Origin of the sequence: Enterobacter sp. WCHEn090032 (genome assembly GCF_003986875.1) — a bacterium.
Taxonomy (GTDB): domain Bacteria; phylum Pseudomonadota; class Gammaproteobacteria; order Enterobacterales; family Enterobacteriaceae; genus Enterobacter; species Enterobacter sichuanensis.
On record NZ_RXRN01000013.1, the window covers coordinates 1 to 114,232 of the forward strand.

Genomic DNA, 114,232 nt, shown 5'->3' on the forward strand with positions numbered 1-114,232 from the left:
AAGCAGGGTCAGCGTCAGGGCGAAAGACTCGGACATCGCCTCGCGGCCGGAGAGTTTCCAGAAGAGCAGCCCCTCGACCGGGAGCTGGACGGTAATTCGGTTGAGCATAATCGATATTCCGTAATGTTTTATGCTAAATAAATGTATCAACAAAGACGAGATTTCTGACAAGACGTTTTGGGATATGCACAAGTCACCGTCTGCTTAATTTCGATACCGCTTTTGCCTTTTCAAAGATTCATTGTCTTGTTCATATTGATATATCCACAGGGAGTAGATCTTAAGAAACTCTGAGAATATAAACAAAACACTATTCAGCCAGACGTTCTGGGCCCCCGTGAGGTTCAACAACAGCGGAAAAAGGGTCACCGAACACCGGAAAGAGATCAGGCGGAAAACTTCCTGGCAGAGCGCCAGTTTGCTCGCAAAAGGCTTCCCTGTCAGAAAGCACCATGCTGAGGCAAAAAGCGACAACAGCAACAGGAAATCGAGAATAAAGAACAGCAGCAGAACGCTATACCCACCACCAGAAGGCCCGTTTCCTGTCGCAATGAAGGAGAAGATATCGGATACAAAGGGGACTCTGTCATGGCGTACAGACTGCGCACAGTAGATCGCAACAGCCAGCGCATCCATCGTTCCCCAGAAAATGAAAACCTGTTTTTTAACAGTCATCATTGCTTAAGGAAGCTCACGGTTTAACGACATCACTGACTCACCGGCGCGGGAGGCCATTTACCACCATGCTGAATAAGCGCGTCCTTAATTTCAGTCAGTTTTTGATATTCGTCACTGCCCTCTTTCGCCCGGTTCAGATAACGCTGCAGCTGGTTGGCCATTGTCCAGCCATTATCCGCCTTGATCTCAGCGTTTGCGCCACGCTCCAGCAAAAGCAGGACATGGTCGTAAGAGTGAAAATCCAGCGCGGCGATCAGCAACGTATTACCCAGTGAGTTGGTGATATTGATATCCGCTCCGCCATCAAGCATCGCCTGGAGCGTATCGGTGTTTTTTGCTTCGAGGGTTTCGAAGATAATCGGTTCCCCAAACGTTTTGTCCTTCGCATCCGGCGGTAATCCGCCCTCCAGCATCGCCTTTATCCAGACGCCGCTGTCCGCTTTCAGGACAAATTCTGCAGGACTGCTCTCCCCCCGAGGTCGTGGCTGCAGTGGATCTGCCCCCGATTTGACCAGCGCGGTAATAATCTTTAATTGATCCGGTGTTTTCTTATCGTTAATTGAATTCATCACCGCCCAAAACAGCAGCGTCATGTCCTCTTTACCGGGCGTATTAAGGTCGGTTTGCGAAGCGAGCTTAACAACTTCATTCACCTCACCGGCCTCAATGGCACGCGCTAAGGTGAGCTGCTGTCCGCTGAAGTAATTGTCTGGTTTCAAATCCATATTTTGCTTGCACCCCTGCACCATTAACATTAGACAAAGCGCTATCCAGCCAGTAATCAATGATTTCACGCGCGACTCCCGATAATTGCGATGTCTTCATCTTTCTGTTGCTCAATACAGTTAATCGCCTGATCGATGCCATGGCGATCGAGAGCGCCTCCCGTTCCCCCCGGAAGGTCGTGTGCAATTCCGGCAGCGTCAGGCATGACGGCAGAAAGCTCTTCTTTGGCTATCAATGCCGGCACGTGTCCTTTAACCGTTTTGAAATCTTCCCAAAGGTTAACTTCCTGAATTTTTGTTAGCAGTTCACCTTCAACCCGGTAAGCCTGAATATTTTCCGTACTGCCCAACAAACTTCCGCCGTATTTCTCTACGGTCCCAGGATGCAGTCCGGCCGCGTTGAAGGTCCATCCCGGCATACCGCTGGCCATCGAGGTCGCAGAGGCTAATCCTCCCCCCAGCGAGTGACCCGCGATGTCCACTTGTTGTCCGGATTTAGAGAGTTGTTCGCCTAGCCCCACCGCTCTTTTGTAATAATCTGACGCCATGCCAAGCCCTTGCGCACCGTTATTTTTCCAGTCAGCCATGTTTTTCATGGGGAAGAATTCAGGTTGCCGTGATCCTCTGAACACTAACGTTGGATTCATATCGCGACCAAACACCTCAGGATCGGGTTGATATACGCGGGCAAGAAAATCAGGCGAGGCTGTATTGTCAAAAAGGGCTTTGCGGTTTAGCCCAAGCTTCTTCAGCGCGGCGGCATCATTACTGATATCCTTCCACCCCTCCGGTACCCCCGGCGTGGTTTCCAGCGGGTTTACGGTTTTATAAACATTTTCCGCAAGCTTCGCCTTCTCAACCGCAATGTTATTCGCCGCTAACCGCTTAGCCGCGATCTGCGCATCCGGATAGAGACTGTTGCTGCCCTTCGCAATCAGGTCCTTACGGGCCTGCCAGCGTTCGGCTTTGGTCATATTCTGCAACTGAGAGGCATAGGTTTTACCGTCTTTACCCGGCGTTGGCTGGTCAGGCACCTGCGCCGCTTTGGATTTCACCACCTGCGTCGGCAGCTCCGTTGGCGCAGGGCGGGAACCATAGGTGCGCACCATCGTTTCGTAACGATCGACGATATTGCTTACCGGGTACCAGCCCAGCCCGGTGAGCGAGGCGGCCTGAAGCCGCCCCTTTGCATTGATGTAAAAGATTTCCGTTACCGACGACCAGCTGCGAAAACTCTCGTCAATCGCAACGATCCTGCCCATATCGAGATCCTGTGCAATCAGCTTGCGCGTATCGCGCCCGGACTGATAGGGATTTGCGCCAGTGATGGATCGCAGTAAATCGTAGCGCGTGAAGAGTGAGCGCAGCGAATGGTCTGGCACCGACATAATCCACTGCCCGGCGACGGACGGGCGGATAATTTTCGCAAAAAGCGCTGGCGCAACGTTCTCGCTGAACAGATAGACAAACTTAATGTTATACATTCGCTCCGTCCTGTACCGGCCTGACTTACGGATTCACCAGCCAGGTGCCCGGCTTAACGATATCCAGCGTCTGGCTACGCGTTCTTCCGTTGCCCTGCAGTTCAATCTTCGTCTCACCGGCCGGCAGTTTGAGCGACGCATAGCCGTTATTTGCCGGACGCAGCGCTTTAGGCTCACCGTTCACCTTCAGCGTTTCGCCATCGAGAATACGGATATAGACCAACGCAACCGGGCTCGCAACAGGCGGTGGCGTTTGTTGCGCTGTCGCTGGCGCAGTGGCCTGCTCGCTCACCGTCGCCGTTTCTGGCTTCACCTCTGGCGCGTTTGCGGCGGTTTTAGCCGGACGCGTCTCTGCCGGTGCCTGTGCAGCCTGCTCGGGCGCATCGTGGCCGCCGCTGAAAAGCATGGCGCCGGCGACAACGCCCACAAGCACGCCCGCGGCAACCATGCCCGGGATCTTGTAACGACGCCAGTCGAGTGCCGACGCCGGTTTTTCCTCTTCCACCGGGACCAGCATCGTGCCGGGCTTTTTCGCCGTCAGCACGTCGTTAATCCCGGCAACCGGCATCTCAATCAGCGCGGCGAATTCGTCAATAGACTGAGGACGGTCCTCCATGTGCAGCGCCAGCGCGCGGTCAATGGCCTGCAGCAGCGGAATGGAGTAGCCCTGCGGCATGATTTCCACCAGCGGCTTACAGGTGTCCTGAATGGATCGCACCACGCTGACCGGCGGTGGCGATCCCACGATCAGGGTACGCAGCACGGCGCCGAGGGCGTAAATGTCGGTCCACGGGCCCTGCTCGCTTTCGTTGTCGTCGGTGTACTGCTCAATTGGCGCAAAGCCCGGGCGCAGCATGGTTTCGGTTTCATCGGAGAGGTTACCGATGGTGCGACGCGCGGAGCCGAAATCGAGCAGCACCGGCAGGCCGTTATCCTGGATCTGGATATTATCCAGAGAGATGTCGCGATGCAGGTAACCTTCGTCGTGGATGGTCTTGATTGCGCCAAACAGCATCGGCAGCGTACGGCGGATCCAGGCTTCGTTAATCAGCTCCGGCTTTTCTTCGCGCAGGCGCGACAGCGTGGTGCCGCTATAAAACAGCGTCCCCATGTAGGCCGTGTCGTTTTGCACCCAGAAGCGCAGGACGTGCAGCAGGTTCGGGTGGTTAAAACGCGCCAGCAGACGCGCCTCCTGAATAAAGCTGTTCAGCCCGGCGGAAAAGGCTTTGCCAAAGCGCTCACTGCGCAGCACCAGGGTCATGTCGTCGCCGCGTACGGCGAGCGAGGAAGGCATAAATTCTTTGATAGCGATAGTGCGTTCGAGCTGGTGATCCCACGCGCGATAAACGATGCCGAAACCGCCGCCGCCGATCACCTCTTTGATTTCAAACTCATTGAAGCGGTACCCGACCGGGAGCGCGTTTGGGACAGTCCGATTGTTATCATTATCCGTCATCTTTTACAGTTCTCTTGATGATTATTACGCGGCAAACTGACAGTGAAACTCGCCCTGCTCACAGGTCACATGCAGACGTCGGAACTGCTCGTCGCTGCGGCTGGCGGTAAGTAAAATCTGGCTCATCTGAGGCAGCAAGGTATTGGTCAGGATCGCATCCACCATGCGGCCGCCGGACTCCACCTCGGTACAGCGCTGAACAATCTGTTCCACCACGCTGTCGTCAAACTCAGAAATGATGTTGTGATTCTCTTCCAGGCGACGCTGGATGCGCCTGAGCTGCAGGCGAACAATCTGCCCCAGCATCTCGTCGCTGAGCGGGTAATACGGCACCACCAGCAGACGGCCCAGCAGCGCCGGTGGGAACACCTCCAGCAGCGGCTGGCGCAGCGCGCCGCTTAACGCCTCCGGCTCCGGCATCAGCTCCGGGTCGGCACACATGGCGCTGATCAGCTCGGTGCCCACGTTAGACGTCAGAATAATAATGGTGTTGCGGAAATCAATATGGCGCCCTTCGCCGTCTTCCATCCAGCCTTTGTCGAAGACCTGGAAGAAGATCTCATGCACGTCCGGGTGCGCTTTTTCAATTTCGTCCAGCAGCACCACGCTATACGGGCGGCGACGCACGGCCTCGGTTAACACACCGCCCTCACCATACCCTACGTATCCCGGCGGTGCACCTTTTAAGGTAGAGACGGTGTGTGCTTCCTGGAATTCACTCATATTGATGGTAATGACGTTCTGCTCGCCGCCGTACAGCGACTCCGCAAGCGCCAGCGCGGTTTCCGTTTTGCCGACGCCGGACGGGCCGCACAGCATAAAGACGCCCACCGGTTTGTTCGGGTCGTCCAGCTTCGCACGGGAGGTTTTCACCCGGCGGGCAATCAGATCCAGCCCGTGACGCTGGCCGATGACCCGCTGGTTCAGCGTGTCGGCAAGGTTCAGCACCGCGTCGATTTCGTTTTTCACCATCCGGCCCAGCGGGATCCCGGTCCAGTCAGAAACTACTGCCGCAACCACGTTTTCATCCACCGCGGCGAACAACAGCGGTTCGTCACCCTGTAAGGTTTTCAGCGCCTGCTGCTGCTCCGCAAGCTGGTCGTGCAGCCCGGCGCTCTCTTCATCACCGGCCGCAAACAGCGCAGCACGCAGGCGGATAATCTCCTGCACCAGGCTGCGCTCTTCCTCCCAGCGCTGGGCCAGGGCGTCGCGTTTTGTCTCATACGCGTCACGCTCTGCGCGTAAGGCCGTTACGCGCCCGGCGTCACCAGCCCCCACCCGCGCTTCGCGTTCGGCAATCCCGATTTCTACGTCCAGCGCGGCAAGATGGCGCAGGCAGTCTTCAAGCTGCGCCGGCGGCGCGCTCTGGCTGACCGCGACGCGTGCACAGGCGGTATCGAGCAGCGCAACGGCTTTATCCGGCAGCTGACGCGCAGGAATATAGCGATGGGAGAGTTTCACCGCGGCGCTTACCGCTTCGTCGAGCAGCAGAACCTGGTGGTGCGTCTCCAGCGGCGATACGGTACTGCGCAGCATCAGAACGGCTTTCGCTTCGTCCGGCTCATGAACCTGCACCGTCTGGAAACGACGGGTCAGCGCCGGATCTTTCTCGATGTATTTTTTGTATTCCGCCCAGGTGGTCGCCCCGATGGTGCGCAGCTGACCGCGCGCCAGGGCGGGCTTCAGCAGGTTGGCGGCGTCGCCGGTGCCCTGCTGGCCGCCTGCGCCAATCAGAGTGTGGATCTCATCGATAAACAGAATGATCGGCGTAGCGCTGGACTGCACTTCATTGATTAATGCTTGCAGACGGGCCTCAAATTCGCCCTTCATGCCCGCGCCGGCCTGCAGCATGCCGATATCCAGCAGCCACAGCTGTATATTTTGCAGCGGCTCCGGTACGTCGCCGTCAGCGATACGCAGCGCCAGCCCTTCCACCACCGCCGTTTTACCGACCCCGGCCTCCCCGGTCAGCAGCGGGTTGTTCTGGCGGCGGCGCATCAGAATATCGACCATCTGGCGGATCTCTTCATCACGCCCGACAACCGGGTCAATCTTCCCTTCACGGGCGCGAGCGGTCAGATCCTGACCGTACTGGGCCAGCGTCCCCTGAGCGGCCGGAACCGCCCCCGCCGGTGCGTCAACCGTGGCAGCGGCCTGCTGCGTCTCTTTGCTGTTGGCGCAAATGGCGTCGAACTGCTCAATCAGCACCTCGACGTTAAGACGGGTAAACTGCGCCGAGATGCTTTTCAGCACGTTGGCCAGATTCCAGGTTTTCAGCAGGCCGATCAGCAAATGGCCGCCGCGAATACGGCTGACGCCAAACTTCAGCGACCCGTAGACCCAGGCGCGCTCCACGGCGCTGTCGATATGTTCGGAGAGATCGGAAACAGAGCTCGCTCCGCGCGGCAGGGCGTCCAGCGCGGCAACGATATCGCGCGTCAGCTGCTGTTCGTCGAGGGCAAAGTGGCGGATGACCTGCTGCAGATCGCCATCCTGCTGCTGCATCAGCTGATGCAGCCAGTGCACCAGCTCCACATACGGGTTGCCGCGCAGCTTGCAGAAGGCGGTGGCGCTTTCCAGAGAGGTAAATAACAGCGTATCCAGTTTGCCGAAAAGCACGGCACGGCTAATTTCTGACATGTTAGTTTCCATTAACAATGATTCGGTATACGGAAGGATTACCGCTCTGCGCGATACACCAGATCGCCACGCGGGACAGGCTGAGGTTGATGACCCAGCCAGGTGTTATAGCCTAATCGCCCGGTACCGCCGAGCGAGGTGCCCTGCACCGCGTCTTCGCGCAGGATCACCCGTGTTTCCCATTCAAATTCCACCCCGGCATACTGGCGCACCCAGTCGCGCAGTTCGGTGACCCAGGCTTCGCCCGGCAGGAAGCGGTTGTACTCCTCCGCGCTCAGCGGGCCAATCTCGATGCGAAACTTATGCTGCACGTCGCGTACCGCAATGCCCAGAAAGGCGGATTCCCCCAGGCGCGGCATGCGCCGACCGGCTCCCAGCTGTGCCTGCTCGCGCGCGGAGAGCGGCATCCACTGCGGGACGTTGCTCACCAGTTTGACCGGTGCCTTAAAGTAATGACGCAGGATCTTTTCCAGCCCCTCCGGATCCCGCCCGTGACGGGTCAGGTGCCCGGCGTGGGTAAAGCGGGCATGCGCGCTGAGGCTGCCTTTGTTCATCTGACCCGGCTGTCCCATCCCAATCAGCGACGCCAGATACCTCTCAAAGCGCCTGTTGTCGGCGCGATCAAGGGAGACGGCGGGCTGTGCATCCGCCCAGGCGCGATAAAACAGCAGCGTCAGGCGATGATGGAACAGATCGGCAAAGGCACTCAGGCTGCTGTCCTGATGATGATGAATACGCTCGCGGGCGTACTCCGTCATGTGGACCGGTAGCGGGCCGTTCGGGCCAAACAGGCCGAAGCTGAGGATAGATACCTCATGCAGCCCGCTCCCTTCGCGCTGACGCACCTGCGCCACCGTGGAAGGCGCAAAGCTCATCGACGGCTGCTGGCCGATGCGTAATGGCTCAAATTTCGGCAGCGGCGCGCGACCCAGCGGATAGCGCTCGCCGCCCTGGGCATCAATCCGTCTTAACAGCTGGAACAGATCGTAGCGCCACGGCGTTTCGCGAACGCCGCGCCAGAAACTGTCCGGCAGCGGCGTGAGGCGGTGTACGCGCAGCGGTGCGGCAGCAACGTCACTCATAGCAGTGCCCTTTTACCCATCCGCGGTGCCCAGTAGCCGATCTCGCCGCGCTGCTGGCTCTTGAGGGTAAATTCCGTGAAGCTGTTAATGGACACCAGCCGGGCAAAGAGACGCTCCAGCACGCTGCCGAAAAGCCAGGGGCTGGCACCGGAGAACGCCCGCTCATCTACCGTCAGGGTAATGCCAATCCCGCGGGCGAAAACGACCGGGCCAGGCTCCGGCACGCGGCGGTGAACCGGCTCCAGCACGCAGTGTCGAACCCCTTCCACCTGACGCGCAACTGGCGTCTCAGCCAGGTTGGCATACAGCCCTAACAGCTGACGCAGCGCGGCTGCGCCGTCTTCGTTATCGCTGTCCATCAGGCTGAGGTAGTTCATCTGCAGCTGGCTGATGAGGCGCCAGGTGCTGAACCCTTCGGCCAGCGCCGGACGCGGCGGCGTCGGGCCTTTACGCAGGGTCAGGGATTTCACCGGCATGGAGTCAGCCATAATGAACTGCCCGAGCTCCTGCTGCAGCATCAGCGGCAGGTCACGGCTGGTGCAGAGCACCTCGGCAGAGATATAGCGCAGGTTCTCCTGCCACGGCGCGTGCTGTTCATCCACCAGCGACACAAACACCTCTGAACCGATATAGCCGGTACGGGTGCCGTAACGCAGGGCATGTTCAGAGAGCACGCGCTGTTCCCGGCGCAGTGAAAAATAGGCCCCGTAGTTGCCCGCGTCCCCGCTCCAGGTGCTCCAGAAAGGACGAAACGTCTGGTCGTCGCGCTGCCCGTCGGCGCTGCCGTAGATTTTATTCACCGCGTAAATTTCATAATCCAGCGGGCGAATGTTATCGACCACCAGATGATATTCGTGCTGGCCTTCATTCAGCTTCTGCCGGGCCGCCACCTTCGGGAACAGGTTGATCACCGGCGTGCAGTGCAGGGCCAGATGGCTGGTGTCGACCACGCGCTCCAGCTGTTCATCCGACTTATCCAGCAGAATGAAGATATCGAACGCTTTTTCGCTGTCACAACGCTGCACAAGCGTGCTCAGTCCGCTGAGGCTGATAAAGCGGAAACGGGCCGGGAAGGCGAAATACTCCTGCAGCAGACGGTAACCGTCAAAGTTGCGCAGATCGTCCGGGAGCAGCGCCTGATCCGGTTCAAAGCCCTCCTGGCGCAGCGCATCCGACGGGAGCAACTGCCGCTGCGGATGCGGGCTGACCGTCTGGCAAACGATCCCGGCATGGTGCTCCATCACCAGCTCCAGCAGCTTCAGCGCTTCAATGTCCGGACCGCTGAGAAAAAGCGCCAGCCGGTCGAAGTCCAGGTGCCCAAGGTTTTGCGGGCCGTCGCAGGCAATACGGATGCGTAGAGCGCTGTTGATACCGCGCTGGCTCAGACCCAGCTGCGCCAGCGGCAGATCCGCCGGAACGCCGCCCAGCTCAACCTTGTCGATTTTCAACGGCAGCAGATTGACCTCGTGCGCCGTGGTGTAGCTGCAGGTTACGCCGGTTTTCTTCAGCGCCAGGCTGTCCATCATGGTGCCGCGCGGCACAATGAAGCCGTTGCTCAGATCGCCACGGCTGCTGTCAGGTTCAATTTGTGCAATCGCTATCGAGGGGGTCGGCGCAAGGTAGTTCGGCGCAATCATCTCCAGCAGACGCTGGGAGAAACGCGGAAACTCCGCATCCATTTTCATCTGCACGCGGGAGGTCAGAAACGCGAACCCTTCCATCAGGCGTTCAGTATACGGATCCGCCACTTCGATGCCGCGCATGCCCAGCCTTCCGGCGACTTTCGGGTAGCGTTCGGCAAACTCGGCCCCCATTTCGCGCAGGTAAGCCAGCTCACGGTTGTAATAGTCGAGCAGTTTACTTTCCATGATTACCCCGCATCTTTCAGTTCAAAGTGGCCGTTTTCCAGATCGACATCGGTGCGAAACAGGAACTCCAGCGGGTACGGCACACACCACAAACGCCCTTTTATCTCGATGGAGAGCACGTTGTGCAGATCCAGCGAGGAGGTATCCGACACGCAGCGGACCTGCAGCCCCTGCGGCAAAATACGCGGTTCAAAATTGATGATGGCCTCGGTGAGTTTGCGCTGAATGTCATGCCATTCGATATCCGACATGCGCTTCCCGGCCAGCGGTGCAACGCCGAAGTTCACCACCGAGCGGCTCACGTGCGGCAAGGCGCTCAAATCGCCGGAGGCGTCATGGTTGATGGTGTTAAACAGCCACTGCAGATCCCGCAACACGTTGCGGCGCAGCGCGGCGTGGGTAATCAGGTTGCTGTTAGCCGGCTCGCGTTTTTTCTCCGGGTCGTTATCGGTGAGACGATCGAGCAGCGAGGGCTGCATTTTGTCGCGCGCCCCCACCTTCTCCTGCTTGCTGCGGGCTTGCCAGCCGCTGCGCAGCAGATCGCCTTCGCCAGCGGGATTACTCATCGGCTCCATCCGTTGCAAACGTCACGAGGCTTAACGACAGCAGCGGGCTTTCGCTTTGCTCGCTCAGCCAGGCCTTCTGCCCCATTCCTTCGTACAGGGTGCCGTCATCGTCGAGCGGGCGCCAGTCGGTGGTACGCCCCAGCTTGACCGCATCGGAGGCATCGGCCGCAAACGGATAGCGCGCCGGGATCTGACACACCTGTTCCGTACCGTCGGTCAAACGCACCAGCGCATGACGCCAGACCAGGTCAGTTACGCTGGCTGGGGCCTGGAAACGGATCTCCGCGATAGCGTTAAACGGCAGCCAGAAATAGCGGCCGTTAACCAGGGTTTCGCAGACGGGGCCCAGACGGGCATCGCCGTCCATCAGCCATTCGAACGCCTGCGTCTCTTCGTTTTCGAAGGTCAACTGACCGGCGTTCGCCTGTGCCTGTTCAAGGGCTTCCAGGCGGAGCGCGTGGGCGCGTTCGTCGCTTTCGTTAAGCGCTGCGGCAAGCGTCGCGAGCCACGGCCACTGGGTTTCAGGCATGGCAGGACGCAGCGCACCCGCCATCACCTGCGCGCGCTGCAGTTCGCCCTGAATGGCCTGCTCCAGCAGCGTGACGGTGGGCTTCGCCTGAGGCTTCAACGCCAGCCAGCTCTTCAGCTGGGTCAGGGCCCGCGTCCAGTTGCCGCTGAGGGTTAAAAACTGCACGAACGCGGCGCGGAGATCGGCGTCTGCCGGACGGGCTTTGATTTCGGCCTCCAGACGCGCCAGCGCCTCGTTGAGCGACTCACCCGCCAGGTGTTGATAGAGCGTATTCATAGCCATTCCTTAATTCGCCGCGCGCCATGCGCCGACTGCCGGGTCGCGCAGCTGCGGACGCAGGGTGTCAATCAGCACGATATTCAGCGGAGTGCCGGGCGCAACCCAGGCGCTCCACGTTTTTTTCACCGCGGCGATACGCGCCTGCAGTTTTGCATCGTCGCTGGCGACTTCGCGCGAAATTTCTACCGCCACCGTGCCGTTGCTCTTCCAGCTGTTCAGGGCGTCATCGTAAGGCAGGATCATCCAGCTCTGATCGCTGTCAGAGGTGCTGAAGACCATGCGCTCTTTGTTGACGGAAGTGATCAGGGCGTTTTCCGGGTCGGCGTTTTGGTTCAACCCGGTCACCGGGAAGCCGTGAATGTAGGTCACGGCCATCTCTTTCTGCCCGCCGTTGTGTGACTGGGAGATAACGGTGTGTCCGCTCAGCCAGCTGCCGTTACCGCAGCGGGTGGTCTCAGAATCCGGAATAAAGAGCGCCGGTGCGGATGCACCACCTTCCCAGAAGGTGCGCAGATGGCAGCCGTCCTGAAGGGTAAACTCCTGCCACGGCGTGCGGTCGGCGGGCGCAGTCTGGGTAGCCACATTCTGGTCTGGCGGGAGTAATGCGCCGCTGGCAGCGGTTTCGGTCGCGGCGGGCGCAGCCTGCGCCTGTTTCACCACCAGCGCCCAATCCTGCGCTTTGCCTGCCGTGCCCTGTGCCAGCGTCGTGCCCGCCGGATCGTTGAGCGTCCAGCTGAGTTTATTGAGTTTGCTGCACTGGTGCTCCAGCAGCGAGCCAAGACGCGGGACAAAGTTTTCCAGCACAGAGACGTCTTTCTTGCCGTTCGCCACGATACGCAGCGCCACCTCTGGCTTACACCAGCTTTGCGGGGTGTTGTCTTTGATGTTGTCGATCCAGATATCCAGCTTCTGCGCAGGAGACTGCACGATGCGGAAATTCTCAGCCTGAGCGGTGGAGGTCACCACCAGAAGTGCCAAACCCGATAGCCAAAGTTTCATAGCGTTCCTTGTGTGTCTAATCAGTTCCGCAGGGAAGAAATTGTGCTGCATCAGAGAGGGTGTGCAGCAATGTTGTATCCTGAGGGTTGCCCATCCATACCGCCAGGGCGGTATAGTTATCCTGAGCATTCCCCTCCTGTTCGCCATTCTTTTGAATGATTTGGTTCATTAAGGTCAGCCACTCCTGCGGCGTATTGACCATATGCAGCGACTGCTTCATTTGCTCTTCGCTGACGCCGTGCCAGAAGCCGTCGGTGCACAGTAAGAACGCATCGCCGTCTTCAACCTGCACTACGTCGCTATAGCTCGCTTCTGGCCCACCGTTTTCAATCCCCAGCGCCAGATACAGCAGGTTGCTGTTCAGGTTATCGGTCTGGTGCCCGGCATCTTTCATCTGCTGCACCAGGCTGTGGTCGGTGGTGACGTGCCACAGCCAGCCGCGACGAAACAGGTACAGGCGGCTGTCCCCGGCGTGCGCCCAGTAGGCCAGCCCATAATCCCGGTCAATGAACAGGCTGACCAGCGTCGTGCCCATCCGGCGGTAGTCCTGCACGGCCTGCTGTTCGCTGAGAATGGTGCGATTCGCGGTCTGCACGTAGTCGCGGATATGCTGCGCATTAAGGTGTTTGTTGCCATCGAAGCGGGAGATAATGCTGTTGCGGGCCAGTTCAGCGGCCACCTCCCCGCCCGGCAGGCCAGCGATGCCGTCGCAGACGACAAAGCAGGCTGAGCGTTCCCCAATGGTTTCTCCCGTCTGATCCTGGTTACTGGCGCGCGTCCCCTGGCGGGAGAGAGAAGCCGTTGCGATATTCATTTGTCTTCCGATCCGCTCTGTGAGTCTTTGTACTGATTCACCTCCATGTCATAGGCATGAAGGAAAGCTTCGCCAAACAGGGTGTGGAAGTCATCCTCGATCTCACCTGCCGTCTCGCCGTAGCTGCGAACAAAATAGTCCCACAGGGCGGCTTTGCGGCTTCCCGGCAGCGCCAGGCGAGAGGTCATGCCGTTCTGTTTCGCCTGCTCTTCCAGCTGTTCCGGGTTAAAGGACTGGAGCATCGCGGCAATAATGGCGCGAATACCGGAGATCATCCCCAGCTGGTGCGCCTGCAGATCGATCAGCGCGTCGCGCACGGATTTCGTCGGCGGCATAAAGCCCGGCATGGGGGTACCGAACATCTGGATGAGGACGGTTTTCCCGGTCGGCAACAGCTTGAACGGGTTGTTAGCGTCGTCCAGCACCATGGTCATGTCGGCTTTGACGCCACGCTTGAGGATAGAGCGCGAGGAGAGCAGCGCCACGGTTCCCTGGGAGAACATACCGAGGATCTGCCCCAGCTGACGCATGTTTTCCCGGTCAAACTGCGGCACCGGCTGCATTTCGCTCAGGCCCATACCTTCCAGCAGCGCCTCCAGCAGCTCGCCCTGCAGCACTTCGCCCTTCTCACCGTTGTTCGCCGTGGCGCCGGGTGAGGCGGCGTTATTGACCGGATCGATACGCAGCCGTCCCTTAGGCGCCTGACTGCTACTGCGCGCAACGGCCTGCGGTGTAGGCATAGTGAAGCCTGCGTAATCCTGTCGCGGGGGTGCTTCTTCAGCTCGCGGGGCTTCCTGCGGTTCAGGGGCAAACAGCGGGGACCCGGCCAGCACGTCCTCCTCCGGCTCAGGTTCCGGCTTGGGCTCCGGCTTCTGGTCGGCAATCTCGTCCGGATGAGTTAACGGCGCCCCGCCCATCAGCCCGAGCGGGTCATCATTGCGTGCGGCTGGCGCGCTGGCCGCCCCCCCAAACAGGGCCAGCGGGTCGAGTTCATCCGTCGCCTCTTCTGCTGGCGCGGGTTTGCTCTCTACCGGTGGCACCAGGGTTGAAGGGGTGACGTCATCAAAGATGCTCTCTTTTTTGAACAACGCTTCATCGCTGAATAAGGTGTCTGGATCGACGTTCTTACGCTCAAGCTTCGGATCGCTGTCATTGAACATCGCCAGCGGATCTTCGGCGTTACGCTCCGGTGCGGCGGGCTGGGAGAAGGGATCGTGAGACGCCGCAGGCTGCGGTTTCGTCCGGTTGCGGGAGATGCTGTCGGAGATGGAGAACTCCTGCATCAGGCTGTCCCAGATTTCCGACGGCACGGCAGTTGGCTCAGCCCTACCGCGCGGTGCGGCGCTTGCCGGTTTCGGCTGCGCAACCGGTGCTGGCGCAACGGTCGGACGAGCCTGCTGCTGCATGCTGGCGGCCATGCGGCTCACCGGCTGGGTGTCATGGATAAGCTCGGTCACTTCGATGCGGTAGTCATCAATGCCGAGAATGTCGCCATCCTGCAGCTCAACCTGACGGCCCCGCTCCAGCGGAATGTCATTTAATACCACGCGGGTGACGCTGCCACGGTTGGTGACGCGGCATTCGCCCTGGGCGTCAACGTGAACAATGGCCTGCAGACGCGAGATGGTGCGGTCATTGTCCGGCAAGACCAGATTGTTATCCGTACCGCGCCCAATGGTGCCGCCCGGGGCGTAAAAATCACAGCTGCTCTGCGGCGGCTGATGACCGGGTTTCGTAGAAATAATCGTGAATCGCATGGCGTATTCCTGCTGGTATGATTAGCGCTCAAACGCTGCCGCTCTCGGGGGTGAGAACGGCGGCGTTTGGGGGTTAAGCCTACAAAATCAATCATAAAGACAATGAAAAATTATATCTCATTAATACTCGCCAAAATTAAAAGCAGTATAAAAATAACCATAGTGAATTTAATTTTTTTGTCATATGAATAAACCCAGAAGAGTTCAAAGCCGGACAAAACATCATGACATGCATGAGATTGAAGCCTTCGAGAGTCGGTTAGCTTAACGCTTTTTCCCCGTAATAACCTTGCTAAAATTGTGATACGGAAACCGAACCCCCAGAACCCCAAGCCTTCCCAAATTTGATAATCTTCCTTCCTTAATAATCTGGCTTGCGTTAATGCATTATATATTTCCGAAACTTCACCCGAGTGCTTTCGATAATCAATATAAAAAGTAACCATCAGGATTAAGAACAGAGCAAAAAGAGAAATCACAAAAATGGAGAAAATATCATTAGCAATCATATCATTCCCCACTGAATATTAAGATACCGTTCTTCTCGCCAACAAACCAATCTACTTTCGTACCTCCAGCAGCGCCAGCAGCACCTATGATTAATCCGTAAACAAGCGCTCCAGCCCCGGCAGTCGGGACACCTAATGATTGTTATCCGTTGAGAAAGTGAATACAAAAACTATTTAATGAAGGTTATAAAATATAATCCAACAATGAGCCACAGAGTGAATATTAACGCCTGTATTTTATAACGACGATGTAACTTTAGCATCCAGCCAATTCTTTCGTCCGGCAACGACTGCACGTATTGATATGCTTCTTCCTGCACCGGTCTTCCGTATGTAAACTTCATTCTGATGCCTTTATAAAGGCGTACAAACCAGATTATTTTTTGGTAATTAGCCAATGAACCAAAAAAAGAAGCATAATTTGTCACAAGATCCAGATCATATCCTTTGCGCCGGTAGTCTGAAAGTAGCTGGTTATAGTCAGCTTCGTGTTTTTTGAAGTAACGAGAACTGAATAATTCCATAACTACAACAATCAAAAACAAAACAACAACAAGAAACAATAGTAAATAGTCCATTTTCACCATAAATTAATTTCACGGTTGCAGGCTCTGCATTCGTCCTGAGCATCATCGCGAACAGTGATCTGCAAATGCAAGATGGTGCGGTCATTGTTCTATAACACCAGATGTGGTGCCCGGGGAATATAATTAACATCTGCTTCGCAGCGACCGATATAATTACACTCAAACGCTGCCTCGCTCGGGGCGAGAACGGCGGCGTTTGGGGTTAACACATTCTATTCAGTCTGCGTAAGCTTAAACTGATCTGAGGGACCTTCTTCTAAGATGAAACGAGCCGCATAACGAATAGAATCGTTTTTCCCTGCCCCTTTCAGAGCAACATCATATTCTCCCGCTTGCCACGTAATCCCCGTCCACTGATGACATTGTTGAACCGTTAACGTCACCTCAGGGCTAAACGTTGACGGCGGTGATATCGCCTTCCATTCATTTCCCGCGCGTTTCATTATGGTGGGTGAATGACTGGTGACAGGCGCGTCTACCCCAGAGTTAGCAGGAATAGCAAAACAGGGCTCGTTGTTCTTTAGCGTAACCGAAAGCGACTGATATTGTGCCGGATGAGACACACAGGCGTTCGCCATTAACGTGACAGCAAACACACCGAATAACTTTTTTATAACCATGCCCGCCGATCCTGAGGGCTTTTGACGTTGATAAAGACCGGGGAAAATTCCCCGGCCACATGCGCAATTACGCTTCTTTGTTCTCTTTGATGTTCCAGCCAGCGCTGCTTTCAGCACCTTTACCACCAGACGTGGTCTGCTCCCAGTACTGCTGTTTCACTTTCGCAGCCTGGAATGCATAGGTCACACCAACGGTATCGCCGTTGTCTGCACCGGTGTACTGAACAGACGTGACCAGCACATCTTCCAGGGTGATGCGGGAGTATTCCACCTGCTGGCCACCGGCTTTACAGACGGACAGCTCAACTTTGGTCAGGTGTTTACCGCTGGCGCAGTGTTTCAGGATTGCTGTGGTGGATTTGTCGATCAGGGCGTTAACGTGCAGATCGTTAAAGTTAACTTTACCGGCACCGCCGCCACCACCAACGCTCATATTACCAGGCTGGGAAGCGCCCCAGGAGAAGGAGGTAATATCAGTCCAGCCGGTGTGGTTAGAATCTTTAGATTCGCCAGTAACACCCTCGACCTTCAGAAACATATCAATAGCCATAATATCTACTCTTCGTGGATGAACAATATTGCTTTCGAAAAAGCACTTATATGGCAAACAGGAAAGCATGGGGCTGAATAAAACCGTCCATATTTTACCTCTGCCTCATATCAAATGACCCGTGTCATTTGACAGTCTTACATTCCCCCTGAATGAACGGAAAGAATGTGAAGTCTTTTACTACTGCGGGTTATCCTGAATCCAGGTACGTTCAGGATCGCCAATGATGACTTGCGGAACCAGTTTGTTCAGTTCGTCGCTATGATAAAGACGTAAACAGTTTAAGGTTACGCCTTTTATTTTTTGAGAACGCTCGGAGTGAAAGCTGTTCTTTTCGTCTTTATATTTTTTTATAACTGCCTCAATTTTCTCCATGCCATTTTCAACATCGAAAGGCATCCACTCCAACAGTGCGCTTGCACTGAGTCCTGCATCAGCAGAAAACTGAGCATCTTCATCTGCCACCTCAGCAAGACAGCGTGCCAGAACGTAATCTTTCATTACCTGTCTGTAAGTTTGCTGATGAAAGAATTGAGGGTAGGTATTAGCAGAATAAGATGTGCAACTAGTCAGAAAAAGAAACAGGCAAAGCGTTTTTTTTATCATGGCGATATCTTTATTTACGCTATAGGGTTATCTCAGTTCCCAGAACCAAATCTCTTTGCAGTCGGTATAACAATCGGAATTGCACTGCATCATGTTATCCCCTACCGGCTCCAATAGGTCGATGTGTCCACCGTTGTAATTAGTTATACGGTTAAAGAAAATCACACCTTTACGGTTACGAAGTTTTTGACCTGCCTCACGAATATCAGTATAGATTTCTGCCTTGCCAAACACACTCGCTTTATAGAGTTGGTCAGCTAAAAGCTTCGCACCAGGTTCAATTTTTTTACCCTTATATGGTCCATTCTTTATAGCCAAACGTCCTTCAAATTTAACATCACACTTTAAGAGGGCGAGACTCATTCGCACTGCGCAAGTATTCATATACCCAGGATTGGATTTGATGAGCACGTTTGCGTCGTAACCTATTTCGTTAAAGAGATCATCCCGAGGGACATAACCAGGACGCGCTTCGTTAGAGGAGTAATGTTGTGCTTTTAACTGTGCATACAACGGTTTCATGGTTGAACTCCTTTTTTGCACGGTAAATCCTGCGCCAGAGCCTCGGTGATTAACGACACTGCAGCTTCTTTCTTACGGTTTTCAGGCAATTTTCTGAAATAGCTATAAATGCTCTCTCGTAATGAACCGGGTAAGGCGACCGTATATCCACACCAGGATTTGCCCTCCGTCGCATCCATTACCCCAAGCAGGTACATATTCGCCTTAAGCTGCTCCTGCTCGTTATCTTTTGCGAGCCACGCTGCAAGAAACTTTTCTCCGCTCATTCGTACATCATTACGGGACAGCGTATTAGGGTCGCGTAGAAGATTTGATGAGTCATTCTGACCATTAGCAGCCCATAGTGGCGCAGCTCCCAACAGACCGGCAAACAGCAACGTATGTAGGGTAAGTAACTTCATTGTTTCTCCTGCTCCAGATTAGATTTCTCTTTCAGCTTAACTAAACGTGGTCAGTGAAGGATTAACAACACTTTTTGATTTTCTCACCGGCAGCGTATATGCACATCGCGAGTGCAATACATCCGACAAGCCAAAGTACATGCAATATTGCTCTCAAAACACCCTGTTGCCAGTCAAAGAACAATAGGTAGTAAATACATGTACTAAAAAAGACCATTGCCGACATCAAAAGCAATAAATAAGCGATGAAATAGATAATGAATTTTTTCATCAATAATTCCCTTCAAATTCATTATCTGTTTCATATACAGCGTCATAGCTGCCGGCCCTGACGGACCGGCAGCTATTATCACGCGTCTTTCGTCTTCAGCGACGGCAGTTTAGACACCAGACGCAGGGACACAGTCAGCCCCTCCAGCTGGTAGTGTGGTCGCAGGAAGAACTTCGCGGCGTAGTAGCCCGGGTTGTCTTCAATTTCCTGCACCTGCACTTCCGCAGCCGCCAGCGGTTTGCGGGACTTGGTCTCCTGGGAGGAGTTCGCCGGGTCGCCGTCCACGTAGTTCATTACCCAGTCGTTCAGCCAGCGTTCCATCTCCTCGCGCTCGCGGAAGGAGCCGATTTTGTCACGCACGATGCACTTCAGGTAGTGAGCAAAACGGCAGCAGGCGAACAGGTACGGCAGACGAGACGCCAGGCGCGCGTTAGCGGTCGCATCCGGGTCATGGTACTCCGCCGGTTTTTGCAGAGACTGCGCGCCGATGAAGGCAGCGAAGTCAGAGTTTTTGCGGTGAACCAGCGGCATAAAGCCGTTTTTCGCCAGCTCGGCTTCACGACGGTCGCTGATGGCGATCTCGGTTGGACATTTCATGTCCACGCCGCCGTCATCGCTCGGGAAGGTGTGGCACGGCAGGTTTTCCACCGCCCCGCCGGACTCCACGCCGCGAATCGAGGTGCACCAGCCGTACTCTTTGAAGGAGCGGTTGATGTTGGCTGCCATCGCATACGCGGCGTTCGCCCACGCGTAGCTGTTGTGGTTCGCGCCGTCGGTCTGCTCTTCAAAGTCAAAGCTGTCGACCGGGTTAGTGCGAATCCCGTATGGCAGGCGCGACAGGAAGCGCGGCATCACCAGGCCCAGATAGCGGGCATCTTCAGATTCACGCAGTGAACGCCAGGCGGCGTACTCGGTGTTCTGGAAGATTTTGGTCAGATCGCGCGGGTTGGCCAGCTCCTGCCAGGACTCCATCTGCATCACGCCCGGTGCGGTACCGGTGATGAACGGACAGTGGGCCGCCGAACCGATGCGCGCCATTTCACCCAGCAGCTCAACGTCCTGCGGGCTGTGGTCGAAGTAGTAGTCGCCGACGATGCAGCCAAACGGCTCACCACCAAACTGACCGTACTCCTGCTCGTAGATTTTCTTGAAGATTGGGCTCTGGTCCCAGCCCACGCCTTTGTAGCGTTTCAGGGTACGGCCCAGCTCCTGCTTGGAGATGCTCATAAAGCGGATCTTCAGCATCTCGTCGGTTTCAGTGTTGTTCACCAGGTAGCTCAGACCGCGCCAGGCGCTCTCCAGCTTCTGAAACTCTTCGTGGTGAATAATCTGGTTTACCTGCTGTGACAGCTGCTCATCGATACCCGCAATCAGGTTCTGAATGGTGCGGTAAGTATCGTTTGAGAAGGTGACGGTATTTTCCAGCGCCTGCTGCGCCAGGGTTTTGACCGCGCTTTCTACGGCGGAACGCGCCTGGTCGGTTTTCGGGCGGAACTCTTTGTTCAGCAGCGCGCTGAATTCATCCTGGCTGAACGCCTGACCCGCCTGCTGCTCATGTTGTTGAGTCTGGTTGCTCATCGATTATTCCTCGCTACCTTTCGCGCTTTCGTCATTTTTCGGCAACTGGCTCAGGGATTTGAGCAGTGTCGGATCCTGCAAAATTTTAGCGATCAGCTCTTCCGCACCGTTTTTGCCGTCCATATAGGTCAGCAGGTTGGAGAGCTGAGTACGCGCTTCCAGCAGCTTGTTCAGCGGCTCGACCTTGCGGGCCACCGCATCCGGCAGGAAGTCGTCCATGCTGTCGAAGGTCAGATCGACGTTGAGCTTACCTTCGCCGGTCAGGGTGTTGTCCACCTGGAACGCCACGCGCGGCTTCAGCGCCTTCATGCGTTCGTCAAAGTTATCGATGTCAATTTCGAGGAATTTGCGCTCATCCACGGCCGGCAGGTTTTCCACCGGTTTGCCGACCAGATCGGCCATAACGCCCATCACGAACGGCAGCTGAATTTTACGTTCTGCACCGTAGATCTCTACGTCGTACTCGATCTGCACGCGGGGGGCACGGTTACGTGCGATGAATTTCTGCCCACTGTTACTCATTGCCATGATGTTCTCCATCAAAGATGCGCGGTGAAGGTGAAACGGCAGGCTCCATGCCTGTCGTCATAATGCCTGGACGCGTTATTCGCGGCGTCCAAAGATGTTTTCCAGTTGGTTAACGCCGTCTGGCGCCAGGTCGCGAATAATGTCCATAAAGTTAAGTTCTGACAGCCGCTGCACCCGTTCAATCATCAGCGGTGCGGGGTGGCTCGGTTCGTACTGTGCAAAATACTGCTTCGCTTTTTCCAGCATCAGCTGAGCATCGGCGCGGCTGGTGACCTGCACGCTGCGCCAGTCGGTGACCTGCTGGACAGGCTGCGCGGCCATCGGCTGCGAGGCGGCGGGCTGTTCAGCCTGCGCCTCACGGTTTGGCAGCAGCTTGCTGATGTCGGTCACCTGACAGGCGCTGGCCACCAGCCCCACGGTTTTCAGCAACTGCTCCATCTCCGGCACGCCGCTCTCGCCGAGATAGCCGGTGAGCAGCTCGCGGATCGCCAGCAGCCGTTCGTTAATGACGATAACCGCTGCGGTTCCCGGCTGGTCGCCGCGGGAGAGCTCGTCAATCAGCCTTGGACGGCCACCGGGATAGTCCGGACACTCCGTCTTACTGCCGTCCAGCAGCGCCTGGGCATCACGTAGCGAAATTTCATCGCCGTTTGAACGCAGCAGCGAGGCGTTGCGCACCGCGACGGTGAGTTCAGACTTGTCGCTCAGCCCCGCCAGGGCGTTAATGCGGTAAAACGGATCGGTTTCGCCATACTCTTCCAGCAGCGGATAGAGCGGCTCCCAGTAACGGGTGATCGCCTCCTGCACCAGCAGTAATCCGTCAGCGTAACCGGCCAGCCCGCGACGGCGTGTCCAGGCATGGGTTAACGCCAGCAGCACGCGAAGATCTTTGGTGCGGGTCAGCAGGCTGGTGGCGAATTTTTCCACCGTGTTCCAGTCCGCTGGCTCTGCCGGGATAATGGTGTCGCCAAACTGCTGTTCCGCTTTCCCGAGGCTTGCCTGGTTCATGCTCTGAAAATCAGCATCGTACTCCAGGTTTTCGCCGCAGGGCTTGTCGGGGCTTATTGGCGCGAGAAATTCTTCGATATTCATAAGATCCCTGCTTATTCAAACATGGGCGGATAGAGACCGTGACGGCCCGGGCGGGCCCCCCCTGCCGGATCGAACAGCAGGGTGAAAAGCTGCCCGGTAAAGTTACCGCTGTGAACGTGGGTGTACAGCGGGTAACCGTCGCAGCGGTTGGTCCACCAGTAGCTGGTCTGCCGAAGGGGATCAAAACATTCTGCCGCCTGTGGCCAGCCCAGGGTGTTCTGGCCGTCCTCGTCATAACCGATCACGTCAAGGATGTCGGAACGCTTTTGCGGCTCGACGGGCTGCGGCGCCGGAATGGTCATCAGCATTTCATCCAGCTGCGAGGCGGAAAAACTGTTGCGCACCGCGTGCAGACCCAGGCGCCCAATCTGCTGGTACCAGCTCTCAGCCTGGCTGAGCAGGCTGGTCGACCATTCAGACGGGGCGAAGCTCAGCTGCAGGCACACCGGGTACTGGCGGCCAACGCTGTCGCGGCCGGGCAGCAGACAGCCCATCTGGATCATCTGGCTGCCCAGCATCGGCGGTACAACAAAATTCCAGACCGGGGCTTTGTGAAACTGGCGCTCGCCGCTGCGCTGCTCTTCCTGTTGCCAGGCCAGCAGACCGACCTGAAACCAGTGCGACCACTGGCGCTGTAAGGTGTCAGGAAAGCGGCGCTGCAAAAAATCTCCGGCGCTGGGTAATTTGCCATACCAGCTGTAGCGGTTCATCGCAGGGGTATTCGTCATACGGCTGTCCTTGCGGTTATGGGCATGAGAAACGAGGAAGCTGGAACGGGTTGCGAATGCTGTTAGGCGCAAACTCCAGCGTGACCTGATGTCCGTCAACGTTGAAGGTGGCCTGACGGCTCAGGCTCCCCGCCCCCGGGCTGGTGCTCGCTTTATCGAAGAAGCGGTTCAGTGCCCAGGCGCCGTTGGTCACCAGCGTCGCCGTGCTGCCGTTCGCCAGGCCCAGTTGCATACGCACCTGGTTGGTACCGCCCGGCCCCGGCCAGTTCATGATCTGCACGGCCTGCGGGCCGTGGCTGTAGCGCAGCAGCTGGCCGTCAACGTCCAGGGTCAGGTTCAGAATGGTGTTATCCATTCGCACGGTGCGTACCGTCACCTTGAAGGACGGCGTGGTTGCCCCGTTAGCAAAGAAGGCATCGCGAATAGACTGAGCCTGCTGGAACGGTCTCAGCAGCCCTTCGCTGCCCGGCAGCGTTTTACCGTCGATGCCCGGCATAAAGCGCCAGTTCGCCTGGGTGGTGTCTACCTTGTTGGTCAGGTTGTCGCGGAAGAAGGCGTCCATCAGTCCGGTGCCCGGCGCAAACATGCGCGCCAGATCGTCAGGGGTCACCTCGGTGCTGGCGCTGCGCACCAGCGGGTAGCGACCGGCAATGGCCTGACGGCAGAACCCCCCCACCTCTACGCTGATTCGCTTACGCACGTTTTCCAGGTCACGGCGCTGGGTGTCGCTGCTGGCGCCTACCGCCATATTGCTGAACATGGTTTGCAGCCCGCCCGGCAGACGACCGGCGCTGGCCTGCAGGCGGCTGATCGCCTCGCCGCCCGGGGCCGGCATGCCGCTGTTGGCGGCGTCCTGTACGGCGGTCAGGTAACGATACAGCTCATCCACCTGCTTGAGAAAATCATCAAAGACGATGGTTTTCCCGCCCTTCTCCAGCGGCTGGGCCAGCTCAATCATCGGCGCATAGTGGTCGGTCACCAGCTGCTCCGGCGCCTGGGTAACTACCGCAGCCTGCGTCGGGGCATTGTCATTATTGCTGAACAGCGCTTCCAGGGTGCGGGTCGCCCGGTTGCTCTGCTCCTGTGCTTTACCCGCCTCTTCCGGCGTCGGTGCATTACGCGACAGCGTCAGTACCTGGCTCAGGTTCTGCACCAGACGGCGCAGCGGCGAGTTTGCGCCCGAGAGCAGGCGCGCGGTGTTGATGCGCTGGGAAAGATCGGCGCTGTTATTCAGCTGAATGTCGGCAAGAAAGCTATCCCAGTTAGCGATAAAGTCGCGCATGTAGAGCTGGCGCACGGCGTTATCGATCTGCTGTTTATCTTCCTGCGCGGTGCTGGCCCCCAGCACCCAGGCGTCGTCCTCGTGCAGTGCCGTGGTGACGCTGTCAATCTGGCTGTTAAAGCTTTTCCAGTAGCCGTCCGGCGTATAGAGGCCCGGCACACCTTCACTCACCGGCTTACCGCTTTTGCGGGAAAAGACCAGCTCGCTCTGTGGTCCGCCCAGGTCGGAAAGGGAGACCGGCTTGAGGTTTTCATCATGCTCCAGCAGGCGCTTGAGACGACCGTACACGCGCGTGGAAAGCGGCTGCTGGTTGATCATCGCTCTTTCGCGCGCCACCAGGGACTCGTCCTGCGCGTACGGGGAGGCCTGAATTTTCGGCTCCAGCAGCTGCGTCAGGTGCCATTCAAGCTGCTGCAGCTGCGCCTTCGTCACATTCTGCGGCAGGTTACGCTGCAGGTTGAGCATCACCCAAGAGTGCAGGAATTTACCGTCATAGTGCTTCGGCTGGTAGAGCATCTGATAAGCCTTCAGCGCTTCATAGCTGTATTCCACATCGCTGCCGTTGTCGTTACGAAGCCAGGTGGTAATGTGCATGGCGACGGCAGGCAACAGCATCTGATCCAGCGCTTTCTGGTACAGCGACTGGGCGGCGTCGCTGACGTCATCCCCACGGTAGAGCCCCATACGGCGGGAGACCGGTGGGTCATTGACGTCAAAGGCGTCGCTTTTCGGCAGGTCAACCAGCCCGTTCAACAGCGGCAGCAAATCGAACAGATCGCGCTGAGGCTGGTTCTGCAACGCTTTGCTCTGCTGGTCCAGCAGGGGCACCTTCGCATCCACCTCGTCCAGATAAGCCTTGTTTTTGGCATAGCTGGTCAGCCACAGGCCACCCAGGATCACCAGCAGGGCCAGCAGCGCCGCGTAGCCAGACCAGATCACCGCCCGGTTGCGCAGTTCCCACCAGCGGTTTTCACCGGCGATGCCGGCTTCCTGGAAAATGACGTTTTGCAGCAGGTTTTTAATGAAGAAACTCTGGCCTTTTGCGCCCGGAATAGGCGCTTCTTTGCTGACCGAATCCCAGTGTGCGGACTCATCCCCTTCCGGCAGCGACAGCGCGCGGTTCAGTTCGCCCATCACCCGGTCGAACGGCATCCCTTCCTGAGTACCGCTGGCGAAGTAAATCCCGCGTGGGGAGAACTCGGTTTCAAAGTTGGAGCGGGCGAAGACCGTGCTCAGGTAATCCGCCAGCAGCGGACGCAGGGCAGCGAACTCCTGCGGGAAGAGATACGCTTCGGCACGGGTTTTCGCGTCATGCTCTTTGAGCATGGTTTCCGGCAGCCCGGCATCCAGGCGTTGCTGTAAAAGCGAAAACTCCTGATGGAAGTTGCCCATCAGGTCGAAATCGGCGTGTTTGGTCTGCTCCCATGGCAGGGTAAAGCCCCAGATCTGGTCGCGCTGCGCTTTGTCGTAGTCGGCAAACCAGGCGCGGAAGCCTTTAAGCAGGTCGGCCTTGGTTACCATCACGTAGACCGGGAAGCGAATGCCCAGTTGTTCATGCAGTTCAGACAGACGCTGACGCAGGTTCACCGCCTGCTGGCGTGACGCCTCGGCAGACTGGGTGAGCAGGTCAGAAATGCTGATGGTAATGATGACGCCGTTGATCGGCTGGCGGCGGCGATACTTGCGCAGTAGCCCCATGAACTGCAGCCATTCGCCGGCGTCCTGCACCTGCTCACTCTCCTGCGTGGTGTAGCGACCCGCCGTGTCCAGCAGCACCGCCTCGTTGGTGAACCACCAGTCGCAGTTACGCGTACCGCCAATGCCCCGCAGCGCGGTCTTACCGAACCGGTCGGCCAGCGGGAACTGCAGGCCGGAATTCACCAGCGCCGTGGTTTTCCCCGAACCTGGCGCGCCGATAATGACGTACCATGGCAGCTGATACAGATATTGCGTGCTAAAACGCTGCGTCCACTGGGCACCCTGTCCCGCTTTGCTGAAGTGCGCTTTTTTCAGCATCTGCGCGGCTTCATCAAAGCGGCTGGCGAGGATCTGCTCCTCGTTGTTCAGCCGTTTCTGCGGATCCGCCGCTTCCGGGCTGGTGGTGTTCTCATTGAGCTTGTCCATCAGCTTGCGGTTCAGCCAGGCATTGTACAGCCGCGGCAGAATGTGGCCCTGCGCCCAGAGCAGATAGACCACGGCGATGCTGATAATACGGTTCTGCTCAGATTCGAGCGGTCGGGTGTCCACGATGGACAACAGGGGACCAATCATCCAGATCACCGCCGCAAGCGCCGTTACGCCGAGGAAGCTCCACAGAATGCGATTGGTCAAAATGGAAAGAAGTGTAGTCAGCATCCTTAGTTTCCTTGCGGCAATCCGTTCAGCTCAGCCTGCGTATTTTCAGGCGACACCAGCAGAGTAATTTCCACACGGCGGTTACGGGCGCGGTTTTCTGGCGTCGTGTTCGGCGCTACCGGGTTAATCTCGCCCCGCCCTTCCGCTTTCACGCGGCCAGGCTGAGAGAGGCTTCCCTGCAGCATTTTCTGTACCGAGCGGGCACGTTCCAGAGAGAGTTCATAGTTAGAGGCAAAGCGCGCGCTGCGAATCGGCACGTTGTCGCTGTAGCCCACCACCAGAATTTTGCCGCTGACGTTATTCATCGCCTGTGCAATGCGGTTGATAACCGGTTCATAGCGGTCGCGCACGACGGTCGAGGCGGAGGCAAACAGACCATCACCCTTCAGGATAACGACGCTGCGGTCCGCTTCGTCCTTCACCGCCACCAGACCCGCCTCGATTTCCGGCTTCAGGAAACCACGCAGATTGAGCACCGCGGGCATCTGGCGTGCCGGTTGCTGGATGGTGGTTTCCGGCAGCTGGGACTGGTAAATCTTCGCCAGCACCGGGTTGGTGTTGTCGCCAAGACGCCAGTTGAGAATGATGTAGAACAGGCAGGCGATAAACCCGGCCAGCGCCACGCAGGCCCACAGGGGCACCATCGGCCGCCACAGTTTACGCAGCACCGGGCCATCTTCCGGATGGGGCGAGAGCGGCGGCGGGTAGCTGCCGCGCACGCCGCGGATCATCTGCCACAGACGCTGCTTGATGGTGTCAAGCTGGGTGCGGCCATTGTCCAGCACCCGGTAGCGTCCTTCGAAGCCAAGCAGCAGACAGTAGTTGATCATCTCCAGCAGCAGGATATGCTCGCGCGGGTTTTGCGACAGGCGCGCCAGCAGCTGGAAGAACTTCTCGCCGCCCCACGTTTCGTTATGGAACGTCACCAGCAGCCCATTGCTTGACCAGACGCCGCTGCTGCCCCAGGGGGTAAGCGCGGCGGCCTCATCGAGCGCTGTGCACAGGCAGTAACGCGCCCCGACGATCACTTCGTAGGGCAGCCCCGCCTGCTGGCAGCGGACTTCGAAACGGCGAATCTCATCGATCAGACGCTGGCGCAACGCCACCTGATCGTCATGCGACACCGAATGACGGATCTGCGGGATCGCATTAAGCAGCGGGTTGGCGGCCGCCACCAGCTGATTGTTGCTACTGGCTCCGGTAAACGCGGCATCACTGCCGGTGTCCTGTCGTTCCTGCATATTAAGCGCTCGCTTTATTATTCTGTCGGGCTACGGATGGCCCAAAACTCCATATCAAGCCCCGGGAACTCCCCTGCAAGATGCAGGGCGAATGCGCCGGACTTATCCATCTCGTGCCACAGCTCGCTGCCCTTCTCGAGCTCGAAGTAGCTGTAGCCGGCATGCCACGGGATCTGCGGCGGCGCGACCGGCATGGCGCGCAGCATTATGCCCGGCAGCTGCAGCTGGACCAGATCGCGGATTTTTGAGACCGGTGCGATCTTCATCTGGGCCGGGAAATGGGTTTGCAGGTGTTCGCCTGGCACGTTGGCTTTTACCGCCAGCACGAAACCAAACTCACGCACCATGCTGGTTTCAGGCACCGTGGCGATGTTCAGGCCATGAGAGCGCTCGTTAAGCGGCAGCTGGATCGCGTGGTCTTCCATCACCAGCGACAGTCCCTGACGCAGCATCAGCATCAGTTTGCTGAAGCAGTTTGCCAGATCGTCATGATCGTAAATCGGCAGCACGCTTTCCGCGGTGCGTTGCGACGTCCAGGTGGTGAGCTCGGTGGCAAACGGCAGCCAGCTGCGCCACAGCGTTTCCGGGTGCACCAGCGGGAGGGTTTTTAAATGAGACACCTCACCCAGATGACGGTTAACCAGCGACAGCAGCGTAAACTCGATCATTTCAGAGGTGTTGAAGCGGCCGGGCTGGCGCAGACGACCGCCAATCTGCTGGCTGCGCTGCACCAGCAAGCCGTGCAGATCGTTAATCATGCTGTAGATCTGCGGACTGTTGTTGGCGTTCAGCATCGGCGGGATGTAGCTGTTATCGAGCCGCACGTGGTTGTCGTTACGTTTCTCAGCCACAAACGCCACGCCGATGGCGGTCCATTCGGCGGTGAGATCTTTTTCCAGCATCAGGGTCAGACGCAGGCGGCCAAACTGGACGGTGGCATCTCCCACCGACATGGCGTTATCGTCTTCCACCTCTTGCTCGAACGCGATAAAGCGCGCCAGTGAGGCTGGCTCTTCGCTAAAAATCACCTCTTCTTTCTCGCCACGACGAACCGGCAGCGCGAGCACCACCTTTTCATTGGTGAGGTTGTCAGGAATTTTCAGCGGCACAGGACCGTTGCGCCCGTTACGGACCTGGAAAAAGGTGCCGTCCGGCAGCAACCCGCTGCAGTAGCTCAGGGCAATGCATCCCTGGCGAAGCATCGCTTCATCCAGTTCAACGTCGAGAAAGCCCCACAGATAAGAACGCTGCAGCGCACCCCATTCACGAACATGGTTGAGCAGATAACTTTCAGTCCGCTGAAAATGGTGTGGACGCAGGAACATGCCTTCGGTCCAGACGACCTTTTCTGCTTTGGTCATGATGATGTGTTTCCTGTTATGAAGCGCGTTACTGGCTGATGACCCGAATGCCGTTCACGTCGAGAAAGACGTTGGCCTGAAGCTCATCTGCGGACCATTTCCAGAACTGGTAGATATGATTTTCGCCAGGCACAGGCAGAGGGAGTGAAACGCGCCATTTTTTGCCATCCAGCATCTGATATTCCGCCATCACACCGATGTAGCGGGCCTCCGGAGAGCTTTGCCCGCTGAGGGTTTTAGACAGCTGTCCCGGCATCAGGAAGAAAACATCGCTGTTCAGCAAATTCGCGCCAAGCGTGGCTGACGCGTTGTTTTGCAGGGAGTAGAAGTCGCTGGACATAAAATCCGCATCGGATTTCAGCAACAACACCCGAACCTTAAGCGGCGCAGATTCATTGATTTGTGGATGGGCCTGAAACTGCAGATTGTAGCGGGAAGGGTCGCTGTGTGAAGACGACGTACAACCACTGACAAGGGCGAAAACCACCGCGTAAAAGAGTAACCACAGCGTATGAAAATTTTTATTATTCATAAAAATGCGCTCATGACGCCGTTAGTTCAGGATCCAGGTACCGTTAGCGCTGTCTTTGCAGGCTTTGCTGTTACCATCGACATCAACACAGGTCGCTTTTTTACGCACCTTAGGACGAATGGCCTGTTTACGCACGGCAGCTTCATACTGATCAGCTTTAATCACGGCACGCATCGGGACGTAACCAATCAGCTGATCGTTACCTTCATCGGCAAGCGCCATCCAGTAGTGTTCAACCTGCCCCAGCACCACGTACGTTTTTCCGGTATCGAGCGTGCGGATAACCTTGCCGCCAAAGTCAGGACGGCTCATCAGGGAGGCCGGATACATGGCACGATACGGTGCGTTGACCGGCGTGAACTCCGTCGGCGGCGTCACCGCATGACGGTGGGTTAAGGTCACGCCGTTGACCTGGCTGGTCTCGATCGTATCGTCATTGATCACAGGTTTCTGCGGCGCTTTACAGCCCGCCACCGCCATTACAAACAGAAGTGAAAACAGTACGCGCATTTTCATATGCTTTTCCGTAGCGATATTTCGATGATGGAGAAAAGGGGATGGAGTTTGACTTAAGTGCTATTGTTAAAATAGCCAGGATAATTTCGGGGCGTTACTGGTTTACGGGCATAGCTACCGCACGAGCCCTTCAGAATAAGGCCCTGTGTCTTCCTGACATATTTTGACAAACGGTAAACAAGTTTACATGAGCTTCGCATCAATTCAATATTTACCGCCACGGAAGTGGTGGTTAATGAAGCAGTCGGAAAATTATAGGATTAATCTGATCAAAAGGCGTGAAATGTCTTACATGCGCTTATTTCCCAACCAACCAACATTTTAATTTGCTGTTTTAAAAGGAAAAAACACCAAAAGAGAACCAGTTTCATTAACCCAATACGGCTATTATCGCCACTACCATAATTAGTAGAATTCCCGTATTCGTGATGTCAGAAAAATATATCGACGATAAATTATTTGTTGCACTAACAGGGCATCTTTAATATTTAACGCCATTCGCGATCGCCATTCAGACATTTCCTTTATGCTGCGCGGCGTTAATTTCACAGCTCAAAATAAGTTATATTTCATGTTGTGATAATTCACCACTTAGACATAAATTATATCCATTAATCATTAAGCCCGAGTAAACCTTTCCGGCTTTATCTCCAGTGAAAAATGCGCTTCACCCCAGACCGGGCGTGATGAATGGCTTTTCCCTACCCTCATCTGTTTCATTCGAAATTTTAATGATGCTACATCCGCCCTGCTCGTTGCCATTTATCGCACCTACCGCATGATAGATAAGATTTATTATTAAAATGATAAAATTTCGTTATAATTTCTTTAAATCTTTAAGCAACACGTCATATAATCCACTGAATTAAATAACATTTTAGATAAGTCATTTTGCAGTGCCGCCTCGCCTGCGTGAGCCGGGCGTCATTGCTGTTACTTATTGCCATTTCAGTGGTTTTCGTGATGCCGCCGTTGTAAGACTGAACAGATCAGGAGTTGGTATGAACAAGAAAAGACGCGCAGTACCCGGTATCAGACATTATGCGGGCCCTGCCGGAGGCTGGGGCGCGTTGAAGGCCACGGCCATCGCGGTACGTACCCAAATGGATACCTTTGATGCCCCGGCGACGCTGCTGCGCACCAATCAACCTGACGGTTTTGACTGCCCGGGCTGCGCGTGGCCTGACAAAGAACACAAATCAACGTTCCAGTTTTGTGAGAACGGTGCCAAAGCAGTGACCTGGGAAGCGACCACCAAACGCGTGACCCCGGCGTTTCTGGCCGAAAACAGCGTCACCTCGCTGCTGGCAAAATCGGACTTTGAACTGGAAGGATACGGTCGGCTGACGCATCCCCTGCGCTATGACCGGGAAAGCGACACCTTCAGGCCTGTGGAATGGGACGAGGCGTTTCAACGCATTGGCGAGGTGATGCGCGGGCTCGACCCGGACCAGGTTGAGTTCTATACCTCCGGGCGGGCGTCTAACGAAGCGGCGTATCTGTTCCAGCTGTTTGCCCGGGAATACGGCACCAATAACTTCCCCGACTGCTCGAATATGTGTCATGAAGCCACCAGCGTCGGTTTGCCACGTTCGATTGGCATCGGCAAAGGCACCGTCTCGCTGGACGATTTCGACAAGACTGAACTGGTGATCTCCATCGGCCATAACCCCGGCACCAACCATCCGCGCATGATGGGCACCCTTCATGAGCTGTCCCGGCGCAATGTGCCAATCATCGTCTTTAACCCGTTACGCGAGCGCGCGCTGGAACGTTTTGCGGATCCGCAGAGCGTGATTGAAATGGCGACCTACGGCTCCACGGATATCGCTTCAACCTATTTCCAGGTGAAGGCCGGGGGCGATGCCGCCGCGCTGAAAGGTCTTGCCAAACACCTGCTGGAAATGGAGGCCGAACGCGGCGGCGTGCTCGACCATGCCTTTATTGCCGAACACACCCAGGGCTTTGAGGCGTTTGCCGCAGATATCGCACAAACCCGCTGGGAGGATATTGAGCGCGAGTCGGGTCTGAGCCAGGCAGCGCTCAAAAAGGTCGCCGGGGCCTATGCGAAATCGAATGCCACCATCATTACCTACGGGATGGGGATTACCCAGCACAATAAAGGGACGGCTAATGTCCGCCTGATCGCTGACGTGCTGCTGCTGCGGGGCAATATTGGCAAACCCGGCGCGGGAATATGCCCGCTGCGCGGCCATTCAAACGTGCAGGGAAACCGCACCGTCGGGATTAGCGAGAAGCCCACACCGGCCTTCCTGAACCGTCTGAAGGAGGTGTTCGGTTTTGAGCCGCCATCTCACCATGGGCATGACGCGGTGCAGGCGACGCAGGCGATGATTGACGGCCGGGCAAAAGCGCTTATCTGCCTCGGCGGTAATTTTGCGGTGGCGATGCCCGACCATGAACGCGGTTTCCCGGCGATGGGCACTCTGGATCTGAGCGTCCACATCGGCACTAAGCTGAACCGTACGCATCTGCTGGTGGGTAAAGAGACGTTTATCCTGCCGTGTCTGGGTCGTACCGAGCTGGATATGCAGGCAACAGGCCGTCAGTCCATCACCGTTGAAGACTCTATGTCGATGGTGCATGCCTCTTCCGGCAAGCTGAAACCCGCCTCACCGCTACTCCGGTCTGAACCGGCTATCGTCGCCGGTATGGCGAAAGCGACCCTGCCGTCCACGCGCGTGGACTGGATGACGCTGGTTGAGGATTACGACCGCATCCGCGATCTGATCGAGCAGACCATTCCAGGCTTTGAGCACTACAACGCGCGGATCCGCGTTCCCGGCGGTTTCCGTATGCCGCTGCCGCCAACGCAACGTATCTGGCCAACGGCGACGGGAAAAGCGATGTTCTCGGTATTCGACGGGGTTCATGAGAACGCCAGCGGTGAGGGTGAGCACGTTCTGCGCCTGATCACGCTGCGCAGTCACGACCAGTACAACACCACCATTTACGCCCTCGACGACCGTTATCGTGGCGTGTTTGGTCGCCGCGACGTGCTGTTTATGAACGAGGAGGATATGGCGCAGTCAGGACTGGAGCATGGCGACCGGGTGGATATCGAAACCGCCCTGCCCGGCAGCGTTCAGCGTCTGGAAGACATCACCGTGGTGGCGTACAGCATCGCCCCGGGCTCTGTCGGCGCCTACTACCCGGAGGCCAACGTACTGGTCCCGCTCGATTATCTGGACAAGGACAGCGGTACGCCGTCTTATAAATCGGTTCCGGTTCGCATCACCCTGCGCTCAAAAGAGATCCGCATGCTGTAACGCCTTTCGCGCAGAGAAAACCATGGATATTAAACAGTTAAAGTATTTAATCGCACTCGACGAGACCCGGCACTTTGGTAAAGCGGCCGCCCAGTGCAACATCACCCAGCCGACCCTCTCCATGCGTATCCGCAGCCTGGAGGAGGAGCTGGGGCTGGTGCTGATTGTGCGCGGACAGCGCTTTGAAGGGTTTACGCCGGAGGGGGAACGCATTCTCGCGTGGGCTCGCGCGCTGCTGGCCGCGCACGACGGGTTACAGGCGGAAGCGTCGCTGTGCAAAGGCCAGGTGGTGGGTGAATTACGCCTGGGGATGGTGCCGCTGGCGAGCGTGGATCCGATGATCTTCATTCGCCTGCTGACGCAAAAATACCCGGAGCTGACCTACAGCCTCTATTCCATGTCCTCGGCGCAGATTGCCGATGGCGTCAGCCGCAACCAGCTCGAACTGGGGATTTGCTACCTGAACAGCATCGACACCAGCCTGTTCGACATTATCCAGTTGCCCAAAACGAAGATGGGCCTGCTGCACGACACCCGCCATTTCCGGTTAAGCCAGGAGAGACTGACCTGGCCCGATCTGACGGCGTTTCCGCTGGGGTTTCTGACGAAGGGGATGCACTACCGGGCGCATATGGAGGCCAGCTTCCAGTCTGCCGGCATCGAACCGACGTCGGTGTTTGAAAGCGACTCCACGTACCAGATCATTCAGGCGGTTCAGAGCGGCGTGTGCTGTGCGGTGATGCCACTGAACAACGGGCTGGAAGAGTTAAACAGCCATTTCAGGATAGTCCCGATTGCCGACGCGGATATCGAGGCCCCTGTCGGCCTGATTATGCGCCGACAGAAACCCGTCTCCTCGCTGGCGCTGCGCTGTTTTAACGATGCGCAGGGGATTTTTCAGTCGGACAGTACGGCGTAAGCCTGACGCGTCACCACGCTAAAACCGCCGATCAACACCGCGTCGCACACCTCCCGGTGTGCCGGTGAACTCACCAGCGCGTGGAGCGCATCGCGAATGGCGCTCAGGGTTTCAGGCGAGGTGTGATGTGAGGTGATGAGCGGCAATCCTGGCGTCAGGGGGGTGCGGTCAATGACCGCCAGCCCCGCAAGCCGCTCCGGCTCGTGACGCTGGAGCAATGCCCAGGTAACGCAGTCGATGGCCGCGATATCCCCTGCCCCACGTTTGACCTCAATCAGCGACTGGCGATGGCTGCCGCTAAAGGACGTTTGCGCGAAAAACGGGCCGTCCTTCACCAGGGGAGCCACTTTTTTTCGCAGCGCATGATAGCCGGACTGCGAGTCGGCCGAATTACATACCGCCCGGCGTCCGCGAAAATCAGCCAGCGAGAGATGCCGATCCTCCGCACGCACCGCCAGCACGCTGCGGTACTGATACCCTTCACAACCGGGTGCCGTGTAGTGAAAACAGCCGACCACCTGCACGTCCGGGAGCCGCGTGATCAGCGGATAACCACAGGTCTGGCTGAGAATAAGCCCGGGCTGTTGCCAGTGCGTCAGCAGTTCAGACTCCGGCCAGTCCGGGTCACCCTCGACGGGCACACCGCGCGCGGCCAGCAAACCTTTTACCGTCCGCCTGAGCGCGCGGGTGTCAGCGCGATCTACCGCGTACATGGGAAACGCCAGCAGGTTACTCATACTTCTCCCCTTGTTGAGCTCCGGGATGAACGGTGACATCGACGGGCGCAGCCCAGAACTGGCGTAACCATTCGCCATAGCCCCTGACGAGAAAACCGTGGTTTCGCTCCCGGTACGCCTCCCGGTTCTGCTGGTAGATACGCTTCAGCGCGTACCAGGGGACGCCGGGTAAATCATGGTGTACTGAATGGTAGTTGAGATTTAAAAACAGTATCCGCCAGAACAGCCCGGCCTCGTTGATGACGGAGCGCGCGAACGGGTCATCGGCCGCACGGTGTTCGTAGAACGATCGGACCTTGGTCAGCGCCAGCGCCGGATAACTGACCGCCAGCACAAACCAGACGGGGGAATAACCGACGTGCGTCATCCAGGCGAAGAGTGCCGCCAGCAGCGTGATGTGAACCAGCCACATCGTCATCGCCCGCAGCTGTAGATAACGAAACGCCGCGACGGCGCTGCCCAGTGTCTGCAGAATATCCAGCAGCGGCGCCAGCAGCAGCCGTCCGGCAAAGGTATTTCGGGCGCGGATCGCACGCTTCTGCCAGGGGGAAAAGCGCGCCCAGCTCTCCTCGGTAAAATAGTACGACTCCGGATCATCCACCGGATGGGTCAGGCTATCGTACCGGTGGTGGGCCAGATGAGAATCCCGGTACAGGCCATACGGGTACCACACCGCCAGCGGGAGCGTGCCAAATAGCTGGTTAAGCCAGGCAAAACGCGTGGGATGTCCGTGGATCAGCTCATGCTGCAGGGACATGTACCAGGCGGTAAACCCTGTCAGCAGCAGCGTGGCGGGCAGCAGGCCGAGCGTTTGCCAGAACGCCAGCGTGGCAAACCAGCCCGCATAAATCGTCACGATCAACAGCCAGGTGGGCAGTTCGCTTCGCCACAGAAATCCCGATGCGAGATGGTTGATTTGATTGCGTTGTTGCGGATGTAAATAGAGGGAGCTTCGTTTACCCATTCCTTCAGACGCCGTTTCGCCAGAGACAGTACCCTGACGATCGGGGATAACATCTGAAATCACAAACAACTTAAATCGCTTTGCTTTGCCAGAAACGTGAAGTGCGGGCGCACTTGACTTATTTTGTAATAAAGGTACTTTTCAGGACATGAAGAAGATCCTGATTATTGTTCCTGACGGCGGCATGCTGTTTGAAGCCGCCGGTATCGCCGACATTCTGATGCAGGCCAACCGGCTGCACCCGGAAGGACTGGCGAACCCCTGCTATCGCATCATCATTGCGACCACCCAACCGCACCAGGTGATCCACGGCCAGTCAGGCCTCAATCTGCTGGCGGACTATCGCCTGCCGGACCTGGATCCCCGTGAGCCGCTGGATACCATCATCATTACCGGTCGCGGGGTGAACGAGCAGGAGAGCCTCGCCGTGGTGGACTGGCTGCATCTCGCCGCGCCCCATGCACGGCGGATCGCCTCCATTTGCGGCGGTGCGATGCTGCTCGCCCAGAGCGGCTTGCTGGACGGTCGTCGCGCGACCACCCACTGGCGGCTGCTGGAGACCATGCAGGCTCAGTACCCGTCAATTCGGGTCGAAGGCGGCCCGCTGTATATTCAGGACGGTCCCATCTGGACCTCCGGCGGCGTGAGTTCCGGGTTTGATCTGACCCTGGCGCTGGTGGAAGACGACTACGGATTTACCCTCGCCCGCGACGTGGCGCAGGATATGGTGATGTATCTGCGCCGCCCCGGAGGGCAGCTGCAGTTCAGTCGCTACAACCTGCAGCAGCCCGGCACATCGGGTCCGATAAGCGAGCTGCAGGCCTGGATGCTGCAGAACCTCACCGCCGACCTGTGTGTGGAAACTCTGGCTGAAAAAGCGGCGATGAGCCCGCGCAATTTCACCCGCGTGTTTACCCGTGAGACGGGCGTCTCGCCTGCCCGCTACGTGACCGAAGCGCGTCTGGCCGCGGCCCGCCAGCTGCTTGAGCAGACCAGCGATCCCCTTGAGCGCATTGCTGAGCAAAGCGGGTTTGGCACCAGTATTAATTTGCGGCGCGTGTTCGAGAAACAGCTCCACCTCACCCCGGGCGAGTATCGCCAGCGATTTCACTGCCGGAAAATGGCGTAATCTGATCCTTTTTTGTCGTTTACGCCATCCCGCCTGACGCCTACAGTGACTCCAGACAACAGAGATAAGGAGTGCACCATGGTTAAGGTCGGTATTAACGGTTTCGGCCGTATCGGACGTAATTTCCTGCGCGCGGCGCTGGGCAACCCGGATCTGCAGATTGTGGCCATCAACGATCTGACGGACAGCAAGACCCTCGCCCATCTGCTGAAACATGACTCCCTGCTGGGGAAACTGCCCGCTCCCGTTGAAGCGGCCGACGGCGCGCTGCAGGTCGACGGGCAGAGGATCACCGTATTCAGCGAACGCGATCCGGCGAATATCCCGTGGCGTGATGTCGGCGTGGACGTGGTGATTGAGGCCACCGGCTTCTTTACGGAACGGGAAAAAGCGGCGGTACATATCACCCACGGTGGCGCAAAACGCGTCATTATCTCCGCCCCCGGAAAGAACGACGACCTGACGATTGTTATGGGCGTCAATCATGACCAGTACGATCCCGCCCGGCACGTTGTGGTGAGTAACGGGAGTTGCACCACCAACGGTCTGGCGCCGGCGGCTCAGGTGCTGCATCAGCAGTTCGGGATTGAGCATGGCCTGATGAACACGACGCATGCCTACACCAACAGCCAGGCGCTGCACGACCAGCCTGAGAAGGATCTGCGCGGCGCGCGCGCGGCGGCGCTGTCGATTGTGCCTTACTCCAGTGGCGCGGCGAAAGCGCTGGGGAAAGTGATCCCCTCCCTGGACGGTAAGCTGACCGGGTATTCCCTGCGCGTGCCGGTTCCGGTGGTGTCGATTGTCGACTTAACGGTGACGCTGAGCCGTAGCGTGACCGTCGAAGAGGTAAATGAGGCCTTCCGCCACGCGGCCGCCAGTGGCCCGCTGAAAGGTATTCTGGGGTACAGCGATGAACCGCTGGTCTCCAGCGATTACCAGGGCGACCCGCGCTCCTCAATTATTGACGGACTTTCCACGCTGGTGATTGGCGGGAATATGGTGAAAATCCTCGCGTGGTATGACAACGAATGGGGATTCTCAAACCGTCTGGTGGATCTGGCGGTGTGGATGGATAAGAAAGGGTTGTAATACCTGCATTAATGCCGGGTGGCGCTTGCGCTTACCCGGCCTATAAATTATGTAACTATTAAACATCTCTCTTCACTCCTCTCAGAATTAATAAATGAAGATAATTCTAAGTCTATTCAACGGCTGCTAATTCATCACATCAATTATTAAAAAGCACCCATTAGCTTAGAAAATAGGTCAGTGGATATTCTTCATTTTACTTTTAAAAATGCGAGTGCGATCGCTGTGCCCAGGCGACAACATAGCCCATGATCAACTCTGTACACAACAGGGGCAGGTTATGTATTACAGTAAATCGATTATCGAAAAAATTGGGTCCGATAAAGAACTTGCTTTAAGGCTTGATCGCGCCATAGCTGGAGTGAGAGACGGAGCTATTGAATATTTAAATAATCTTGGCGATGCTACAACACGCTTACTCTATTATACGTCTTGCTTCACGGATAATTACCAGGATGTATGTAAGCGATTAGGTTATGAAGATTTAAGGTTTTTAGCAGGAGTAGCACAACTCGTTAAGCATAGAGATATAATTTTTAGAATGGTTAGGATTTATATTGAAACGATGCTTCATAACAAATCCAACAGCCAAAGAAAAAGCATTCTTGAAAGTATAATACCATTTACAACAAACTACTCAGTAAAGCAGGTTTCTAAGAATGGGTTGATTTATGCCGTCACGTCATACATCTGTTATGGTAATAACATGAACGCGGCCGTACAAAGTGCATTTGTGAAAAAGATTGGTTGGGGCACAGGAGGTGTAATTAGCGCATTAAACCTTTACGCTATAGTCCAGCATGCGGCAGACAGCGCAAATACACTGAAAAAATTCCAACCGTTGTTTTACCATGCGCTGTATGTTGAAAAGCTGGAAATGATGTATTTTCTTATTGAACCCGTGATAATGAAGACCGGATATCTTAACTTAAACACTGCATCCGATGGTGAAATTGCTGATGCGCTAAATAAAATGATGCAATAATGTGGGGATCTATAAAACAATTTTTGATGCAATTTTTAAAAAGTTTTTTAAAAGATATTATGGATGATTTTTTTTGGTATGGCACTGGAATATTCGCTGTCATTCTAGGTGCTGTCGCAGTGAGTTTTATAGAAGATGAAGAAATTGCACTAAGGGTTTTTGGGATTATTTTATTAGTTGTTTACTTCATTGCATTTCGCTACAAAACAAAGGGTAAATAAATGTCTACACCAGCACATATATGGCTCACAGATGAAAATAACGCCACGATTACAGGGGAGTGTTTAATGCCTACGAGATTGGGCTCTACCGAACTAAAATCGTTTAACCACTCTGTGTGGATCCCCACCGATTCCAACACGGGAAAACTGACAGGAACACGACTTCATGTGCCAATTACCTTTGAAAAAGAAATAGATCGCATCACACCCTATCTATTTCGTGCCGTCTGTACAGGTAAAATCTTCAAAACAGCATTAATCAAAATGTATAAGATTAATGACGCCGGGATCGAGCGTGAATATTTCAATATCACTCTGGAAAATGTCAAGATAACAAGAATCTCCCCTTTACTGCACCCGTTAGGTATCGCAAGTGCTCATATGGAAGAAGTCGAACTGCGATATGAATCAATCGAATGGAAATATTGTGACGGAAATATAGTGTTTAAAGACACCTGGAATGAAAGAGCGACTGCCTAGAATAATGGATATCTATAAATACCCTCTCCCGAAGGAGAGGGTAAAAATCACTCCGCCTTAACCTTCACGCCCATAAATACAATCACCATCGCCGTCACCAGCAGGAAACCGCTGCCGGCGAAGACGCCTGTGGCACCGTTGAGATCAAACACCGCCCCGCCACCGGCAGCGCCAGCGCTTATCGCCAGCTGGATTGAGGCCACCAGCAGCCCACCCGCACTTTCGGCTTCATCCGGTACGGTGGTAGCAAGCCAGGTTGACCAGCCCACCGGAACCAGACCAAAGGCAAAGCCCCACAGCGCAACCAGTAAGCCGTCCAGCATGGCCAGATGACCAAACGCCACCATGGTCAGCGCCAGTACGCCCATGGCGAACGGCACCAGCGCGAGCGTCAGATGCAGATTGCGTGACAGCAAATGCCCGGCAACCGACGTTCCCACAAAGTTGGCGATACCAAAGCCCAGCAGGATCAGCGAAATACTCTCCACGCCCACCTGACCAACCGTTTCCAGGAACGGACGCAGGTAGGTAAAGAAGGCAAAGTGGCCGCTGAAGATCAGGATGGTCGCCAGCATGCCGCCGATCATCCCCGGACGACGCAGCACGCGGAACAGCGTCCCAAGACTGCCGCTGCTCTCAGGTTTCATGGAGGGCAGCACCCACAGCTGCCACAGCAGTGCCAGCATGCTCGGCAGAATGCAGAGAATAAACACGTTGCGCCAGCCAATCAGGCTGCCAAGGTAGCTGCCCAGCGGCGCCGCGACCACCGTGGCAATCGATACGCTGGAGAAGATCACCGCCAGCGCCTTCGGCACTTTATCGGCAGGAACCAGACGCATCGTCGTGGCCGTCGACATCGCCCAGAATCCCCCGATGGCAATCCCCAACAGCAGGCGTCCCATCAGCAGGACGTGCAGCGTGGGCGCAAAGGCCACCAGCAGACTGGAGATGATTTGCAGCACCGAGAAAAACATCAGCACCCAGCGGCGGTCGATACTCTTGGTCGCCGGAGTAATCAGCAACCCGGTGACCAGCGCCACCAGCGCGGTGGCGGTTACCGCCTGCCCGGCCATCCCCTCGGTGACGCCCAGGCTTGCGGCCATTGGCGTTAACAAACTGGCGGGCAGAAATTCTGCCGTGATCAAACCAAACACCCCCAGCCCCAGTGAATAGACGGCCCGCCAGGCGGGTTTTGCAGGCGCAACAGCCTCTCTCGCCGCGACACATGAACTCATCTGTTGATCTCCCGTTATGAAAATGTGACAACTGTCGCAAAAGCATAGAGGGTTCACCGTGGACGATCTATGACATATAATCTCCACTTATTGATTATTCGTCCGGAGTTTTGCCATGACCGCTCAGTCCCCCGATCTGATCAGCGAACTTTTGCACGGCATGCGCTTGTCGGGCGTGAAATATCGTCGCATTGAAGCCAGCGCGCCGTTCGGAGTGGCGTTCCACCAGGCCCCCGGCCGAGCGCAGTTTCATTTCGTCAGCCGCGGCAGCGCCCTGCTGCGTATGGAGAGTGGCGCAACGTTCACCTTAAGCAGCGGTGATGCCCTCTTTATTCCGAATGGCGACGCACACGCCCTGCTGTCGGACGAACAAGCCACCCTCACCCCGGTCACCGCGTTTCCCAGCGAGCCCATCTGCAGCTCAGTTTGCGCGATCACCTGCGAGCCGTGTCCGGACAGCGAGAACACCATCATCTTTAGCGGCTGTATGGATTTTGAACTGGGCGGGATGCAGCCGCTGATCAAAGCGATGCCGGAGGTGATGATGGTCAGCCGGCTGATGTCAACGTGGCCGGAGATCCATCCGCTGCTGGCGGCGATGGAGCGTGAATCCCTGACGCGTCAGGCCGGTTTCGCCGGGATCCTCGCGCGCCTGGCCGACGTGGTGGCGGCATTAATCGTGCGCGGCTGGGTTGAAGGCGGCTGCGGGAAAGCCACCGGCTGGGTGCAGGTTCTGCGCGACCCACGTCTGAGCCGGGCGATCTACGCCATGCACCAGCAGCCGGGGCTGAACTGGAGCGTGGCGGATCTGGCGAAAGAAGCCGGCACCTCCCGCTCCGTGTTTGCAGAACGCTTTCTGGCGGCGACGGGAACCACGCCGGCCAGATATCTCAGCGAGCTGAGAATGCGGCTGGCCATTCAGTATATTCGCCATGAAAATCAGCCCATTGAAACGGTGGCGCTGCGGCTGGGGTATGGATCGCTCGCGGCTTTCAGCCGGGCGTTTAAGCGGATTATCGGCCATGCGCCGGGGATACTGCGGGAAGCCAGCCAGACCCCGGAAGAGGCCTGACCGGCGTACGGCATCAGAAATAGTATTTAAAGCGTACGCGTCCGCCGTAGCGATCGTCGCTTCGGTCATCGCCATCGTTCGGATGCGCTTCCACCCAGGAAGCATACGCGCCAAGATAGATGTTGAAATTCTTCATCTGCATCACGTTCGGGATCAGGTATGACGCATGAATGGTGTGAATATCATAATCCCCGGGATCGGTGACCCAGCAGTCGCCGTCACAGTCCGCGTCGAAGTTTGCGGTGTTGAAATTGTCGATCTGGTTATGGGCGTAGATATAGCCCAGTTCGAAATTGCGCCATAAGCCATTCACGCCCGCGGTGAAATCCGTCTCATCCGTGGCATCCATGTAGGCGGTATTCAGATTCGCCACGATCCCGTTATCCGGATCGGTTTTTTGCCCGTTCCACGTCATGGTGAAACCATAGCCGGTGCGGTCAGACTGGTCTATCCATTTTCCTGACGCATCACGGTAGCCATAGGCGTTGTTGACGAGGTTGCTCTCCATCGCGATGGCCGTCGAGAAGTTCCCTTCCTGCCAGGCAATGACCGGCCGGACATAGGCAACGTTTTTATCGTTATCCAGGTCCACACCGTGATACTGCTGGTCCACAAACAGTGAACTGCCATCTTCTAGCAGGGTGTTTACCTCGAGATACCAGTTACCCAGCGTTTTGCTGATCATGAAGTTACCGCCGCTGTCGCTACGCCCGCGCCCCTCTTTCATCATGTAGATGTAGCCGTAGCCATCGCTGTAGAGATCGTTGGCGGTGTTGCCGGAATATTCAACGAAGGTATCCTGATTAAGCGGGAACATGTCATAGGCTTCGAAGCGGCCCACTTTCACCTTCCAGTCGTTTTCTGTGCCAAAGAAGAAAACGGCATCATCGAGGTTCATTTTGCCCGTTAAGTCAGCCAGCGGCTGCACGGAGAAGCCGGCGAAATTGCCGTTTGCCATCCGTTTATAGCCGTCAAAACCTAACAGCAGACGCCCGTTAATATCCCAGCGTTCATGGCTGCCGGGCGCCCAGTCTTTGTTGGCCGTCGTTTTCATGGAGGTTAAACTGCCGGTCTTGCTGGCTGCGTCCATATTAAATTCAACGTCGCCATAAAACTTAATATCACCGTAGCCGGATAACGTCAGCTTCGGTGCCGCTTGTGCTGTCGCAGGCTCCGTCGCTTCCACCACAACCGGATTTGCGACGGCGGCCGTCTGCTGCTGTTTTTCCAGCACCTGAATTTGTGCCTCCGCCTTTGCCGCCCGGCTTTCGGCTTTTTCGAGACGCGCCTCCAGTTGCGCCAGTTTATCTTCCAGACGCTGGGTATCGTTTGCTGCCATTGCTCCGGTAGTACAAAACGCACTGACAATGAGTGCAAGGGTTTTCACTTTCATCGACTCCATCCTCGTGAGTTAATCATTATTTCCTGACGGACACAGAGAACCTCACCGATACTTCGCATGAATTATCGGCTTACTACTTATACCCGTCATACTTCAAGTTGCATGTGCGTTGGCTGCACTCGTTCACCCCAGTCACTTACTTTTGTAAGCTCCTGGGGATTCACTCCTTTGCCGCCTTCCTGCAACTCGAATTATTTAGGGTATAAACCATTAAGAGTTAGCGAATTCGCCTTTATTTAAATCATTCACCACGCCATTCATGATGTTTTCCGTTAATTTATAAAACTTAATGGAGAAAGCAGTGAGTAAATAAAAGAGAGAGGGAATCAAGGTAAACAGCAGAATGACGCCCTGAACGGCGGATTCCGATTGTACCGTGCTGCTGGATTCATAATTGTACCAGGCCAGTACCCAGCCCAGAATAGCACCGCCGACCGCCACCCCTAATTTAATGACGAATATATTGGCGGCAACATTCATACCTGTAATTCGACGCTGGGTTTTCCATTCACCGTAATTATTTGCATCGGTGATCATCGACCACTGCAGCGCACCGTTGCCGCCCTGAACAATCTGAATAAGAATGTGGGCAATTAAGGGAATAACCCAAAATTCCAGCGGCAGCCAGAAACAGGCCACGCCTAACGCCGCATTCAGAATATTGATCCAGAATGAGAGTTTGACCTTGCAAAAACGGGTGCCAAATGGCTGTGCCAGTACGGAGCCTAACATCGAGGCCAGCATCCCGCCCAGCATAAAGTACGAGATGATGTCGGCTCCTTTGTTCAGAACGGTATTAACGTAATAGACCACCGCGCCGCCGCGGATCACCACCGCTACCAGCATCATAAAGTTGTAGATGGAGAGAATGCGCCATTGATCGTTACGAAAGAGGATCTTAACGTCACGGGCAATGTTGAGATTCTCCTCTTTGATGGGCTGCACGCGCTCTTTGGTAGTGACAAAACAGACGATAAACATCAGGCAGCCGATCGCGCCGAAGAGCGCCATCGCCACCTGAATACCTGTCGCTCTGTCGCCCGGATAGAGGTAATCAGCCAGGGGCAGAATGAGGGCGGTGCCAAGCGCACCGCCAATCGGGGTGATGGCAAAACGCCAGGACTGCAACGAGAGGTTTTCGCGTGGGTCGGAGGTTAGCGCCGCCCCCAGGGAGCAATACGGGATATTAATGGCGGTATACATCAGGGTCATAAATATATATGCGCCGACGGCATAATAAATTTTTCCGGTTTCGGTAAAATCCGGAATGGAATAAACCAGTACGCAACTCACCGCAAAAGGAACGCATATTGCCAGCAGCCAGGGGCGAAAACGGCCCCAGCGCGTGGAGGTTGCATCAGCAATTGCCCCCATAATCGGGTCGGTAATCGCATCTAATAAACGCACCAGAAGAAACATGGTTCCCATGACGGCCGGGGGTAATCCATAGATATCCGTATAGTAATACGCCAGAATGGCCACCGATGAGTCAAATACAATATGACTCGCTGCATCGCCCAGGCTATAGCCTATTTTCTCTTTGACCGGAATTTTCTCTGCAATTGACATCGCGTGACTCCTCATTTATGAAACCGGTTTCTTTTGTAACGATAATTTCGCCTGAGAGCCATGCGGCGATCCATTATGTTTTTTCACCTCGAACTTATGTTTTTTGCTTTATGTGATCGTGATAATTAAAAGAAAGCGTTCGTCGGGCACATTCTGTGCAACGGATCGCACTTTATTTTCTGTGCCGTTAGATATTCACAAAATCAATATTCCAGCGCGTCATACCGGGCATGAAACGCACCGGTAAATAGTCTGGATTTGTGCAAAATGCGATGTTCGGCACGCGAAGCGCGGCATATTCGACTAAGGTTTTCTGGTGATTGATGACAGCGTAACTGCTGCTCAGTGAAATAAGGAGAAGCACCAATGATAATCCCACAAAAGCTGCGCCCTCGCCTCTTACCTGTGGTTCTGGGCAGTGCGCTGCTCGCGGTGGCCGCTTCTGGCTACGCGGAAGAGATGAACGCAGGCCAGACGAATTCACCGGATATTCTGCTCGGGCCCCTCTTCAGTGACGTTCAGAGCGCCAAACTCTTCCCCGATCAAAAAACCTTTGCCGACGCGGTGCCAAACAGCGATCCCCTGACAATCCTTGCCGACTACCGTATGCAACGTCGTCAGTCCGGGTTTGACTTACGCCATTTTGTCGAGGTGAACTTTACGCTGCCGGGTGAAGGAGAAAAATATGTTCCGCCCGCAGGACAAAGTTTACGTGAGCACATTGACGATCTCTGGCCGGTGCTGACGCGCACCACCGACAAAGCCAGCAATAAATGGGATTCCCTTCTGCCGTTACCGAAGCCGTACGTTGTGCCTGGCGGACGTTTCCGTGAGGTCTACTACTGGGACAGCTATTTCACCATGCTGGGCCTGGCGGAGAGCGACCACTGGGACAAAATCAGCGATATGGTGGACAACTTTGCGTATGAAATTGACACCTTCGGGCATATTCCCAACGGCAACCGCAGCTATTACCTGAGCCGCTCCCAGCCGCCGTTCTTCTCGCTGATGGTTGAACTGCTGGCGACCCACGACAGCGATGCGCTGAAGAAATATCGTCCGCAGATGGAAAAAGAGTATGCCTGGTGGATGGATGGCGTCGACGCCCTGCAACCCGGGCAAGCCAACAAACGCGTGGTGAAGCTGGATGATGGCGCTATCCTCAATCGCTACTGGGATGACCGCGATACGCCGCGCCCGGAATCCTGGCTTGATGATGTGAATACCGCCAAAAGTAACCCGAACCGTCCTGCGACCGAGATCTACCGTGATTTGCGTTCCGCTGCGGCCTCGGGCTGGGACTTTAGCTCCCGCTGGATGGATGACCCGCAAAAGCTCGCCACTATCCGGACCACCAGCATCGTGCCCGTGGATCTGAACGCCCTGATGTTCAAAATGGAAAAACTGCTGGCCCGGGCAAGCCAGGAGAGTGGCGATGCCGCCAGCGCGAGCAAATATGAAGCGCTGGCAACGGCACGTCAGAAAGCCATCGAGAGCCACCTGTGGAATGATAAAGAGGGCTGGTACGCTGATTACGATCTGAAGAGCAAAAAGGTACGTAATCAGCTCACCGCCGCGGCCCTGTTCCCGCTTTACGTGAAGGCCGCGGCGCAGGATCGTGCCGATAAAGTCGCAGCGGCAACCTCATCGCACCTGCTACAACCGGGTGGGATTGCGACCACCACCGTCAACAGCGGCCAGCAATGGGATGCACCAAACGGCTGGGCTCCGCTACAGTGGGTGGCCACGGAAGGATTACAGAATTACGGACAAGATAAGGTCGCGATGGACGTGACCTGGCGCTTCCTGAAGAACGTTCAGCATACGTACGACCGCGAAAAGAAACTGGTCGAGAAGTATGACGTGTCGACAACCGGTACTGGCGGCGGCGGTGGAGAGTATCCGCTTCAGGATGGCTTCGGCTGGAGCAACGGCGTGACGCTGAAGATGCTGGACCTGGTATGCCCGAAAGAGAAACCGTGCGACAGCGTGCCGGAGAACCGGCCTGCAGCGAATGACGAAGTTGCGCCAGCAAAAGCTACGGCGCAGTAACGTGTATTGCCGGGTGGCGGCTACGCCGCCCGGCCTACATTTTGCCCTCAAAGGGCTGTGCTCAGAAACTGTAACTCGCCCCTAACTGATACGTCCGGTCACGCCCAATCCAGCAGTTTGTTGCGTCGTAACAGGTAAGCGTCTCTTTGTTGGTGATGTTCTGCGCGCTGACTTTAAGCGTTAGCCCCGCAAGCGACGGCAGGATTTCGCCCATCCGGTAAGAGGCCGACAGATCGTACTGCGTGGTCCCGCCCAGTTTACCCGCATCGTTAGCTGGTGAAATCTCCATGGAGCCAGTGTAACGCGCCCCCGCACCCAGCATCAGCCCTTTCAGCGGCGTGTTTTCAAAGGTGTAATCTCCCCAGAGGTTAAAAGCATTCTCCGGCACCTGCGTCGGGCGTTTGCCCTGGTACTTATCATCTTCGGTATTGATTGCGTGGGTGTAAGCATAGTTGGCAATCAGCGTCAGATTATCCGTCGGACGGCTGACGACCGAGAGCTCTGCCCCTTTGGATTCCACCTCACCGGTCTGGCTGTAATTCAGGAACCCCGGATCGGAGGTGACGACATTTTTCTGACGGATGTTAAACACCGACGCCGTCAGGGTGGTGGCATAATCGGCCAGCAGGTATTTCACCCCACCTTCCACCTGTTTGCTGGTGGTCGGTTTCACCTCTTTCGCCGTGAGCGTTCCCTTTGGCGACACCGGCGCAAAACCTTCGGAATAGCTGATAAACGGTGAAATCCCGTTATCGAAAGCGTAAAGCGCGCCGAGACGTTTAGTGACGCGATCCTGGGATACCCATGCCTTGTCGCCGTTCTGCAGGTAATTGGTGGTAACGGAGCGATAATCATCGTAGCGCAGGCTGGCCAAAAGATTTAAGCCGCCAAACGCGACCTGATCCTGCAGGTAATAGCCGTTCTGCTGATAACTCAGACGGTTTTTCTGGGCGGTATAAAGCCCTAGCGCGTTTTCATGGATCTGCGAATAGTCAGGATCGCGCATATCGATACCCGGCGTGGCCGTCGCATACCGGTAGTGGAAGTGGGAGTTCAGCTTCTGATAGTCAAACCCGGCCAGCAGATGATGTTCCCAGTCGCCCAGCGCCACGGTTTTGGTGACCTGGTTATCGATATTGAAGCTCTGCAGATCTTCATCCGTGGTATAGGCAAAGCGGTTGAGCTGATAGACCTCGCTTCCCGTGCCCGTTGCATAGACGCTGCGCTGATGCGTGTCGACGTCGAAATAGCGTGCCTTCTGGTTAAAGCCCCAGCCGCTGTCAAACGCGTGTTCAAAGCTGTAGCCCAGCATCCACTGCCGCTGCTTAAACCCGCTCCACTCATCGCCGGCGTAATCGCGCTTGCCCGCGTATTTCGAGCGCAGGTAAGAGAGCGGTAGCGGGTTCGATGGGGTCAGACCTGGGCTGTTCTGCGCCAGCGCATCCACGGTGAGGCGGGTTTTGCTGTCGGGCTGCCAGGTGACAGACGGGGCAACGAGATAATTTTCATAGCGGGTGGTGTGCGGCTGATCGTCATTTTCCGTCGCTTTGCCGAGCAGTCGGTAGTTCCAGTCGCTGCCGGCAATCTGCCCGGTTGAGTCAAGATAACCCTCTTTCAGATTGCGGTTGCCGGTGTTGAAGCCGAACTCGGTTCGGGCTTCCCGCTGCGGCTTTTTACTTTGAATATTCACCAGCCCGCCCGGCGAGGCGCCGCCGTAGAGCACCGATGAAGGGCCTTTCAAAATATCCACGCTGTCAATCAACAGCGGATCGATACGGGCCTGGGTATTGCCGGTCACGTTGTAGGGCAACTGCAGCCCATTGTAGAACTCCTGGTCGACGGTAAAGCCACGAATTTTATATTCGCTCAAATAGGAGGTATTCCCCCGCACCTCCGTCGAGACGCCCGGCGCATAGCGCAGAATTTCATTCACCGAATTCGCGTGACGCTTTTCAATTTCCGGGGCAGAGAGGGTCGTGATGACCTGCGGCGTTTTACTTTCTGCCACGGCCGATTTCGTGGCACTGTTTGTCCAGGTTGGGAGCGCGCTGCCCTGCTCTGAGCCCGTGACGACGAGGGTTGATTCTTCGGCGAACGCCTGAACCTGTAATGCCAGCGTGATAGCGCCTGCCAGGGCGCATAGCGTAAAACGTGAGGTATGCATAATGTCGTCTTGTGGTTGGATGTAATTCGGAACGACAATTATTATCATTTAGATTAGCAAATCAATATTCAGGCAAAAAAAACGGCCCTCCGCAGAGAGCCGTTTCCGTTAATTTATGCTCGTCGCAGTAACCTGAATATGCCCAGCACCACAATGGCGCCCACAACAGCGACCAGAAAACTGTGCAGGTCAAAACCACTTATGTTGCCGCCAAAGCCAAACATCGTCGCCAGCCAGCCGCCCACAACCGCACCAACGACCCCGAGTACGCAGGTCAAAATAAAGCCGCCGCCGTCGTTTCCCGGCATGATCAATTTCGCGATAGCGCCAGCAATAAGACCGAAGATAATCCAGGCGATGATACCCATAGCGATGCCCTCTTGCAGGTTTAACGCATGCGCAGAAAACCTTCTGCGCAGCTAACTTAAGTATAGGTCATCGCCAGAAAACCATTTTCATCTCACCGACTTATCTTTGCGTAAGCCGAAAAAAAACTCACCGGTTTGTATTAAGTTTCATTGCAGCGTGCCGATAACGCTAAGACAGTCTGTCATTTATCAAGGAGCCATCCGGCGTGAGTCATTACAGTGAGCAGTTCCTCAAGCAAAATCCGCTGGCTGTATTAGGGGTATTACGCGACCTGCAAAAAGGCGAAGTGCCGCTGCGCATCAGCTGGTCGAATAATCAGTTCATCAGCAAGATCCTGGACGCCTCGCAGGAGCGGCTGGTGATTGATTTAGGCAGTCAGGAGTATGAAAACCGTGCGGCGCTGAAAGCGGAGAATCTCGCGGTGATGGCCGAAACCCAGGGCGCTAAAGTGGAGTTTGTCCTGTCGCGACTGGAACTGCGCGAATACCAGGGACTTCCGGCCTTTGTGACCCCGCTTCCCTCCAATCTCTGGTTTGTTCAGCGTCGTGAATATTTCCGCATCAACGCCCCGCTTCATCCCGCCTATTTTTGTAAGGCCAAAATGCCGGACAAAAAAGAGATCCGCTTCCGTCTCTTCGATCTGTCGCTCGGCGGTATGGGCGCACTGATGGATACGCCGAAACCTGACGGACTGGTAGAAGGCATGCGGTTTACACAAATCGAACTGGATATGGGTGGCTGGGGCCGCTTTTATTTCGACGCGCAGTTGATTGCTATCAGCGATCGCACCGTTGTGGACAGCAAAAATGAAACCATCACCACTCCGCGTCTTAGTTTCCGTTTCCTCAACGTCGGCCCCGGTGCAGAGCGTGAGCTGCAGCGCATTATCTACTCGCTGGAGCGAGAGGCGCGGGAGCGCGCCAATAAAATTCTGTAAGGAAAATCGGGCAGCGTGACCGCCGCCCGTCTGCGGCATTACATGGCATCCATCGCTTTCTGTACTTTCCAGATATAACGAGGCGCCTGTGGTGCCGGGTGATTTTTCACCACATGCTCAAAGAATTCGTCTTTGTCCATGCCGTTAATCTCTTCTATCGCCTCTTTGCGGTCTGATGAGAAGGTTCTGAGCAACGCGCCGGCACCGTTGACGTAAGAGACCACCAGCGCGTACTGCATCACATCCGGATCCTCAATGCCCTTCAGCACGCCATGTTCCATAATGCTCAGATAGGCTGTGCCCATTGAAATGTTGCGCTCCGGGTTCTTCAGCTCGCTGGTTGACGGCTGGCCGCTCCAGCCCATATAGCGGTACACTTCTCTCCCCGCCGTTGACGCTTTAAGCTGCATCAGCCCTACCGCGTTGGACTTGCTGACAAGCGTGGGGTTACCGCCGGACTCCACCGCAATAATCGCCGTGATCAGACGCGGGCTGACGCCCCAGGCCTTCCCGGCTTGTTCACTGATTGGCATCCACTGCATCGCCCGCTTCACCGGCACTTCCGGGTTCCACGGCGGATTTTGATAATCATGCTTTGAACTACAGCCAGCGAGCAACACAATCAAAAAAGCAAACCATCTTAATTTCACGTCATCTATCCTTATAGCCGGTCATCGCGGTGCGCCGCCCTTGAAGCAGGCAGCGTATAAGCGGCATGATATAGACAATTAGTTTCTCATTCAGCAAGGAATTGCCATGTCTCAGTTTCATCTCATCGCGCCATCCGGCTACTGCATTAACCAGGACGCGGCGCAGCGGGGCGTTCAGCGTTTGCTGGCGTCCGGCCATCAGGTAGAAAATCAGACGATTATCCCCCGCCGCCAGCAGCGTTTTGCCGGCACGGAGGCGCAGAGGCTGAATGATATCAACAACCTGGTGAACCTGAAGGGTGCAAACCAGATCGTTCTGGCGGTACGCGGCGGATATGGCGCGAGCCGTCTGCTGGAGAGTATTGACTGGCAGGGCCTGGCGCAGCGTCAGCAGCAGGATCCGCTGCTGATCTGCGGCCACAGCGATTTCACCGTCATCCAGCTTGGGCTGCTGGCCCTGCATAACGTCATTACCTTCAGCGGCCCGATGCTGGCCGGTAACGTCGGTGCGCCGGAGCTGGATGCGTTTACCATGGACCATTTCTGGCGCGCGCTGTGCAATCCGACCTACAGCGTGGAGTGGCAAGGCAATGGGCCGCACTGGGAGTGTGAAGGCCAGCTCTGGGGCGGCAATCTGGCGATGCTGGTCTCGCTCATTGGCACGCCGTGGCTGCCGCACATCGAGGATGGCATTCTGGTGCTGGAAGATATCAACGAACATCCGTTCCGCGTCGAGCGTATGCTGTTGCAGCTTTATCATGCTGGTATTCTTGAGCGCCAGTCCGCCATTATTCTGGGCAGCTTTAGCGGCTCTGCGCCTAATGATTATGACGCGGGTTACACCCTTGAGACCATGATCGACTTTGTTCGCTCGCGGCTGGATATTCCGGTCATTACCGGTCTGGATTTCGGTCATGAGCAGCAAACCGTCACCCTGCCGCTGGGGGCGCACGCCTCCCTGATTCATAATGATTCGGGCAGCCGGCTCACCCTCAGCGGCCATCCTGTCATAAAGGCATAAAAAAGCCGTCAAACCCGCTTAATAAAACGCTGTTGCCGTGGTTAATATGTTAGGGTTTTAGTAACAGCGTTAACATTGAGGTGGGAGTAAGAGAACATTGGATGCCGCAGCGATAATCAGTCTTTTCATTCTGGGTTCGGTCCTTGTAACCAGCAGTATTTTATTAAGTTCATTTTCATCGCGTCTCGGCATACCTATTCTTGTTATTTTCCTTGCCATCGGCATGCTGGCTGGCATTGATGGCATCGGCGGTATTCCTTTCGATAACTACCCTTTCGCCTATATGGTGAGTAACCTCGCGCTGGCCGTGATCCTGCTTGACGGCGGGATGCGCACCCAGGCGAGCTCCTTCCGCGTGGCCTTAGGACCTGCACTGTCGCTGGCAACCGTCGGCGTGTTGATAACCTCAGGCCTCACCGGGATGATGGCCGCCTGGCTTTTCCATCTCAATATCATGGAAGGACTGTTGATTGGCGCTATCGTCGGCTCAACCGATGCGGCAGCCGTGTTCTCCCTGCTCGGTGGTAAAGGGCTTAACGAACGCGTGGGCTCCACGCTTGAGATTGAATCCGGCAGTAACGATCCGATGGCGGTGTTTCTCACCATCACGCTCATCGAGATGATTCAGCAGCACGAAAGCGGGCTGAGCTGGATGTTTGCATGGCATATCCTGCAGCAGTTCGGCCTGGGGATACTCATCGGCCTGGCGGGAGGGTATCTGTTACAGCAAACCATCAACCGCATATCGCTGCCGCTGGGACTCTACCCGCTGCTGGCGCTGAGCGGCGGCATTCTTATTTTCGCCGTCACCACAGCGCTGGACGGTAGCGGCATTCTCGCCGTCTATCTGTGCGGGTTCCTGATGGGCAACCGCCCTATCCGCAACCGTCATGCCATTTTGCAGAACTTCGACGGCCTGGCCTGGCTGGCGCAGATCGGCATGTTCCTGGTGCTTGGGCTTCTGGTGACACCCTCGGACCTGCTTCCCATCGCCATTCCGGCGCTGCTGCTGTCGGCGTGGATGATCTTCTTCGCCCGTCCGCTGTCGGTGTTTGCGGGGCTGCTGCCGTTTCGCGGCTTCAACCTGCGCGAGCGCGTCTTTATCAGCTGGGTGGGCCTGCGCGGCGCGGTGCCGATTATCCTTGCCGTCTTCCCGATGATGGCCGGTCTGGATAACGCCCGGCTGTTCTTTAACGTGGCGTTCTTCGTGGTGCTGATTTCGCTGCTCTTCCAGGGAACGTCCCTCGGGTGGGCGGCGAAAAAAGCCAAAGTGGTGGTACCGCCTGTGGGCTGGCCGGTGTCCCGCGTCGGGCTGGACATCCACCCGGAAAACCCGTGGGAACAGTTTGTCTATCAGCTCAGCGCCGACAAATGGTGCGTAGGGGCCTCGCTGCGCGATTTGCACATGCCCGCCGACACGCGGATTGCCGCCCTGTTCCGCGATAATGTCCTGCTGCACCCGACCGGCAGCACCCGTCTGCGCGAAGGGGACATTCTGTGCGTGATAGGCCGCGAGCGCGACCTGCCCGCGCTGGGCAAGCTGTTCAGCCAGTCGCCGCCGGTGGCGCTGGACCAGCGTTTCTTCGGCGATTTTATTCTGGAAGCCAGCGCCAAATTCGCGGATGTGGCCCTGATTTACGGTCTGGATGAGGGGGCTGAAGACGGTGATAACCAGCAAACGCTGGGCGAAATCATCCAGCAGCGACTTGGCGCGGCCCCGGTAGTGGGTGACCAGGTGGAGTTTGCCGGGATGATCTGGACGGTTGCCGAAAAAGAAGATAACGCGGTACGGAAAGTCGGCTTAAGGCCGAGGGAAGAGGACGTGGAGTAGCGGTTTTTTGCCGGGTGGCGCTAACGCTTACCCGGCCTACGTTCAGGGGTTTTGTAGGTCGGGTAAGGCGCAGCCGCCACCCGACACACATAAAAGTTACACCGTCACAACAGGCACTCTCGGTGCCAGCGCGCACATCAGTTCATACCCTACCGTCCCCGCCGCGGCGGCCACGTCATCAATTTTGATTTCGTTACCCCACAGTTCAACCGGTGAGCCGATGCCCGCCTGCGGACATGGCGTCAGGTCAACGGCCAGCATATCCATCGATACGGTGCCCACCGTTCCCGTACGAACGCCATCCACCCATACCGGCGTCCCGGTCGGGGCGATGCGCGGATAGCCGTCAGCATAGCCGCCTGCCACAATACCAATCCGCTGCTCACCCGTCGCCCGGTAGCGGCTGCCGTAGCCCACCGTGTCGCCGGCCTTAAGCGTCTGCACGCCAATGATTTCACTGCGCAACGTCATCACCGGCTTCAGGCCGCTGTTGGCAATATCCTGCCACTGGCCTGAGGGTGACGCACCGTACAGTACGATCCCCGGACGCACCCAGTTGTAATGCGCCTCAGGATGCCACAGCGTCGCCGCGGAGTTAGACAGCGAGCGCGGGCAGTCCAGCCCCTCTGCCGCCTGCTCAATACGGACCATGGCATCAGCAATGCCGTCCGGTTTTTCCGCATCGGCAAAATGGGCCATCAGCGTCATTTCACCCACGTTCTTCAGGGCGCGCAGCTGCTGCCAGACGGTATGTACCCGCTCAGGCTGGAAGCCCAGGCGGTTCATGCCGCTGTTCACCTTGAGATAAATATCCAGCGGCGCATGGAGCTTCGCATCCTGAATCGCCTTGATCTGCCAGTTGCTGTGAACGCTGGTGGTGAGCCGGTACTTATCCAGCAGCGGCAGGTCGTCGGCATGGAAGAACCCCTCCAGCAGCAGAATGGGCCCTTTCCAGCCGCGCTCGCGCAGCAGAATGGCCTCTTCCAGATTCAGTAACGCGAAGCCGTCGGTGGCGCTCAGCGCGCTCCAGATACGGTCAATGCCGTGGCCGTAGGCATTGGCTTTCACCACCGACCACACGCGGGCGCCAGGTGCTGCCCGGCGAACAATCTGCAGGTTATCCTTCAGGGCCTGCAGGTTCAGCTGAGCGAGAACAGGACGGGACATGACAGCTCCTTAGTTATGCGCGCCGTGCAGGTGCTGTGGACGCGAAGGCGTAAACCCCGACTGATAGCGTGCTGCACTTAAATCGTCAAACGGAATGGCCGGCGTGCGCCCGGAGATCAGATCGCTCAGCAGCTGGCCCGAGCCGCAGGCCATCGTCCAGCCAAGCGTACCGTGTCCGGTATTGGTCCACAGGTTTTTGTACGGCGTGCGCCCGACAATCGGCGTGCCGTCTGGCGTCATTGGACGCAGACCGGTCCAGAAGGTTGCCTGTTCGACAAAACCGCCGCGCGGGAAGAGGTCGCCCACCACCATCTCCAGCGTCTCACGGCGCGGCTGCAGCAGTTCGGTGTTAAAGCCGACAATCTCCGCCATGCCGCCTACGCGGATGCGGTTATCAAAGCGGGTAATGGCAATTTTGTAGGTCTCATCCAGTATGGTCGAGACCGGCGCCCCGCTCTCCTCTTTCACCGGAATGGTCAGCGAGTAGCCCTTCAGCGGATAAACCGGAATATCGAGAATGCCTTTCAGCATCGCGGTGGAGTACGAGCCAAACGCCATGACGTAGGCATCGGCTTTGATCACCTCTTCACCACATTTCACACCATAAATTTTTTCCCCTTCCGACAGCAGTTTGTCGACAGAGGTGTTGAAGCGGAATTTCACACCCGCCTGCTCGCACATTTGCGCCAGACGCTGCGTAAAGAGCTGGCAGTCACCGGTTTCGTCATTCGGCAGACGCAGACCGCCCGTCAGTTTATGCGCCACTTCCGCCAGGGCCGGTTCAACCTGACCTAGCTGGCTGGCTTCCAGCAGCTGATACGGTACGCCGGCATCTTCCAGCACGGCGATGTCACGGGTCGCATTTTCGTACTGTTGCGCCGTGCGGAACAGCTGCAGCGTCCCGCCCTGACGACCTTCATACTCGATCCCGGTTGAGGCGCGCAGCGCTTTCAGGCAGTCGCGGCTGTATTCCGCCAGGCGCACCATGCGCCCTTTGTTCTCCATATAGTGGCGGGTGTCGCAGTTGCGCAGCATCTGCCACATCCACTTGAGCTGGAACTGCGTGCCGTCAAGGCTGATGGCCAGCGGCGCATGGCGCTGGAACATCCATTTAATCGCTTTCAGCGGAACACCCGGAGCCGCCCACGGCGCCGCATAGCCCGGGGAGATTTGCCCGGCGTTCGCCGCGCTGGTTTCCAGCGCAGGGCCTGGCTCACGATCGATAACGGTGACGTCATGTCCCGCCTGACTTAAATACCAGGCGCTGGTTACCCCAACGACACCACTTCCCAGTATGACAACACGCATAGCCACTCCATTATGTGCAAAAGAACAATCTTCTAATTACAGATTGATAACCTAGTTGAAAATATTATTCAACATACGACTTTTTTATGGTGACTTGCCTCACACATCCCCCAGCATCAGGGGATAGGGCTAATTTGGGATCTCCTGCTGCGCGTTATTTTTAGCCAGCATAATATGCTGAGAGATACCGTTTTTTTGCCGTATCAAAAACGCGAAATCGCAAAGAAAAAATTTCTGCCCCAGCACGCTTTTTAACACGTTGATCTATGCTTGAAAGGAGGCTCTCCAGACAGAGAGAGCACCCACAACGAGGGCGCGCTAATGGCTACTATTGATTCCCTGAACAAGGACAACACACGTCTGAGCGATGGACCCGACTGGACCTTCGAGCTGCTGGATGTCTACCTCGCCGAAATCGACCGGGTCGCGAAGCTGTATCGCCTGGATACCTATCCTCATCAGATTGAAGTCATTACGTCCGAACAGATGATGGACGCCTACTCCAGCGTCGGGATGCCAATTAACTATCCGCACTGGTCGTTCGGTAAAAAATTCATTGAAACGGAGCGGCTGTATAAGCATGGCCAGCAGGGGCTGGCGTATGAGATTGTTATAAACTCCAATCCGTGTATCGCCTATTTAATGGAAGAGAACACCATTACCATGCAGGCGCTGGTGATGGCGCACGCCTGCTACGGGCATAACTCTTTTTTCAAAAACAACTACCTGTTCCGCAGCTGGACGGACGCCAGCTCCATCGTCGATTACCTCATCTTCGCGCGTAAATACATTACCGACTGCGAAGAGCGCTACGGCGTGGACGAAGTGGAAAAACTGCTCGACTCCTGTCACGCGCTGATGAACTACGGCGTTGACCGCTACAAACGCCCACAGAAAATCTCCCTGCAGGAGGAGAAAGCCCGGCAGAAAAGCCGCGAAGAGTATCTGCAAAGCCAGGTGAATATGCTGTGGCGTACCCTGCCGAAGCGTGAGGAGGAGAAAGCGGTCGCCGAAGCGCGTCGTTATCCGTCTGAACCGCAGGAAAACCTGCTCTATTTTATGGAGAAGAACGCCCCGCTGCTGGAGTCGTGGCAGCGTGAGATCCTGCGCATCGTGCGCAAGGTGAGCCAGTATTTCTACCCGCAAAAGCAGACCCAGGTGATGAACGAAGGCTGGGCGACATTCTGGCACTACACCATTCTCAACCATCTTTACGACGAGGGAAAAGTCACCGAGCGGTTTATGATGGAATTCCTCCACAGCCACACTAATGTGGTGTTCCAGCCGCCCTACAACAGCCCGTGGTATAGCGGTATCAACCCGTATGCGCTTGGTTTTGCCATGTTCCAGGACATTAAACGTATTTGTCAGTCGCCAACCGAAGAAGACAAGTACTGGTTCCCGGATATCGCCGGCTCTGACTGGCTGGAAACGCTGCATTTTGCGATGCGTGACTTTAAGGATGAGAGCTTTATCAGCCAGTTTATGTCGCCGAAGATCATGCGTGATTTCCGCTTCTTCACCGTGCTGGATGATGACCGTAACAACTACCTGGAGATTTCAGCGATCCACAACGAAGAGGGTTACCGGGAGATCCGCTCTCGCCTCTCTTCCCAGTACAACCTGAGCAACCTTGAACCGAATATTCAGGTATGGAATGTAGATTTGCGCGGTGACCGTTCCCTGACGCTGCGCTATATTCCGCACAATCGCGCGCCGCTGGATAAAGGACGCAAAGAGGTGCTGAAGCATGTGCATCGTCTGTGGGGCTTTGACGTGCTGCTGGAGCAGCAGAATGAAGACGGGAGCGTCGAGCTGCTGGAGCGCTGCCCGGCGCGGTTGAATACGCTGTAGTTTTTTTGCCGGTAAGCGAAGCGCCACCCGACGAAAAAAAACCTCTCATACGAGAGGTTTTTTATTTCAGCGGCTCTGAATCGCTAAATCACCCGGCAGGGTTTTCTGCATCCGGTGCCAGATTTCACCGGAATCGTGGCCGTAGCGACGCACTGTTTCATAAACCTGATCGTGCAGGCCTTCGGAACAGAGCTTGCTCAGTTTATGGTAGAAACCCAGCGCCAGGCTACGCGCCTCAGGGTTGGCAAAGTAGTGGCGGCCGATGCGGGTATAGAGCCCTTTCATACCATTGAGGATAAGACCGTATACCGGGTTGCCGGAGGCGAACGCCAGACCGCGAAACACGTTGTAATCGAGGGTGGCAAACGCGTCGGCGTGATCTTCCACCTCGTTCGCGCTGGCCAGCACCGCAAGGGCATCGTCCGGGTGCTGACGAAAAGCCGTGCGAATAAAGATCGTCGCGATGTTGGTGCGAACGGAGAGCAGATTATCAATGAGTTGCGGCACGCTTTCATGATCGAGGCGCGCCAGCGTTTCAAGAATATTCAGCCCGGAGGTTTCCCAGAAGTTGTTTACTTTTGTTGGCTTACCGTGCTGGATCGTCAACCAGCCATCGCGCGCCAGCCGCTGGAGCACTTCACGCAGCGTGGTGCGAGTGACGCCAATCAGTTCAGAGAGTTCGCGTTCAGCAGGAAGAATGGACCCCGCAGGGAAACGATTATTCCAGATGCTTTCAATGATGTACTCTTCCGCGAAACCCGCCGGGCTCTGCGCCTTAATGACCATAGTGAGATTTCCATTACACAGCTTTAGCAAATTGGACTCATCATACCAGAGGCATGCAGTGGCAGGTAGCGCGGCAACGAGAGAAAAGAGGGATCACCGTTTCATTTTTGTGAAATTTACAATGCGGTCTGATCCGCGTCCGGGCCGTGATTTTTGCGTATACTGATGTTTTGTCTTACTTGACGGGGAAGGACGTCTGTCGTGGAAATTTCTTTTGGTCGCGCACTGTGGCGCAATTTTTTAGGCCAGTCTCCTGACTGGTACAAACTGATACTTCTGGTGTTCCTGGTTGTTAACCCTCTCCTCTTTTATGTGAACCCGTTCGTTGCCGGGTGGCTGCTGGTGGCGGAATTTATCTTCACCCTGGCGATGGCGCTGAAATGTTATCCTCTGTTGCCCGGCGGCTTGCTGGCGTTTGAAGCCGTGGTGATCGGCATGACCCGCGCGGAGCACGTCAAAGCGGAGCTGGCGTCAAATCTTGAAGTGCTTCTGCTGCTGATGTTTATGGTGGCGGGCATCTACTTTATGAAACAGCTGCTGCTGTTTATTTTCACGCGTCTGCTGCTCAGCATTCCGTCGAAAATGTTCCTCTCGCTGGCGTTTTGCCTCGCGGCTGCCTTCCTGTCAGCCTTCCTGGATGCACTGACGGTGGTCGCGGTGGTGATAAGCGTCGCGGTTGGATTCTACGGTATCTACCACCGTGTCGCCTCCTCTCGTCCGGGCGAGGATCTGCAGGATGACAGCCACGTCGAAGCGCATAACCGTGAAGTCCTGGAACAGTTTCGCGCCTTCCTGCGCAGCCTGATGATGCATGCCGGCGTCGGTACCGCCCTCGGGGGCGTAATGACGATGGTGGGTGAGCCGCAAAACCTGATCATTGCCAAAGCGGCGGGCTGGCACTTCGGCGATTTCTTCCTGAGAATGGCACCGGTGAGCGTACCGGTGCTTTTCTGCGGTCTGGCGACCTGTCTGCTGGTGGAGAAATTTCGTCTCTTTGGTTATGGGGCGCAACTGCCAGAGCCGGTGCGCCAGGAGCTGCATAAATTCGATCTGCAGAGCCGAAGCCAGCGGACGCGCCAGGAGACGCTGCGTCTGATTGCCCAGGGGATTATCGGCGTCTGGCTGATTGCGGCGCTGGCGCTCCATCTTGCCGAAGTGGGGCTGATTGGCCTGTCGGTCATTATTCTCGCCACCACCTTTACCGGCGTGACGGATGAACATGCCATCGGTAAAGCCTTTACCGAAGCCTTGCCGTTTACCGCCCTGCTGGCGGTATTCTTCGCCGTCGTGGCGGTGATTATCGACCAGCACCTGTTCGCGCCGATTATCGCCTTTGTTTTACAGGCCGCACCGGACGCGCAGCTCTCGCTGTTTTATCTGTTTAATGGCCTGCTCTCGTCGATCTCCGATAACGTCTTTGTCGGGACGGTCTACATCAACGAAGCCAAAGCCGCGATGGAGCAAGGCGTCATCAGCGCCGGTCAGTTTGAGCTACTGGCCGTGGCGATCAATACCGGCACCAACCTGCCGTCGGTGGCAACGCCCAATGGCCAGGCCGCTTTCCTGTTCCTGTTGACCTCTGCCCTCGCGCCACTCATACGGCTTTCTTATGGCAGGATGGTATGGATGGCGCTGCCCTATACGCTGGTGCTCACGTTCGTGGGATTGCTTTGCGTCAAAATTACCCTCATTCCCTGTACGCAGTGGATGATACAAGCGGGTATACTTGCGGCGCAGTAAAACAGGTATCGGTGGCGCGATAAATGAATTAGTTTACAATGCGCTTTCTAAGCATGTTCCAGGGAAATGATTATGTTGAGATTTTTAAACCAGTGCTCCCGCGGTCGCGGAGCGTGGTTGTTAATGGCCCTGACCGCCTTTGCGCTGGAAATGGTCGCGCTGTGGTTCCAGCATGTTATGGGGCTCAAGCCTTGCGTGCTTTGTATTTACGAACGCTGCGCGCTGTTTGGCATTATGGGTGCAGGCCTGGTCGGCGCCATTGCGCCGAAATCGCCGCTTCGCTATGCCGCGATTGCGATCTGGTTGTACAGCGCCTGGAAAGGGCTTGAACTCTCCTGGCAGCACACCATGATGCAGCTGCATCCGTCACCGTTTATGACCTGTGATTTTGCCGCCCGCTTCCCGAGCTGGCTGCCGCTGGATAAATGGCTGCCGCAGGTGTTCGTTGCATCCGGTGACTGCTCCGTTCGTCAGTGGGAATTCCTGACCCTGGAGATGCCGCAGTGGCTGGTGGGTATTTTTGCCGCCTACTTCGTCGTGGCGCTGCTGGTACTGATTGCTCAGCCGTTCAAACCGAAGAAACGCGATCTTTTTGGAAGGTAAACGCAAAACGGCAACCTCGGTTGCCGTTTTTAGTGTTTGCGCCCTCTCCCGTGGGAGAAAGTTGGGCTGAGGGCATCAGGCCGCACAAACACAAATAAAAAACCCGCTTCGGCGGGTTTTTTATTCTCAACGAGTCGGGTGATTCATGATGTGGTCTTCCCAGTCACGCACCTCGGACTCTTTCACTGCAATGTGGCGTACTGAGATACGTTCGCCGTGCATCGCCGCTTTTGAACCGGTGAGCAGCGGATGCCATGCCGGCAGATCTTTCCCCTCCGCCAGCAGGCGATACGCACAGGTATGCGGCAGCCATTCAAAGGTGGGCAGGTTCTCACGGGTTAACTTGATGCAGTCTGGCTCGAACTCGAAGCGGCGCTCATAGTTGCGGCACTGGCAGGTTTTAATGTTTAACTGCTTGCAGGCCACGTTGGTGAAGTAAATTTCGTCCGTGTCTTCATCCATCAGCTTGTGCAGGCAGCACTGCCCGCAGCCGTCGCACAATGATTCCCATTCCGCGTCAGTCATGTCGTCGAGAGTTTTGCTTTGCCAGAAAGGGATGTCGTTCATCGGGATGTCCACACGTCAAAAGAAAGCGCACCTTATAACGAGTCTGGCACGTTGTTGCAAGTTTTGCCGCCCTCTTCAGGCGGCAAAGTGGGATTACAGCACGCGGGTTTTCAGCGCCAGGCCGTTAAACCCGACTTCCAGTTCATCACCGCTCGCCAGCGGGCCCACGCCTTCAGGGGTACCGGTCAGAATCACATCCCCCGGCTTCAGGGTAAAGTAGCGGCTCATGTAGGCAATCAGCGGCACAATCTTATGGATCATGTCTGCCGTGGTGCCCTGCTGGCGGATCTCGCCGTTAACCTTCAGGCTGAGCTCTGTGTTCTGCGGATCGTGGGTAAATTCGCTCACCGGAATAAACGCCGAGATGGGGCAGGAATTATCAAACCCTTTGGCTTTTTCCCACGGCTGCCCGGCTTTCTTCAGCTTGCCCTGGACATCGCGCAGGGTCAGATCCAGCGCCACGCCGTATCCGGCAATCGCTTTCTGCACATGCTCTTCTGAAGCCTGTCGCAGCGTCGCGCCAATCAGCACGGCGAGTTCAACCTCGTGATGCACCGAACCAAGCCCCTGCGGCAGCGCCAGCGGCTGGCGGATATCGCACAGCGCCGTTTCTGGCTTGATGAACAGGACCGGCTCTTCTGGCGTCGCGCTGCCCATCTCCTGGATATGTTTGGCATAGTTGCTGCCCACGCAAACCACTTTGCTGACAGGATAATCCAGTAATGCCCCTTGCCAGTTATGATGTTGATACATGGTCGACCCCTAAACGGTTGATGTGTTGTGCCCGAAAACAGTTAAGGCTATTTTTTCCCGTTCGCCTCAAGATGCTGTTTTAATAAATTCTCGGGTGGCGGTGGAAGCTGTAAATAATAGCCTTGTTCGGCTAATGCCGTTTTCACTTTATCCAGATCGGCATTCACCAGTTTCTTACGACCATCGAGCGGCAGCAGCATCACCAACTGTGGTCGGCCAAAGTTCTTCATTAATTCTTCAGGCACGCGTGAAAAATCGTCTTTCTTTTCGACATAAAGATAGGTCTGGTCACGGCTTGTACTTCTGTAGATCACACAAAACATGTTTTTACTCTGAATTAATGGGTGGTTGCTTGCCTCAATATACTCCTGACTATAACATGCCTGATACTCTTCGGAATATCGCAGCGAGTGGTTGCGGTTAATAGCAAATTGAGTAAGGCCAGGATGTCAAACACGCCCATCGAGCTTAAAGGCAGTAGCTTCACCTTATCAGTGGTACATTTGCATGATGCAAAACCCGAGGTTATTCGTCAGGCGTTAGAAGACAAAATCGCCCAGGCTCCCGCCTTTCTGAAACATGCCCCTGTTGTGATCAATGTCAGCGGTCTTGAGGCGCCGGTTAACTGGAAGCTTCTCCAGCAGGCGGTCTCCTCTACCGGACTGCGTATTGTGGGCATCAGTGGCTGTAAAGATCCCGAGCTGAAAGCGGAAATCGACCGTGCGGGGCTGCCGCTTCTGAATGAAGGCAAAGAAAAAACCCCGCGTGCGGCACCCGTTGCCGTCGAAACGCCCCCTCCTGCGGTGCAAAACGTTACAACCATCACAAAAACGCGAATGATTGATGTGCCGGTTCGTTCCGGTCAGCGCATTTATGCGCCAAACTGTGATCTAATTGTTACAAGCCACGTCAGCGCTGGCGCTGAGCTGATTGCAGATGGCAATATTCACGTTTACGGTATGATGCGTGGACGTGCGCTCGCCGGGGCAAGTGGCGATCGGGACGCGCAAATTTTTTGTACTCATCTGACGGCGGAACTGGTCTCCATCGCAGGTGAATATTGGCTGAGCGACAAGATCCCAGCCGAATTTTATGGCAAAGCGGCTCGCCTGCTTCTGGCAGACGACGCGTTGACCGTTCAACCGTTGAATTGATCCCTTTTTAACAAGGAATTTCTATGGCACGCATTATTGTTGTTACTTCGGGTAAAGGAGGCGTTGGCAAGACCACCTCCAGCGCGGCCATCGCTACTGGTTTGGCCCAGAAGGGAAAGAAAACCGTCGTTATCGACTTCGATATCGGTCTGCGTAACCTCGACCTCATCATGGGATGTGAGCGTCGCGTCGTGTATGACTTCGTTAACGTCATTCAGGGCGATGCCACGCTGAACCAGGCGCTGATTAAAGACAAACGCACCGAGAACCTCTACATTCTCCCGGCTTCTCAGACGCGTGACAAAGACGCCCTGACCCGTGAAGGGGTGGAAAAGGTGCTCGACGAGCTGAAAAAAATGGAGTTCGACTTCATTGTCTGCGACTCCCCTGCCGGCATCGAAACCGGTGCCCTGATGGCGCTCTACTTCGCCGATGAAGCGATCATCACCACCAACCCTGAAGTGTCATCCGTGCGTGACTCAGACCGCATTCTGGGGATCCTCGCCTCTAAATCCCGTCGTGCGGAAAATGGCGAAGACCCGATTAAAGAACACCTGCTGCTTACCCGCTATAACCCTGGTCGCGTGAACAAAGGTGATATGCTGAGCATGGAAGACGTGCTGGAGATCCTGCGCATTAAACTGGTGGGCGTTATCCCGGAAGATCAGTCCGTGTTACGCGCCTCTAACCAGGGTGAGCCCGTGATCCTGGATACAACGGCAGATGCAGGTAAAGCGTATGCTGATACTGTTGACCGTCTGCTGGGAGAAGAACGTCCTTTCCGCTTCATTGAAGAAGAGAAGAAAGGTTTCCTCAAACGCCTGTTCGGAGGATAAGTTATGGCATTACTGGACTTTTTTCTCTCGCGGAAAAAGAACACCGCCAACATCGCAAAAGAACGTCTGCAAATTATCGTTGCGGAGCGTCGTCGTAGCGACGCCGAGCCTCACTACCTGCCGCAGCTGCGTAAGGACATCCTGGAAGTGATCTGTAAGTATGTGCAGATTGACCCGGAGATGGTGACGGTGCAGCTGGAACAAAAAGACGGGGATATTTCGATTCTGGAGTTGAACGTGACGCTCCCGGAAGCGGAAGAGTCCCGTCCGTAGGTTTGTGATTTCATAGCCCCGGTAAGCGCAGCGCCACCGGGGGAATATGCCGGGTTATCACCCGGCATATTTTTTATCGCGGATAACCTTCCAGCAGCGTATTCAGGCGATCGGCCATCAATTCCCCGCGCCAGCCCGCCATCATTTCCGGTAAGCCATTCTGCGGCTTCAGCTTCCAGTGCCAGTTCAGCAGCTGATTAATCTGTCGGCGTGATGCGAGCAGTTCAGCACTCAGCTTGCTTTCCGTAGCAACGGCCTGAACCAGGGCTTTGATGTCCTTGAACGCCTTGCGGTAGCCCGGCATATCCATCAGATTCAGCAGCGGTTCCGGCAGCTTGTCATCAGGCAATTCCTGCGCTTTCGCAACCAGCGCAAGCAGGGTTTTACCGTGGAAACGGATCTCACTGCCCGAAAGCCCAATGCTGTCCAGTTCGCCCAGGCTGCCCGGCATATAGCGTGCCACCGCCCAGAGATGCTCTTCACGCACCACAAAGTTAACCGCCAGATCGCGCTCGCGCGCTTTACGCAGACGCCAGTCCGCTAACAGCTGCAGGCAGGCCAGCTGACGCGTACGCAGTTGCCACGCGTTGCTGATATCGCGCCAGGCCTCTTTCGGGTCCACCACTTCCTGGCGACGCTGCTGGGTCATACGGCACTCATCCAGCGCGGCAGGCAGCCAGCCAGAGGCTTCCGCCTCTTTCATCAGTTGTCCGGCAATCGGCAGCAGGTAAAACACGTCTGCCGCCGCATATTCCAGCTGACGCTCGGTAAGCGGACGCGCCAGCCAGTCAGTACGGGATTCGCTTTTATCCAGCGTCAGCCCCGTGTACTCCTCCACCATGGCGGCAAAGCCCCACGAAAGCGGACGATTGCTGAACGCGGCAAGGATCTGCGTATCAATCAGCGGCTGGGGCATGATGCCAAAGGTGTTCAGAAAGACTTCCAGATCTTCACTGCCTGCGTGCAGGTATTTCGTCACGGCGGTATCAAGCAGCAGGTCGCGCATCGGCGTCCAGTCAGTAATACCAAGAGGGTCAATCAGCGACACGTGTTTACCGTCGTACATCTGTATCAACCCCAGCTGAGGATAGTATGTCCGGGTACGGACAAACTCGGTATCCAGGGCAATGGCAGGAAAGTCGCGCGTCACTTCGCACAGCGAAGCCAGCTCGTCATTGGTCGTGATCATCTGGTAATTCAAAACGGGTTCTCTTTTGTTTGCGCCCATAAAAAACGCCGGCTTAACCGGCGTCTGGGCGATTAGCGTGAAGCTCAGGCCTTATTGTCTACTTTGCCACGGGCTTCGTCACGTAATTCTCGTCGTAATATCTTTCCGACGTTGGATTTCGGTAGCTCATCGCGGAATTCAACCAGTTTCGGCACCTTGTAGCCCGTCAGCTGACGACGGCAGAACGTGACCAGCTCCTCCTCGGTGAGAGAAGGATCTTTCTTGACCACAAATATTTTGACCGCTTCACCGCTGCTGCCGGAAGGCACCCCGACGGCCGCCACTTCGAGTACGCCGCTGTGCTGCATCACCACGTCTTCGATCTCATTCGGATAGACGTTGAAGCCGGAGACCAGAATCATGTCTTTCTTGCGATCGACAATGCGCAGGAAGCCCTCTTCGTCCATCACCGCGATATCGCCGGTGTGGAGCCAGCCGTCTTTGATGATTTCGTCGGTGGCATCAGGACGCTGCCAGTACCCCAGCATGACCTGTGGACCTTTGACGCACAGCTCGCCTGGTTCACCCGGCGCGACTTCATTATCGTTATCATCGACCAGTTTGGCCTCCGTGGACGGCACAGGCAGACCAATGCTGCCGCTGTGATAGTCGATATCATGCGGGTTCACGCTGACCAGCGGCGCACATTCCGTCAGACCGTAGCCCTCAAGCAAATACTGCCCGGTGAGCTTTACCCAGCGCTCAGCGACCGCCTGCTGAACCGGCATGCCGCCGCCCGCAGAGAGGTGCAGCGTGGAGAAATCCAGCTGCTGGAACTCTTTGTTGTTAAGCAGCGCGTTAAACAGGGTGTTTACCCCGGTCATGGCGGTGAACGGGTATTTCGCCAGCTCTTTCACCAGCCCCGGAATATCGCGCGGGTTCGTAATCAGGACGTTCTGGCCACCGAGCTCAATAAACAGCAGGCAGTTCATGGTCAGTGCGAAAATGTGATATAGCGGCAGCGCGGTAATGACCAGCTCTTTGCCAGGATGCAGCAGCGGCCCGTAAGTGGCATTCACCTGCTCAAGGTTTGCCAGCATGTTGCGGTGGGTCAGCATCGCCCCTTTGGCTACGCCGGTGGTACCGCCGGTGTATTGCAGGAAAGCCAGGTCTTCCGATACCAACTCCGGCTTAACGTACTGCATACGGTAGCCCGCATGCAGGGCACGGCGGAAAGAGATGGCATCCGGCAGGTGGTATTTTGGCACCAGACGTTTGATGTATTTAACGACAAAGTTAACCAGCGTGCCTTTGGCGGTGGAGAGTTGATCCCCCATGCGCGTCAGGATGACGTGTTTAACCTGGGTTCTGTCGACCACTTTTTCCAGCGTATGGGCAAAGTTGGAGACAATCACAATCGCGGCCGCACCGCTGTCGTTCAGCTGATGCTCCAGCTCGCGCGGGGTATACAGCGGGTTGACGTTGACGACAATCATCCCGGCACGCAGGATACCAAACAGCGCCACCGGGTATTGCAGCAGGTTTGGCATCATCAGCGCGACGCGGTCCCCTTTTTGCAGCCCCAGTCCTTCCTGCAGATAAGCCGCAAACGCCCGGCTACGCTCCTCAAGCTTACGGAACGTCATCACCTCGCCCATATTCACAAATGCGGGCTGGTCCGCGTAGCGCCTTACCGAGTGCTCAAATAATTCCACCAGGGATTGATAACGGTCAGGATTGATCTCCGCAGGCACATCTGCGGGATAACGGTTAAGCCAAACCTTTTTCAATGCATCACCTCTGAACTGAGTGTTCGTCGTCATCACAACCCCGATAATAAACAGTTTGTTAACATTATATTAACTCAGCGTACCAGTTTATTAATTGTCCAGATTTAAGGTTGCGAAGCGCGTCACTCTTTTTTTTCGTTGTAGCCGTAAAAAAACAGAGACAGCGGCTGAGCCGCTGTCTCTTTTCTAACAATAACAGTAAGTTACTCAGTAACGATGGTCTGTACCTGTGCAGGTCCCGGGTTATACCAGCCCCAGCCCGGGTAGCCGTAACGGTAAGGGTGTGGACCCCACATCCACGGATCGATCGGCTGAGGCGGCATGATCACCTGCTGTGCCAGCCGCCAGCGTTTATAGCCGTTAACCTGCATGGTCATAAATTTATACGGCGTATTACCGATTTTGCCCTGCACCGCGCCGGTTATCGGCCCGACGACGGTCACCAGCTGTCCGCGAAAATCGACCGGATCGAGGAAACCACTGACGTCGGCATAGATACGTCCGCGGGAGGCCTCACCCAGCACAGGGCGTGCGCCGCTGTCCAGGGGAACAGTCGCGATCTCCAGACGGGTTTTTCCCTGCTGGTTTTGCACTTCAATCACTTTCCCGCCGAAGCGCGCTTCCTGGCCAACGTAGAGCTCAGGGGCATTCATCACTCGCACCAGATCCTGCTGTGGCGTCGGGCTGGAGCTCTTAATCGCATCAGGCACGGAAACGCATCCGCTCAGTGCTATGGCAACAGCGCCTGCCATAAAAAGGCGTACTACTTTAGTCTGAACCGCCATGATGCGACTCCTTTTTCTCAGTTCCTGTTACTGAGATTCACTCGCGGCCCGGAAGTTTCTTCCATGCGACGGTGTTTCGCAAATAAACCGGCTCCGCGTGTTCCACGGCAACGGTTTTTCCTGCTGCGAGCAGTTGGCTGGCAATGGGAAGCATATCCTCTGCCGCAGGCAATAGCATGTTGCCGTCCACCAGCGTCACCCCGGTATCCTTCGCCATCTCAGGCCATGCAGGCCAGCCCGTGCCGACGGTCGCCCACTCACCGGAGAGCTGTTTCAGTCGTTCGGTCACCGCTTGTGGCTTAAGTACCGCTTCCGTCTCTTCACCGTGCCACACGCCCTGCGCGTCGCGGGTGTATTCAGCCCAGTAGACTTCGCCCATACGGGCGTCAATCGCGGCCAGGACGCGGGTGGCCCCGGTCATACGCCAGGCGCCCTGCGCCATGGTGGCGAGGGTAGAGACGCCAATCATCGGCAGCTCAGCGCCCAGCGCCAGCCCCTGGGCAATGCCAATGCCAATACGCACGCCGGTAAAGCTGCCCGGGCCACGGCCAAAGGCCAGCGCGTCGAGGTCGGTTAAGGCGGTATTGCTCCGGGTTAAGATCGCCTTAACCAGGGGCAGAATGCGCTGGGTGTGTTCCCGTGGGCACTCTTCGAAATGAGCAGAAACAGCACCGTTGTTCAACAGAGCAACAGAGCAAGCCTCTGTTGCGGTATCAATAGCCAGAATTCGCATCAGTCGTCGCGCTCTCGCAAGGGTCAGTCACAAAATGGCGCGCATCTTAGCACACTCCGAGGTAAATTACTCCGCCGTTGGGTTTGCCAGGAAACGCACCGCGCGTTTTATGTCCCGCGTCCGCGGTGCGGGCGGCAGGCTGGCGAGGAAGGTTGCGCCGTACGGGCGCATCACCAGCCGGTTATCACAGATGACCAGCACGCCGCGATCGGTGACGTCGCGGATCAATCTCCCTACCCCTTGCTTAAGGGTGATCACCGCGTCCGGCAGCTGTACCTCGTCAAATGGATCGCCGCCGCGCAGGCGGCAGTCTTCCATCCGCGCCTTCAGCAACGGGTCGTCCGGGGAGGTAAACGGCAGCTTATCGATGATCACAAGCGACAGGGTGTCTCCGCGTACATCCACCCCTTCCCAGAAGCTGCTGGTGGCCACCAGCAGAGCATTACCGGCGCTGACGAACTGCTGCAGCAGTTGCCCTTTGCTGGTTTCTCCCTGCAGCAGTACCGGCAGGGTCATGGTGGCACGGAACTGCTCCGCGAGGTCGCGCATCATGGCGTGAGAGGTGCAAAGCATAAAGCAGCGGCCGTTATTGGCCTCGATCATCGGTTTTAGCATTGCCGCCAGGTGGCGCGCCGCACCCGGCTGGTTTGGCAGCGGAAGATTACGCGGCACGCAAAGCAGCGCCTGTTTTTCGTAATCAAACGGGCTGGGCAGCAACAGCGACTCCGCCTGTTCAATGCCAAGCCGTTCCGTGAAGTGATGCAGATCGTCATTCACCGACAGCGTTGCCGACGTGAAGATCCAGCTGCCAGGTTTTTGCGCCATCACCTCTTTAAATTTATCCGCCACCGTCAGCGGCGTGAGCGCCAGCGTGAAATGGCGCGAGGTGCATTCATACCAGTAGCTGAACCCCGGCTGGTTAATCTCTTTTAACCGTTTGAGCCGCCCGCGATAGAGCGTGGCGCGCTCGAACGCGGCATCCAGCAGCGCGGAACGGCCAAGCGACAATTTCGCGACGTCGTAGCAGAGCTCCAGGGCGTCATCGAGCAGCAGCAGCGCGCGCTGGATATTTTTATCTGCCAACAGCTCGCGCAGGTTCCCGCGATAGCCCGGCTCGCCGAGCTGTAACCGGAAGTCCTGCGCGCTTTGGGCCAGGCGATCGGCACACTTCTGCAACTGCTGGGTATCTTTTAATTCGGTGCGGTAAGCGATGGTGAAATCTTTCGCCAGATCCAGCAGCTGGCGGCTGGAGAGCGACTGGCCAAAATACTGGCTGGCGATATCCGGGAGCTGGTGGGCTTCATCAAAGATCATGACCTCCGCCTCCGGGATCAGCTCACCAAAGCCGCTGTCCTTGACCACCATATCCGCAAGAAACAGGTGATGGTTGACCACCACCACATCGGCATCCATCGCCGTTTTGCGCGCTTTCACCACAAAGCAGTCTTTGTACAGCGGGCAGTCGCTGCCGAGGCAGTTGTCGTTGGTACTGGTCACCAGCGGCCAGGCCGGCGAGTCTTCCGGCACGCTCGCGCAGGTACTGATATCCCCCTCTTCCGTCTGGTTGGCCCAGGCGCGAAGGATAATGACGTCACTCAGGGTCTGCACCGGCAAATCGCCGCCCGCCAGCGCCTGTTGCTCAAGGCGCTCGAGGCAGAGATAGTTAGAGCGCCCCTTCAGCAGCGCCAGCCGGCCTTTGTATTTCAGCGCTTTTGCCACCGTCGGCAAATCCCGGCTGTAGAGCTGATCCTGCAGCGCTTTCGAGCCGGTCGAGATGATCACCTTTTTTTTCGCCCGCAGCGCGGGAGCAAGGTAGGCGTAAGTTTTCCCCGTACCGGTTCCGGCCTCCACCACCAGCGGCTGCGCCTTATCAATGGCCCGCGCCACGGCGTGTGCCATCTGCCGCTGAGGTTCACGCGGTTTGAAGCCGGGAATGGCTTGTGCTAACTGACCTTCAGGGGAAAAATCGTCTGCCACGGTGCTCTCTCACTGTATTTTTGCACAGGGATTATGTCAGCCCATCCTCTCCAGTGCCACCCCAAATAGTGACGACGACGGAACAATATGGCAGTCTTGCCGCCTGATGACGAAAAATAACGAGGAAACGTTTATGACAATTGTGCGCATTGATGCCGAAGCCCGCTGGTCTGATGTAGTCATTCATAACCAGACGCTCTACTACACCGGCGTACCGGCGAATCTGGACGCGGATGCGTTCGAACAAACGGCGAACACCCTGGCGCAGATCGATGCGGTGCTTGAAAAGCAAGGTAGTGACAAATCGCGCATTCTGGATGCGACGATTTTTCTGGCAAACAAAGACGATTTCGCGGCCATGAACAGAGCCTGGGATGCCTGGGTGGTGGCGGGTCACGCGCCTGTACGTTGTACCGTACAGGCCACGCTGATGAAGCCGGAATACAAGGTAGAGATTAAGATTATCGCGGCAGTGTAGGCCGGTTACTCTTCCTCTTCATCCTCGAAACGCGCCACGATCCGCTCGCCGGTATGGGTGGCGCGAAGTTCTTCCGCCACCTGGGAAATGGCCTGCCCGCTGCTCATCCCATGGGACATCAGTTCCTGAATTCGCTCAACCGCTTTCTGCTGTTGCTCGTGGCTCAGAGAAGGTAAACCTGCAAACATCGTCAACTCCTGCTAAATTATTCGCGCTAATTATTTCACGCTGCCCGGTAGTATGCCACACATGAACATGCGCTTGCCCACTGTTATTACCCTGCCCTGGCGTACTGACGCCGCTGAGTTCTGGTTTGCCCGTCTGAGCCATCTTCCTTTTGCGATGTTGCTGCATTCCGGCCATGCGGATCATCCCTATAGCCGCTTTGATATCCTGGTCGCCGATCCGCTAAAGACGCTGACGACCCATGACCTGCCGTCCACGGACGATCCGCTGCTGCGGCTTCAGGAGGCTATCGATGCGCTGGGCTTGTCTGCCCTGCCGAATCCCGATCTCCCCTTCCAGGGCGGCGCGCTGGGCCTGTTTGGCTACGATCTTGGCCGTCGCTTTGAAACGCTGCCCTCAGTGGCGAAAGCGGATATTCCGCTGCCGGATATGGCCGTAGGGCTTTATGACTGGGCGCTGATTGTCGATCACCATAAGCAGGTGGTCTCTTTACTCAGCCATTCGGATGTCGACGCGCGCCTGGCCTGGCTGGAAGCGCAGCAGCCTGCCGCCGCGCCGGATTTCCGCCTGACCTCTGACTGGCGTTCAAATATGACGCCCGGGGCATATGCAGAAAAATTTGCCCGCGTGCAGGCGTATCTGCAAAGCGGCGACTGCTATCAGGTAAATCTCGCCCAGCGTTTCCAGGCAACCTATGAGGGCGATGAATGGCAGACCTTTATCCGCCTTAACGCCACTAACCGGGCACCGTTCAGCGCCTTTATCCGTCTGGAACAGGGGGCCATTGTCAGCCTGTCGCCTGAGCGCTTTATCCATCTTGCGGAGGGCAACATTCAGACGCGGCCGATTAAGGGCACATTGCCACGCCTTGCCGATCCCGATGCTGACCGCCAGCAGGCGGAAAAACTGGCCGCCTCACCGAAGGACCGCGCTGAAAACCTGATGATTGTCGATCTGATGCGCAACGATATTGGCCGGGTGGCCGTGCCGGGCAGCGTGCGGGTGCCGGAACTGTTCGTCGTCGAGCCTTTCCCGGCGGTCCATCATCTGGTCAGCACCATTACCGCGCGACTGCCGGCCTCGCGGACGGCCTGCGATCTTCTGCGCGCCGCGTTCCCGGGCGGCTCGATAACCGGCGCACCGAAAGTGCGGGCGATGGAGATTATCGATGAGCTGGAGCCCCACCGCCGCAACGCCTGGTGCGGGAGTATTGGCTACATCAGCCTGTGCGGCACCCTGGATACCAGCATTACCATCCGCACGCTGACTGCCTGTAACGGAAACCTTTACTGTTCGGCCGGCGGCGGCATCGTGGCCGACAGCCAGGTCGATGCGGAATATCAGGAAACCTTTGATAAAGTTAACCGTATTCTGAAACAACTGGAGTAACCACGGGTGGAAAAAGAGAACCTGACGCTGGATGCATTTTTATCGCGCTTTCAGCTACTACGGCCCCAGGTCAACCGCGAAGCGCTGAATCAGCGCCAGGCGGCGGTGCTGATCCCGGTCGTGCGGCGTGCACAGCCGGGCCTGCTGCTCACCCAGCGCTCTGCCCATCTGCGCAAACACGCCGGTCAGGTCGCTTTTCCTGGCGGCGCCGTCGACAGTTCCGATACCTCGCTGATTGCCGCCGCGCTGCGGGAAGCGCAGGAAGAGGTGGCGATTCCGCCGGAGGCGGTTGAGGTCATTGGCGTGCTGCCGCCCGTCGACAGCGTTACCGGTTTCCAGGTCACGCCGGTGGTGGGCATTATCCCGCCGGACCTGCAGTATCATGCCAGCGTGGATGAAGTCTCCGCCGTGTTTGAGATGCCGCTGGAAGAAGCCCTTCGGTTAAGCCGTTATCATCCGCTGGATATCCACCGCCGGGGTCATGACCATCGGGTGTGGTTGTCCTGGTATCAGCATTATTTTGTCTGGGGCATGACCGCGGGCATTATTCGTGAACTGGCGTTGCAAATCGGCCTGAAGCCTTGACTATACTTTACATTCCACCTTCTTTTGCCTGGTTTGCGATCTGCGTCGCGCTATTAGCAAAACCCATCGTCAACCATTAGTTTAATTCATGTGAATAGTTAAGCCGAGGTCGGTGTTCCCTCTTACACTATGCGCAGTTATAACATCGTTACTGGAACCCCGGTAACCCTGTCAGGAGTGTGAAAGTGATTAGTATATTCGACATGTTCAAAGTGGGAATTGGCCCTTCGTCTTCCCATACTGTTGGCCCGATGAAGGCCGGTAAACAGTTCGTCGATGATCTGGTCGAAAAAGGATTACTGGAAAGCGTTACCCGTGTCGCCGTGGATGTTTACGGCTCGCTGTCATTGACGGGTAAAGGCCACCACACCGATATCGCCATTATTATGGGTCTGGCAGGCAATATGCCGGATACCGTGGATATTGATGCCATCCCGGCATTCATCCGCGACGTGGAAACGCGCGGCCGTCTGCTGCTGGCAAACGGTCAGAAGGAAGTTGACTTCCCGCAGGATGACGGCATGCGTTTTCGCAGCGACAACCTGCCGCTGCATGAAAACGGCATGACCATTCACGCATTTAGCGGTGAAAAAGAGATTTACAGCAAAACGTACTACTCCATCGGCGGTGGTTTCATCGTGGATGAAGAGCATTTTGGCAAAGATAGCGTCGGCGACGTCAGCGTTCCGTATCCGTTCAAATCCGCTACCGAGATGCTCGGTTACTGCAAACAGACCGGTCTGTCGCTGTCCGGCATGGTGATGCAGAACGAACTGGCGCTGCACAGCAAAAAAGAGATTGAAGACTATTTTGCGAACGTATGGCAAACCATGCGCGCCTGTATCGATCGCGGGATGAACACCGAAGGCGTGCTGCCGGGTCCACTGCGCGTACCGCGTCGTGCCTCTGCCCTGCGCCGTATGCTGGTGACGACGGACAAGTTCTCCAACGACCCGATGAACGTGGTCGACTGGGTGAATATGTTTGCCCTGGCGGTTAACGAAGAGAACGCCGCCGGTGGCCGCGTCGTGACGGCGCCGACCAACGGCGCGTGCGGAATTGTTCCGGCCGTGCTGGCCTATTACGACCACTTTATTGAACCCGTGACGCCAGACATCTATATCCGTTATTTCCTGGCGGCAGGTGCCATTGGTGCCCTGTACAAGATGAACGCGTCTATTTCTGGCGCTGAAGTCGGCTGTCAGGGTGAAGTGGGTGTCGCCTGTTCTATGGCGGCGGCGGGTCTTGCAGAGCTTCTGGGTGCAAGCCCTGAGCAGGTCTGCGTGGCGGCAGAAATCGGTATGGAACACAACCTCGGTCTGACCTGTGACCCGGTCGCGGGCCAGGTGCAGGTGCCGTGTATCGAGCGTAACGCGATTGCGTCGGTGAAGGCCATCAACGCCTCACGTATGGCGATGCGCCGTACCAGCGAACCTCGCGTATCGCTGGATAAGGTGATTGAAACTATGTACGAAACGGGCAAAGACATGAACGCGAAATACCGCGAGACGTCCCGTGGTGGCCTGGCCATTAAGGTGCAGTGCGACTAATACTGCCTTTCGCCCATCTGCAACGGATGGGCGAAATTTCCTCTTCATTCTCGTCTCCTCCCGCTTTCCCCACTACACTTTCACAGTTGCGTCCGGCTTTTGTGGCTGGTGGCTTATCAGGCGTTCGTTCATGCAAACTGCGCAGACGATCATTAAACACTACCGCCGAAAACGCGTTATCGTCTGCGTGACGATTGCGCTCCTGACGCTCATCCTGACGTTGGGCGTTCGCTTTATTTCACAGCGCAATGTTAACCAACAGCAGATCCTCGCCTTTACCAGCCATACCGTTCGCGCCCTTGATAACGTGCTGCTCGCTTTAGATAAGCGCCGCAACGTGCTGCAGCCGCTGGTGGGTCAGCCTTGTCAGCAGGCACACCTGGCCCTGAGAAAGCAGGCCGCCATTTTGCAGACAGTACGCTCTATCGCCCTGGTTAAAGACGGTATCCTCTACTGCTCGAGTATTTTCGGCAGCCGCAATCTGCCCGTGCGTGATTTCCTGAGGGAACTCCCCGCCAGCGCGGCGAAGCTCATTTTATCGACTGACCAGTGGCTGCTTAAGGGCAGCCCGATACTGATCCAGTGGTTTCCGGTCTCTCCGAACGGGGAAGATGGCATCATGGAGATCATCAATATCGACCTGATCACTAAAATGATCCTCGAGCCCCAGCGCACGCTTATCAATGACGTGGCGCTGACCGTGGGCGATCGTTTTTTGCGCTACGGCCAGCGCGTCACCGACAGCCTGTCATTTGATGAGGAGGGCTCGATTGTCCAGCAGTCTTCCTCCCGACATCCTTTCACCATCACGATCAGCGGGCCGGGTCCCGGCGTACTGGCCCTGAAGAGTCTCCCCGCCCAGCTGCCGCTGGGGCTCATACTCAGCCTGCTGTTGGGCTATCTCGCCTGGCTGGCCACGGCAAACCGGATGAGCTTCACATGGGAGATCGATATGGGGATTGCCTCGCGGGAATTTGAACTTTTCTGCCAGCCGCTGATGGATGCCCGTACCCAGAAGTGCACCGGCGTTGAGATCCTGCTGCGCTGGAACAATCCCCGTCAGGGGTGGATCTCCCCGGAAGTGTTTATTCCGCTGGCAGAAGAACATAACCAGATTGTCCCCCTGACCCGTTATGTGATTGCCGAAACGGTACGCCAGATAGGTTACTTCCCGGCAAGCGCGGGTTTTCACATCGGCATTAACGTCGCCGCCAGCCATTTTCGTCGCGCGGTATTGCTGCAGGACCTGAACCGTCTGTGGTTCAGCGCCAACCCCCATCAGCAGCTGGTGATCGAATTAACGGAACGGGACGCGCTGCTGGATGCGGACTATCGCATCGTGCGCGAGCTGCATCGCAAAGGGGTGAAGCTCGCCATTGACGATTTTGGTACCGGAAACAGCTCCCTCTCCTGGCTTGAGAAGCTCCACCCGGACGTGCTGAAAATTGACCAGTCCTTTACCACCGCCATCGGTACTGATGCTGTGAATTCAACGGTGACGGATATCATTATTGCGCTGGGTCAGCGGCTGAATATCGAACTGGTTGCAGAAGGGGTTGAGACGGAGGAGCAGGCACGATATTTACGCCGCCATGGCGTTCCTGTCCTGCAGGGGTTTTTCTATGCGCGGCCGATGCCGCTACGGGACTTTCCGGACTGGCTGGCGGGAAGATCTCCCCCGCCAGCCCGCCATAACGGGCACATTGTGCCCTTAATGCCGCTGCGTTAAGCAGGCTTACTCATCTTCGTCGTGGGCAGATTGTTCTTTAACAATGCGGACCATATCAACGCGATAGTCGTTGGCTTCGACAATCGTGATGTGCAACGGCGGCAGCTCAATCACATCGCCGACACGCGGAATTTGCCCGTTAACGGCGATAACCAGACCGGCAACGGTCGCGATGTCTTCTTCATCGTTGACCACGTTTTCCAGCCCCAGCGTGTGCGAGAGCGCGTGCAGATCGGTGGTCCCTTTCACCAGCCAGCCATCGCCATCGGCAACGATCTCCGGGGTTTCGTCCTCGTCCGGGAATTCACCGGCTATGGCTTCCAGCACGTCCAGCGGCGTGACCAGCCCCTGTACCACCCCAAACTCGTTGGTGACGATAACAAAGCTGCCACGCGCGCGGCGAAGCACCCCGAGCAGGTTGATCGGGTCAAGCGTTTCCGGTACGACAATCGCCGGCGATGCCGCCGCAACGGCTTCGACATTGACGCCCTCTTCCAGGGCCACCAGCATCTCTTTCGCCCGCACGACGCCGATGATCTCATCCAGCTCACCACGACACACCGGGAACAGGCTGTGCGGGGAAGAGAGCAGCTGCTGGCGAATTTCATCCACACTCAGGTTAGCATCGACCCAGCTGATCTCTCCGCGCGGAGTCATGATCCCGCGCAGTGACCGCGAGGCCAGGGAGAGCACGCCGTTAATCATGTAACGTTCCTGTTCCACAAACGCCCCTTCCGGGACCGGAACCGGGTTATGGTTTTCGGAATCAGACTGAACGTTCACCTGACGACGGCCGCCCATCAGACGCAGAATGGCATCTGCGGTACGGGCACGCAGCGGCTGACTGGACTGCTGCTTAATAAAGTTACGGCGCGCAATCTGGTTGAACAGCTCGATCAGGATCGAGAAGCCAATCGCGGCGTACAGGTAGCCTTTCGGAATATGGAAGCCAAAGCCTTCGGCCACCAGGCTCAGACCGATCATCAGCAGGAAGCTCAGGCACAGTACCACCACCGTAGGATGCTGGTTCACGAAACGCGTCAGCGGTTTCGAGGCCAGAAGCATGACTGCCATCGCAATGACCACCGCGGCCATCATCACCGGCAGATGGTTCACCATGCCGACCGCCGTGATCACCGCATCCAGCGAGAACACTGCATCAAGCACCACGATCTGCAGCACTACCACCCAGAAGCTGGCGTAGCCTTTACCGTGCCCATCATCATGCTGGCGGTTTTCCAGCCGCTCATGGAGCTCTGTTGTCGCTTTGAAGAGCAGGAATATCCCCCCGATCAGCATGATCAAATCACGGCCGGAGAAGGTGTAATCCATGACGGAGAAGAGCGGTTTGGTCAGCGTGACCATCCAGGAGATGACGGACAGCAGGCCCAGTCGCATGACCAGCGCCAGCGAGAGACCAATCAGGCGCGCTTTATCACGCTGTTTTGGCGGCAGTTTGTCCGCGAGAATGGCGATAAACACCAGGTTATCGATACCGAGAACAATCTCCAGCACCACCAGCGTGAGCAATCCCACCCAGATTGACGGGTCCATTAAGAATTCCATGACAAGCTCCTGCTAAAGGAATGACGAAACGGTGCCCCACGCAATGTGGGCAAAACAGAGGCAGACAGCGTTGATACGTGGCGAGGATCGCCGGTGAAAAAGGCGCGAGATGGCCTGAAAGATGACTGACGTCGGTGACGGTCCATATAGTGGGCTGTAGCCCTATACTCCTGAACAAGTAAACGGAGGCTAAACATATCAGAGACAATATGTTTTTAGCAAAGATTTACGTTCCTTTGCAAAAACGCGAAAAGACGAAATATGTGTTGAGTAATTTCTGATTTTCGAAACCTAAATTACGGATCTTCATCACATAAATTATTTTTTCACTATCTAAAATAATTCGCGGAAGTCTTAGTTTTTTAACTCTAACCCTTATCTGAATCGATTCGGTTCGCCAATACGATTCTCAGTACGTCTGCCCGGCAGGCGTATTAATGATAATAAAAGGAGGTAGCAAGTGACCATTGCTATTGTCATAGGCACACATGGTTGGGCTGCTGAGCAGCTACTCAAAACGGCAGAGATGCTGTTGGGCGAGCAGGAAAACGTCGGCTGGATCGATTTCGTTCCCGGTGAAAACGCCGAGACGCTGATTGAGAAGTACAACGCTCAACTCGAGAAGCTGGATACCAGCAAAGGGGTGCTGTTTCTCGTTGATACATGGGGCGGCAGTCCGTTCAACGCTGCCAGCCGCATTGTCGTCGATAAAGAGCATTATGAAGTTGTCGCCGGGGTCAATATCCCGATGCTGGTGGAAACCTTCATGGCACGCGACGACAATCCATCTTTCGATGAACTGGTGGCTCTGGCCGTTGAAACCGGCCGCGAAGGGGTGAAAGCCCTGAAAGCACAGCCGGTTGAAAAACCCGCCCCTGCGCCTGCTGCGGCACCGAAAGCGGCAGCGCCAGCAAAACCGATGGGACCGAACGATTACATGGTCATCGGCCTGGCGCGTATTGATGACCGTTTAATCCATGGCCAGGTGGCAACACGCTGGACCAAGGAGACCAACGTTCGTCGCATTATCGTGGTCAGTGACGAAGTGGCCGCCGACACCGTTCGTAAAACCCTTCTCACGCAGGTTGCTCCTCCTGGCGTTACCGCGCACGTCGTGGATGTCGCCAAGATGATTCGTGTTTACAACAACCCGAAATACGCGGGTGAACGCGTGATGCTCCTGTTCACTAACCCGACAGACGTTGAGCGCATTGTTGAAGGCGGCGTGAAAATCACTTCCGTGAACATTGGGGGGATGGCATTCCGTCAGGGCAAAACGCAGGTCAACAACGCCATTTCAGTCGATGCGAAAGATATCGAGGCATTTAACAAGCTGAATGCGCGCGGTATTGAACTGGAAGCCCGCAAGGTTTCCACGGACCCGAAACTGAAAATGATGGATTTGATCGGCAAAGTTGGGAAATAAGCCCGCGCCGGTTTTTCACATAATGCTTATGTAATAGGAGAAGTACAATGGAGATTACCACTCTTCAGATTGTGCTGGTGTTCATCGTCGCGTGTATTGCGGGTATGGAGTCCGTACTTGATGAATTTCAGTTCCACCGCCCTCTGGTGGCCTGTACGTTGATTGGTGCCGTTCTGGGTGACATGAAAACCGGTATTATCATCGGTGGTACCCTGGAAATGATCGCCCTGGGCTGGATGAACATCGGTGCGGCGGTTGCGCCTGATGCCGCGCTGGCGTCCATTATTTCTACCGTTCTGGTTATTGCCGGTCATCAGAGTATCGGTGCCGGTATCGCCCTGGCGATCCCACTGGCCGCAGCAGGCCAGGTACTGACCATCATCGTGCGTACTATCACCGTGGCCTTCCAGCACGCAGCGGATAAGGCGGCCGAAAACGGCAACCTCACGGCGCTCTCCTGGATCCACGTATCGTCCCTGTTCCTGCAGGCGATGCGTATCGCCATTCCGGCCGTGATCGTCGCGATTTCGGTGGGGACCAGCGAAGTTCAGGGCATGCTCAACGCCATCCCTGAAGTGGTCACCAGTGGTCTGAACATCGCGGGCGGTATGATCGTGGTTGTCGGTTATGCGATGGTCATCAACATGATGCGCGCAGGCTACCTGATGCCGTTCTTCTACCTCGGCTTCGTGACCGCGGCATTCACCAACTTCAACCTGGTTGCACTGGGTGTGATTGGTGCAGTGATGGCGATTCTCTACATCCAGCTCAGCCCGAAATATAACCGCGTCGCGGGTGCCCCAGCGCAGGCTGCTGGTAACAACGATCTCGATAACGAACTGGACTAACAGGTGAGCGAAATGGTTGATATGACAAAAACTACCACCGAGAAAAAACTCACTCCGGGTGATATTCGTGGCGTGTTCATCCGTTCTAACCTGTTTCAGGGTTCATGGAACTTCGAACGTATGCAGGCGCTCGGTTTCTGTTTCTCCATGGTGCCGGCGATCAAACGCCTGTACCCGGAAAATAACGAAGCCCGCCGTCAGGCGATTAAGCGTCACCTGGAATTTTTTAACACTCATCCGTATGTCGCGGCTCCCGTTCTGGGCGTAACGCTTGCGATGGAAGAGCAGCGTGCGAACGGCGCAGAGATTGACGATGGTGCCATCAACGGTATCAAAGTCGGTCTGATGGGTCCGCTGGCAGGCGTGGGTGACCCCATCTTCTGGGGTACCGTTCGTCCGGTCTTCGCGGCGCTGGGTGCCGGTATCGCGATGAGCGGCAGCCTGCTTGGCCCACTGCTGTTCTTCATTCTGTTCAACGCCGTGCGTCTGTTGACCCGTTATTACGGCGTGGCCTACGGCTACCGTAAAGGGGTGGACATTGTTAAGGACATGGGCGGCGGCTTCCTGCAGAAACTGACTGAGGGGGCATCCATCCTCGGCCTGTTTGTCATGGGGGCGCTGGTCAACAAGTGGACGCACGTGAACATCCCGCTGGTGGTGTCGACCATCACGGGCCAGGATGGGCAAACCCGTGTGACCACCGTGCAGACCATCCTCGACCAGCTGATGCCTGGCCTGGTTCCGCTGCTGTTGACCTTCGCCTGTATGTGGCTGCTGCGTAAAAAAGTGAACCCGTTGTGGATTATCGTTGGCTTCTTCGTCATCGGTATCGCGGGCTACGCTGTCGGTCTGCTGGGTCTGTAATACAATGCGTTAACCGCCGGGGGCATGCCCCCGGCTTTTTTTATCTGGAGGATGAATGACTGTCACGGACATCGTACTGGTTTTATTTATTGTTGCCCTTCTGGCTTACGCGATCTATGACGAGTTCATCATGCCCCGCCGCCACGGCGAGACGCTGCTCTCCCTTCCCCTTCTGCGACGAGGACGCATGGATGCGTTTATCTTCGCGGGTCTGATCGTCATTCTGATTTACAATAACGTCACCAGCCATGGTGCAATATTAACCACATGGTTATTATGTGCGCTGGCATTAATGGCGATTTATCTGTTCTGGATCCGCACGCCAAAAATCATTTTTAAATCCCGTGGATTTTTCTTCGCCAATGTCTGGATAGAATATAACCGTATTAAAGAGATGAATTTATCCGAAGACGGTGTGCTGGTGATGCAATTAGAACAGCGCCGCCTGCTTATTCGGGTGAAGAATATTGACGATCTGGAAAAGATATACCACTTACTCGTTAAAACTCAGTGAGTTAGATATATAGCATCGGCTATATTCCGTGTCTGATTCGCAGACGAAATATAGCCTGAGCTATATCCCCACCGTTAATTTGATCGCTTTTTTTAACGTTATTTTCACGCTTAAAGACAAATGAAAATCGTTATCAATCATCAGTCTAAATAATGCTTCTTCATTGTTGTTTTATATTCTCAAAATATGTTAAGGTTGCGCCCGTCGTTGGGGAGTAGCCGATTTCCTGTGCGCAGGAAATGTGCGTGTCAACATACTCGTTGAAAAACGTGGCACGTACGGATCGCTATCAGCACATTTCTGTGCAATGCGATCAGGCGAGACCATAGATACATCAACTGCTGTTTACTGGGGGCAGTGATGTGTCATATGGATATCCCCGGTCTGGACGCTGTTATGAATATCTCCGCTACGATCCTTCTCGCTTTTGGCATGTCCATGGACGCGTTTGCTGCTTCCATCGGAAAAGGTGCCACGCTTCACAAACCTAAATTCTCAGAAGCCCTGCGTACCGGTCTCATTTTTGGCGCTATCGAAACGCTGACTCCGCTTATCGGCTGGGGCCTGGGCATGCTCGCCAGCCAGTTTATATTAGAGTGGAACCACTGGATTGCGTTTGTCCTGCTGGTATTTCTCGGCGGTCGAATGGTGATTGAAGGTTTTCGCGGTAGTGATGATGACGCCGAGGAGCCTCAGCACCGCCACGGATTCTGGCTGCTGGTCACGACGGCCATCGCTACCAGCCTGGATGCGATGGCCGTCGGCGTCGGTCTGGCATTCCTGCAGGTCAATATTATCGCCACCGCGCTGGCCATTGGCTGTGCCACGCTGATTATGTCCACGCTGGGCATGATGGTCGGACGGTTTATCGGCCCGCTGCTGGGTAAACGCGCCGAGATCCTGGGGGGGATTGTGTTAATTGGCATTGGCGCCCAGATCCTCTGGGCACACTTCGCTGGTTAATCTTCGCGCTGCCAGATGTGGATACTGAAATCCGTCTGGCAGCGAAATGTGGACTGCGCCGCTAGCGTTTCCCACACCTCCGGTTTTGCCCGCCACGCGAACGGCGTCATCTGCAACAGCGCGCTGGCCTCTTCCCCCTTCAGCGTCATCTCGTACGCGACGGTTTGCGCCTGCTTCAGGGCAAAACCGGCCAGCTGTTCTGAATGGGGAGCATGCAGACGCACCTCATCGTAGATAAGCCCCTTCAGCTCCATCAGATGACGCGGTCCTGGCGTCACGGTAACCACCCATCCGCCAGGCTTCACTACGCGCGCCAGCTCCTCGGCCTTACAGGGCGCGTAAATGCGGACAACCGCGTCCATGCTGGCATCGTCAAACGGCAGCCGGTGGCTGGACGCCACACAGAACGTCACGTCAGCGTAACGCTTTGCCGCCGCGCGAATCGCCACTTTCGAGACATCCAGACCGAAGGTCTGCGCGCCCTTCTCACGTGCAATCTCCGCAAACCGTGCGGTGTAGTACCCTTCCCCGCAGCCGATATCGAGCAGGGCGGTTGCTGAGCCAGCGAGGATGTCATTCAGTGTATGTGCGACCGTCTCACGCAGCGGCAGATAATGCCCGGCATCAAGAAACGCACGGCGCGCCTGCATCATCTCTGCGCTGTCGCCTGGATCGCGGGAGCGCTTGTGCTGCACCGGCAGAAGATTAACGTAGCCTTCTTTCGCCATATCAAACTGATGCCCCTGCGGACAGGTATAACTTTTATCTGAACGCGTCAGGACCGCGTGGCAAAGGGGACAACTGAAGGACATGGTGACTCCGGAGCATAATCAAAGGGCGAAGTGTACCGCTATTCGCCCTGGTTATAAACGCCCGGTTAGCGCATAACGATCAGGTGATCGGAGCCCGCCGGTAAGCCGTCAGGTTTCACATTTTCCAGACGGAGCACGTTACCCATAATCTCGCTGAACACGGGAGCAGAGACGGCGCCGCCATAGTAAGCCCCGTTTTGCGGATCGTTAATCACCACCACCAGGGCAAAGCGCGGATCGCTGGCAGGAGCAACGCCCGCGGTGTAGGCGACGTATTTATCGACATATTTTCCGCTATCATCAATTTTCTTTGCCGTACCGGTTTTCACCGCTACCCTGTAATCGCGCACGGCGGCCTTCACCCCACCGCCGCCGGGTAGCGCGACGCTCTCCATCATATGCTCTACCTCATGCGCAATCTCTTCTGGCATAACGCGGTGGCCCATAACGGGGGGATCAATACGGGTAATGGAAAGAGGACGCTCTAGCCCGAAGCCTCCAATGGTGGCGTAGACGTGCGCCAGCTGCAGCGGCGTGACCATCAGCCCGTAGCCGAAAGCAAAGGTCGCGCGGTCGAGCTGGCTCCAGTATTTACGCTGCGGCAACAGTCCCGCGCTCTCCCCCGTCAGGCCAAGCTCGGTTGGGGTGCCAAAACCAAAGTTTCGATAGGTATCGAGAAGATGCTGGACCGGCATTGCCAGGGAGAGGCGGGACACGCCTGTGTCGCTCGATTTTTGCAGAATGCCGGTCATGGTCAGTTCGGGATAGTAACCGACGTCGCGGATACGATGCCCGTCAAGGGTGTACGGGTGCGTGTCAATCACGCTGTCCGGCTTGACCAGCCCCTGCTGCAGGGCGGTCATCAGCACCAGCGGTTTGACGGTCGAACCAGGTTCGAACGTATCGCTGATCGCACGATTGCGAAAATCGTTTATTGTCGCCCCTTCCCGGTTATTGGGGTTGAAATCCGGATAGCTGGCCATGGCGAGTATTTCCCCGGTGGGGATATTAATTAATACGGAGGCGCCTGATTCGGCCTTGTTCCAGACCACGGCATTATCGAGTGCATCTTCGGTGATGGTTTGCAGCCGCTCGTCAATACTCAACTGGATGTTATGCGCCGGTACGGGGGCAACTTCTGTCAGGTTTTCAACCACGCGACCATAGCGGTCTTCCCTCACCTGCCGCACCCCTGCTTTGCCCGTCAGTTGCGTATTGAAGCTCTTCTCTACACCTTCAATGCCCTGCCCGTCGATGTTGGTGAAACCAATCAGGTTCGCGGCCACATGGCCGGCCGGATAAAAACGGCGGGACTCATCGCGTAAATTAATGCCGGGCAAATTCAGTTTGTCGATCCACTTTGCCTGCGCGGGATCCACCTGGCGGGCAAGGTAAATGAAACGCCCCTGGGGATTGGCGTTGATGCGTGCCGAGAGGGTATCCAGCGAGAGATGCAGCGCGTTCGCTAACGCCTGCCAGCGTTCATCAACGCCGACGCCGCCTTTTGCCAGCACCGTTTTGGGATCGGCCCAGACCGCCCGGACGGGCACACTCACCGCCAGCGGACGACCTTCGCGATCCATTATCATGCCGCGCGGCGCATCAATCGCCAGCTGGCGGAGGGAGCGCATATCTTCCTGCTTCACCAGATTGTCAGGCTTGACGATTTGCAGCCAGGCAACGCGACCCAACAGAAACGCCAGACTACAAAAAATCGCCAGACAGAGCAGAGCAAAACGCGCCGGCGTGAAATTTCCAGCGGTCGTTATCAATTTCTTTTTCACCTGTACCCCAGGGCTGTAAAACAACGCCCTGATTTAACGGGAAAAGCCGACAAGAAGGTGGCGAAACAGTGCTACGAACCTCGCAGCTTTGCAACAAGTTACTAACAAGGCCGCAGATCGTAATATTTTGAAAGATAAGGGACATAAAAAAGCCCCGCGTGATGCGAGGCTTTATATCTGAGATTGAAACGCGGCGCGTTTCAGTCAGCAGCGGTTCGATCAGATAGCAGTTACGTTAACTGCAGCAGGGCCTTTCTGGCCATCCTGAATTTCGAACTCAACGTTCTGGCCTTCAGCCAGAGTTTTGAAGCCGTTACCCTGGATTGCAGAGAAGTGTACGAACACGTCTTTGCTGCCGTCAGCAGGAGTAATGAAACCAAAACCTTTAGACTCGTTGAACCACTTAACTTGACCTTTAATCTTTGCCATTTGCAAAATTCCTTAGAGTGTTTTCTTAGCCCGCAGGCATTAACTGAGATAAAACTGAGACATTACTGCATGAGGCACTAATATAAGGTTCGGCAGAGAAGCGGTATTCAACGACAACGTGTTTACTCAGGACTTCTTTACTGAAAATGCCACACATAAACAGAACTGTACCTCGTTTGACCCAAAACGTGTTATCACACACAATGTTTAATATGGCAAGCCATTTTTAAACATGTCTCGATCCGCCGCACAAATTCGAACAATGCCTGCCAGGTTCTGCACAATTATGCGCATCGCGAACAGACAGCCCTGCTACGTTACAAAGCCCCAGCGCTGCTCTCACAGTCGCTGTAATCTAAGACATTTTTAACATAGCTCAATCATTCCAAAGCGTCCAGCAAACGGGAAAAGAAATCTTACGCAATGATTGAGTTAGAACAATTTGTGAAAAGTTATGCTTAAATCATTGTAACGCGACCAAATTGTTTCAGGGAAAAAGCAGTGTTAATAATCTGACCGCTGCTGTATTAAAATGCACCAGGTTATAAACAGTGTTATGCACCAAAATAATGAAATTTTTATGACGCTGCATCAAAAGAAGGCAAGCAAAACGTTTCGATAAAAATAAAACAATCTCACGCCCCCGTTTATACAGAATATATGCTGAAACCTGTCGCTTCGTTTATAAGGATAAATATTCACCAATTTTCAATATTCTGAAGGAATGATTAACTGGTGCTAAATTATCTAGCGCAGTAATTAACTCCTGCACGGGTTCATCCAGCGCTTCATCCGCCAGCTCAAACACGCCCCAGTGAATGGGAAACGCCAGTGGAGACCCCAGTTGCTGCCATAATGCCACTGCCGATTGCGGATCCATATGATGGACAGCCATGAACCATCTTGGGGCATAGGCACCAATCGGTAATGCGGCAACATCAACCGGCCCCAGACGTTCCGGTATCAACAGCAGTTCAGGGGAATACCCGGTGTCACCGCTGAACCAGAAACGGTGATGTCGTCCTTCCATGACCCAGCCGCACCATAACGAGCGATTACGGTTCCACGGCGTGCGCATACTCCAGTGCTGCGCCGGTACAGCAGTTAGCGTTATTCCCTGCCAGGTGAAACTTTGCCACCAGTCGAGTTCAACCACCTGTTTTGCTCCCCGACGTCGAAACCAGGCAGCCAGGCCAAGAGGAACAAAGAGCTGCACATTGGGAAAACGCCTGAGAATCCGGCGAGTGGTCGCGTCATCAAGATGATCGTAGTGATTATGGGAGATGACGACCGCATCAAGTTGCTGAAGCTTGTCGACAGACAGTGCGGGAGGCGTCCTGCGCTGTGGTCCGAGAAAAGGAAGCGGAGAAGCACGCCGTGAAAATACCGGATCGGTCAGGAGGATATTGCCGTCCATCTGCAGCAACACGCTCGCATGCCCCAGCCACCATACGCCATCTTCATGCGGTTGCGTCAGCACAGCGGGTTGCCACCACTGGCGGATAAAATTGTCATAACCCAGTGTGGGCGCTTTCGGTAGACCGGCCTCTTTACGCGCTTTACGCCAGCGGTCAAGGTCGCCGGGTTGATGTCCACCAGGTTGGGTATTACGAAAACCGTTTGGGGTGTGATGGTTCAGGGAGGGGTCATACCAGGGATTTTTCCAGACCACGGCCACCTCCCAACGCAAAAAGATTAACGCTCAGCCACCAGGCGGATAAAGTCGTCTTCGTCTTTCTTGTCTTCAGCAACCGTGTCTTTCGGCGCGTCTTTCTCTTCCGGTTCGTTCGCTTCACACAAACGGCGAAGCAACGCATTCTGGCGCTTTTGCTGATCGAGCAGCGCTTCCAGCAGTTCGATCTGCTCGTTCGTACGTGAACTGGCGCGGTTCACGAAAAACCAAACGACCAGGCCCACAAGCAGCACCACCAAAGACATCATCAGGGATGCCATATTCAGCAGCCCTGAATTCAGTAACTCACCCATTTCACCACCTCAATAAAAACGTCTATTTTACCACTGGCGCGAAGGAAGGAAATCACCTTGAGAAAAAATGCGTATTACCACGGAATAAACTTATTGATTGCGCAAACGCCGCTAAAAAACTGTACATCCTGATCGCACATCACATTGATAGTCTGCGTCCATAACACCACGCACGCTATCAGCACGATAATCAGAATCACCCAGCGTATTTTTTTCACTCCACACTCCGTTTAAAGACCTGATGCCACCAGGTTAACACGCTTATCTTAAACAAGGACTAACTGTACCGCCATCACCCCTTTTTAAGAATTCTGCACTTGTTTCAGAGCGTAAACCGTTTAGGCTGAATGTATGATAACAACGATAAAAGAGGTAATGATGCGATTAATCATTCGAACAATTATTGCACTGGCCGTCGTCTGGACGGGTCTTCTGTTAACGGGTTATGGCGTGCTCGCGGGAAGCAACGAAAATGCAGCCGGACTCGGCATTCAATGTAAATACTTAACCGCGCAAGGTCTGAGCACGGCGCAATATCTGCATACTGACAGCGGGATTATTGGTTTAACCAACTGCCCTGTGCTGCGTAAAACGTCCGTTGTCATTGATAATGGCTAACCCCTCTCCTGGCCTCAGACACAAAAACGCCGCAACAGATGCGGCGTTTTTTATGCTAACAACGATTAAAACGGGTAGTCGTGATAACCCATCTGTTCAGAAATTTTACGCGCGGCCGTGTGCAGAATCGCCACGTACTCGTGCAAACGCTCTTCGGAGAAGCGCAGGGTCGGGAAAGAGATACTCAGGCCCGCAATCACCACACCAAAGCGGTCAAACACCGGCACGCCGATGCAGCGCAGCCCTTCTTCCTGTTCTTCGTTATCCTCGCCATACCCCTGCTCACGCACCTGATCGAGCACCGTTAACAGCGCATCCGTATTGGTTATGGTTCGTTCAGTGCTGCGTTTGTACTCCACGCCCTCGAGGATCTGCTTCACCTCATCGCGATCGCGCCACGCCAGCAGAACCTTACCGATAGCGGTACTGTAGAGCGGGTTGCGACGTCCAATGCGTGAATACATACGCAGGTTATACATGGAGTCGATTTTATGGATGTAAACAATGCTGTCTTCATCCAGCGCGCCGAGATGGATGGTCTCTTTGGTCAGACGCGAGATTTCACGCATCTGAATATCAGCGCTGCGGATCAGGTCAACATTTTGCAATGCACGGGCGCCCAGCTCGAACAGTTTCAGCGTCAGAGAGTATTTTTCAGACTCGCCTTCCTGGGCAACGTACCCCAGTGACTTCATGGTTTGCAAAAAGCGATAAACGGTGCTTTTCGACATCATCACACGCTGCGACAACTCTGTAATACCAATCTCACGCTCTTCCCCGAGCGCCTGTAAGATGCCAAACACCTTCAGCACGGAAGAAACAGAATCTGGCTGTTTATCCAAATCCGCAATAGCCATTTACCACCTCATAGAGAGTGTTTTATAAAAATCAGAACCGGTTTTTATTATAAGTTCCCGTCATGTCACCTGCAATCAGTCCCCGTTTACTTCGTTACAAATCTGCGACATATCGCGCCAGTAACAGTGCTAAAATAGTTACCCTGAGAATAATTTCACGCTGAGCTTTTTACTCCTGATGGAAAAGAATCTTTCCGATGGTCTGCCTTTACCCCAGCGCTATGGCGCGATAGCAACCATCATTATTGGTATCTCAATGGCCGTCCTTGACGGCGCCATTGCAAACGTTGCCCTGCCAACCATCGCCAGCGACCTGCATGCCTCCCCGGCCAGTTCGATATGGATTGTTAACGCCTACCAGATTGCGATTGTGGTTTCGCTGCTTTCGTTCTCATTCCTCGGCGATATGTTTGGTTACCGTCGGGTGTATCAGTGCGGTCTGGTGGTTTTCACTCTCACCTCATTGTTATGCGCCCTGTCGGATTCACTGCATACCCTGACGCTGGCGCGCATTGCACAAGGTTTTGGCGGCGCGGCGCTCATGAGCGTCAACACGGCGCTGATCCGCTTAATTTATCCGCAGCGCCATCTGGGCCGCGGGATGGGGATAAACTCGTTTATTGTCGCCGTCTCTTCCGCTGCCGGGCCAACCATCGCGGCGGCGATCCTGTCCGTTGCGTCCTGGCAATGGCTGTTTGCCATAAACGTGCCTTTGGGAATGGTGGCCATCTTCTTTGCCCTGCGTTTTCTTCCCGCTAACGGCCCAAAAAGCACTATGCCGCGCTTCGACGTGGCGAGCGCGGTGATGAATGCCCTCACCTTTGGTCTGCTGATTACCGCCCTGAGCGGTTTTGCGCAGGGGCAATCGTTGATGCTTACCGGGGTGGAACTCCTCGCACTGCTGGTGACAGGCTTCTTCTTTGTTCGCCGCCAGCTTGCTCTGCCGGTGCCTTTACTGCCGGTTGATCTGCTGCGGATCCCTCTCTTTTCACTCTCCATTTGCACCTCTGTCTGTTCGTTCTGCGCGCAGATGCTGGCCCTGGTTTCGCTGCCGTTCTTCCTGCAGAGTGTGGTCGGACGTTCAGAAGTAGAGACCGGGCTGCTGTTAACCCCATGGCCACTGGCAACGATGGTGATGGCCCCGCTGGCGGGCTATCTGATCGAACGCGTTCACGCCGGTTTGTTGGGTGCGCTGGGGCTGGCGGTGATGGCGACGGGGCTTTTCGCGCTGGCACTGCTGCCGTCGTCGCCTTCAGACCTTGATATCATCTGGCGCATGGTGCTGTGCGGAGCGGGGTTTGGCCTGTTCCAGTCCCCTAACAACCACACCATTATCACTTCGGCGCCACGTCATCGCAGCGGTGGGGCCAGCGGCATGCTGGGGACCGCACGTCTGTTGGGACAAAGCACCGGTGCGGCGCTGGTCGCCCTGATGTTTAACCTCGCTGGCCAGAACGGCAACCATGTTGCACTTCTCACCGCCGGTGTACTTGCCACCCTTGCGGCTATCGTCAGCGGCCTGCGGGTGACCCAGCCCAGGGTTCAGGCATAAAAAAAGCCGGGCGGAGTGGTCTCCTGCCCGGCTTAGTACGCTGCTTTACTTACTTCAGGTATTCCCCACTGCGCAGCGCTTCAATACGCTTATCCAGCGGCGGGTGAGACATAAACAGCTCGCTCAGCGATTTTGATTTACCGTTGATGCAGAAGGCCATCATGCTGTTCGCTTCCTGCGGCTCGTAGCTGGTTTTCAGACGCTGCAGGGCAGCAATCATCTTCTCACGACCGACCAGCTTCGCAGAGCCGGCATCCGCATGGAATTCACGGTGACGTGAGAACCACATGGTGATGATACTGGCCAGAATACCGAATACCAGCTCCAGCACCATTGAGACAGCAAAGTAGATCAGCGGGTTACCGTTGCTCTCTTCGCCTTCGTCGCGGTTCCCCCCCATAAAACCTGCCGCAATCTGCGCCAGAATACGGGAGATAAAGATAACGAAGGTGTTCACCACGCCCTGAATCAGGGTCATGGTCACCATGTCGCCGTTGGCAATATGGCTGATCTCGTGGGCAATAACCGCTTCGGCTTCGTCACGGCTCATGTTCTGCAGCAGACCGGTGCTCACGGCAACCAGTGACGCATCACGACGGGCACCCGTGGCGAAAGCGTTAATATCCGGAGCATGGTAAATGGCGACCTGCGGCATGGCGATCCCGGCCTGACGGGATTGCTGCGCCACCGTATTCATCAGCCACTGTTCCATATCGTTACGCGGTTGCTCAATGACCTCACCGCCCACCGATTTCAGTGCCATCCACTTCGACATCAGCAGGGAAATGAAAGAGCCACCAAAACCAAACAGCAGCGCCATAATCAACAGACCCTGAACGCTGCTCGACTGAATTCCTGTCAGGCTTAGCACAAGCCCGAAAACCACCATCACCGCCAGGTTGGTGAGCAGGAAGAGCGCGATTCGCATCATAATTTTCTTTTTACCTCAGTTTAACAAAACGCACTATGCGATTACCCACATCGTATGGGTATTACGGCTATTTTCAAGCATCCGGCGGGCGTAAGTCACCAGAAAGACACAACTTTACACAATTGGAAAGCTGGCTGACGGAAGGATGCAGAACAAAAAGAAACAGGCACAATGTCTTGTGCCTGTTGGGAGATTATTTAGCCGGAGCGGGCTGCTCGGCAGGCTTCTCTTTTTCCAGATTCGCCAGGTCAAGTGCGATATGCACCGTCTCGTCCAGATATGGATCCGGCTCCTGGTAATCTTTAGGCAGATCGTCCAGTTTCTTGAGCAACGGCTTGCCTTCGCGTTTGAAGCGGTCGTTAATACGCGCCAGACGGGTTGCGTCATCCTCGTTGTTCTCTTTCTCACGCTGAGCGTAGTTCAGAGAAACAATATTCCGTTTATCCTTCATGGCATTGAAGCGAGCAATGTCCTTCATGATGTACTGGAACTCAGGATCTTTCGCGATGCGTTCGTTATGGTCTTTCAGCAATTCCGGACCAAACTGGGTCATATCACCGGCTTTGACATAGGTCGCGGCATTGATGCTGTCCCACGGCAAGGCGTTATCTTCAAACTTCTCGCCGGTTTCCGTCTCTTCCGTGCCTGTCGGCATGATGATGTCTGGCGTCACGCCTTTACGCTGCGTACTGCCGCCATTCACGCGGTAGAATTTCTGAATGGTGTACTGAACCGACCCCAGCGCTGGCCATTCCGGACGCAGCATCTGATCGTAAATACGGTTCAGGGAACGGTACTGCTGAACGGTTCCTTTACCGAACGTCGGTTCGCCCACAATCAGCGCACGGCCGTAATCCTGCATGGCAGCGGCAAAGATTTCAGACGCGGACGCACTGAAGCGGTCAACCAGGACCACCAGCGGGCCTTTGTAGTAAACCACGCCGTCGTTGTCGGCATCTTCACGGACTTTACCGTTATTATCGCGGACCTGAACCACCGGACCAGAAGGAATAAACAGTCCAGAGAGTGAAACCGCTTCCGTCAGCGCACCGCCGCCGTTACTGCGCAGGTCGATAATTACGCTGCTGACGTTCTGCTTTTCAAGCTTCTGCAGCTGCACTTTCACATCGTCGGTCAGCCCCACATAGAAGCCCGGAATATCCAGGACTCCCACCTTCTCTTTACCCACGGTTTTCACCGACATTTTCACCGCGCGGTCTTCCAGACGGATACGCTCACGGGTCAGGGTAACGATACGGGTTTTGGTGCCTTTTCCGGCTGGCAGAATTTCCAGACGAACCTTGCTGCCTTTCGGGCCTTTGATCAGCGCAACCACGTCATCAAGACGCCAGCCGATCACATCAACCATGTTCTGGCCGGTTTGACCCACACCGACAATACGATCGCCGACGCTGATCGCTTTACTCTTGGATGCCGGACCACCTGCGACCATCGAATTGATCACCGTGTAATCATCATCCATCTGCAGCACCGCGCCGATACCTTCCAGTGACAGGCTCATTTCAGTATTGAACTGTTCGGTGTTGCGTGGAGAGAGATAGTTGGTGTGCGGATCGATTTCGTGCGCAAAGGCCGTCATGGCCAGCGAGAAGACGTCCTCACTGTTGGTCTGCGCCAGACGACGAATGGCAAATTTGTAACGGCGCGTCAGCGTGTCACGGATCTCTTTTTCATCTTTGCCCGTGAGCTTCAGGCTCAGTTCGTCGTATTTCACTTTACTGTCCCACAGCGCATTCAGCTCGGCTTCATCTTTCGGCCAGGGTGCTTTACTGCGGTCCAGATTAAAGGTGTCGTTGCCGGTGAAGTCCATCGGACGTTCCAGCACTTTCAGCGCGTACTGATAGCGTTCGAAGCGGCGCTTTTGCGACAGGTTGTAGAGATCGTAGAACAGATCCAGCTTGCCTGAACGCAACTCGTCACCCACCTCGGATTTGCGCTTAGCGAACTGCTCGACATCACTGGCGAGCAAAACGTTATGGCTGTAATCCAGCAAGTTCAGATAGCGGTCAAAGATTTTGGCCGAGAAGGCCTGATCGAGATCGAACTGACGATAGTGCGAACGGGTAAAACGTGAGGTCACGCGCTCGCTCACCGTCGCGTGCTGCGTCTCTTCCTTGAGTACCGGAATTTGATCAACACGGGTGATATCGTCCACTGCAAAAGCATGACCTGTTATGGCAAACAGGCCCGCCAGCGCGGTGAGCTTAAAAAAAGTGTTCATGCCAGGCTTGGCCTCCGTTTCAGAACAACAAGTGTTCTGCGCGTACAATCATTGACATACCAGAAGTCAGCTGTACACGAACGCCATCTTTGGTGATTTCCAGTACGGTGGCGTCCATAGCATTGTTACCCGCTTTTACCTTCAGAGCCTGACCTACGCTCAGAGCGTTAATGTCAGAAACTGGAGTGTGGCGCGGCTCTTCACGAGGGGCGCGCGGGGCTTTAGCTGCTGGTTTGTCAGCACGCGGTTTGCGATCGTTGTTGTCGTTGCGACGTGGCGCAGGACGAGGTTTACGCTCGCGACGAGGCGCGTCTTCCTGACCATTAGCCGCTGCGGCTTCACGTTTTTTCGCTTGCTGTTCAGCACGTTGTGCCTGAACGCGTGCTTTGGCTTCTTCCAGCTGTTTACGCGCGTGCTCTACGTGCTGCTCGTCCAGCTCACCACAAGGATTGCCGTCGAGATCCACACGGGTCGCGCCCGGTTTGATACCGTACAGGTAACGCCAGCTCGAAGTATAAAGACGTAAGGCGGAACGCAGCTGAGTTTTGCTGAGGTTCATTTCCCCCTCAACGCGCGCTACCAGATCCTGAAAAATACCGACTTTCAGGGGACGAGCTTCGCCTTCAGCGCTGAAGCACTGTGGGAAACGCTCGGCCAGAAATGCGATAACTTCTTTACTGCTATTCAACTTAGGTTGATTTTCCATGAAATTTCCTGATTACAACGGACGTTGCCAACAAGCGCAGGCATGAACAGGCGTCATTATAATGACGCTATCCGTAAATGCTACGTTATCCGTTGATTATCCTGCGACGCTCGCAAAGAATTTTTGATAATCGGTTGCTGCGAGTACGTTTTCCAGATTCGCCACCAGCTCGCGCAGCCCCTGTTCGTCCTCGGTTGTAAAGCGACTGAAGACCGTACTGTCGATGTCCAGAACACCAATAATCTGATTTTTTACCACCAGCGGCAGAACGATTTCAGAATTACTGGCGGCATCACAGGCAATGTGACCGTCAAACGCATGCACATCTTCCACACGTTGTACCTGATTCTCAGCCACCGCGGTACCGCAGACACCACGACCAACCGGAATGCGCACGCAGGCCAGTTTGCCCTGGAACGGGCCAAGCACCAGCGTTTCCCCTTCCAGGAGGTAAAAGCCAGCCCAGTTCACGTCAGAGAGACGTTCAAACAGCAATGCGCTAGTATTTGCCAGAGTGGCTAAGAAGCTGGTCTCACCCGCCATCAATGCCTTAAAATCGCGGTTCAGATCCGCGTAGAATTCTGTTTTGTTCATTATTCAATCACTTAGTTGTCTTACAAAATTACCGCATAGCCTATTAAAATAAGCATTAAATGCGCTCATGCTCAAGATGAATCCGTTCATGAGTTATTATAACTTTCAACAATACTTATTTGTGCGCAGCTGATGGCCTTAAAAACAACCAAAATTACGCCGACAAAAAAGATAACTGTCCATACGGTAAGCCAGGCTTTGCCCCGTGCACATTATCAGCGTTGCCCTCAGTGCGATACGCTTTTTATGTTGCCGAAGATGAAATCGCACCAAAGTGCCTTTTGTCCCCGCTGCGACGCCAAAATCCGTGACGGCCGCGACTGGTCGTTAACCCGCCTCGCCGCCATGGCGGTCACCATGCTTCTGCTGATGCCGTTTGCCTGGAGCGAGCCGCTGCTCAAACTTTACCTGCTCGGCGTGCGTATCGACGCCAACGTGCTGCAGGGGATCTGGCAGATGACGCGTCAGGGCGATCCGTTGACCGCGGCCATGGTGCTGTTCTGCACCGTTGGCGCACCGCTGGTGCTGGTCGCCGCCATTGCTTACCTCTGGTTTGGCAACATTCTGGGCATGAACCTGCGCCCGGTGCTGCTGATGCTGGAAAAGCTGAAAGAGTGGGTGATGCTGGATATCTACCTGGTGGGCGTGGGCGTGGCGTCAATAAAGGTACAGGACTATGCGTTTCTGCAGCCGGGCGTCGGGCTGTTTGCCTTCATTTGTCTGGTCTTGCTCAGTATCTTGACGCTGATCCATCTGAATGTGGAGCAGCTCTGGGAGCGCTTTTACCCTCAGCGCCCCGCGACCCGCCCCGATGAGAATCTTCGGGTTTGTCTGGGCTGCCACTATACCGGCTTTCCCGACGCGCGCGGCCGCTGTCCACGGTGCCACATCCCGTTGCGGCTGCGGCGCAACAACAGTCTGCAGAAATGCTGGGCCGCGCTGATTGCCTCTCTGGTCTTCCTGATCCCGGCCAATATGCTGCCCATCTCCATCATCTATGTGAATGGCGGACGTCAGGAAGATACCATCCTCTCGGGGATCATCTCGCTTGCACACAGCAACATCGGCGTGGCGGCAATCGTCTTTATCGCCAGTATTCTGGTGCCGTTTACGAAAGTGATCGTGATGTTTACCCTGCTCATCAGTATTCATTTTAAATGTGAGCAAGGTTTGCGCACCCGTATTCTGCTTCTGCGATTCGTGACCTGGATTGGCCGCTGGTCAATGTTGGATCTGTTTGTGATTTCGCTGATGATGTCGCTCATCAATCGCGACCAGCTACTTGCTTTTACAATGGGACCCGCGGCTTTTTATTTCGGCTCTGCGGTGATATTGACTATTCTTGCTGTGGAATGGCTGGATAGCCGCTTACTTTGGGATGCACATGAGTCAGGAAACCCCCGCTTCGCCGACTGAAGCGAGAATTAAAACTAAACGCCGCATTTCGCCATTCTGGTTGCTGCCGGTCATCGCGCTGATGATTGCAGGCTGGCTTATCTGGACGAGCTATGAAGATCGCGGAAGCACTGTGACCATCGATTTCCAGACCGCTGACGGCATCGTTGCCGGGCGAACCCCTGTTCGCTTCCAGGGGGTTGAAGTCGGTACGGTTCAGGACATCTCCCTTGGAAAAGGGCTGAACAAGATCCAGGTGCGGGTCAGTATCAAATCTGACATGCAGGATGCCCTGCGCAGCGAAACGCAGTTCTGGCTGGTGACCCCGAAAGCCTCGCTGGCCGGTGTTTCCGGGCTGGATGCGCTGGTGGGCGGTAACTATATCGGCATGATGCCGGGCAAAGGTGAGCCCCAGGATCACTTTGTTGCGCTGGATACCCAGCCCAAATACCGTCTCAATAACGGCGATTTGATGATCCATCTGCAGGCACCGGATCTCGGCTCGCTGAACAGTGGCTCCCTGGTCTATTTCCGTAAAATCCCGGTTGGCCGCGTGTACGACTACGCGATTAACCCGAACAAACAGGGCGTCACCATTGATGTGCTGATCGAACGTCGCTTCACCAACCTGGTGAAAAAAGGCAGCCGCTTCTGGAACGTCTCCGGGGTGGATGCCGATCTCAGCCTGAGCGGTGCGAAGGTGAAGCTGGAGAGTCTGGCGGCACTGGTGAATGGCGCCATTGCCTTTGATTCCCCGGAAAACTCAAGCCCGGCCACCGCCGACGACACGTTCGGGTTATACGCTGACCTGGCGCACAGCCAGCGCGGGGTGATTGTCAAACTGGCCCTGCCCGATGCGAAAGGGCTAAAAGCCGGCTCAACGCCGCTGATGTATCAGGGGCTGCAGGTGGGTCAGCTCACCAAAATGACCCTCAACCCGGGCGGCTCGGTCACCGGCGAGATGACGGTCGATCCGAGCGTGGTCGATCTCCTGCGCGAGAAGACACGTATCGAAATGCGCAGTCCGAAGCTCTCCCTGAACGACGCCAATATCAGCACCCTGCTCACCGGCAATACGTTTGAGCTGATCCCCGGTGAAGGTCAACCCAGCAACAGCTTCGTCGTTGCCCCGGCGGATAAAGCCCTGCTGCAAAAACCGGGGGTGGTGACGGTCACGCTCAATGCCCCGGAAAGTTACGGTATCGAAGCCGGTCAGCCGTTGATTTTGCATGGCGTGCAGGTGGGTCAGGTGCTGGAGCGTACGCTCTCTGCGAGTGGCGTGAGCTTCTCGGTCGCCATCGATCCGCAATACAGCGACCTGGTGCACGGCGACAGTAAATTCGTGGTGAACAGTCGCGTCGACGTCAAGGTAGGTCTGGACGGCGTGGAGTTCCTCGGTGCCAGCGCCAGCGAATGGGTTAACGGCGGCATCCGCATTTTGCCGGGCGATAAAGGCCCCGTGCGCGACAGCTACCCGCTATACGCGAACCTCGAAAAAGCGATTGAGAACAGCCTGAGCGATCTTCCTACCACCACGCTGACATTAAGCGCTGAGACGCTGCCGGACGTGCAGGCAGGTTCCGTGGTGCTGTACCGCAAGTTTGAAGTCGGGGAAGTGATTACCGTTCGCCCGCATGCGGACGCGTTTGATATCGAGCTGCATATCAAGCCCGAGTACCGCAAGCTGCTGACGCCAAACAGCGTCTTCTGGGCCGAAGGTGGCGCGAAAGTTCAGCTCAATGGTAACGGGCTGACCGTGCAGGCTTCCCCGCTCTCACGCGCGCTGCGCGGCGCGATTAGCTTCGATAATCTCAGTGGTGCGGGTGCCAATCTGCGTAAAGGCGATAAGCGTATTCTCTTCCCGTCGGAAACCGCCGCGCGTGCCGTGGGGGGGCAAATTACCCTGCACGCGTTTGATGCCGGTAAGCTGGCGGAAGGGATGCCAATCCGCTATCTGGGCATTGATATCGGGCAGATCCAGAAGCTGACGCTGATCACCTCGCGCAACGAGGTGCAGGCCACCGCCGTGCTGTATCCGGAATATGTGCAGACCTTTGCGCGCACGGGTTCGCGCTTCTCCGTGGTCACACCGCAGATTTCGGCCGCGGGGGTGGAACATCTCGACACCATCCTGCAGCCGTATATCAACGTTGAGCCCGGCCAGGGCAATGCGCGTCGTGATTTCGAACTGCAGGAAGCCACAATCACCGACTCGCGCTACCTGGGGGGCCTGAGCATTGTGGTGGAGGTGCCGGAAGCTGGCTCGCTGAGCATCGGTACGCCGGTCCTGTTCCGCGGCATTGAGGTGGGGACGGTTACGGGCCTGACGCTCGGTACACTCTCCGACCGCGTGATGGTGGCGTTACGCATCAGCGAACGTTACCAGCACCTTGTCCGCAACAACTCGGTATTCTGGCTGGCATCCGGCTATTCACTGGACTTCGGCCTGACGGGAGGGGTGGTGAAAACCGGCACCTTCAATCAGTTCATTCGCGGTGGCATTGCCTTTGCAACGCCGCCGGGAACGCCGCTGGCGCCGAAAGCGCAGCCGGGTAAACACTTCCTGCTGCTTGAAAGTGAACCCAAAGAGTGGCGTGAGTGGGGAACGGCCCTGCCGCGTTAATCTGAAAGGCTCCGGTGTCAACGCGCCGGAGCCTTTATGTTACACTGCGCACCTGAACTTTTCCCTGTGGTGTGCCCGTGGCTCAAAACTCCGTATTTCTTCCTGAACAATTCCTGGCGCAGATGCGCGAGGCGCTTCCCTCTCATCTCTCCTTAGACGACTTTATTGCCGCCTGCCAGCGTCCGCTGCGCCGCAGTATCCGCGTCAACACGCTGAAAATCAGCGTCAATGATTTTCTGACGCTGGTCGCGCCCTACCGCTGGCAGCTTACGCCAGTCCCGTGGTGTGCTGAGGGGTTCTGGATCGAGCGCGATGATGAAGATGATGTGCCGCTGGGCAGTACCGCTGAACATCTGAGCGGTCTGTTCTATATTCAGGAAGCCAGTTCGATGCTGCCGGTTGCCGCCCTGTTCGCGGAAGGCAATGCGCCTGAACGCGTAATGGATGTTGCCGCGGCTCCTGGCTCGAAAACCACGCAAATTGCCGCCCGTATGGGCAATCAGGGGGCGATCCTCGCCAACGAGTTTTCCGCCAGCCGGGTGAAAGTGTTGCATGCCAACATCAGCCGCTGCGGTATTCATAATGTTGCCCTCACCCACTTCGACGGGCGCGTCTTTGGCGCCGCCTTACCGGAAGCTTTCGATGCCATTCTGCTGGACGCCCCCTGCTCCGGCGAAGGGGTGGTGCGTAAAGATCCCGATGCGTTAAAGAACTGGTCGGTGGAAAGCAACCTTGAGATCGCCGCCACACAGCGCGAGCTGATCGACAGCGCCTTTCACGCCCTGCGACCGGGCGGAACACTGGTTTACTCCACCTGCACCCTCAACCGTGATGAAAACGAAGACGTCTGTCTGTGGCTGAAAGCGCAATACCCGGATGCAGTCGACTTTCTGCCGCTAAACGATCTGTTTGCCTCAGCCGGTGAAGCGGTCACCCCCGAAGGTTTTCTTCACGTCTTCCCGCAGATTTACGACTGTGAAGGGTTCTTTGTGGCGCGTCTGCGTAAAACGCAGGCGGTGGCTCCCCTCCCTGCACCTAAATTCAAGGTTGGCACTTTCCCGTTTGCACCCATTAAAGGTCGCGATGCCGCACAGCTTATCGCGGCCGCCAGCCAGGTTGGGCTGGTCTGGGATGAAAGTCTGCACCTCTGGCAGCGTGATAAAGAGGTTTGGCTTTTCCCGGCGAATATCGAACCGCTGATTGGTAAAGTGCGTTTTTCGCGCATCGGGATCCGCCTGGCGGAAGTGCATAACAAAGGCTATCGCTGGCAGCACGAGGCCGTCATCGCACTTGCCGGGGGCGAGAATACTTTTGCCCTCACGCATCAGGAAGCCGAAGAGTGGTACCGTGGTCGCGATGTCTACCCGGCGAGCACCCCGGCAGGCGATGAAGCAATCGTGACGTATCAGGGGTACCCGCTGGGACTGGCAAAAAAGGTCGGCTCCCGACTGAAAAACAGTTATCCGCGCGAACTGGTCCGCGATGGTCGTCTGTTTACCGGTAACGATCGCACCGACTAAAAAAAGCGCACTTTTTTACTGGCGATTTTGCTCTCCTTGTCTACGATAAAAAATGGGTGACCGTACTGGTCATACCAGATTTTGACAACCGACCCGGAGAGCACTATGACGAAAACCAGCGTGCGTATTGGCGCTTTCGAGATCGACGACGCAGAACTGCGCGGCGAAGCACAAGGCGATCGAACGTTAAGTATTCCCTGCAAATCCGACCCGGATTTGTGCATGCAGCTCGATGCGTGGGATGCCGACACCAGCGTCCCGGCAATACTTGATGGCGAACATTCTGTCCTTTACCGTGAGCATTACGATAGCAAAACCGATGCCTGGGTCATGCGCCTTGCCTGACCTAAAGAGAACCCGCCCGAAGGCGGGTTATTTATTACTGCAGTTGCACCAGCGTAAAGTAACCGTCAAAAACGGCCCCCGTATCAATATAGTGAAGATTATTAAAATCATACCGTCTGTCGACGGGCGTATGGCCGAACCAGAAATGATCCGCGCCGCTGATACCCTGCCCTTTACCCACCATAAAGCCCATCAGCCGATCGCGGTCCCATAAAACGCGCTGGGCGCTGACCGGTTTTTGCCAGCGGTATTCCGCTGCCGGATAATCGGCATGGGCAATCACATTCAGGCCGTTAGCGCAGGTTATCTCAATAATATGCGGTAAATCGCGGCAGGCATCGAGCAACGACAGCGCGAGCTGTTGCTGGTCGCGTTCAAGTTGCGCAAACCACATTCCGCCATTCATCGTCCAGAGAGAAAAATCGTTATTATCCAGACTGTCGAGAGCCATTTGCTCGTGGTTGCCACGCACGGCACGAAACCATTTTTCATTGATAAGCTGTAATGATTTAACACTGTCTGGACCACGATCGATCAGATCGCCCACAGAAATCAGTAAATCCTCAAACGGGTTAAAATGACGGCATTTGAGCTCGTCTAAAAGCCGCTGATAACAACCGTGAATATCGCTGACAACCCAGACGTGACGCCACATCCGCCCCTCTATTCGCTGGTACATAGAACCTCTCACAGGGAGTATAGCTTCAGTTGGCATACGCGCGGGAACGCGCTGCAGGAGCGCTTTTCACAAAGCTAAACAAACAGTAAACTAAGGATAAATAAATATTTCACCAGTATTAATACACTTTTGCATGCCCCTAAAATATGCATTGCATAAACTTTGAGGTTTTCCTGTGTCAAATACGCGCCTGCAAGACGATGCACAATATTCGCATCGTACCCATATCATTTCTGAACTGGTGAAAGGTAAACTCGTTCCAGGCCCTATCTGGCAAAAACGCGAGTATCGTCTCAAATTTCTGTTACGTTCACTGCTGTTCTGGTCTTCCACTCATCGCATGCTTGATGCGCTGGCTCGACGCGATGATTTCAACCAGTTGCTGGCCTCACAAATCACCCTGCCGAGCAAAACACATCGCCAGTATCTTATGCGGGGTATGAACGCCAACGCACGGGCCGACGCCATAATCAGCCATTATCAGTGGATTGACTCCCTGAAAGATGCCGGGCTAATCGCCGCCTTAACCGGACCGCAAGAACAATCCATTGTCGAGTTTCATGCCAAAGATGGCGTGTGCTACAACGTTAATGCCATGAACGCCAGTAAAGCAGAACGTGAGGGTGAGTGTACACTGTGGCTACGCGATAACGAAAACACCCTACTTGCAAGTGTGACTTTTTGCGTTACCCGTGAAAAAGGTGAATATGTTCTGGTCATTGGCGGTCTTCAGGGGCCGCGCCGTAGCGTATCCCGTGATGTGATCAAACAGGCAACCCGAGCCTGCCATGGTCTCTTCCCGAAGCGAGTACTGATGGAAGTGCTTTTCCAGCTGGCAACGTTATCTGGCATCAAAGCCATTTACGCGGTCAGCGATGAAGGGCATATTTTCCGTGCCCTGCGTTATCGACTAAGTAAAGGTCGCCATTTCCATGCCAGCTACGATGAGTTTTGGGCCTCTATCGACGGTCATAAGCACTCAACATTCAACTGGCAACTCCCCCTGCAGATGGAGCGCAAATCCCTTGAGGACATTGCCAGTAAAAAGCGTGCCGAATACCGCCGTCGCTTTGAACTGCTTGATGAAATTGAGGCGTCCGTTAAATCGCGCTTTTAAGCCCGGCATTGCCATTTACTGACGCGACACGAAAATTTAACAAAACAGGCAAAAAGGGCTGGACTTCCGCATGCTGTGTTGTGTTATGTTTTAGCTGGACGTACAGAAAGTGCGCGCTGTATGAGAAAGACATTACCGGGATTATTCTTTCACTTTCATACAGATAAAAAGAGACCGAATACGATTCCTGTATTCGGTCCAGGGAAATGGCTCTTGGGAGAGAGCCGTGCGCTAAAAGTTGGCATTAATGCAGGCTAAGTCGCCTTGCCTTTTAAGAATAGATGACGACGCCAGGTTTTCCAGTCAACAGTTAAAGCGGCTGGAAAAAAAGCGTCAGAGCATCATTAAACGAAAAAAACCGCAGTGCTTTCGCAAGCATCTGCGGTTTTTTATTGGAAACCTGAACGTTAGCAGAGCTTATCCGCGCGCTCAATAAACGGTGCCAGACTCATCTTCTGCCCAGGTTGGGAAGGATCGTCAATCTGGATCACGCTGATAGGCTGCCCGCTACTCTTCCCGCTGGCCACCTGCTGCTCGGCGGTATCATTCAGCGGGTATTGCACCAGCGTACTCGGGTTGATGGCGTACAGCGCATGGCCCGGACGGCAGGTCAGCATCACCTCTTCGCGATTAAACGCCCATTTGTCCTTACCCACTTCGAAACGGCTGACGGTGATAACCTGTGGTGCAGCAAGCGCGCTCCCCGTGCAGGCCAGCAATACAAGAGAAAGTACTGTCTTTTTCATATGATATTTAACCTTGTCAGAAGGGTTCCCAGGTGGCGAACAGGCTTACCGTTGCCAGTACCAGCGCCCCCAGCACCACTTCTGCCTGTGTCATCCTGATAAAAATCTGTTGTGCCCGTCCGGTTTCCGGACGGAACCGTGGCACCAGAAAATACCGATTTGCCAGCGCAATTACCACCATCAACGCCACCAGCGCACATTTGAACAACAATAACTGTACATAACCAGCCTCCCAGGGAATCTGGAGGCCGAGTATCATTAGCGCGTTAACCACCCCGGTGAGCAGCACGCCGGCGACGGCGTAATGGCCCACGCGTGAGAAGCGCATCATGGTGTAGATGGCGGCAGTCTGCCAGCGCCCTTTGGCCAGACGCATGCAAAACAGCAGCGGCAGTAATCCCCCCAGCCAGGTGGCGGCACAGATCAGGTGAACAGCATGATTAAGACGCTGCAAAGCCCCCATCGCCCCCTCCAGCATCGCCGCGTGTCCTACCCCGGCCAGCAGGATAAGCTGCCCCATTGCCAGCAGCAGCAATCGCGACCCTTTCAGTGGCGCGAGCCATGCGGCGCCGACCGCGATCGCCGCGAGAATAATCTGCCACAGCCAGACGCTACCAAACTGCGTTCCCAGCACGCTTTGCCAGACCTGCGGGGCAAACACATCTCCCCAGCCGCTTCCCATCAATCCGCCCTGAAGCATAAACATGAGAAGTGCGGCCGCCAGGCTGATTAAGGAGGCCACTTTCTGCTGCGCCTGAAAACGCCGTGACATTAAACGCTGGAGAGAAGAAGGTGCAAACCAGACGCTGTAAAGCGCATTGCCAAAAACCAGCATCAGCGCCCCAAAGTGGATAAAGCGCAACCCGATGTAAATCAGCGACAGCATGCTATTTCACGCTAAAGTGATAGCTGCCTTTGGTTTTATGGCCATCAACCGAGACCACATGCCAGTCGACCTGGTAAGTCCCTGGCGTCAGCGATTGTTCCAGCGGTACGGTAAGCTGAGTTTTATTCTTTTCGTCTCGCGTAGCGGTACCGGCCCTGATGACCTGTTTTTGCGCATCCGTTACCACTACACCGCTAAAACCGGGTTCGATACCCTCCGAAAAATTCAGCGTCAGGGTCTGCGGTGCGCTCACCTGGCTGTCTGCCGCCGGGATAGTCTGTTGAAGATGCGCATGCGCAAGCACCGAGGGAGAAATCACTGTAGAGGCGAGAAAAACCAGTGCGCATGCCGCGCGGGAAGCGGAGAAACCCATCGCAATCATTCCTTTTTGTTATGTCTGTATGCTAAAGAATAACGCTGTATAATAAACGAGTCGAGGATCATCCCGCCTCCGCTTGTCATCGTCGCGCAATCGCGGTAACGTTGCCGCCGCATAATAAGGAGAAGGTAATGAAGATCAATCTGGCCGCCCTTCCTCAGGACGAGATGGATAAAGTGAATGTCGATCTCGCTGCCGCTGGCGTCGCTTTCAAAGAGCGTTACAACATGCCCATCGTGGCGGAGGTTGTTGAACGTGAACAACCTGCCCATCTGCGGGACTGGTTCCGTGAAAGATTAATCGCCCACCGTCTCGCCTCGGTCAATCTCTCCCGTTTGCCGTACGAACCTAAAGTTAAATAAGCTTAACGACTCGTTACACTTCCTTACGCTGAATCTGGCAGGATAAGAAAACCCTGATTAAATTAGGTGTATTCTTAAATCCCTGCGACTCAGTGTATAAGGAAGTCACGATGTCACATTGGAATATAGCGGCAGCCCAGTATGGCGGGCTGCACCAGAGTATAGATGACCATGTTACGCACCACCTTCGCTTCATTGCGGAAGCCGCACGGCAACGGTGTGATTTGCTGGTCTTCCCTGAACTTTCATTAACGGGATCGGGGACGTCCACGTTACCTCCCCCACCCGGCGACGCGCAACTGGATCCCCTGCTTGACGCGGCCCATTTTTACCGGATTACGGTGATTGCCGGGCTCCCTGTTGAGCGCAATGGTCTACGCCAGAAAGGCCTCGCGCTGTTTACCCCCTCTCGCCAGCGCGTTTTGCGCTATCCGCAAGGCAGCGGTGCCAGCCTGATGCCGGGGGACAAACACCTGAGCATCATGGATGCCCACGCCGATTCGCCGAATCTCGACCCGAGTGCAACACTCTTCACCAGCTGTCAGTCGGTGCGGGATTACCGCTGGCGACAGTCCATCAGCACCCTTCAGCGCTTCGCGCATAAATATGCTATTGCTGTGCTCATGGCGAATGCCGGTAGCGGCAGCGCGCTGTGGGATGATAAAGGTCAGCTGATTGTCCGCGCGGATAACGGTGAGTTACTGTTGACGGGCTCGCTCGGCAGACAGGGTTGGCAAGGCGATATCATTCCTTTAGGCTAGGCGTTTTAAGCTCAGGAGTGTTCAATGCTGCGCGTCATCGATACCGAAACTTGCGATCTTCAGGGCGGAATAGTGGAAGTGGCCTCTGTCGACGTGGTTGATGGAAAAATCGTCAACCCAATGAGCCATCTGGTGCGTCCCGATCGCCCCATCAGCCCTCAGGCGATGGCTATCCATCGCATTACCGAATCGATGGTGGCGGATAAACCGTGGATCGAAGACGTGATTCCCCACTATTACGGTAGCCCGTGGTACGTCGCGCATAACGCCAGCTTTGACCGCCGCGTGCTGCCGGAGATGCCCGGGGAATGGATTTGTACCATGAAGCTGGCGCGTCGCCTCTGGCCGGGGATCAAGTACAGTAACATGGCGCTGTACAAGTCCCGTAAGCTCAGCGTCCGCACCCCTGAGGGGCTGCATCATCACCGCGCCCTGTATGACTGCTATATCACCGCCGCGTTACTCATCGATATTATGAACACCTCCGGCTGGACGCCGGATGATATGGCGACCATTACCGGACGCCCCGCGCTGCTGACCACGTTTACCTTTGGTAAGTACCGGGGCAGAGCGGTGTCGGATATTGCCGATAAAGACCCGGGCTATTTGCGCTGGCTGTATAACAACCTCGACAAAATGAGCCCGGAACTGCGTCTGACGCTGAAACATTATCTGGGCGAAGCTTAACGCTCTGCACGGCCTGGCAGCGTCTCCTGCGCCAGGCCAATCAAAAAGGCATACTCCAGGGCCACCCCTTCATACGATTTAAACCGTCCCGATTTCCCGCCGTGTCCGGAATCCATATCGGTACAGAGCAACAACAGATTATCGTCGGTTTTCAGCTCCCGCAGTTTTGCCACCCATTTTGCCGGCTCCCAGTATTGCACCTGAGAGTCATGCAAACCGGTGGTCACCAGCATATGAGGGTAGGCTTTCGCCTCGACGTTATCGTACGGGCTGTACTCTTTCATATAGCGGTAGTAAATCTCATCCTGCGGATTACCCCACTCCTCAAACTCCCCGGTGGTAAGAGGAATGGATTCATCGAGCATAGTGGTGACCACATCAACAAACGGCACCTGCGCGACGATGCCTTTGAAGCGGTCGGGACGCTGGTTGATAACGGCCCCCATCAGCATGCCGCCCGCGCTGCCGCCCATGCCAAAGCAGAGCTGCGGATCGCCATAACCCTGTTCAATCAGCGCATCGCAGACGTCAAGGTAGTCATTAAAGGTGTTTTTCTTTTTGAGGAATTTCCCGTCTTCATACCAGTGCTGCCCCAGTTCGCCGCCGCCGCGAATATGAGCGATGGCGAAAACAAAGCCGCGATCGAGCAGGCTTAATCTGCTGCTGCTGAAATCGGCGTCCATGCTTGAGCCGTAGGAGCCGTAGCCGTAGACGAGGATCGGGTTTTTCCCTTTCTGAAAATGCGCTTTGTGATAGACGAGCGAGACGGGAACCTCCACGCCATCCCGGGCGGTAACCCACACGTGTTCGCTTCGGTAGTTTTCGGACTCGAACCCTTTGACCTCGGTCTGTTTAATCACCTGACGCTGCCCGGTGTCCATATCCAGTTCGAACAGGGTGTCCGGTGTGGTCATGGACGAGTAGCCGTAGCGCAGCCGAGAGGATTCCGGTTCCGGGTTGAAACCAATCCACGTCACATAGGCCGGGTCGTCAAACGCAATCCCCACCACTTCCCGGGTTTTACGGTTGATTTGCCGGATACTGGTCAGCCCCCGCTGGCGCTCTTCCACCACCAGCCAGTCGGTAAACAGGGTGAAACCTTCCAGCATCACCTGATCCCGCGCGGGGATCAGCACTTCCCACTTGCGCTCATCGCGCACTTTGGTTTTATAAAGACCGAAGTTTTTGCCCTCGCGATTCGAACGCACATAAAAACTGTGCTGGAAGTGATCCAGGCTGTACTCGTGGTCCTTGCGGCGCGGCAGAAAGCAGAGCGGCTGAGCATCAGGCAGTTCGGCATCCAGCAGCAAAACTTCGGATGTCGTCGCGCTGGCGAGGAAGATAATGACATAGTGCCGTGAGGAGGTTTTATGCAGGCTGACATAAAAGGTTTCGTCCTGCTCTTCATAGACCAGCTCGTCGTCCGCGGAGTCGGTCCCCACGGTGTGTCGCCAAACCTGGTAAGGCAGCAGCGTGGAGGCGTGTTTTTTGACGTAGTAAACCGTTTCGGAGTCATTTGCCCAGACAAAATCCGGGGAGACGTTTTCCAGCATTTCCGGATACCAGTTGCCGGTGTCGAGATTGCGAAAACGCAGGCCGTACTGGCGACGGGAGAGATAATCCTCCGCCAGCGCCATTACCGCGTTATCCGGTGAAATGGACATGCCGCCCAGAGTATAAAACTCGCTGTGGGCCGCGCGCTGGTTGGCATCCAGCAGAATATCCCACTCGTCCCACTCGGCGCTCAGCACCGACTGACGCTGGTAGATGGGATACTCGTTGCCGGGCTCGTAGATATGGCGATAGCGGTAGCCGTTTTTGGTCCAGGGCGCGGAGATATCACGCTGAGGAATACGCTGTACCATTTCATTCAGCAGCTGGTCCTGAAGCGTCTGCTGGCTGGACATGACCTTGCGGCCATAGTCGTTTTCCTCGTGCAGGTAGTCGAGTACCTCTGGCCGGGAACGCGAATCGTCCCGTAGCCAGTAATAGTTGTCTATGCGCGTATCGCCATGCGTGGTGATTGCATATGGTATACGTCGGGCTTTCGGTGGCATGTCATCATTCTTTTTAGTTTTACACCCTATAAGGTTGGCAAAACCCACGCATGATGCAAGCGAAACCGTGACCCCGCCGCGACGTTATCCCTGTAACGCCTGTTTTTGCTCCCGGATATCCTGCTCAATGCCTTCGCGCACATCCTGGGGGATCTTCAGCGCGTCGCCAAGCGCGTTCAGGTAGCTGCGTTCCATAAAGTGATCGATATCGATAGCGGCACAGCTGAGGAAATAGAGTTCAAGCGCCTCTTCCTCATTTTTCACACTCTGCGCAAGACGCTGCGGGTCAAGCGGCTGTTCAATCGCCTGCGCCACCAGGGCTCTGCCCTTCTCTTCGACACCGGCTTCACGCAGTTGCTGCTCAATCGCCGATCGTTCTTTATCGTCGATGTGCCCGTCGCTTTTCGCGGCAAAGACCAGCGCAAGGATAAGCCGTTCGGTACGCAGATCCAGCGGCGAGGTGTGTTCACCATACTGCGGTTCATCCCTGTGCGCAGTGCGTACCCTGTCTTTGTATTTATTCCACAGAACGGTCCCCGCGATGGCCCCGCCACCGGCCAGCAGCGCGCCGGTGCCATACTTTGCCAACAGCTTGCGCGAGGACTTATTCGCCACCAGCAGGCCCGCCAGCCCGCCGAGCGCGCCCGGTACCAGCAGGTTACTGAGCCCCTGCTCGCCGGACGATGCCGTTTTCTGCCCTAACAGTGATTGCAATTGATTCAGCCAGCCTGACATGGTTTCCCTCACTTAACGGTGAACATGTTCCACAGCGTAAGCGAGCAGGCGTCAGGAAATGTCTGGCCGGACTAAAGAAGCGCAAATTTCTTCCTGCTGCACTGAGCCGTGCGCGAGACAGACGCAAACGTTTTCGTTTATACTGCCCGCAACTTTTTCAGGGGGATTGTTATGATTCGTTTAGGAACCGCGCTGCGGCCATCGGCGACGCGAGTGATGCTGTTGGGATCGGGCGAGCTGGGAAAAGAAGTCGCCATTGAGTGTCAACGTTTAGGCGTGGAAGTCATCGCCGTTGACCGCTACGCTGATGCACCCGCCATGCACGTCGCCCATCGTTCTTATGTGATTAACATGCTGGACGGCGATGCCCTTCGCGAACTGATTACGCGTGAAAAACCGGATTTTGTGGTGCCGGAAATTGAAGCCATCGCTACCGATACGCTGATCGCCCTTGAGCAGGAAGGCCAGCGCGTGGTGCCCTGTGCAAAAGCCGCAAAGCTGACCATGAACCGCGAAGGGATCCGTCGTCTGGCGGCGGAGGAGCTCGGGTTGCCTACGTCGGGCTACCGTTTTGCTGGCGATAAAGCCGCATTCCTGCGGGCCGTCGAGGAGATCGGCTACCCGTGCATCATTAAGCCGGTGATGAGCTCCTCCGGTAAAGGGCAGAGCTTTATCCGCGACAGCAGTACGCTTGATAAGGCGTGGGATTATGCCCAACAGGGTGGTCGCGCCGGAGCCGGTCGCGTGATCGTTGAAGGTGTGGTGAAGTTTGATTTCGAGATCACCCTGCTGACCGTCAGCGCCGTGGACGGCGTTCATTTCTGTGACCCGATTGGCCACCGTCAGGAAGATGGCGATTATCGCGAATCCTGGCAGCCGCAGCAGATGAGCCCCCTGGCGCTGGAACGCGCGCAGGCAATAGCTCGTAAGACCGTCCTGGCGCTGGGCGGCTATGGCCTGTTCGGCGTGGAGCTGTTTGTTTGCGGTGACGACGTGATTTTCAGCGAAGTCTCCCCTCGCCCGCATGACACCGGCATGGTCACGCTCATCTCGCAGGACCTCTCCGAATTCGCCCTGCACGTGCGCGCCTTCCTCGGCCTGCCCGTCGGCGGTATCCGTCAGTACGGCCCGGCCGCCTCGGCGGTGATCCTGCCGCAATTAACCAGCCAGAACGTCACCTTTGATAACGTCGACGCTGCGGTGGGCGCAGGTCTGCAGGTGCGCTTGTTCGGTAAGCCGGAGATCGACGGCTCCCGTCGTCTTGGCGTGGCATTAGCCACCGGGGAGAACGTGGACGACGCCGTGACGAGAGCGAAAGCGGCCGCCGCAGGCGTTAAGGTAGCAGGATAAAAAAACGGGCCCCGGGGCCCGTTTTTCATGCGGCGAATAACTTACTGCTTCGCGCCTTCAACTGCTTCACGAGCCAGTCGGGTAATGCGGTCCCAGTCGCCAGCTTCCAGTGCATCCGCCGGCACCAGCCATGAGCCACCGATGCACAGCACGCTTTTCAGCGCCAGGTAGTCACGGTAGTTGGCAGGAGAGATACCGCCCGTCGGGCAGAAACGCACCTGAGAGAATGGGCCCGCAATGGCCTGCAGCGCTTTGGTGCCGCCGTTGGCTTCTGCCGGGAAGAATTTGAACTCTTTCAGACCGTAGTCCATGCCCAGCATCAGTTCAGATACGGTGCTGATACCCGGGATCAGGGGAATCGTGCCTTCGGTGGCGGCTTTCAGCAGCGACTCGGTCAGACCCGGGCTGATGGCGAACTGTGCACCCGCTTCGGTCACTTCAGCCAGCTGTTTTGCGTTCGTCACGGTACCCGCACCGATGATGGCGTCCGGCACTTCTTTAGCGATAGCGCGAATAGCATCCATCGCGCAGGCGGTACGCAGGGTCACTTCCAGAACGCGAACGCCGCCCGCAACCAGCGCTTTCGCCATCGGTACCGCGTGCTCCAGCTTGTTTACCACGATAACCGGCACGACAGGGCCAGTGGTCAGGATTGCTTCTGCACTTGTTTTCCAGTTTTTCATCAGAGTCTTCTCTCGCCAGATCGTTAAAATCAAGTCGTCTTAAAACGTAATACAGGTTGCGCCCTGCTCAGCACCGGAGAGTTTCTCACGCAGCGCACCAAACATTTCGCGCCCTGTCCCCACGCGCGAGGCGCTCAGGTCAGGAATATGGGGGTTACGTGCCGCCAGCTCTGCGTCATCGACCAGCAGGGTTAACTCGCCCGTCTGTCCGTTTACGCGGATCATGTCGCCGTCACGCACTTTCGCCAGCAACCCGCCGTCATAAGCTTCCGGCGTCACGTGGATGGCGGAAGGCACTTTACCGGATGCGCCTGAGAGGCGTCCATCGGTCACCAGTGCAATTTTGAAACGGCGGTCCAATAATACACCAAGTGGTGGCATAAGTTTATGTAATTCTGGCATCCCGTTGGCTTTCGGCCCCTGATGACGCACCACCACCACGCAGTCTTTGTCGAGAAGCCCGGCGTCAAAGGCAGGTAATACGTCATGCTGGCTTTCGAACACCACCGCCGGCGCTTCGATAACCTGATTTTCTTCCGGTACGGCAGAGGTTTTCATCACCGCGCGCCCAAGGTTACCGCTCAGCACTTTGGTGCCACCGTGAGGAGAGAACGGTTCGTCGATGGTGGCAATCACCTGCGGGTCAAGAGAGGCGCTCGCGCCATCACGCCAGTCCAGCTCGCCGTTGTTCAGCCACGGCTCCTGGGTGTAGCGCTTCAGGCCGAAGCCCGCCACGGTGTTCACATCTTCATGCAGCAGACCGCCCTTCAGCAGCTCGCGCATCAGCAGCGGTACGCCGCCTGCGGCCTGGAAGTGGTTAATGTCCGCCGGACCGTTCGGGTACAGGCGCGCCATCAGCGGCACCACGGATGAGATCTCGGAGAAATCATCCCAGTTAATCAGAATACCCGCCGCACGCGCCATAGCCACCAGGTGCATGGTGTGGTTAGTTGACCCCCCGGTTGCCAGCAGCGCGACGATACCGTTGACGATGACTTTTTCATCAACCATTTTGCCCATCGGCATCCATTCGTTGCCGTTTCCGGTCAGACGCGTGACCTGACGGGCCGCCGCCTCGGTCAGCGCTTTGCGCAACGGGGCATCCGGCTGGATAAAGGACGAGCCCGGAAGCTGCATCCCCATAAACTCCACCACCATCTGGTTCGTGTTCGCGGTACCGTAGAACGTACAGGTGCCCGGCGCATGGTAAGACGCGGCTTCCGCCTCCAGCAGCGCCTGGCGATCGGCTTTACCTTCGGCATACAGCTGGCGGATACGGACTTTTTCTTTGTTTGGCAGACCGCTTGCCATCGGGCCGGATGGCACAAAGATCGCAGGCAGATGACCAAACGACAGCGCAGCCATGACCAGACCCGGGACAATCTTGTCGCATACGCCGAGATACAGCGCGCCGTCAAACATGTTGTGTGACAGCCCCACCGCCGCAGACATCGCAATCACTTCACGGCTCAGCAGCGACAGCTCCATACCGTCCTGCCCCTGCGTCACGCCGTCGCACATGGCAGGCACCC

General features: G+C 55.9%; 108 protein-coding genes, 1 pseudogene and 1 riboswitch (1 of these 110 cut by a window edge). Of the genes and pseudogenes, 39 read left to right on the top strand and 70 right to left on the bottom strand.

What is annotated here, in order from left to right:
* Positions 1-204: 204 nt before the first annotated feature.
* From EKN83_RS12750 to EKN83_RS12885, 28 genes are all read right to left on the bottom strand, one after another.
* On the bottom strand, positions 205-678 hold the full coding sequence (locus EKN83_RS12750; protein WP_255220597.1) for a hypothetical protein: 474 nt from the start codon (positions 676-678) through the stop codon (positions 205-207).
* 29 nt (positions 679-707) lie between these two features.
* Complete coding sequence (locus EKN83_RS12755) at positions 708-1,433, bottom strand: ankyrin repeat domain-containing protein (protein WP_286089153.1); 726 nt, start codon at positions 1,431-1,433, stop codon at positions 708-710.
* Positions 1,434-1,468: 35 nt separating this feature from the next.
* Positions 1,469-2,887, bottom strand: coding sequence for a hypothetical protein (locus EKN83_RS12760; RefSeq protein ID WP_025760028.1), 1,419 nt, complete (start codon positions 2,885-2,887; stop codon positions 1,469-1,471).
* Positions 2,888-2,912: 25 nt separating this feature from the next.
* Positions 2,913-4,343: a serine/threonine protein kinase gene (locus tag EKN83_RS12765; protein WP_126801069.1), complete on the bottom strand. Its 1,431-nt coding sequence runs from the start codon at positions 4,341-4,343 to the stop codon at positions 2,913-2,915.
* A 24-nt stretch (positions 4,344-4,367) separates the two neighbouring features.
* A complete protein-coding gene (tssH, locus tag EKN83_RS12770) occupies positions 4,368-6,983 on the bottom strand; it encodes a type VI secretion system ATPase TssH (RefSeq protein WP_126801070.1) in 2,616 nt (871 codons plus the stop codon).
* Between the two features lie 38 nt (positions 6,984-7,021).
* A complete protein-coding gene (gene tssG / locus EKN83_RS12775) occupies positions 7,022-8,065 on the bottom strand; it encodes a type VI secretion system baseplate subunit TssG (RefSeq protein WP_025760031.1) in 1,044 nt (347 codons plus the stop codon).
* On the bottom strand, positions 8,062-9,933 hold the full coding sequence (gene tssF, locus EKN83_RS12780; RefSeq protein ID WP_126801071.1) for a type VI secretion system baseplate subunit TssF: 1,872 nt from the start codon (positions 9,931-9,933) through the stop codon (positions 8,062-8,064). The genes tssG and tssF overlap by 4 nt, the downstream gene beginning before the upstream one ends.
* Before the next feature lie 2 nt (positions 9,934-9,935).
* Positions 9,936-10,499: a type VI secretion system baseplate subunit TssE gene (gene tssE, locus EKN83_RS12785; RefSeq protein ID WP_025760034.1), complete on the bottom strand. Its 564-nt coding sequence runs from the start codon at positions 10,497-10,499 to the stop codon at positions 9,936-9,938.
* Entirely contained in the window at positions 10,492-11,304 is an 813-nt protein-coding gene (locus EKN83_RS12790) for a type VI secretion system accessory protein TagJ (protein WP_095450121.1), read from the bottom strand. Before EKN83_RS12790 ends, tssE begins: the two co-directional genes overlap by 8 nt.
* Before the next feature lie 9 nt (positions 11,305-11,313).
* Positions 11,314-12,306, bottom strand: coding sequence for a hypothetical protein (locus EKN83_RS12795; RefSeq protein WP_126801072.1), 993 nt, complete (start codon positions 12,304-12,306; stop codon positions 11,314-11,316).
* 16 nt (positions 12,307-12,322) lie between these two features.
* Positions 12,323-13,120: a PP2C family protein-serine/threonine phosphatase gene (locus tag EKN83_RS12800; RefSeq protein WP_025760036.1), complete on the bottom strand. Its 798-nt coding sequence runs from the start codon at positions 13,118-13,120 to the stop codon at positions 12,323-12,325.
* Positions 13,117-14,877 (bottom strand): type VI secretion system-associated FHA domain protein TagH, encoded by a 1,761-nt coding sequence (gene tagH / locus EKN83_RS12805; RefSeq protein WP_126801073.1) that lies wholly within the window; start codon positions 14,875-14,877, stop codon positions 13,117-13,119. Before tagH ends, EKN83_RS12800 begins: the two co-directional genes overlap by 4 nt.
* A gap of 110 nt (positions 14,878-14,987) precedes the next feature.
* Positions 14,988-15,386, bottom strand: a complete 399-nt coding sequence (locus tag EKN83_RS12810) for a hypothetical protein (protein WP_126801074.1) — start codon at positions 15,384-15,386, stop codon at positions 14,988-14,990.
* A 170-nt stretch (positions 15,387-15,556) separates the two neighbouring features.
* The gene (locus EKN83_RS12815) at positions 15,557-15,973 is read right to left on the bottom strand and encodes a hypothetical protein (RefSeq protein ID WP_126801075.1); all 417 of its coding nucleotides are present in this window, start codon (positions 15,971-15,973) and stop codon (positions 15,557-15,559) included.
* Between the two features lie 212 nt (positions 15,974-16,185).
* Positions 16,186-16,593 (bottom strand): hypothetical protein, encoded by a 408-nt coding sequence (locus EKN83_RS12820; RefSeq protein WP_126801113.1) that lies wholly within the window; start codon positions 16,591-16,593, stop codon positions 16,186-16,188.
* A gap of 67 nt (positions 16,594-16,660) precedes the next feature.
* Positions 16,661-17,143 (bottom strand): Hcp family type VI secretion system effector, encoded by a 483-nt coding sequence (locus EKN83_RS12825; RefSeq protein WP_008502640.1) that lies wholly within the window; start codon positions 17,141-17,143, stop codon positions 16,661-16,663.
* Positions 17,144-17,323: 180 nt separating this feature from the next.
* The gene (locus EKN83_RS12830; RefSeq protein WP_375166478.1) at positions 17,324-17,746 is read right to left on the bottom strand and encodes a T6SS amidase immunity protein Tai4 family protein; all 423 of its coding nucleotides are present in this window, start codon (positions 17,744-17,746) and stop codon (positions 17,324-17,326) included.
* 30 nt (positions 17,747-17,776) lie between these two features.
* A complete protein-coding gene (locus EKN83_RS12835; protein ID WP_025756842.1) occupies positions 17,777-18,271 on the bottom strand; it encodes a T6SS effector amidase Tae4 family protein in 495 nt (164 codons plus the stop codon).
* A complete protein-coding gene (locus EKN83_RS12840; protein WP_260591257.1) occupies positions 18,268-18,672 on the bottom strand; it encodes a Rap1a/Tai family immunity protein in 405 nt (134 codons plus the stop codon). Before EKN83_RS12840 ends, EKN83_RS12835 begins: the two co-directional genes overlap by 4 nt.
* A 349-nt stretch (positions 18,673-19,021) precedes the next feature.
* Entirely contained in the window at positions 19,022-20,521 is a 1,500-nt protein-coding gene (tssC, locus tag EKN83_RS12845; RefSeq protein WP_013096181.1) for a type VI secretion system contractile sheath large subunit, read from the bottom strand.
* A gap of 3 nt (positions 20,522-20,524) precedes the next feature.
* Positions 20,525-21,049 (bottom strand): type VI secretion system contractile sheath small subunit, encoded by a 525-nt coding sequence (gene tssB / locus EKN83_RS12850; protein ID WP_008502644.1) that lies wholly within the window; start codon positions 21,047-21,049, stop codon positions 20,525-20,527.
* Positions 21,050-21,124: 75 nt separating this feature from the next.
* A complete protein-coding gene (gene tssA, locus EKN83_RS12855; protein WP_094919229.1) occupies positions 21,125-22,141 on the bottom strand; it encodes a type VI secretion system protein TssA in 1,017 nt (338 codons plus the stop codon).
* 11 nt (positions 22,142-22,152) lie between these two features.
* Positions 22,153-22,869: a type VI secretion system-associated protein TagF gene (gene tagF, locus EKN83_RS12860; RefSeq protein ID WP_025756847.1), complete on the bottom strand. Its 717-nt coding sequence runs from the start codon at positions 22,867-22,869 to the stop codon at positions 22,153-22,155.
* A gap of 16 nt (positions 22,870-22,885) precedes the next feature.
* The gene (gene tssM / locus EKN83_RS12865) at positions 22,886-26,506 is read right to left on the bottom strand and encodes a type VI secretion system membrane subunit TssM (protein WP_088244256.1); all 3,621 of its coding nucleotides are present in this window, start codon (positions 26,504-26,506) and stop codon (positions 22,886-22,888) included.
* A 2-nt stretch (positions 26,507-26,508) separates the two neighbouring features.
* Positions 26,509-27,747, bottom strand: a complete 1,239-nt coding sequence (locus EKN83_RS12870; protein WP_126801076.1) for a DotU family type VI secretion system protein — start codon at positions 27,745-27,747, stop codon at positions 26,509-26,511.
* A 17-nt stretch (positions 27,748-27,764) separates the two neighbouring features.
* A complete protein-coding gene (tssK, locus tag EKN83_RS12875) occupies positions 27,765-29,108 on the bottom strand; it encodes a type VI secretion system baseplate subunit TssK (RefSeq protein ID WP_047958914.1) in 1,344 nt (447 codons plus the stop codon).
* 28 nt (positions 29,109-29,136) lie between these two features.
* Positions 29,137-29,640, bottom strand: coding sequence for a type VI secretion system lipoprotein TssJ (gene tssJ, locus EKN83_RS12880; protein ID WP_047958915.1), 504 nt, complete (start codon positions 29,638-29,640; stop codon positions 29,137-29,139).
* A gap of 21 nt (positions 29,641-29,661) precedes the next feature.
* Positions 29,662-30,156 (bottom strand): hypothetical protein, encoded by a 495-nt coding sequence (locus tag EKN83_RS12885; protein ID WP_025756852.1) that lies wholly within the window; start codon positions 30,154-30,156, stop codon positions 29,662-29,664.
* 1,001 nt (positions 30,157-31,157) lie between these two features.
* On the opposite strand from EKN83_RS12885, the gene EKN83_RS12890 reads away from it, so the two are divergent.
* Both EKN83_RS12890 and EKN83_RS12895 read left to right on the top strand, forming a co-directional pair.
* Complete coding sequence (locus EKN83_RS12890) at positions 31,158-33,446, top strand: FdhF/YdeP family oxidoreductase (protein ID WP_126801077.1); 2,289 nt, start codon at positions 31,158-31,160, stop codon at positions 33,444-33,446.
* A 22-nt stretch (positions 33,447-33,468) separates the two neighbouring features.
* The gene (locus EKN83_RS12895) at positions 33,469-34,365 is read left to right on the top strand and encodes a LysR family transcriptional regulator (protein WP_126801078.1); all 897 of its coding nucleotides are present in this window, start codon (positions 33,469-33,471) and stop codon (positions 34,363-34,365) included.
* On the opposite strand, the gene EKN83_RS12900 is transcribed toward EKN83_RS12895, so the two are convergent.
* Both EKN83_RS12900 and EKN83_RS12905 read right to left on the bottom strand, forming a co-directional pair.
* Complete coding sequence (locus EKN83_RS12900; RefSeq protein WP_126801079.1) at positions 34,344-35,102, bottom strand: phosphate/phosphite/phosphonate ABC transporter substrate-binding protein; 759 nt, start codon at positions 35,100-35,102, stop codon at positions 34,344-34,346. The two genes, EKN83_RS12895 and EKN83_RS12900, sit on opposite strands and share 22 nt — an antisense overlap.
* On the bottom strand, positions 35,095-36,066 hold the full coding sequence (locus EKN83_RS12905) for a fatty acid desaturase (protein ID WP_126801115.1): 972 nt from the start codon (positions 36,064-36,066) through the stop codon (positions 35,095-35,097). Before EKN83_RS12905 ends, EKN83_RS12900 begins: the two co-directional genes overlap by 8 nt.
* 148 nt (positions 36,067-36,214) lie before the next feature.
* Between EKN83_RS12905 and EKN83_RS12910 the strand changes: the two genes are divergently transcribed.
* The 5 genes from EKN83_RS12910 (at position 36,215) to EKN83_RS12930 (ending at position 39,970) form a co-directional block, all read left to right on the top strand.
* Positions 36,215-37,195, top strand: a complete 981-nt coding sequence (locus tag EKN83_RS12910) for a GlxA family transcriptional regulator (protein ID WP_126801080.1) — start codon at positions 36,215-36,217, stop codon at positions 37,193-37,195.
* 78 nt (positions 37,196-37,273) lie between these two features.
* On the top strand, positions 37,274-38,284 hold the full coding sequence (gene gap / locus EKN83_RS12915) for a type I glyceraldehyde-3-phosphate dehydrogenase (protein ID WP_126801081.1): 1,011 nt from the start codon (positions 37,274-37,276) through the stop codon (positions 38,282-38,284).
* A gap of 280 nt (positions 38,285-38,564) precedes the next feature.
* Positions 38,565-39,269 (top strand): hypothetical protein, encoded by a 705-nt coding sequence (locus tag EKN83_RS12920; RefSeq protein ID WP_126801082.1) that lies wholly within the window; start codon positions 38,565-38,567, stop codon positions 39,267-39,269.
* On the top strand, positions 39,269-39,490 hold the full coding sequence (locus EKN83_RS12925) for a hypothetical protein (RefSeq protein ID WP_126801083.1): 222 nt from the start codon (positions 39,269-39,271) through the stop codon (positions 39,488-39,490). Before EKN83_RS12920 ends, EKN83_RS12925 begins: the two co-directional genes overlap by 1 nt.
* Positions 39,491-39,970 (top strand): Hcp family type VI secretion system effector, encoded by a 480-nt coding sequence (locus EKN83_RS12930; RefSeq protein WP_126801084.1) that lies wholly within the window; start codon positions 39,491-39,493, stop codon positions 39,968-39,970.
* Between the two features lie 47 nt (positions 39,971-40,017).
* Here the strand turns inward: EKN83_RS12930 and EKN83_RS12935 are convergent, their stop codons facing one another.
* Positions 40,018-41,205, bottom strand: a complete 1,188-nt coding sequence (locus tag EKN83_RS12935) for an MFS transporter (RefSeq protein ID WP_025756859.1) — start codon at positions 41,203-41,205, stop codon at positions 40,018-40,020.
* A 115-nt stretch (positions 41,206-41,320) separates the two neighbouring features.
* Between EKN83_RS12935 and EKN83_RS12940 the strand changes: the two genes are divergently transcribed.
* Positions 41,321-42,277, top strand: a complete 957-nt coding sequence (locus tag EKN83_RS12940; protein ID WP_025756860.1) for an AraC family transcriptional regulator — start codon at positions 41,321-41,323, stop codon at positions 42,275-42,277.
* A gap of 13 nt (positions 42,278-42,290) precedes the next feature.
* Here the strand turns inward: EKN83_RS12940 and EKN83_RS12945 are convergent, their stop codons facing one another.
* Both EKN83_RS12945 and EKN83_RS12950 read right to left on the bottom strand, forming a co-directional pair.
* A complete protein-coding gene (locus EKN83_RS12945) occupies positions 42,291-43,670 on the bottom strand; it encodes a carbohydrate porin (RefSeq protein WP_126801085.1) in 1,380 nt (459 codons plus the stop codon).
* A gap of 219 nt (positions 43,671-43,889) precedes the next feature.
* A complete protein-coding gene (locus tag EKN83_RS12950) occupies positions 43,890-45,248 on the bottom strand; it encodes a glycoside-pentoside-hexuronide (GPH):cation symporter (RefSeq protein WP_126801086.1) in 1,359 nt (452 codons plus the stop codon).
* Between the two features lie 366 nt (positions 45,249-45,614).
* Between EKN83_RS12950 and EKN83_RS12955 the strand changes: the two genes are divergently transcribed.
* Positions 45,615-47,300, top strand: a complete 1,686-nt coding sequence (locus EKN83_RS12955; protein WP_126801087.1) for an alpha,alpha-trehalase — start codon at positions 45,615-45,617, stop codon at positions 47,298-47,300.
* 61 nt (positions 47,301-47,361) lie between these two features.
* On the opposite strand, the gene EKN83_RS12960 is transcribed toward EKN83_RS12955, so the two are convergent.
* Together EKN83_RS12960 and EKN83_RS12965 are read right to left on the bottom strand one after the other, a co-directional pair.
* Positions 47,362-49,464 (bottom strand): TonB-dependent siderophore receptor, encoded by a 2,103-nt coding sequence (locus EKN83_RS12960; protein WP_126801088.1) that lies wholly within the window; start codon positions 49,462-49,464, stop codon positions 47,362-47,364.
* A 113-nt stretch (positions 49,465-49,577) separates the two neighbouring features.
* Positions 49,578-49,832: a GlsB/YeaQ/YmgE family stress response membrane protein gene (locus tag EKN83_RS12965; protein ID WP_008502662.1), complete on the bottom strand. Its 255-nt coding sequence runs from the start codon at positions 49,830-49,832 to the stop codon at positions 49,578-49,580.
* A 206-nt stretch (positions 49,833-50,038) separates the two neighbouring features.
* Here EKN83_RS12965 and EKN83_RS12970 point away from each other — a divergent pair, with 206 nt between their 5' ends.
* The gene (locus EKN83_RS12970; RefSeq protein ID WP_025756866.1) at positions 50,039-50,770 is read left to right on the top strand and encodes a flagellar brake protein; all 732 of its coding nucleotides are present in this window, start codon (positions 50,039-50,041) and stop codon (positions 50,768-50,770) included.
* Positions 50,771-50,808: 38 nt separating this feature from the next.
* On the opposite strand, the gene emtA is transcribed toward EKN83_RS12970, so the two are convergent.
* The gene (gene emtA, locus EKN83_RS12975) at positions 50,809-51,420 is read right to left on the bottom strand and encodes a membrane-bound lytic murein transglycosylase EmtA (protein ID WP_025756867.1); all 612 of its coding nucleotides are present in this window, start codon (positions 51,418-51,420) and stop codon (positions 50,809-50,811) included.
* Between the two features lie 106 nt (positions 51,421-51,526).
* Between emtA and ldcA the strand changes: the two genes are divergently transcribed.
* A complete protein-coding gene (ldcA, locus tag EKN83_RS12980) occupies positions 51,527-52,441 on the top strand; it encodes a muramoyltetrapeptide carboxypeptidase (protein ID WP_126801089.1) in 915 nt (304 codons plus the stop codon).
* 97 nt (positions 52,442-52,538) lie between these two features.
* Positions 52,539-54,272 carry a potassium/proton antiporter gene (locus tag EKN83_RS12985; protein ID WP_025756869.1) on the top strand — a complete coding sequence of 578 codons (1,734 nt, stop codon included), beginning with the start codon at positions 52,539-52,541 and terminating at the stop codon, positions 54,270-54,272.
* Positions 54,273-54,368: 96 nt separating this feature from the next.
* On the opposite strand, the gene dadX is transcribed toward EKN83_RS12985, so the two are convergent.
* Positions 54,369-55,439 carry a catabolic alanine racemase DadX gene (gene dadX, locus EKN83_RS12990; RefSeq protein ID WP_025756870.1) on the bottom strand — a complete coding sequence of 357 codons (1,071 nt, stop codon included), beginning with the start codon at positions 55,437-55,439 and terminating at the stop codon, positions 54,369-54,371.
* A 9-nt stretch (positions 55,440-55,448) separates the two neighbouring features.
* Complete coding sequence (locus EKN83_RS12995; RefSeq protein WP_025756871.1) at positions 55,449-56,747, bottom strand: D-amino acid dehydrogenase; 1,299 nt, start codon at positions 56,745-56,747, stop codon at positions 55,449-55,451.
* Between the two features lie 321 nt (positions 56,748-57,068).
* On the opposite strand from EKN83_RS12995, the gene EKN83_RS13000 reads away from it, so the two are divergent.
* Complete coding sequence (locus EKN83_RS13000; protein ID WP_025756872.1) at positions 57,069-58,601, top strand: SpoVR family protein; 1,533 nt, start codon at positions 57,069-57,071, stop codon at positions 58,599-58,601.
* 66 nt (positions 58,602-58,667) lie between these two features.
* Here the strand turns inward: EKN83_RS13000 and fadR are convergent, their stop codons facing one another.
* On the bottom strand, positions 58,668-59,387 hold the full coding sequence (fadR, locus tag EKN83_RS13005) for a fatty acid metabolism transcriptional regulator FadR (RefSeq protein WP_025756873.1): 720 nt from the start codon (positions 59,385-59,387) through the stop codon (positions 58,668-58,670).
* A gap of 201 nt (positions 59,388-59,588) precedes the next feature.
* Here fadR and nhaB point away from each other — a divergent pair, with 201 nt between their 5' ends.
* Both nhaB and dsbB read left to right on the top strand, forming a co-directional pair.
* Entirely contained in the window at positions 59,589-61,127 is a 1,539-nt protein-coding gene (gene nhaB / locus EKN83_RS13010) for a Na(+)/H(+) antiporter NhaB (protein ID WP_047958930.1), read from the top strand.
* Between the two features lie 72 nt (positions 61,128-61,199).
* Entirely contained in the window at positions 61,200-61,730 is a 531-nt protein-coding gene (dsbB, locus tag EKN83_RS13015; RefSeq protein WP_045285485.1) for a disulfide bond formation protein DsbB, read from the top strand.
* A gap of 126 nt (positions 61,731-61,856) precedes the next feature.
* Here the strand turns inward: dsbB and EKN83_RS13020 are convergent, their stop codons facing one another.
* The 3 genes from EKN83_RS13020 to EKN83_RS13030 all read right to left on the bottom strand — a co-directional run bounded on the left by EKN83_RS13020 (position 61,857) and on the right by EKN83_RS13030 (position 63,373).
* Positions 61,857-62,297 (bottom strand): YcgN family cysteine cluster protein, encoded by a 441-nt coding sequence (locus EKN83_RS13020; protein WP_032672443.1) that lies wholly within the window; start codon positions 62,295-62,297, stop codon positions 61,857-61,859.
* 93 nt (positions 62,298-62,390) lie between these two features.
* Positions 62,391-63,050 carry a fumarylacetoacetate hydrolase family protein gene (locus tag EKN83_RS13025; RefSeq protein ID WP_126801090.1) on the bottom strand — a complete coding sequence of 220 codons (660 nt, stop codon included), beginning with the start codon at positions 63,048-63,050 and terminating at the stop codon, positions 62,391-62,393.
* A 47-nt stretch (positions 63,051-63,097) separates the two neighbouring features.
* Positions 63,098-63,373 carry a YcgL domain-containing protein gene (locus EKN83_RS13030; protein ID WP_025756878.1) on the bottom strand — a complete coding sequence of 92 codons (276 nt, stop codon included), beginning with the start codon at positions 63,371-63,373 and terminating at the stop codon, positions 63,098-63,100.
* Between the two features lie 123 nt (positions 63,374-63,496).
* Here EKN83_RS13030 and minC point away from each other — a divergent pair, with 123 nt between their 5' ends.
* The 3 genes from minC to minE are packed head-to-tail and all read left to right on the top strand — an operon-like array spanning position 63,497 to position 65,313.
* Positions 63,497-64,204 carry a septum site-determining protein MinC gene (gene minC, locus EKN83_RS13035; protein WP_025756879.1) on the top strand — a complete coding sequence of 236 codons (708 nt, stop codon included), beginning with the start codon at positions 63,497-63,499 and terminating at the stop codon, positions 64,202-64,204.
* Positions 64,205-64,227: 23 nt separating this feature from the next.
* Complete coding sequence (gene minD / locus EKN83_RS13040; RefSeq protein ID WP_013096144.1) at positions 64,228-65,040, top strand: septum site-determining protein MinD; 813 nt, start codon at positions 64,228-64,230, stop codon at positions 65,038-65,040.
* A gap of 3 nt (positions 65,041-65,043) precedes the next feature.
* Positions 65,044-65,313 (top strand): cell division topological specificity factor MinE, encoded by a 270-nt coding sequence (gene minE, locus EKN83_RS13045; protein WP_008500504.1) that lies wholly within the window; start codon positions 65,044-65,046, stop codon positions 65,311-65,313.
* A gap of 73 nt (positions 65,314-65,386) precedes the next feature.
* Here the strand turns inward: minE and rnd are convergent, their stop codons facing one another.
* The 5 genes from rnd to EKN83_RS13070 all read right to left on the bottom strand — a co-directional run bounded on the left by rnd (position 65,387) and on the right by EKN83_RS13070 (position 71,766).
* Complete coding sequence (rnd, locus tag EKN83_RS13050) at positions 65,387-66,514, bottom strand: ribonuclease D (protein ID WP_088244435.1); 1,128 nt, start codon at positions 66,512-66,514, stop codon at positions 65,387-65,389.
* Positions 66,515-66,585: 71 nt separating this feature from the next.
* On the bottom strand, positions 66,586-68,271 hold the full coding sequence (gene fadD, locus EKN83_RS13055; RefSeq protein ID WP_123072414.1) for a long-chain-fatty-acid--CoA ligase FadD: 1,686 nt from the start codon (positions 68,269-68,271) through the stop codon (positions 66,586-66,588).
* 203 nt (positions 68,272-68,474) lie between these two features.
* Positions 68,475-69,056 (bottom strand): Slp family lipoprotein, encoded by a 582-nt coding sequence (locus EKN83_RS13060; RefSeq protein ID WP_126801091.1) that lies wholly within the window; start codon positions 69,054-69,056, stop codon positions 68,475-68,477.
* 37 nt (positions 69,057-69,093) lie between these two features.
* Entirely contained in the window at positions 69,094-69,789 is a 696-nt protein-coding gene (gene tsaB, locus EKN83_RS13065; RefSeq protein ID WP_126801092.1) for a tRNA (adenosine(37)-N6)-threonylcarbamoyltransferase complex dimerization subunit type 1 TsaB, read from the bottom strand.
* Between the two features lie 66 nt (positions 69,790-69,855).
* Positions 69,856-71,766: an ATP-dependent DNA helicase gene (locus EKN83_RS13070; protein WP_047958934.1), complete on the bottom strand. Its 1,911-nt coding sequence runs from the start codon at positions 71,764-71,766 to the stop codon at positions 69,856-69,858.
* 133 nt (positions 71,767-71,899) lie between these two features.
* On the opposite strand from EKN83_RS13070, the gene EKN83_RS13075 reads away from it, so the two are divergent.
* Positions 71,900-72,244, top strand: a complete 345-nt coding sequence (locus EKN83_RS13075) for a RidA family protein (RefSeq protein ID WP_029742004.1) — start codon at positions 71,900-71,902, stop codon at positions 72,242-72,244.
* A 5-nt stretch (positions 72,245-72,249) separates the two neighbouring features.
* On the opposite strand, the gene EKN83_RS13080 is transcribed toward EKN83_RS13075, so the two are convergent.
* Positions 72,250-72,432: a YoaH family protein gene (locus EKN83_RS13080; RefSeq protein ID WP_126801093.1), complete on the bottom strand. Its 183-nt coding sequence runs from the start codon at positions 72,430-72,432 to the stop codon at positions 72,250-72,252.
* Between the two features lie 61 nt (positions 72,433-72,493).
* Between EKN83_RS13080 and pabB the strand changes: the two genes are divergently transcribed.
* From pabB to EKN83_RS13100, 4 genes are all read left to right on the top strand, one after another.
* On the top strand, positions 72,494-73,819 hold the full coding sequence (gene pabB / locus EKN83_RS13085; protein ID WP_126801094.1) for an aminodeoxychorismate synthase component 1: 1,326 nt from the start codon (positions 72,494-72,496) through the stop codon (positions 73,817-73,819).
* Between the two features lie 6 nt (positions 73,820-73,825).
* Positions 73,826-74,404, top strand: coding sequence for a CoA pyrophosphatase (locus tag EKN83_RS13090; protein ID WP_095450099.1), 579 nt, complete (start codon positions 73,826-73,828; stop codon positions 74,402-74,404).
* 185 nt (positions 74,405-74,589) lie between these two features.
* A complete protein-coding gene (sdaA, locus tag EKN83_RS13095; RefSeq protein WP_095450098.1) occupies positions 74,590-75,954 on the top strand; it encodes an L-serine ammonia-lyase in 1,365 nt (454 codons plus the stop codon).
* Positions 75,955-76,084: 130 nt separating this feature from the next.
* Positions 76,085-77,683, top strand: a complete 1,599-nt coding sequence (locus EKN83_RS13100) for a cyclic diguanylate phosphodiesterase (protein WP_126801095.1) — start codon at positions 76,085-76,087, stop codon at positions 77,681-77,683.
* A gap of 6 nt (positions 77,684-77,689) precedes the next feature.
* On the opposite strand, the gene yoaE is transcribed toward EKN83_RS13100, so the two are convergent.
* On the bottom strand, positions 77,690-79,249 hold the full coding sequence (gene yoaE, locus EKN83_RS13105; protein WP_025756889.1) for a CNNM family cation transport protein YoaE: 1,560 nt from the start codon (positions 79,247-79,249) through the stop codon (positions 77,690-77,692).
* The gene (locus tag EKN83_RS23685) at positions 79,237-79,446 is read right to left on the bottom strand and encodes a protein YoaL (RefSeq protein ID WP_088244260.1); all 210 of its coding nucleotides are present in this window, start codon (positions 79,444-79,446) and stop codon (positions 79,237-79,239) included. Before EKN83_RS23685 ends, yoaE begins: the two co-directional genes overlap by 13 nt.
* A gap of 263 nt (positions 79,447-79,709) precedes the next feature.
* Between EKN83_RS23685 and manX the strand changes: the two genes are divergently transcribed.
* From manX to mntP, 5 genes are all read left to right on the top strand, one after another.
* Positions 79,710-80,675 carry a PTS mannose transporter subunit IIAB gene (gene manX / locus EKN83_RS13110; protein ID WP_025756890.1) on the top strand — a complete coding sequence of 322 codons (966 nt, stop codon included), beginning with the start codon at positions 79,710-79,712 and terminating at the stop codon, positions 80,673-80,675.
* Positions 80,676-80,722: 47 nt separating this feature from the next.
* Entirely contained in the window at positions 80,723-81,523 is an 801-nt protein-coding gene (gene manY, locus EKN83_RS13115) for a PTS mannose transporter subunit IIC (RefSeq protein WP_003859914.1), read from the top strand.
* Positions 81,524-81,535: 12 nt separating this feature from the next.
* A complete protein-coding gene (locus EKN83_RS13120; protein WP_006810994.1) occupies positions 81,536-82,387 on the top strand; it encodes a PTS mannose transporter subunit IID in 852 nt (283 codons plus the stop codon).
* Between the two features lie 55 nt (positions 82,388-82,442).
* Positions 82,443-82,901 (top strand): DUF986 family protein, encoded by a 459-nt coding sequence (locus EKN83_RS13125; protein WP_126801096.1) that lies wholly within the window; start codon positions 82,443-82,445, stop codon positions 82,899-82,901.
* Between the two features lie 197 nt (positions 82,902-83,098).
* Positions 83,099-83,287, top strand: a riboswitch (yybP-ykoY riboswitch).
* Positions 83,288-83,297: 10 nt separating this feature from the next.
* Complete coding sequence (gene mntP, locus EKN83_RS13130; RefSeq protein WP_025756892.1) at positions 83,298-83,864, top strand: manganese efflux pump MntP; 567 nt, start codon at positions 83,298-83,300, stop codon at positions 83,862-83,864.
* Here mntP and rlmA read toward each other — a convergent pair.
* From rlmA to mgrB, 7 genes and pseudogenes are all read right to left on the bottom strand, one after another.
* Positions 83,861-84,676: a 23S rRNA (guanine(745)-N(1))-methyltransferase gene (gene rlmA, locus EKN83_RS13135; protein ID WP_126801097.1), complete on the bottom strand. Its 816-nt coding sequence runs from the start codon at positions 84,674-84,676 to the stop codon at positions 83,861-83,863. The two genes, mntP and rlmA, sit on opposite strands and share 4 nt — an antisense overlap.
* Before the next feature lie 65 nt (positions 84,677-84,741).
* Positions 84,742-86,460, bottom strand: a complete 1,719-nt coding sequence (ftsI, locus tag EKN83_RS13140; RefSeq protein ID WP_126801098.1) for a peptidoglycan glycosyltransferase FtsI — start codon at positions 86,458-86,460, stop codon at positions 84,742-84,744.
* A 219-nt stretch (positions 86,461-86,679) separates the two neighbouring features.
* Positions 86,680-86,889, bottom strand: coding sequence for a transcription antiterminator/RNA stability regulator CspE (gene cspE / locus EKN83_RS13145; protein WP_001062678.1), 210 nt, complete (start codon positions 86,887-86,889; stop codon positions 86,680-86,682).
* A 12-nt stretch (positions 86,890-86,901) separates the two neighbouring features.
* Positions 86,902-87,046, bottom strand: a pseudogene (locus EKN83_RS13150) (DUF2627 domain-containing protein).
* Between the two features lie 525 nt (positions 87,047-87,571).
* On the bottom strand, positions 87,572-88,561 hold the full coding sequence (locus tag EKN83_RS13155; RefSeq protein ID WP_126801116.1) for an MBL fold metallo-hydrolase: 990 nt from the start codon (positions 88,559-88,561) through the stop codon (positions 87,572-87,574).
* Positions 88,562-88,584: 23 nt separating this feature from the next.
* Complete coding sequence (locus EKN83_RS13160) at positions 88,585-88,875, bottom strand: YebO family protein (protein ID WP_025756896.1); 291 nt, start codon at positions 88,873-88,875, stop codon at positions 88,585-88,587.
* A 74-nt stretch (positions 88,876-88,949) separates the two neighbouring features.
* Positions 88,950-89,093: a PhoP/PhoQ regulator MgrB gene (gene mgrB, locus EKN83_RS13165; protein WP_006175995.1), complete on the bottom strand. Its 144-nt coding sequence runs from the start codon at positions 89,091-89,093 to the stop codon at positions 88,950-88,952.
* Between the two features lie 160 nt (positions 89,094-89,253).
* Here mgrB and EKN83_RS13170 point away from each other — a divergent pair, with 160 nt between their 5' ends.
* Positions 89,254-89,493, top strand: coding sequence for a YobH family protein (locus tag EKN83_RS13170; RefSeq protein ID WP_025756897.1), 240 nt, complete (start codon positions 89,254-89,256; stop codon positions 89,491-89,493).
* A gap of 65 nt (positions 89,494-89,558) precedes the next feature.
* Here EKN83_RS13170 and kdgR read toward each other — a convergent pair whose 3' ends face one another.
* Positions 89,559-90,350, bottom strand: a complete 792-nt coding sequence (gene kdgR / locus EKN83_RS13175; protein ID WP_025756898.1) for a DNA-binding transcriptional regulator KdgR — start codon at positions 90,348-90,350, stop codon at positions 89,559-89,561.
* Between the two features lie 178 nt (positions 90,351-90,528).
* On the opposite strand from kdgR, the gene EKN83_RS13180 reads away from it, so the two are divergent.
* Positions 90,529-91,902 (top strand): MFS transporter, encoded by a 1,374-nt coding sequence (locus tag EKN83_RS13180; protein ID WP_047958943.1) that lies wholly within the window; start codon positions 90,529-90,531, stop codon positions 91,900-91,902.
* A 49-nt stretch (positions 91,903-91,951) separates the two neighbouring features.
* Here EKN83_RS13180 and htpX read toward each other — a convergent pair whose 3' ends face one another.
* The 4 genes from htpX to EKN83_RS13200 form a co-directional block, all read right to left on the bottom strand.
* Entirely contained in the window at positions 91,952-92,833 is an 882-nt protein-coding gene (htpX, locus tag EKN83_RS13185) for a protease HtpX (RefSeq protein ID WP_014884290.1), read from the bottom strand.
* 193 nt (positions 92,834-93,026) lie between these two features.
* Positions 93,027-95,075, bottom strand: a complete 2,049-nt coding sequence (gene prc, locus EKN83_RS13190; protein WP_047958944.1) for a carboxy terminal-processing peptidase — start codon at positions 95,073-95,075, stop codon at positions 93,027-93,029.
* Positions 95,076-95,094: 19 nt separating this feature from the next.
* A complete protein-coding gene (gene proQ, locus EKN83_RS13195; protein ID WP_025756901.1) occupies positions 95,095-95,781 on the bottom strand; it encodes an RNA chaperone ProQ in 687 nt (228 codons plus the stop codon).
* 96 nt (positions 95,782-95,877) lie between these two features.
* Positions 95,878-96,375, bottom strand: coding sequence for a GAF domain-containing protein (locus EKN83_RS13200; RefSeq protein WP_008500476.1), 498 nt, complete (start codon positions 96,373-96,375; stop codon positions 95,878-95,880).
* A gap of 132 nt (positions 96,376-96,507) precedes the next feature.
* On the opposite strand from EKN83_RS13200, the gene yebS reads away from it, so the two are divergent.
* The 4 genes from yebS (at position 96,508) to EKN83_RS13220 (ending at position 102,258) form a co-directional block, all read left to right on the top strand.
* Positions 96,508-97,791 (top strand): membrane integrity lipid transport subunit YebS, encoded by a 1,284-nt coding sequence (gene yebS, locus EKN83_RS13205; protein WP_045286382.1) that lies wholly within the window; start codon positions 96,508-96,510, stop codon positions 97,789-97,791.
* A complete protein-coding gene (locus tag EKN83_RS13210; RefSeq protein ID WP_185857679.1) occupies positions 97,760-100,393 on the top strand; it encodes a PqiB family protein in 2,634 nt (877 codons plus the stop codon). Before yebS ends, EKN83_RS13210 begins: the two co-directional genes overlap by 32 nt.
* A gap of 77 nt (positions 100,394-100,470) precedes the next feature.
* Entirely contained in the window at positions 100,471-101,913 is a 1,443-nt protein-coding gene (gene rsmF, locus EKN83_RS13215; RefSeq protein ID WP_126801100.1) for a 16S rRNA (cytosine(1407)-C(5))-methyltransferase RsmF, read from the top strand.
* Between the two features lie 105 nt (positions 101,914-102,018).
* Positions 102,019-102,258, top strand: a complete 240-nt coding sequence (locus EKN83_RS13220; protein WP_008500472.1) for a YebV family protein — start codon at positions 102,019-102,021, stop codon at positions 102,256-102,258.
* A gap of 34 nt (positions 102,259-102,292) precedes the next feature.
* On the opposite strand, the gene pphA is transcribed toward EKN83_RS13220, so the two are convergent.
* Entirely contained in the window at positions 102,293-102,937 is a 645-nt protein-coding gene (gene pphA, locus EKN83_RS13225) for a protein-serine/threonine phosphatase (RefSeq protein ID WP_126801101.1), read from the bottom strand.
* Between the two features lie 175 nt (positions 102,938-103,112).
* Between pphA and EKN83_RS13230 the strand changes: the two genes are divergently transcribed.
* Positions 103,113-104,054, top strand: coding sequence for a VirK/YbjX family protein (locus EKN83_RS13230; RefSeq protein ID WP_126801102.1), 942 nt, complete (start codon positions 103,113-103,115; stop codon positions 104,052-104,054).
* A gap of 407 nt (positions 104,055-104,461) precedes the next feature.
* On the opposite strand, the gene EKN83_RS13235 is transcribed toward EKN83_RS13230, so the two are convergent.
* Genes EKN83_RS13235 through yobA form a run of 3 tightly spaced genes read right to left on the bottom strand, consistent with a single transcriptional unit; the run spans position 104,462 to position 106,059 of the window.
* Positions 104,462-104,800: a YebY family protein gene (locus EKN83_RS13235; RefSeq protein WP_126801103.1), complete on the bottom strand. Its 339-nt coding sequence runs from the start codon at positions 104,798-104,800 to the stop codon at positions 104,462-104,464.
* Positions 104,801-104,816: 16 nt separating this feature from the next.
* Positions 104,817-105,686 carry a copper homeostasis membrane protein CopD gene (gene copD, locus EKN83_RS13240; RefSeq protein ID WP_104557096.1) on the bottom strand — a complete coding sequence of 290 codons (870 nt, stop codon included), beginning with the start codon at positions 105,684-105,686 and terminating at the stop codon, positions 104,817-104,819.
* Between the two features lies 1 nt (position 105,687).
* Positions 105,688-106,059, bottom strand: a complete 372-nt coding sequence (gene yobA, locus EKN83_RS13245; RefSeq protein ID WP_126801104.1) for a CopC domain-containing protein YobA — start codon at positions 106,057-106,059, stop codon at positions 105,688-105,690.
* A 137-nt stretch (positions 106,060-106,196) separates the two neighbouring features.
* On the opposite strand from yobA, the gene EKN83_RS13250 reads away from it, so the two are divergent.
* The 3 genes from EKN83_RS13250 to exoX all read left to right on the top strand — a co-directional run bounded on the left by EKN83_RS13250 (position 106,197) and on the right by exoX (position 107,875).
* The gene (locus EKN83_RS13250) at positions 106,197-106,427 is read left to right on the top strand and encodes a DNA polymerase III subunit theta (RefSeq protein WP_013096102.1); all 231 of its coding nucleotides are present in this window, start codon (positions 106,197-106,199) and stop codon (positions 106,425-106,427) included.
* Between the two features lie 110 nt (positions 106,428-106,537).
* On the top strand, positions 106,538-107,188 hold the full coding sequence (locus tag EKN83_RS13255; RefSeq protein ID WP_025756910.1) for a carbon-nitrogen hydrolase family protein: 651 nt from the start codon (positions 106,538-106,540) through the stop codon (positions 107,186-107,188).
* Between the two features lie 24 nt (positions 107,189-107,212).
* Positions 107,213-107,875 carry an exodeoxyribonuclease X gene (gene exoX / locus EKN83_RS13260; protein ID WP_025756911.1) on the top strand — a complete coding sequence of 221 codons (663 nt, stop codon included), beginning with the start codon at positions 107,213-107,215 and terminating at the stop codon, positions 107,873-107,875.
* Here exoX and ptrB read toward each other — a convergent pair.
* Both ptrB and EKN83_RS13270 read right to left on the bottom strand, forming a co-directional pair.
* Positions 107,872-109,932 (bottom strand): oligopeptidase B, encoded by a 2,061-nt coding sequence (gene ptrB, locus EKN83_RS13265; protein WP_025756912.1) that lies wholly within the window; start codon positions 109,930-109,932, stop codon positions 107,872-107,874. The genes exoX and ptrB overlap by 4 nt on opposite strands.
* A gap of 84 nt (positions 109,933-110,016) precedes the next feature.
* A complete protein-coding gene (locus EKN83_RS13270; protein ID WP_059386792.1) occupies positions 110,017-110,667 on the bottom strand; it encodes a tellurite resistance TerB family protein in 651 nt (216 codons plus the stop codon).
* Positions 110,668-110,838: 171 nt separating this feature from the next.
* Between EKN83_RS13270 and purT the strand changes: the two genes are divergently transcribed.
* Positions 110,839-112,017: a formate-dependent phosphoribosylglycinamide formyltransferase gene (gene purT, locus EKN83_RS13275; protein ID WP_126801105.1), complete on the top strand. Its 1,179-nt coding sequence runs from the start codon at positions 110,839-110,841 to the stop codon at positions 112,015-112,017.
* A 41-nt stretch (positions 112,018-112,058) separates the two neighbouring features.
* On the opposite strand, the gene EKN83_RS13280 is transcribed toward purT, so the two are convergent.
* On the bottom strand, positions 112,059-112,700 hold the full coding sequence (locus EKN83_RS13280; RefSeq protein ID WP_025756915.1) for a bifunctional 4-hydroxy-2-oxoglutarate aldolase/2-dehydro-3-deoxy-phosphogluconate aldolase: 642 nt from the start codon (positions 112,698-112,700) through the stop codon (positions 112,059-112,061).
* A gap of 39 nt (positions 112,701-112,739) precedes the next feature.
* On the bottom strand, positions 112,740-114,232 hold the 3' portion of the coding sequence (gene edd, locus EKN83_RS13285) for a phosphogluconate dehydratase (protein WP_126801106.1). 319 nt of this gene lie beyond the right edge of the window; only the last 1,493 of its 1,812 coding nucleotides appear in the window; its start codon lies beyond the right edge, outside the window; it ends in the stop codon at positions 112,740-112,742.

What these genes read in the sequence shown, in the direction of transcription:
- EKN83_RS12870 (WP_126801076.1), bottom strand. Translation starts at nt 27,747, where the DNA reads ATGCAGGAACGACAGGACACCGGCAGTGATGCCGCGTTTACCGGAGCC.
- EKN83_RS12800 (WP_025760036.1), bottom strand. Translation starts at nt 13,120, where the DNA reads ATGAATATCGCAACGGCTTCTCTCTCCCGCCAGGGGACGCGCGCCAGT.
- EKN83_RS13025 (WP_126801090.1), bottom strand. Translation starts at nt 63,050, where the DNA reads ATGTATCAACATCATAACTGGCAAGGGGCATTACTGGATTATCCTGTC.
- EKN83_RS13270 (WP_059386792.1), bottom strand. Translation starts at nt 110,667, where the DNA reads ATGTCAGGCTGGCTGAATCAATTGCAATCACTGTTAGGGCAGAAAACG.
- tssA (WP_094919229.1), bottom strand. Translation starts at nt 22,141, where the DNA reads ATGAATATCGAAGAATTTCTCGCGCCAATAAGCCCCGACAAGCCCTGC.
- fadR (WP_025756873.1), bottom strand. Translation starts at nt 59,387, where the DNA reads ATGGTCATTAAGGCGCAGAGCCCGGCGGGTTTCGCGGAAGAGTACATC.
- htpX (WP_014884290.1), bottom strand. Translation starts at nt 92,833, where the DNA reads ATGATGCGAATCGCGCTCTTCCTGCTCACCAACCTGGCGGTGATGGTG.
- tssH (WP_126801070.1), bottom strand. Translation starts at nt 6,983, where the DNA reads ATGTCAGAAATTAGCCGTGCCGTGCTTTTCGGCAAACTGGATACGCTG.
- tssE (WP_025760034.1), bottom strand. Translation starts at nt 10,499, where the DNA reads ATGAGTAATCCCGCTGGCGAAGGCGATCTGCTGCGCAGCGGCTGGCAA.
- EKN83_RS13180 (WP_047958943.1), top strand. Translation starts at nt 90,529, where the DNA reads ATGGAAAAGAATCTTTCCGATGGTCTGCCTTTACCCCAGCGCTATGGC.
- yoaE (WP_025756889.1), bottom strand. Translation starts at nt 79,249, where the DNA reads ATGGAATTCTTAATGGACCCGTCAATCTGGGTGGGATTGCTCACGCTG.
- EKN83_RS12795 (WP_126801072.1), bottom strand. Translation starts at nt 12,306, where the DNA reads ATGAAACTTTGGCTATCGGGTTTGGCACTTCTGGTGGTGACCTCCACC.
- tagH (WP_126801073.1), bottom strand. Translation starts at nt 14,877, where the DNA reads ATGCGATTCACGATTATTTCTACGAAACCCGGTCATCAGCCGCCGCAG.
- EKN83_RS13125 (WP_126801096.1), top strand. Translation starts at nt 82,443, where the DNA reads ATGACTGTCACGGACATCGTACTGGTTTTATTTATTGTTGCCCTTCTG.
- ldcA (WP_126801089.1), top strand. Translation starts at nt 51,527, where the DNA reads ATGTCTCAGTTTCATCTCATCGCGCCATCCGGCTACTGCATTAACCAG.
- kdgR (WP_025756898.1), bottom strand. Translation starts at nt 90,350, where the DNA reads ATGGCTATTGCGGATTTGGATAAACAGCCAGATTCTGTTTCTTCCGTG.
- cspE (WP_001062678.1), bottom strand. Translation starts at nt 86,889, where the DNA reads ATGGCAAAGATTAAAGGTCAAGTTAAGTGGTTCAACGAGTCTAAAGGT.
- EKN83_RS12960 (WP_126801088.1), bottom strand. Translation starts at nt 49,464, where the DNA reads ATGCATACCTCACGTTTTACGCTATGCGCCCTGGCAGGCGCTATCACG.
- tssC (WP_013096181.1), bottom strand. Translation starts at nt 20,521, where the DNA reads ATGAGCAACCAGACTCAACAACATGAGCAGCAGGCGGGTCAGGCGTTC.
- EKN83_RS13160 (WP_025756896.1), bottom strand. Translation starts at nt 88,875, where the DNA reads ATGGGTGAGTTACTGAATTCAGGGCTGCTGAATATGGCATCCCTGATG.
- EKN83_RS12935 (WP_025756859.1), bottom strand. Translation starts at nt 41,205, where the DNA reads ATGAGTTCATGTGTCGCGGCGAGAGAGGCTGTTGCGCCTGCAAAACCC.
- pphA (WP_126801101.1), bottom strand. Translation starts at nt 102,937, where the DNA reads ATGTACCAGCGAATAGAGGGGCGGATGTGGCGTCACGTCTGGGTTGTC.
- ptrB (WP_025756912.1), bottom strand. Translation starts at nt 109,932, where the DNA reads ATGCCACCGAAAGCCCGACGTATACCATATGCAATCACCACGCATGGC.
- dsbB (WP_045285485.1), top strand. Translation starts at nt 61,200, where the DNA reads ATGTTGAGATTTTTAAACCAGTGCTCCCGCGGTCGCGGAGCGTGGTTG.
- EKN83_RS13280 (WP_025756915.1), bottom strand. Translation starts at nt 112,700, where the DNA reads ATGAAAAACTGGAAAACAAGTGCAGAAGCAATCCTGACCACTGGCCCT.
- tssG (WP_025760031.1), bottom strand. Translation starts at nt 8,065, where the DNA reads ATGAGTGACGTTGCTGCCGCACCGCTGCGCGTACACCGCCTCACGCCG.
- tssF (WP_126801071.1), bottom strand. Translation starts at nt 9,933, where the DNA reads ATGGAAAGTAAACTGCTCGACTATTACAACCGTGAGCTGGCTTACCTG.
- mntP (WP_025756892.1), top strand. Translation starts at nt 83,298, where the DNA reads ATGAATATCTCCGCTACGATCCTTCTCGCTTTTGGCATGTCCATGGAC.
- EKN83_RS12890 (WP_126801077.1), top strand. Translation starts at nt 31,158, where the DNA reads ATGAACAAGAAAAGACGCGCAGTACCCGGTATCAGACATTATGCGGGC.
- EKN83_RS12815 (WP_126801075.1), bottom strand. Translation starts at nt 15,973, where the DNA reads ATGGTGAAAATGGACTATTTACTATTGTTTCTTGTTGTTGTTTTGTTT.
- yebS (WP_045286382.1), top strand. Translation starts at nt 96,508, where the DNA reads ATGGCCTTAAAAACAACCAAAATTACGCCGACAAAAAAGATAACTGTC.
- EKN83_RS13250 (WP_013096102.1), top strand. Translation starts at nt 106,197, where the DNA reads ATGAAGATCAATCTGGCCGCCCTTCCTCAGGACGAGATGGATAAAGTG.
- EKN83_RS13020 (WP_032672443.1), bottom strand. Translation starts at nt 62,297, where the DNA reads ATGAACGACATCCCTTTCTGGCAAAGCAAAACTCTCGACGACATGACT.
- EKN83_RS12950 (WP_126801086.1), bottom strand. Translation starts at nt 45,248, where the DNA reads ATGTCAATTGCAGAGAAAATTCCGGTCAAAGAGAAAATAGGCTATAGC.
- EKN83_RS13220 (WP_008500472.1), top strand. Translation starts at nt 102,019, where the DNA reads ATGACGAAAACCAGCGTGCGTATTGGCGCTTTCGAGATCGACGACGCA.
- EKN83_RS12910 (WP_126801080.1), top strand. Translation starts at nt 36,215, where the DNA reads ATGAAGAAGATCCTGATTATTGTTCCTGACGGCGGCATGCTGTTTGAA.
- EKN83_RS13170 (WP_025756897.1), top strand. Translation starts at nt 89,254, where the DNA reads ATGCGATTAATCATTCGAACAATTATTGCACTGGCCGTCGTCTGGACG.
- purT (WP_126801105.1), top strand. Translation starts at nt 110,839, where the DNA reads ATGATTCGTTTAGGAACCGCGCTGCGGCCATCGGCGACGCGAGTGATG.
- EKN83_RS12750 (WP_255220597.1), bottom strand. Translation starts at nt 678, where the DNA reads ATGATGACTGTTAAAAAACAGGTTTTCATTTTCTGGGGAACGATGGAT.
- gap (WP_126801081.1), top strand. Translation starts at nt 37,274, where the DNA reads ATGGTTAAGGTCGGTATTAACGGTTTCGGCCGTATCGGACGTAATTTC.
- yobA (WP_126801104.1), bottom strand. Translation starts at nt 106,059, where the DNA reads ATGGGTTTCTCCGCTTCCCGCGCGGCATGCGCACTGGTTTTTCTCGCC.
- EKN83_RS12820 (WP_126801113.1), bottom strand. Translation starts at nt 16,593, where the DNA reads ATGGTTATAAAAAAGTTATTCGGTGTGTTTGCTGTCACGTTAATGGCG.
- EKN83_RS12945 (WP_126801085.1), bottom strand. Translation starts at nt 43,670, where the DNA reads ATGAAAGTGAAAACCCTTGCACTCATTGTCAGTGCGTTTTGTACTACC.
- prc (WP_047958944.1), bottom strand. Translation starts at nt 95,075, where the DNA reads ATGAACACTTTTTTTAAGCTCACCGCGCTGGCGGGCCTGTTTGCCATA.
- EKN83_RS12765 (WP_126801069.1), bottom strand. Translation starts at nt 4,343, where the DNA reads ATGACGGATAATGATAACAATCGGACTGTCCCAAACGCGCTCCCGGTC.
- manY (WP_003859914.1), top strand. Translation starts at nt 80,723, where the DNA reads ATGGAGATTACCACTCTTCAGATTGTGCTGGTGTTCATCGTCGCGTGT.
- pabB (WP_126801094.1), top strand. Translation starts at nt 72,494, where the DNA reads ATGAACATGCGCTTGCCCACTGTTATTACCCTGCCCTGGCGTACTGAC.
- EKN83_RS13080 (WP_126801093.1), bottom strand. Translation starts at nt 72,432, where the DNA reads ATGTTTGCAGGTTTACCTTCTCTGAGCCACGAGCAACAGCAGAAAGCG.
- EKN83_RS12825 (WP_008502640.1), bottom strand. Translation starts at nt 17,143, where the DNA reads ATGGCTATTGATATGTTTCTGAAGGTCGAGGGTGTTACTGGCGAATCT.
- EKN83_RS13210 (WP_185857679.1), top strand. Translation starts at nt 97,760, where the DNA reads ATGAGTCAGGAAACCCCCGCTTCGCCGACTGAAGCGAGAATTAAAACT.
- tagF (WP_025756847.1), bottom strand. Translation starts at nt 22,869, where the DNA reads ATGACGAATACCCCTGCGATGAACCGCTACAGCTGGTATGGCAAATTA.
- EKN83_RS13075 (WP_029742004.1), top strand. Translation starts at nt 71,900, where the DNA reads ATGACAATTGTGCGCATTGATGCCGAAGCCCGCTGGTCTGATGTAGTC.
- EKN83_RS12995 (WP_025756871.1), bottom strand. Translation starts at nt 56,747, where the DNA reads ATGCGTGTTGTCATACTGGGAAGTGGTGTCGTTGGGGTAACCAGCGCC.
- tssM (WP_088244256.1), bottom strand. Translation starts at nt 26,506, where the DNA reads ATGCTGACTACACTTCTTTCCATTTTGACCAATCGCATTCTGTGGAGC.
- EKN83_RS13255 (WP_025756910.1), top strand. Translation starts at nt 106,538, where the DNA reads ATGTCACATTGGAATATAGCGGCAGCCCAGTATGGCGGGCTGCACCAG.
- tssB (WP_008502644.1), bottom strand. Translation starts at nt 21,049, where the DNA reads ATGGCAATGAGTAACAGTGGGCAGAAATTCATCGCACGTAACCGTGCC.
- EKN83_RS13235 (WP_126801103.1), bottom strand. Translation starts at nt 104,800, where the DNA reads ATGAAAAAGACAGTACTTTCTCTTGTATTGCTGGCCTGCACGGGGAGC.
- EKN83_RS13120 (WP_006810994.1), top strand. Translation starts at nt 81,536, where the DNA reads ATGGTTGATATGACAAAAACTACCACCGAGAAAAAACTCACTCCGGGT.
- proQ (WP_025756901.1), bottom strand. Translation starts at nt 95,781, where the DNA reads ATGGAAAATCAACCTAAGTTGAATAGCAGTAAAGAAGTTATCGCATTT.
- tsaB (WP_126801092.1), bottom strand. Translation starts at nt 69,789, where the DNA reads ATGCGAATTCTGGCTATTGATACCGCAACAGAGGCTTGCTCTGTTGCT.
- dadX (WP_025756870.1), bottom strand. Translation starts at nt 55,439, where the DNA reads ATGTCCCGTCCTGTTCTCGCTCAGCTGAACCTGCAGGCCCTGAAGGAT.
- EKN83_RS12930 (WP_126801084.1), top strand. Translation starts at nt 39,491, where the DNA reads ATGTCTACACCAGCACATATATGGCTCACAGATGAAAATAACGCCACG.
- EKN83_RS13030 (WP_025756878.1), bottom strand. Translation starts at nt 63,373, where the DNA reads ATGTTTTGTGTGATCTACAGAAGTACAAGCCGTGACCAGACCTATCTT.
- EKN83_RS12920 (WP_126801082.1), top strand. Translation starts at nt 38,565, where the DNA reads ATGTATTACAGTAAATCGATTATCGAAAAAATTGGGTCCGATAAAGAA.
- copD (WP_104557096.1), bottom strand. Translation starts at nt 105,686, where the DNA reads ATGCTGTCGCTGATTTACATCGGGTTGCGCTTTATCCACTTTGGGGCG.
- EKN83_RS23685 (WP_088244260.1), bottom strand. Translation starts at nt 79,446, where the DNA reads ATGTTTAGCCTCCGTTTACTTGTTCAGGAGTATAGGGCTACAGCCCAC.
- EKN83_RS12835 (WP_025756842.1), bottom strand. Translation starts at nt 18,271, where the DNA reads ATGAAACCGTTGTATGCACAGTTAAAAGCACAACATTACTCCTCTAAC.
- EKN83_RS13060 (WP_126801091.1), bottom strand. Translation starts at nt 69,056, where the DNA reads ATGGCGGTTCAGACTAAAGTAGTACGCCTTTTTATGGCAGGCGCTGTT.
- EKN83_RS12955 (WP_126801087.1), top strand. Translation starts at nt 45,615, where the DNA reads ATGATAATCCCACAAAAGCTGCGCCCTCGCCTCTTACCTGTGGTTCTG.
- tssJ (WP_047958915.1), bottom strand. Translation starts at nt 29,640, where the DNA reads ATGAATAATAAAAATTTTCATACGCTGTGGTTACTCTTTTACGCGGTG.
- EKN83_RS12965 (WP_008502662.1), bottom strand. Translation starts at nt 49,832, where the DNA reads ATGGGTATCATCGCCTGGATTATCTTCGGTCTTATTGCTGGCGCTATC.
- EKN83_RS12905 (WP_126801115.1), bottom strand. Translation starts at nt 36,066, where the DNA reads ATGGGTAAACGAAGCTCCCTCTATTTACATCCGCAACAACGCAATCAA.
- EKN83_RS13200 (WP_008500476.1), bottom strand. Translation starts at nt 96,375, where the DNA reads ATGAACAAAACAGAATTCTACGCGGATCTGAACCGCGATTTTAAGGCA.
- EKN83_RS13000 (WP_025756872.1), top strand. Translation starts at nt 57,069, where the DNA reads ATGGCTACTATTGATTCCCTGAACAAGGACAACACACGTCTGAGCGAT.
- EKN83_RS12895 (WP_126801078.1), top strand. Translation starts at nt 33,469, where the DNA reads ATGGATATTAAACAGTTAAAGTATTTAATCGCACTCGACGAGACCCGG.
- tssK (WP_047958914.1), bottom strand. Translation starts at nt 29,108, where the DNA reads ATGACCAAAGCAGAAAAGGTCGTCTGGACCGAAGGCATGTTCCTGCGT.
- exoX (WP_025756911.1), top strand. Translation starts at nt 107,213, where the DNA reads ATGCTGCGCGTCATCGATACCGAAACTTGCGATCTTCAGGGCGGAATA.
- EKN83_RS12940 (WP_025756860.1), top strand. Translation starts at nt 41,321, where the DNA reads ATGACCGCTCAGTCCCCCGATCTGATCAGCGAACTTTTGCACGGCATG.
- EKN83_RS12840 (WP_260591257.1), bottom strand. Translation starts at nt 18,672, where the DNA reads ATGAAGTTACTTACCCTACATACGTTGCTGTTTGCCGGTCTGTTGGGA.
- rlmA (WP_126801097.1), bottom strand. Translation starts at nt 84,676, where the DNA reads ATGTCCTTCAGTTGTCCCCTTTGCCACGCGGTCCTGACGCGTTCAGAT.
- EKN83_RS12755 (WP_286089153.1), bottom strand. Translation starts at nt 1,433, where the DNA reads ATGTTAATGGTGCAGGGGTGCAAGCAAAATATGGATTTGAAACCAGAC.
- EKN83_RS13100 (WP_126801095.1), top strand. Translation starts at nt 76,085, where the DNA reads ATGCAAACTGCGCAGACGATCATTAAACACTACCGCCGAAAACGCGTT.
- EKN83_RS12790 (WP_095450121.1), bottom strand. Translation starts at nt 11,304, where the DNA reads ATGAATACGCTCTATCAACACCTGGCGGGTGAGTCGCTCAACGAGGCG.
- minE (WP_008500504.1), top strand. Translation starts at nt 65,044, where the DNA reads ATGGCATTACTGGACTTTTTTCTCTCGCGGAAAAAGAACACCGCCAAC.
- EKN83_RS12810 (WP_126801074.1), bottom strand. Translation starts at nt 15,386, where the DNA reads ATGATTGCTAATGATATTTTCTCCATTTTTGTGATTTCTCTTTTTGCT.
- EKN83_RS12900 (WP_126801079.1), bottom strand. Translation starts at nt 35,102, where the DNA reads ATGAGTAACCTGCTGGCGTTTCCCATGTACGCGGTAGATCGCGCTGAC.
- minC (WP_025756879.1), top strand. Translation starts at nt 63,497, where the DNA reads ATGTCAAACACGCCCATCGAGCTTAAAGGCAGTAGCTTCACCTTATCA.
- EKN83_RS12925 (WP_126801083.1), top strand. Translation starts at nt 39,269, where the DNA reads ATGTGGGGATCTATAAAACAATTTTTGATGCAATTTTTAAAAAGTTTT.
- EKN83_RS12760 (WP_025760028.1), bottom strand. Translation starts at nt 2,887, where the DNA reads ATGTATAACATTAAGTTTGTCTATCTGTTCAGCGAGAACGTTGCGCCA.
- minD (WP_013096144.1), top strand. Translation starts at nt 64,228, where the DNA reads ATGGCACGCATTATTGTTGTTACTTCGGGTAAAGGAGGCGTTGGCAAG.
- EKN83_RS12885 (WP_025756852.1), bottom strand. Translation starts at nt 30,156, where the DNA reads ATGAAAATGCGCGTACTGTTTTCACTTCTGTTTGTAATGGCGGTGGCG.